Origin of the sequence: Pseudomonas sp. HPB0071 (assembly GCF_000478505.2) — a bacterium.
In the GTDB taxonomy this organism is placed as follows: domain Bacteria; phylum Pseudomonadota; class Gammaproteobacteria; order Pseudomonadales; family Pseudomonadaceae; genus Chryseomonas; species Chryseomonas luteola.
Window position 1 is genome coordinate 3352838 of the sequence record NZ_KI517367.1, and the last position, 113635, is coordinate 3466472.

At 53.3% G+C, this 113635-nt stretch carries 107 protein-coding genes (1 of these 107 only partly in view); 70 read left to right on the forward strand and 37 right to left on the reverse strand.

The window, feature by feature from the left end; genetic code table 11:
* Positions 1–199: 199 nt before the first annotated feature.
* The 4 genes from cmoB to lon all read right to left on the reverse strand — a co-directional run bounded on the left by cmoB (position 200) and on the right by lon (position 4839).
* A complete protein-coding gene (gene cmoB, locus HMPREF1487_RS15625) occupies positions 200–1168 on the reverse strand; it encodes a tRNA 5-methoxyuridine(34)/uridine 5-oxyacetic acid(34) synthase CmoB (RefSeq protein WP_010797644.1) in 969 nt (322 codons plus the stop codon).
* Entirely contained in the window at positions 1165–1905 is a 741-nt protein-coding gene (gene cmoA / locus HMPREF1487_RS15630; protein ID WP_010797645.1) for a carboxy-S-adenosyl-L-methionine synthase CmoA, read from the reverse strand. Before cmoA ends, cmoB begins: the two co-directional genes overlap by 4 nt.
* Positions 1906–1954: 49 nt before the next feature.
* Complete coding sequence (locus tag HMPREF1487_RS26820; protein ID WP_010797646.1) at positions 1955–2356, reverse strand: protease inhibitor I42 family protein; 402 nt, start codon at positions 2354–2356, stop codon at positions 1955–1957.
* Positions 2357–2451: 95 nt separating this feature from the next.
* A complete protein-coding gene (lon, locus tag HMPREF1487_RS15635; RefSeq protein ID WP_010797647.1) occupies positions 2452–4839 on the reverse strand; it encodes an endopeptidase La in 2388 nt (795 codons plus the stop codon).
* A 197-nt stretch (positions 4840–5036) separates the two neighbouring features.
* On the opposite strand from lon, the gene HMPREF1487_RS15640 reads away from it, so the two are divergent.
* The 5 genes from HMPREF1487_RS15640 to HMPREF1487_RS27330 all read left to right on the forward strand — a co-directional run bounded on the left by HMPREF1487_RS15640 (position 5037) and on the right by HMPREF1487_RS27330 (position 11143).
* Positions 5037–5318, forward strand: a complete 282-nt coding sequence (locus HMPREF1487_RS15640; protein WP_010797648.1) for a hypothetical protein — start codon at positions 5037–5039, stop codon at positions 5316–5318.
* Positions 5319–5715: 397 nt separating this feature from the next.
* On the forward strand, positions 5716–6393 hold the full coding sequence (locus HMPREF1487_RS15645) for a methylamine utilization protein (protein WP_010797649.1): 678 nt from the start codon (positions 5716–5718) through the stop codon (positions 6391–6393).
* Positions 6377–8731 carry a putative bifunctional diguanylate cyclase/phosphodiesterase gene (locus HMPREF1487_RS15650; RefSeq protein ID WP_010797650.1) on the forward strand — a complete coding sequence of 785 codons (2355 nt, stop codon included), beginning with the start codon at positions 6377–6379 and terminating at the stop codon, positions 8729–8731. Before HMPREF1487_RS15645 ends, HMPREF1487_RS15650 begins: the two co-directional genes overlap by 17 nt.
* 534 nt (positions 8732–9265) lie before the next feature.
* Positions 9266–10750, forward strand: coding sequence for a sodium/proline symporter PutP (putP, locus tag HMPREF1487_RS15655; RefSeq protein ID WP_010797651.1), 1485 nt, complete (start codon positions 9266–9268; stop codon positions 10748–10750).
* A gap of 231 nt (positions 10751–10981) precedes the next feature.
* On the forward strand, positions 10982–11143 hold the full coding sequence (locus tag HMPREF1487_RS27330) for a hypothetical protein (protein WP_156913092.1): 162 nt from the start codon (positions 10982–10984) through the stop codon (positions 11141–11143).
* Between the two features lie 287 nt (positions 11144–11430).
* Here the strand turns inward: HMPREF1487_RS27330 and HMPREF1487_RS15660 are convergent, their stop codons facing one another.
* Positions 11431–12426 carry a DctP family TRAP transporter solute-binding subunit gene (locus HMPREF1487_RS15660; protein ID WP_010797653.1) on the reverse strand — a complete coding sequence of 332 codons (996 nt, stop codon included), beginning with the start codon at positions 12424–12426 and terminating at the stop codon, positions 11431–11433.
* A 183-nt stretch (positions 12427–12609) separates the two neighbouring features.
* Between HMPREF1487_RS15660 and HMPREF1487_RS15665 the strand changes: the two genes are divergently transcribed.
* Both HMPREF1487_RS15665 and HMPREF1487_RS15670 read left to right on the forward strand, forming a co-directional pair.
* Entirely contained in the window at positions 12610–13086 is a 477-nt protein-coding gene (locus HMPREF1487_RS15665; protein WP_010797654.1) for a VOC family protein, read from the forward strand.
* Complete coding sequence (locus HMPREF1487_RS15670) at positions 13083–13907, forward strand: aldo/keto reductase (protein WP_010797655.1); 825 nt, start codon at positions 13083–13085, stop codon at positions 13905–13907. The genes HMPREF1487_RS15665 and HMPREF1487_RS15670 overlap by 4 nt, the downstream gene beginning before the upstream one ends.
* Before the next feature lie 8 nt (positions 13908–13915).
* On the opposite strand, the gene mnmC is transcribed toward HMPREF1487_RS15670, so the two are convergent.
* Entirely contained in the window at positions 13916–15880 is a 1965-nt protein-coding gene (gene mnmC, locus HMPREF1487_RS15675) for a bifunctional tRNA (5-methylaminomethyl-2-thiouridine)(34)-methyltransferase MnmC2/FAD-dependent 5-carboxymethylaminomethyl-2-thiouridine(34) oxidoreductase MnmC1 (protein ID WP_010797656.1), read from the reverse strand.
* A 70-nt stretch (positions 15881–15950) separates the two neighbouring features.
* A complete protein-coding gene (locus tag HMPREF1487_RS15680) occupies positions 15951–16157 on the reverse strand; it encodes a DUF6316 family protein (RefSeq protein ID WP_010797657.1) in 207 nt (68 codons plus the stop codon).
* 363 nt (positions 16158–16520) lie between these two features.
* Between HMPREF1487_RS15680 and HMPREF1487_RS15685 the strand changes: the two genes are divergently transcribed.
* Positions 16521–18194, forward strand: a complete 1674-nt coding sequence (locus tag HMPREF1487_RS15685; protein ID WP_010797658.1) for a VRR-NUC domain-containing protein — start codon at positions 16521–16523, stop codon at positions 18192–18194.
* Positions 18155–20470, forward strand: a complete 2316-nt coding sequence (locus tag HMPREF1487_RS15690) for an ATP-dependent DNA helicase (RefSeq protein WP_051370190.1) — start codon at positions 18155–18157, stop codon at positions 20468–20470. The genes HMPREF1487_RS15685 and HMPREF1487_RS15690 overlap by 40 nt, the downstream gene beginning before the upstream one ends.
* Before the next feature lie 92 nt (positions 20471–20562).
* Here HMPREF1487_RS15690 and cyoE read toward each other — a convergent pair whose 3' ends face one another.
* The 7 genes from cyoE to HMPREF1487_RS15725 form a co-directional block, all read right to left on the reverse strand.
* Positions 20563–21450 (reverse strand): heme o synthase, encoded by an 888-nt coding sequence (gene cyoE / locus HMPREF1487_RS15695; protein WP_010797660.1) that lies wholly within the window; start codon positions 21448–21450, stop codon positions 20563–20565.
* An 11-nt stretch (positions 21451–21461) separates the two neighbouring features.
* The gene (cyoD, locus tag HMPREF1487_RS15700) at positions 21462–21800 is read right to left on the reverse strand and encodes a cytochrome o ubiquinol oxidase subunit IV (RefSeq protein WP_010797661.1); all 339 of its coding nucleotides are present in this window, start codon (positions 21798–21800) and stop codon (positions 21462–21464) included.
* Positions 21800–22414: a cytochrome o ubiquinol oxidase subunit III gene (locus HMPREF1487_RS15705; protein WP_010797662.1), complete on the reverse strand. Its 615-nt coding sequence runs from the start codon at positions 22412–22414 to the stop codon at positions 21800–21802. The genes cyoD and HMPREF1487_RS15705 overlap by 1 nt, the downstream gene beginning before the upstream one ends.
* Before the next feature lie 4 nt (positions 22415–22418).
* Complete coding sequence (gene cyoB, locus HMPREF1487_RS15710; RefSeq protein WP_010797663.1) at positions 22419–24398, reverse strand: cytochrome o ubiquinol oxidase subunit I; 1980 nt, start codon at positions 24396–24398, stop codon at positions 22419–22421.
* 3 nt (positions 24399–24401) lie between these two features.
* Positions 24402–25319: a ubiquinol oxidase subunit II gene (gene cyoA / locus HMPREF1487_RS15715; RefSeq protein WP_010797664.1), complete on the reverse strand. Its 918-nt coding sequence runs from the start codon at positions 25317–25319 to the stop codon at positions 24402–24404.
* Between the two features lie 1071 nt (positions 25320–26390).
* The gene (locus HMPREF1487_RS15720) at positions 26391–27011 is read right to left on the reverse strand and encodes an NAD(P)H-dependent oxidoreductase (RefSeq protein WP_010797665.1); all 621 of its coding nucleotides are present in this window, start codon (positions 27009–27011) and stop codon (positions 26391–26393) included.
* Positions 27004–28398, reverse strand: coding sequence for a class II fumarate hydratase (locus HMPREF1487_RS15725; protein ID WP_010797666.1), 1395 nt, complete (start codon positions 28396–28398; stop codon positions 27004–27006). Before HMPREF1487_RS15725 ends, HMPREF1487_RS15720 begins: the two co-directional genes overlap by 8 nt.
* A 288-nt stretch (positions 28399–28686) precedes the next feature.
* Here HMPREF1487_RS15725 and HMPREF1487_RS15730 point away from each other — a divergent pair, with 288 nt between their 5' ends.
* The 11 genes from HMPREF1487_RS15730 (at position 28687) to HMPREF1487_RS15780 (ending at position 38424) form a co-directional block, all read left to right on the forward strand.
* A complete protein-coding gene (locus tag HMPREF1487_RS15730) occupies positions 28687–29214 on the forward strand; it encodes a DUF2059 domain-containing protein (RefSeq protein WP_010797667.1) in 528 nt (175 codons plus the stop codon).
* A gap of 13 nt (positions 29215–29227) precedes the next feature.
* Positions 29228–29542 carry a BolA family protein gene (locus HMPREF1487_RS15735; RefSeq protein ID WP_010797668.1) on the forward strand — a complete coding sequence of 105 codons (315 nt, stop codon included), beginning with the start codon at positions 29228–29230 and terminating at the stop codon, positions 29540–29542.
* Positions 29543–29679: 137 nt separating this feature from the next.
* Positions 29680–30630 (forward strand): oxygen-dependent tRNA uridine(34) hydroxylase TrhO, encoded by a 951-nt coding sequence (locus HMPREF1487_RS15740; RefSeq protein WP_010797669.1) that lies wholly within the window; start codon positions 29680–29682, stop codon positions 30628–30630.
* Between the two features lie 3 nt (positions 30631–30633).
* Positions 30634–31266 carry a DsbA family protein gene (locus tag HMPREF1487_RS15745; RefSeq protein WP_010797670.1) on the forward strand — a complete coding sequence of 211 codons (633 nt, stop codon included), beginning with the start codon at positions 30634–30636 and terminating at the stop codon, positions 31264–31266.
* Positions 31267–31341: 75 nt separating this feature from the next.
* A complete protein-coding gene (gene arfB / locus HMPREF1487_RS15750) occupies positions 31342–31758 on the forward strand; it encodes an alternative ribosome rescue aminoacyl-tRNA hydrolase ArfB (protein WP_010797671.1) in 417 nt (138 codons plus the stop codon).
* A gap of 269 nt (positions 31759–32027) precedes the next feature.
* A complete protein-coding gene (gene acs / locus HMPREF1487_RS15755) occupies positions 32028–33989 on the forward strand; it encodes an acetate--CoA ligase (RefSeq protein ID WP_010797672.1) in 1962 nt (653 codons plus the stop codon).
* A 395-nt stretch (positions 33990–34384) separates the two neighbouring features.
* The gene (locus HMPREF1487_RS15760; protein WP_010797673.1) at positions 34385–35164 is read left to right on the forward strand and encodes an ABC transporter substrate-binding protein; all 780 of its coding nucleotides are present in this window, start codon (positions 34385–34387) and stop codon (positions 35162–35164) included.
* A 90-nt stretch (positions 35165–35254) separates the two neighbouring features.
* The gene (locus tag HMPREF1487_RS15765) at positions 35255–35944 is read left to right on the forward strand and encodes an ABC transporter permease (protein ID WP_010797674.1); all 690 of its coding nucleotides are present in this window, start codon (positions 35255–35257) and stop codon (positions 35942–35944) included.
* A complete protein-coding gene (locus HMPREF1487_RS15770; RefSeq protein ID WP_010797675.1) occupies positions 35941–36639 on the forward strand; it encodes an ABC transporter permease in 699 nt (232 codons plus the stop codon). The genes HMPREF1487_RS15765 and HMPREF1487_RS15770 overlap by 4 nt, the downstream gene beginning before the upstream one ends.
* A gap of 57 nt (positions 36640–36696) precedes the next feature.
* The gene (locus HMPREF1487_RS15775) at positions 36697–37461 is read left to right on the forward strand and encodes an ABC transporter ATP-binding protein (protein WP_010797676.1); all 765 of its coding nucleotides are present in this window, start codon (positions 36697–36699) and stop codon (positions 37459–37461) included.
* Between the two features lie 3 nt (positions 37462–37464).
* A complete protein-coding gene (locus HMPREF1487_RS15780) occupies positions 37465–38424 on the forward strand; it encodes a GlxA family transcriptional regulator (RefSeq protein WP_010797677.1) in 960 nt (319 codons plus the stop codon).
* A gap of 18 nt (positions 38425–38442) precedes the next feature.
* Here HMPREF1487_RS15780 and HMPREF1487_RS15785 read toward each other — a convergent pair whose 3' ends face one another.
* The 7 genes from HMPREF1487_RS15785 to HMPREF1487_RS15815 all read right to left on the reverse strand — a co-directional run bounded on the left by HMPREF1487_RS15785 (position 38443) and on the right by HMPREF1487_RS15815 (position 46958).
* Positions 38443–40956 carry a bifunctional diguanylate cyclase/phosphodiesterase gene (locus HMPREF1487_RS15785; protein ID WP_010797678.1) on the reverse strand — a complete coding sequence of 838 codons (2514 nt, stop codon included), beginning with the start codon at positions 40954–40956 and terminating at the stop codon, positions 38443–38445.
* Positions 40957–41238: 282 nt separating this feature from the next.
* Positions 41239–41928, reverse strand: a complete 690-nt coding sequence (locus HMPREF1487_RS15790; protein ID WP_010797680.1) for a hypothetical protein — start codon at positions 41926–41928, stop codon at positions 41239–41241.
* A gap of 110 nt (positions 41929–42038) precedes the next feature.
* Entirely contained in the window at positions 42039–42740 is a 702-nt protein-coding gene (locus tag HMPREF1487_RS15795; RefSeq protein ID WP_010797681.1) for an ABC transporter ATP-binding protein, read from the reverse strand.
* Positions 42740–43507 carry a high-affinity branched-chain amino acid ABC transporter ATP-binding protein LivG gene (livG, locus tag HMPREF1487_RS15800; protein WP_010797682.1) on the reverse strand — a complete coding sequence of 256 codons (768 nt, stop codon included), beginning with the start codon at positions 43505–43507 and terminating at the stop codon, positions 42740–42742. Before livG ends, HMPREF1487_RS15795 begins: the two co-directional genes overlap by 1 nt.
* Positions 43504–44775 carry a high-affinity branched-chain amino acid ABC transporter permease LivM gene (locus tag HMPREF1487_RS15805; RefSeq protein WP_010797683.1) on the reverse strand — a complete coding sequence of 424 codons (1272 nt, stop codon included), beginning with the start codon at positions 44773–44775 and terminating at the stop codon, positions 43504–43506. Before HMPREF1487_RS15805 ends, livG begins: the two co-directional genes overlap by 4 nt.
* The gene (livH, locus tag HMPREF1487_RS15810) at positions 44772–45695 is read right to left on the reverse strand and encodes a high-affinity branched-chain amino acid ABC transporter permease LivH (RefSeq protein ID WP_010797684.1); all 924 of its coding nucleotides are present in this window, start codon (positions 45693–45695) and stop codon (positions 44772–44774) included. The genes HMPREF1487_RS15805 and livH overlap by 4 nt, the downstream gene beginning before the upstream one ends.
* Positions 45696–45836: 141 nt before the next feature.
* On the reverse strand, positions 45837–46958 hold the full coding sequence (locus HMPREF1487_RS15815) for a branched-chain amino acid ABC transporter substrate-binding protein (protein WP_010797685.1): 1122 nt from the start codon (positions 46956–46958) through the stop codon (positions 45837–45839).
* A 281-nt stretch (positions 46959–47239) separates the two neighbouring features.
* Here HMPREF1487_RS15815 and HMPREF1487_RS15820 point away from each other — a divergent pair, with 281 nt between their 5' ends.
* Complete coding sequence (locus tag HMPREF1487_RS15820) at positions 47240–47554, forward strand: DUF2288 domain-containing protein (protein ID WP_010797686.1); 315 nt, start codon at positions 47240–47242, stop codon at positions 47552–47554.
* A 15-nt stretch (positions 47555–47569) separates the two neighbouring features.
* Here HMPREF1487_RS15820 and phnE read toward each other — a convergent pair whose 3' ends face one another.
* From phnE to HMPREF1487_RS15845, 5 genes are all read right to left on the reverse strand, one after another.
* A complete protein-coding gene (gene phnE / locus HMPREF1487_RS15825) occupies positions 47570–48334 on the reverse strand; it encodes a phosphonate ABC transporter, permease protein PhnE (RefSeq protein ID WP_010797687.1) in 765 nt (254 codons plus the stop codon).
* Between the two features lie 2 nt (positions 48335–48336).
* Positions 48337–49158, reverse strand: coding sequence for a PhnE/PtxC family ABC transporter permease (locus HMPREF1487_RS15830; protein WP_010797688.1), 822 nt, complete (start codon positions 49156–49158; stop codon positions 48337–48339).
* On the reverse strand, positions 49152–49952 hold the full coding sequence (locus HMPREF1487_RS15835; protein WP_010797689.1) for a phosphonate ABC transporter ATP-binding protein: 801 nt from the start codon (positions 49950–49952) through the stop codon (positions 49152–49154). The genes HMPREF1487_RS15830 and HMPREF1487_RS15835 overlap by 7 nt, the downstream gene beginning before the upstream one ends.
* Entirely contained in the window at positions 49949–50797 is an 849-nt protein-coding gene (locus tag HMPREF1487_RS15840) for a putative selenate ABC transporter substrate-binding protein (protein WP_010797690.1), read from the reverse strand. The genes HMPREF1487_RS15835 and HMPREF1487_RS15840 overlap by 4 nt, the downstream gene beginning before the upstream one ends.
* A gap of 146 nt (positions 50798–50943) precedes the next feature.
* Positions 50944–52872, reverse strand: a complete 1929-nt coding sequence (locus tag HMPREF1487_RS15845; protein ID WP_010797691.1) for a transglycosylase SLT domain-containing protein — start codon at positions 52870–52872, stop codon at positions 50944–50946.
* A gap of 217 nt (positions 52873–53089) precedes the next feature.
* Between HMPREF1487_RS15845 and HMPREF1487_RS15850 the strand changes: the two genes are divergently transcribed.
* Positions 53090–55009: an ATP-binding cassette domain-containing protein gene (locus HMPREF1487_RS15850; RefSeq protein ID WP_010797692.1), complete on the forward strand. Its 1920-nt coding sequence runs from the start codon at positions 53090–53092 to the stop codon at positions 55007–55009.
* 32 nt (positions 55010–55041) lie between these two features.
* Here HMPREF1487_RS15850 and HMPREF1487_RS15855 read toward each other — a convergent pair whose 3' ends face one another.
* Complete coding sequence (locus HMPREF1487_RS15855; protein ID WP_010797693.1) at positions 55042–55476, reverse strand: universal stress protein; 435 nt, start codon at positions 55474–55476, stop codon at positions 55042–55044.
* 491 nt (positions 55477–55967) lie between these two features.
* On the opposite strand from HMPREF1487_RS15855, the gene fadB reads away from it, so the two are divergent.
* From fadB to HMPREF1487_RS15885, 6 genes are all read left to right on the forward strand, one after another.
* The gene (gene fadB / locus HMPREF1487_RS15860; RefSeq protein ID WP_010797694.1) at positions 55968–58115 is read left to right on the forward strand and encodes a fatty acid oxidation complex subunit alpha FadB; all 2148 of its coding nucleotides are present in this window, start codon (positions 55968–55970) and stop codon (positions 58113–58115) included.
* Between the two features lie 27 nt (positions 58116–58142).
* Positions 58143–59318 carry an acetyl-CoA C-acyltransferase FadA gene (fadA, locus tag HMPREF1487_RS15865; RefSeq protein ID WP_010797695.1) on the forward strand — a complete coding sequence of 392 codons (1176 nt, stop codon included), beginning with the start codon at positions 58143–58145 and terminating at the stop codon, positions 59316–59318.
* Positions 59319–59378: 60 nt separating this feature from the next.
* Positions 59379–59630, forward strand: a complete 252-nt coding sequence (locus tag HMPREF1487_RS15870) for a DUF1653 domain-containing protein (protein ID WP_010797696.1) — start codon at positions 59379–59381, stop codon at positions 59628–59630.
* Between the two features lie 144 nt (positions 59631–59774).
* The gene (topA, locus tag HMPREF1487_RS15875; protein WP_010797697.1) at positions 59775–62387 is read left to right on the forward strand and encodes a type I DNA topoisomerase; all 2613 of its coding nucleotides are present in this window, start codon (positions 59775–59777) and stop codon (positions 62385–62387) included.
* 93 nt (positions 62388–62480) lie between these two features.
* On the forward strand, positions 62481–62999 hold the full coding sequence (locus HMPREF1487_RS15880; protein ID WP_010797698.1) for a DUF6586 family protein: 519 nt from the start codon (positions 62481–62483) through the stop codon (positions 62997–62999).
* A gap of 146 nt (positions 63000–63145) precedes the next feature.
* On the forward strand, positions 63146–63382 hold the full coding sequence (locus HMPREF1487_RS15885; protein ID WP_010797699.1) for a hypothetical protein: 237 nt from the start codon (positions 63146–63148) through the stop codon (positions 63380–63382).
* Here the strand turns inward: HMPREF1487_RS15885 and sulA are convergent, their stop codons facing one another.
* Positions 63383–63853, reverse strand: coding sequence for an SOS-induced cell division inhibitor SulA (gene sulA, locus HMPREF1487_RS15890; protein WP_010797700.1), 471 nt, complete (start codon positions 63851–63853; stop codon positions 63383–63385).
* Positions 63854–63883: 30 nt separating this feature from the next.
* Positions 63884–64495, reverse strand: coding sequence for a transcriptional repressor LexA (lexA, locus tag HMPREF1487_RS15895; protein ID WP_010797701.1), 612 nt, complete (start codon positions 64493–64495; stop codon positions 63884–63886).
* Between the two features lie 170 nt (positions 64496–64665).
* On the opposite strand from lexA, the gene HMPREF1487_RS15900 reads away from it, so the two are divergent.
* From HMPREF1487_RS15900 to HMPREF1487_RS15910, 3 genes are all read left to right on the forward strand, one after another.
* Positions 64666–65373, forward strand: a complete 708-nt coding sequence (locus tag HMPREF1487_RS15900) for a TetR/AcrR family transcriptional regulator (RefSeq protein WP_010797702.1) — start codon at positions 64666–64668, stop codon at positions 65371–65373.
* Between the two features lie 105 nt (positions 65374–65478).
* Positions 65479–66477 (forward strand): beta-N-acetylhexosaminidase, encoded by a 999-nt coding sequence (gene nagZ, locus HMPREF1487_RS15905; RefSeq protein WP_010797703.1) that lies wholly within the window; start codon positions 65479–65481, stop codon positions 66475–66477.
* 9 nt (positions 66478–66486) lie between these two features.
* A complete protein-coding gene (locus tag HMPREF1487_RS15910) occupies positions 66487–67224 on the forward strand; it encodes an S-methyl-5'-thioinosine phosphorylase (protein ID WP_010797704.1) in 738 nt (245 codons plus the stop codon).
* Between the two features lie 46 nt (positions 67225–67270).
* Here HMPREF1487_RS15910 and mfd read toward each other — a convergent pair whose 3' ends face one another.
* Positions 67271–70720, reverse strand: a complete 3450-nt coding sequence (gene mfd, locus HMPREF1487_RS15915; protein ID WP_010797705.1) for a transcription-repair coupling factor — start codon at positions 70718–70720, stop codon at positions 67271–67273.
* A gap of 138 nt (positions 70721–70858) precedes the next feature.
* Between mfd and HMPREF1487_RS15920 the strand changes: the two genes are divergently transcribed.
* Both HMPREF1487_RS15920 and sthA read left to right on the forward strand, forming a co-directional pair.
* On the forward strand, positions 70859–72319 hold the full coding sequence (locus tag HMPREF1487_RS15920) for a glyceraldehyde-3-phosphate dehydrogenase (RefSeq protein ID WP_010797706.1): 1461 nt from the start codon (positions 70859–70861) through the stop codon (positions 72317–72319).
* Positions 72320–72525: 206 nt separating this feature from the next.
* Complete coding sequence (sthA, locus tag HMPREF1487_RS15925) at positions 72526–73920, forward strand: Si-specific NAD(P)(+) transhydrogenase (protein WP_010797707.1); 1395 nt, start codon at positions 72526–72528, stop codon at positions 73918–73920.
* Here sthA and HMPREF1487_RS15930 read toward each other — a convergent pair.
* From HMPREF1487_RS15930 to HMPREF1487_RS15940, 3 genes are read right to left on the reverse strand one after another with little or no spacing between them, the layout of a single operon-like run.
* Positions 73917–74660 carry a glycerophosphodiester phosphodiesterase gene (locus tag HMPREF1487_RS15930; RefSeq protein WP_010797708.1) on the reverse strand — a complete coding sequence of 248 codons (744 nt, stop codon included), beginning with the start codon at positions 74658–74660 and terminating at the stop codon, positions 73917–73919. The genes sthA and HMPREF1487_RS15930 overlap by 4 nt on opposite strands.
* Entirely contained in the window at positions 74657–74950 is a 294-nt protein-coding gene (locus tag HMPREF1487_RS15935; protein WP_010797709.1) for a hypothetical protein, read from the reverse strand. The genes HMPREF1487_RS15930 and HMPREF1487_RS15935 overlap by 4 nt, the downstream gene beginning before the upstream one ends.
* Positions 74950–75525 carry a PilZ domain-containing protein gene (locus HMPREF1487_RS15940; protein ID WP_010797710.1) on the reverse strand — a complete coding sequence of 192 codons (576 nt, stop codon included), beginning with the start codon at positions 75523–75525 and terminating at the stop codon, positions 74950–74952. The genes HMPREF1487_RS15935 and HMPREF1487_RS15940 overlap by 1 nt, the downstream gene beginning before the upstream one ends.
* 241 nt (positions 75526–75766) lie before the next feature.
* Between HMPREF1487_RS15940 and HMPREF1487_RS15945 the strand changes: the two genes are divergently transcribed.
* Genes HMPREF1487_RS15945 through murB form a run of 12 tightly spaced genes read left to right on the forward strand, consistent with a single transcriptional unit; the run spans position 75767 to position 86522 of the window.
* On the forward strand, positions 75767–77023 hold the full coding sequence (locus HMPREF1487_RS15945) for a lipoprotein-releasing ABC transporter permease subunit (RefSeq protein ID WP_037030120.1): 1257 nt from the start codon (positions 75767–75769) through the stop codon (positions 77021–77023).
* A complete protein-coding gene (gene lolD / locus HMPREF1487_RS15950) occupies positions 77016–77699 on the forward strand; it encodes a lipoprotein-releasing ABC transporter ATP-binding protein LolD (protein ID WP_010797712.1) in 684 nt (227 codons plus the stop codon). The genes HMPREF1487_RS15945 and lolD (HMPREF1487_RS15950) overlap by 8 nt, the downstream gene beginning before the upstream one ends.
* A 34-nt stretch (positions 77700–77733) precedes the next feature.
* Complete coding sequence (locus HMPREF1487_RS15955; RefSeq protein WP_037030123.1) at positions 77734–78978, forward strand: lipoprotein-releasing ABC transporter permease subunit; 1245 nt, start codon at positions 77734–77736, stop codon at positions 78976–78978.
* The gene (gene lolD, locus HMPREF1487_RS15960) at positions 78971–79654 is read left to right on the forward strand and encodes a lipoprotein-releasing ABC transporter ATP-binding protein LolD (protein ID WP_010797714.1); all 684 of its coding nucleotides are present in this window, start codon (positions 78971–78973) and stop codon (positions 79652–79654) included. The genes HMPREF1487_RS15955 and lolD (HMPREF1487_RS15960) overlap by 8 nt, the downstream gene beginning before the upstream one ends.
* A gap of 56 nt (positions 79655–79710) precedes the next feature.
* Complete coding sequence (locus HMPREF1487_RS15965; protein ID WP_010797715.1) at positions 79711–81942, forward strand: DNA internalization-related competence protein ComEC/Rec2; 2232 nt, start codon at positions 79711–79713, stop codon at positions 81940–81942.
* A gap of 49 nt (positions 81943–81991) precedes the next feature.
* Positions 81992–82630, forward strand: a complete 639-nt coding sequence (locus tag HMPREF1487_RS15970; protein WP_019365918.1) for a MotA/TolQ/ExbB proton channel family protein — start codon at positions 81992–81994, stop codon at positions 82628–82630.
* Positions 82627–83067: an ExbD/TolR family protein gene (locus tag HMPREF1487_RS15975; RefSeq protein WP_010797717.1), complete on the forward strand. Its 441-nt coding sequence runs from the start codon at positions 82627–82629 to the stop codon at positions 83065–83067. The genes HMPREF1487_RS15970 and HMPREF1487_RS15975 overlap by 4 nt, the downstream gene beginning before the upstream one ends.
* Positions 83064–84062 (forward strand): tetraacyldisaccharide 4'-kinase, encoded by a 999-nt coding sequence (gene lpxK / locus HMPREF1487_RS15980; RefSeq protein WP_010797718.1) that lies wholly within the window; start codon positions 83064–83066, stop codon positions 84060–84062. The genes HMPREF1487_RS15975 and lpxK overlap by 4 nt, the downstream gene beginning before the upstream one ends.
* Before the next feature lie 25 nt (positions 84063–84087).
* Positions 84088–84273: a Trm112 family protein gene (locus HMPREF1487_RS15985; protein WP_010797719.1), complete on the forward strand. Its 186-nt coding sequence runs from the start codon at positions 84088–84090 to the stop codon at positions 84271–84273.
* Entirely contained in the window at positions 84270–85037 is a 768-nt protein-coding gene (gene kdsB / locus HMPREF1487_RS15990) for a 3-deoxy-manno-octulosonate cytidylyltransferase (RefSeq protein ID WP_010797720.1), read from the forward strand. The genes HMPREF1487_RS15985 and kdsB overlap by 4 nt, the downstream gene beginning before the upstream one ends.
* Complete coding sequence (locus HMPREF1487_RS15995; RefSeq protein ID WP_010797721.1) at positions 85037–85516, forward strand: low molecular weight protein-tyrosine-phosphatase; 480 nt, start codon at positions 85037–85039, stop codon at positions 85514–85516. Before kdsB ends, HMPREF1487_RS15995 begins: the two co-directional genes overlap by 1 nt.
* A complete protein-coding gene (gene murB, locus HMPREF1487_RS16000; RefSeq protein ID WP_010797722.1) occupies positions 85497–86522 on the forward strand; it encodes a UDP-N-acetylmuramate dehydrogenase in 1026 nt (341 codons plus the stop codon). The genes HMPREF1487_RS15995 and murB overlap by 20 nt, the downstream gene beginning before the upstream one ends.
* A gap of 56 nt (positions 86523–86578) precedes the next feature.
* Here the strand turns inward: murB and rne are convergent, their stop codons facing one another.
* The gene (gene rne, locus HMPREF1487_RS16005; RefSeq protein WP_010797723.1) at positions 86579–89902 is read right to left on the reverse strand and encodes a ribonuclease E; all 3324 of its coding nucleotides are present in this window, start codon (positions 89900–89902) and stop codon (positions 86579–86581) included.
* Positions 89903–90468: 566 nt separating this feature from the next.
* On the opposite strand from rne, the gene rluC reads away from it, so the two are divergent.
* From rluC to HMPREF1487_RS16020, 3 genes are read left to right on the forward strand one after another with little or no spacing between them, the layout of a single operon-like run.
* The gene (rluC, locus tag HMPREF1487_RS16010; RefSeq protein WP_010797724.1) at positions 90469–91422 is read left to right on the forward strand and encodes a 23S rRNA pseudouridine(955/2504/2580) synthase RluC; all 954 of its coding nucleotides are present in this window, start codon (positions 90469–90471) and stop codon (positions 91420–91422) included.
* On the forward strand, positions 91415–92065 hold the full coding sequence (locus tag HMPREF1487_RS16015; RefSeq protein WP_010797725.1) for an HAD-IA family hydrolase: 651 nt from the start codon (positions 91415–91417) through the stop codon (positions 92063–92065). The genes rluC and HMPREF1487_RS16015 overlap by 8 nt, the downstream gene beginning before the upstream one ends.
* Before the next feature lie 28 nt (positions 92066–92093).
* Positions 92094–93071: a S49 family peptidase gene (locus HMPREF1487_RS16020; RefSeq protein ID WP_010797726.1), complete on the forward strand. Its 978-nt coding sequence runs from the start codon at positions 92094–92096 to the stop codon at positions 93069–93071.
* 15 nt (positions 93072–93086) lie between these two features.
* On the opposite strand, the gene HMPREF1487_RS16025 is transcribed toward HMPREF1487_RS16020, so the two are convergent.
* On the reverse strand, positions 93087–93665 hold the full coding sequence (locus tag HMPREF1487_RS16025; protein ID WP_010797727.1) for a Maf family protein: 579 nt from the start codon (positions 93663–93665) through the stop codon (positions 93087–93089).
* A gap of 120 nt (positions 93666–93785) precedes the next feature.
* Between HMPREF1487_RS16025 and HMPREF1487_RS16030 the strand changes: the two genes are divergently transcribed.
* The 13 genes from HMPREF1487_RS16030 (at position 93786) to HMPREF1487_RS16090 (ending at position 103787) form a co-directional block, all read left to right on the forward strand.
* Positions 93786–94322, forward strand: a complete 537-nt coding sequence (locus HMPREF1487_RS16030; protein WP_010797728.1) for a YceD family protein — start codon at positions 93786–93788, stop codon at positions 94320–94322.
* A 13-nt stretch (positions 94323–94335) separates the two neighbouring features.
* Entirely contained in the window at positions 94336–94518 is a 183-nt protein-coding gene (rpmF, locus tag HMPREF1487_RS16035; RefSeq protein WP_010797729.1) for a 50S ribosomal protein L32, read from the forward strand.
* Positions 94519–94521: 3 nt separating this feature from the next.
* Positions 94522–95532, forward strand: a complete 1011-nt coding sequence (gene plsX / locus HMPREF1487_RS16040) for a phosphate acyltransferase PlsX (protein ID WP_010797730.1) — start codon at positions 94522–94524, stop codon at positions 95530–95532.
* Positions 95533–95617: 85 nt separating this feature from the next.
* A complete protein-coding gene (gene fabD, locus HMPREF1487_RS16045; protein ID WP_010797731.1) occupies positions 95618–96556 on the forward strand; it encodes an ACP S-malonyltransferase in 939 nt (312 codons plus the stop codon).
* A gap of 14 nt (positions 96557–96570) precedes the next feature.
* Positions 96571–97314 (forward strand): 3-oxoacyl-ACP reductase FabG, encoded by a 744-nt coding sequence (fabG, locus tag HMPREF1487_RS16050; protein ID WP_010797732.1) that lies wholly within the window; start codon positions 96571–96573, stop codon positions 97312–97314.
* 163 nt (positions 97315–97477) lie between these two features.
* Complete coding sequence (gene acpP / locus HMPREF1487_RS16055) at positions 97478–97714, forward strand: acyl carrier protein (protein WP_007160597.1); 237 nt, start codon at positions 97478–97480, stop codon at positions 97712–97714.
* Between the two features lie 120 nt (positions 97715–97834).
* Complete coding sequence (gene fabF / locus HMPREF1487_RS16060) at positions 97835–99079, forward strand: beta-ketoacyl-ACP synthase II (RefSeq protein ID WP_037030850.1); 1245 nt, start codon at positions 97835–97837, stop codon at positions 99077–99079.
* Entirely contained in the window at positions 99079–99897 is an 819-nt protein-coding gene (gene pabC, locus HMPREF1487_RS16065) for an aminodeoxychorismate lyase (RefSeq protein ID WP_010797734.1), read from the forward strand. The genes fabF and pabC overlap by 1 nt, the downstream gene beginning before the upstream one ends.
* A complete protein-coding gene (gene mltG, locus HMPREF1487_RS16070; RefSeq protein ID WP_010797735.1) occupies positions 99897–100946 on the forward strand; it encodes an endolytic transglycosylase MltG in 1050 nt (349 codons plus the stop codon). Before pabC ends, mltG begins: the two co-directional genes overlap by 1 nt.
* Entirely contained in the window at positions 100943–101575 is a 633-nt protein-coding gene (gene tmk / locus HMPREF1487_RS16075; protein WP_010797736.1) for a dTMP kinase, read from the forward strand. Before mltG ends, tmk begins: the two co-directional genes overlap by 4 nt.
* Complete coding sequence (locus HMPREF1487_RS16080) at positions 101568–102554, forward strand: DNA polymerase III subunit delta' (RefSeq protein ID WP_010797737.1); 987 nt, start codon at positions 101568–101570, stop codon at positions 102552–102554. Before tmk ends, HMPREF1487_RS16080 begins: the two co-directional genes overlap by 8 nt.
* A gap of 31 nt (positions 102555–102585) precedes the next feature.
* On the forward strand, positions 102586–102942 hold the full coding sequence (locus HMPREF1487_RS16085) for a PilZ domain-containing protein (RefSeq protein WP_010797738.1): 357 nt from the start codon (positions 102586–102588) through the stop codon (positions 102940–102942).
* A 59-nt stretch (positions 102943–103001) separates the two neighbouring features.
* Entirely contained in the window at positions 103002–103787 is a 786-nt protein-coding gene (locus HMPREF1487_RS16090) for a TatD family hydrolase (RefSeq protein WP_010797739.1), read from the forward strand.
* Positions 103788–103999: 212 nt separating this feature from the next.
* Here the strand turns inward: HMPREF1487_RS16090 and HMPREF1487_RS16095 are convergent, their stop codons facing one another.
* Positions 104000–105130, reverse strand: a complete 1131-nt coding sequence (locus HMPREF1487_RS16095; protein WP_010797740.1) for an aminotransferase class V-fold PLP-dependent enzyme — start codon at positions 105128–105130, stop codon at positions 104000–104002.
* 166 nt (positions 105131–105296) lie between these two features.
* On the opposite strand from HMPREF1487_RS16095, the gene HMPREF1487_RS16100 reads away from it, so the two are divergent.
* The 4 genes from HMPREF1487_RS16100 (at position 105297) to HMPREF1487_RS16115 (ending at position 108236) form a co-directional block, all read left to right on the forward strand.
* Positions 105297–105938 carry a TetR/AcrR family transcriptional regulator gene (locus HMPREF1487_RS16100; protein ID WP_010797741.1) on the forward strand — a complete coding sequence of 214 codons (642 nt, stop codon included), beginning with the start codon at positions 105297–105299 and terminating at the stop codon, positions 105936–105938.
* 78 nt (positions 105939–106016) lie between these two features.
* Positions 106017–106985, forward strand: coding sequence for a GTP 3',8-cyclase MoaA (locus tag HMPREF1487_RS16105; RefSeq protein ID WP_010797742.1), 969 nt, complete (start codon positions 106017–106019; stop codon positions 106983–106985).
* A 72-nt stretch (positions 106986–107057) separates the two neighbouring features.
* On the forward strand, positions 107058–107660 hold the full coding sequence (locus HMPREF1487_RS16110) for a DUF4823 domain-containing protein (RefSeq protein WP_010797743.1): 603 nt from the start codon (positions 107058–107060) through the stop codon (positions 107658–107660).
* A 9-nt stretch (positions 107661–107669) separates the two neighbouring features.
* Positions 107670–108236 carry a DUF1285 domain-containing protein gene (locus tag HMPREF1487_RS16115; protein ID WP_010797744.1) on the forward strand — a complete coding sequence of 189 codons (567 nt, stop codon included), beginning with the start codon at positions 107670–107672 and terminating at the stop codon, positions 108234–108236.
* Positions 108237–108269: 33 nt separating this feature from the next.
* Here the strand turns inward: HMPREF1487_RS16115 and HMPREF1487_RS16120 are convergent, their stop codons facing one another.
* Positions 108270–109922 (reverse strand): electron transfer flavoprotein-ubiquinone oxidoreductase, encoded by a 1653-nt coding sequence (locus HMPREF1487_RS16120; protein ID WP_010797745.1) that lies wholly within the window; start codon positions 109920–109922, stop codon positions 108270–108272.
* A gap of 440 nt (positions 109923–110362) precedes the next feature.
* Between HMPREF1487_RS16120 and HMPREF1487_RS16125 the strand changes: the two genes are divergently transcribed.
* The 5 genes from HMPREF1487_RS16125 to HMPREF1487_RS16145 all read left to right on the forward strand — a co-directional run.
* Positions 110363–111112, forward strand: coding sequence for an electron transfer flavoprotein subunit beta/FixA family protein (locus HMPREF1487_RS16125; protein WP_010797746.1), 750 nt, complete (start codon positions 110363–110365; stop codon positions 111110–111112).
* Positions 111112–112047 (forward strand): electron transfer flavoprotein subunit alpha/FixB family protein, encoded by a 936-nt coding sequence (locus HMPREF1487_RS16130; RefSeq protein WP_010797747.1) that lies wholly within the window; start codon positions 111112–111114, stop codon positions 112045–112047. The genes HMPREF1487_RS16125 and HMPREF1487_RS16130 overlap by 1 nt, the downstream gene beginning before the upstream one ends.
* A 146-nt stretch (positions 112048–112193) precedes the next feature.
* Entirely contained in the window at positions 112194–112550 is a 357-nt protein-coding gene (locus tag HMPREF1487_RS16135; RefSeq protein ID WP_010797748.1) for a DUF4398 domain-containing protein, read from the forward strand.
* Positions 112547–113362 (forward strand): OmpA family protein, encoded by an 816-nt coding sequence (locus tag HMPREF1487_RS16140; RefSeq protein WP_010797749.1) that lies wholly within the window; start codon positions 112547–112549, stop codon positions 113360–113362. Before HMPREF1487_RS16135 ends, HMPREF1487_RS16140 begins: the two co-directional genes overlap by 4 nt.
* Before the next feature lie 185 nt (positions 113363–113547).
* Positions 113548–113635 carry the 5' portion of an aminotransferase-like domain-containing protein gene (locus HMPREF1487_RS16145; protein WP_010797750.1) on the forward strand. It continues 1352 nt past the right edge of the window, so the window shows 88 of its 1440 coding nt (coding positions 1–88); its start codon is at positions 113548–113550; its stop codon lies off the right edge, out of view.

Consider the following 113635-nt stretch of genomic DNA (forward strand, 5'->3'; position numbering starts at 1 on the left):
CGATGGTAGTGTGGGGTTTCCCCATGTGAGAGTAGGTCATCGTCAAGCACCTATACCCAAAACCCCCAGGCCTAACCGCCCGGGGGTTTTGCTTTTGCAGCAGAAATAAAAGAGATAGGCTGCTTTTCCTGCGTGGCCTACTGGCTAATTTGGTAAAGCGATATAGCAGCCGTATAGACAGCTGCTATACAAAAGCTTTCTATGGCTTTTCGGCTATGAATGTGGCACGCAGTGGGGCCGGAAGACCTTCTATAGTGCGGCTCATATCAGTAGTGTCAAGAAAGTCGGGCAAAGATTGAAATTTCATCCATTCAGTAGAGCGCTGCTCCTGAATAGAGGTTCTGCTAATATCCGCCAGTCTTATATTTTTGAATCCCGCCCGACGCAGCCATAGTTCTAATGCTGCAGGCGAGGGCAGGAACCAGACATTTCTCATTTGAGCATAACGATCTTCTGGTACCAGTACAGTCTGCTCGTTTCCTTCCACAACTAATGTCTCGAGTACTAATTCACCTGATGAGCGCAGACATTCTTTAAGTGCTAGAAGATGATCAATAGGTGAGCGTCTATGGTAAAGCACGCCCATCGAGAAGACGGTATCGAACCCGTTGAGAGAAGAGGGAAGCTCTTCCAGCGTTAGTGGAAGACTCCAAACTGGCAGGTCGGGTAAATATTTTTTCATGGCTACAAACTGACATAGAAAGAGCCAGTTAGGATCAATCCCGATTACTGTATGAGCGCCGGCACCTACCATGCGCCATGCGTAATAGCCGTTCCCGCAACCTACATCCAAGACAACCTTATTGTTCAGATCCAAGTGTTTGGACACGCGCTCCCACTTCCAGTCGGAACGCCATTCTGTGTCGATGTGAATACCGAAGACATCGAAAGGGCCTTTGCGCCATGGTGATAATTGAAGTAGCGCGTTTTTTAAGGTTTGTTGAGTCTCAACGTCTAAAGGCTTTTCTAGACAAAACCTATCCTTTAAAACAATCGAATCGGGCTTTAAGTCAGGCAGGGTCTTGAGAGCTGTTTGCCATCTCGCAAGGTCGCCATGACCTTTTTCAAGCTTTGCTGCAATCGCAGGTGGCAGACTGGCTAACCACTTTTCTAAGGGGCCTTCACCCAAGCGATTAGCAAGGCCTTCAATATTTAGTGTGTTGATCATGGAAGAGCTACAAACGAAGCGAAGTTGAAGCATTGAAACCAAGGTATAACTGAGCTAAAGCCAGCCTCTTTCAAGCGCGCACGATGTACTTCAATGGAGTCAATCATCATGACATTCTCCAAAGCGCTACGCTTTTGAGCGATTTCCATTTCGCTGTAGCCGTTAGCTCGCTTAAATGCGATGTGAAGGTCGTTAAGCAGTACTTGCTCTTCCTGAAATTCAAATCTGATCTTTTCCGATAGAAGCAAAGCGCCCTTTGGGTGAAGGGTGCTGTGAATTTTACGCAACAGGCCTAGGCGTTTTTCAGGGGCGATAAACTGCAAAGTGAAATTCAAAGCCACCACTGATGCGGGCTGAAAATCCAGCGAAAGGATATCCGTTTCAACAATATCAATAGGTAGCAGTTGCTCATACATTGAGCTTTGCGCAGACATGTATTCACGGCAACGCTCAATCATGGCCGCTGAATTATCAACCGCAACAACCTTTGTCGATTCACTTTGAACGTGCCGTCTCAACGATTGGGACACCGCACCTAAAGAGCAGCCTAGATCATAGAGAATCGTATTAGGCTGGGTGAACTGTGCAGCAATGACGCCTATATTTTCGACGATAGTAGGATAGCCTGGTACTGAACGCTTGATCATGTCGGGGAAGACCCGAACGACATCTTCGTTAAACGCGAAGTCGGCAACAGTAGCCTGTGGCTTGGCAAATAAACGGTCCTGCTCACTCATTAAGAGGTACCACGAGAGAATGTAAATGGTGTAGCCGAGCGGTAAGTGGTTATTTTACTTCGATACGACAAATGAAGGCCTTTTCGGGAATACTATTTGCGTCCCATGGCTGCTGATATTGCAGCTTAAGCTCAGTCGCTCCTGATTGAATTGCTTGGAAGCGCCAGGAAGATACTCCTGCCGAGCCTATTCCATCTTCGCTTTCGTCAGAGGATGAAAATACCTCAGGCCCTAAGCCTTTCAACACGGAAGGAACCGTGTTTTCGAGCTTCCATCTATAGCCTGTTGTAGGGTCGCTGGGAAGTGAGAGGTGTAGCTCTTGACCTTGTGTTAGTAAAAGAGGTTTACAGCGCGTGCGCTCGTTGATTGCGACGGTATGCTCGGGGCTGCTTGCACAGCCGGTCATTAGCAGCGTTGTCAATAAAGCGCAAAGCGTAGCTGATTTTAACATTCGTATCTCCAACCAAACTCTTCAACCGGCTGCAAGGATAACGAAGTTAAGGTAGGCAAGGGCAAGCTTGTACACAAACTGCCCTTGCTAATGGATTAAAAAAGGATTTTGGCTACATCTGCAAAACGCTTTGCAAAGTGGACAGTCAGCCCCTCCTTCAAGTACTCAGGAAGCTCTTCGAAGTCTCCTTTGTTGGCGTCTGGCAAAATAAGCTCAAATATTTTCTGCCGACGTGCTGCGATAACTTTTTCCCTGACGCCACCGATGGGCAAAACCTGGCCAGTTAAAGTCAGCTCGCCTGTCATGGCTACGTTTTTCTTGGGTGCCTGATTTCGTGCCAGAGATAACAAGGCGCTGGCCATGGTAATACCGGCACTTGGTCCGTCTTTAGGAGTAGCACCCTCTGGAACATGCAGGTGTACAAAGGCTTGGTCGAAGAACGTAGGATCTCCCTTGAATTCCTTCAGGTGGGAGGTAACGTAGCTGTATGCAATTTCAGCAGACTCTTTCATGACCTCGCCCAATTGACCGGTCAGTTTGAATCCACGGTTTAAGGTATGAATGCGCGTAGCTTCTACAGGTAAGGTAGCGCCTCCCATGCTGGTCCAAGCCAGGCCGGTGATAATGCCTACGCCGTTTAGAACCTGTTCCTTACGGAAAACAGGCTTCCCTAGATAACTTTCGATGTCACTCGCCCCAACCTTTATTCGGAGCTCAGGTTCCTCAATGAGCTGTAGAACAGCCTTACGCACCAACTTACCCAACTGTTTTTCAAGTTGGCGTACGCCAGCCTCTCGAGCATAGCCTTCAACGATACTTTTCAACGCACTGTCGCTGATGATCAGGCGCTCTTTAGGCACACCGGCTTTTTCCAATTGCTTGGGCCACAAGTGGCGTTTGGCAATCGCTTGCTTTTCTTCCGAGATATAACCTGAGAGGCGAATGACTTCCATGCGGTCCAGAAGAGGCCCAGGAATGGAGTCCATGGTGTTTGCGGTGCATACGAACAATACATTAGATAGGTCTAGCCGCAGATCCAGATAGTGATCCAGGAAATCTACATTCTGTTCAGGGTCCAGCGTTTCCAGCAAGGCAGATGCAGGGTCACCTTGATAGCTGGCTCCCATCTTGTCTATTTCATCCAGCATAATGACTGGATTCATTACTTTCACATCACGTAAAGCTTGAACAAGCTTGCCCGGCATGGCTCCGATATAAGTGCGACGATGCCCCTTAATTTCTGCTTCGTCTCGCATACCGCCTACGCTGAAGCGATAGAAGGGGCGGCCCAGTGATTCAGCAATTGACTTGCCGATACTGGTTTTACCTACGCCGGGGGGGCCTACCAGTAGCACGATTGAGCCAGATACTTCTCCTTTGAAAGCGCCAACAGCCAGAAACTCAAGAATGCGACTTTTGATGTCATCAAGACCGGCATGGTGACGGTCCAATACCTTGCGCGCACGTTTTAGATCAAGGTTGTCCTTGCCCTGTATACCCCAGGGTAAATCGGTAGCCCAATCCAGATAATTGCGCGTGACACCATATTCAGGCGAACCGGTTTCAAGAATGGATAACTTATTGAGCTCGTCGTCGATGCGTTTACGTACCGGTTCCGGTAGGACTTTGCCCTCCAGGCGCTGCCTGAAGCTTTCGAGATCGCTGCTGCGGTCATCTTTCGTTATACCCAGCTCCTGCTGGATCAGTTTGAGCTGCTCTCGAAGGAAGAACTCTCGTTGCCGCTCATTGATTTTTCGGTTGACCTCAGCAGACAGTTCTTTCTGCAGGCGTCCGACCTCGACTTCTTTACGCAGCAATGGCAAAACCTTTTCCATGCGCTTAAGGATCGGGACGGTATCCAAAACCTGCTGCAATTCCTGGCCAGGTGCGGTTGTCAGGGCAGCAGCGAAATCTGTTAAAGGCGAAGGGTCGTTGGGGCTGAAGCGGTTGAGATAGTTCTTTAGCTCTTCACTGTAGAGTGGATTGAGCGGAAGCAGCTCCTTGATGGCATTGATCAGCGCCATGCCATATGCCTTGACCTCATCGCTTGGGTCAGTCGGAGTCTTGGCATGCTCAACTTCAACAAGGTAAGGGTGCTTACGTCTCAGCCAACCGCTGATCCTGACGCGTGAAAGCCCCTGCGCTACGAATTGCAGCTTGCCGTTTTCCCGACTGGCATGATGGATACGAACCAGTGTGCCGTGCTCTGGCAGGTTATCAGGGTCGAAGCTGTTTCCATCCTCGGGAGGATTGTCCATATAGAACAATGCCAGACAGTGATGATCGGTTTTGGCCACCAGCTCCAACGTTTCGGCCCAAGGCTCTTCATTCACAATAACAGGCAATACCTGCGCTGGGAAAAAAGGCCGGTTATGGATGGGAATGATGTAAAGCTTGTCGGGAAGATTTTGTCCAGGCAGTGCAAGGCCGGTCTTTGAACCGTCGCCACTGATGATTTCGGGAGTATGTTCCTGATCGCTCATTGACTTACCTTAGAATGACTATTTGCGACCAACATGGGGAGGGCTTTGAAGCTTTTCAATGTGGTCGATGGCTACTCTAGACTTGACCGCAGATAAATAGGCAAGTGCGCTTCATTTGAGTAAGTGCACATAAACAAACTGGCTCCGTCCTATGTTGTTTGCTTGGCTATTATCTTTGTAAGGGCGAGGTAGAGAGCGTGCCGCCTGCAAGCCTGCACTGCTCTTGGGAACGTGTTTATGCTTTTGCAAGGTTAGGCGATAACCAGACGTTGATTGTCTATCTTGATGAAGATGACATGACGGAAAACGTTTCTGATGTCATGGAAAGGTTGCGTGTTTTAGCGCGTTATCCTGCGCCGGACCCAGTTTTCAACACATGTTGTATTACGCCTGTGAAGAACTGTTCTCGTTACGGCAATGACCAGCCTCTTTCCAAAGCTCTGTTGACGGGCCTGCTTCAGGCGCTTTATGCCCTTTAGATCGATAAGTGATCATTTCCATTGCCGGGGCGTTGGATTTTGAGGCGATTGAGTACTATTTAAGTGTTCACCTTGATCGCCGAATCACGATGGCGAATTAACCTGTCAAGTCTCGCTGAGCCTAGTCATTTCCATATCCAGTTTAGGACGTTACAGGTATGACGCCGTATTGATAGCTGTTGAAGGCTCGCCTGGGTTAGACGCTCCATCTTCTGAGCGAGACGGAGATACCCTTCAGGCGAGTAGCGGCCAGATGCGGCGTTTCCTGCCTATTGGGCTTCGCCTTGGCTAGAGAGCGCTAGATTCCGTTACAAACATCATAGCGCCTCAACTATCCCGACACTGTGCCGATAAGGACGAGTAGGTAATTGCCAAGCCGTGTTCGAAGGATAACCTCATGTCTTCATCTATGATGCGTATAGCGCGGTGGCTAACCGGTGGGCTTATGGCGCTCTCTGTTCCGGTATGGGCCACTCAAGTGCATATCGCAGTTATCGAGGGACAGGATAATCCGTTAGCGGATGCGGTTGTTACGTTAAGCGGAGGCACTAATCCTGCTGTGCTCCAGCCTGCGGTCATGGGTCAACGGGAACGTCGTTATGTGCCGCATGTACTGGCGGCTCATACCGGAACGCAGGTCAGTTTCCCTAATAGTGATAATGTTCGTCATCAGGTGTATTCCTTTTCACCTGCCAAGCGATTCGACTTGCCTCTTTATCACGGCATTCCAGCTGATCCAGTAACTTTCGACAGACCAGGCGTTATTGTGTTGGGTTGCAATATTTATGATTGGATGGTGGGTTATATCGTTATTACCGATGACCCATGGTTTGCTGTCAGTAACGAAAAAGGTGAAATAACGTTCGATTTGCCACCCGGCAAGTACCATGTCTCTTTATGGCACCCCTTTGCAAAGGCCAGACAGCTGCCTCATGGAGGGGATCTGATTGTATCGGCCACTGCGGGCACAGCTCGATACGCTATTGAGATAACGCCTGATAATGAACCCTCAGAGCCGGCGCCGAATGCGTTGGAGCAAGCCTTTCGGAGCGCTGCCGATGACGCTGCGAAATAGCTTTCAGGCGCGCATCGCTAGCGCCATGTTCATCCTGGCGTTGCTAACCATCGGAACGGTTTATTTTGCCGTAAAGGCTGCTACCCAATCATCTGTACGGGCTGAGTCGCTTTCACAGCTCAATACCGGCGCTCGGGTATTCGAGCGTCTTGTGGAGATGCGCGGACGGCAACTGCATGACACGGTACAGGTTCTGACATCCGATTTTGCTTTCAAAGGAGCTGTCGCTTCTGGAGATGGGTTAACGATAACTTCAGCGCTAGCTAATTATGGCGCTCGGATCAAGGCGGATGAGGTGTTGCTGCTTGACCTGACGGGAAGGGTAATCAGTAGTACCGTTTCGCTCTATACAGTTGGGTCGATATTTCACGAGGGTAACAAGGTCCAGGTAGACGGTGCGACTGATCAAACGATGCGTATCGTTTCTCTGCAACGTGTTCCGCATCTGATGGTAGAGGCTCCTGTACTTGCTCCTCTACCAGTTGCGCGCGTGGTAATGGGCTTTGCCATGGATCAGAGCCTGGCGGGCGAATTGCGCTCGCTAAGCGGCCTGGATGTGTCTTTTATTGCGCAAGAGGGGGGCGTTCCAAGTGAGCCGATCAGTACCCTTTCGGATCAAGCCGCTGACGAACTGCTAAGCCATCCGGCCAATGAACTCAGGCTAGACAAACCGTTGCCGCTCAGATTGGATGGTCGTAACTATCTGACGGAGCGGCTGACGTTAACTGATGCCGATACCTTCAAGGTATCCGCTTTTCTGCATCGCCCGCTCGACGAAGCTATGAAAGCGTTTTCTCCTCTGATGCATCAGTTGTTCTGGATAGCCGTACTGACGCTTGTCCTGGCGCTGGGTCTGGCTTTACTTATTGCAAGAGGGGTTGCCGAACCTGTTCGACGATTGGCAGCTGCTACCCAGCGGATCGGTAACGGCGATTACACCACGCCAATTGCCCTGGCGCGAAGTGATGAGTTTGGCCGGTTAGCCAGCACACTTGACACCATGCGGATCGGAATCGCCGAACGAGAACGGCAATTGAGTCATAACGCACTCCATGATGCGCTTACAGGGCTTCCCAATCGGGCGTTGGCCATGGAGCGACTGTCTCACGCCATTGCGGGAGAACAGTCTGTTGCGGTCATGTATCTGGGGCTTGAGCGTTTTCGGGAGGTCAATCAGAGCAGTGGTACTGCAGGTGGAGATGTGGTTCTGCAAACCATTGCAGATCGACTTAAACGTCTTGTAGGAAATGGAGATTGTGTTTCTCGTCTGGTTGGCGATGAGTTCCTGCTCCTGCTCAATCCAGGTACTCCTGATACTGCTCTGGCAGCCGCTGAAGAAATTCAGCAGGCAATTGCTTTGCCTATTGCTGTAGGGCTGAACGAATTCAAGATGAGCTGCCGCGTAGGGGTGGCTTGCTACCCTCAGGATGGTCATGAGGCCCATGAGTTGCTCCTGCGGGCCAGTATTGCAATGCGGGACGCAGGCAGCCAGGCCGGGCGTCTGCAGCTTTACGAGAATGGTCGGGATGATGCTTATTATCGTCAGATCAGTCTTATCAGGGATCTTCAGCATGCAGGCTCAAGGGGTGAGCTGCTCTTGCATTATCAGCCCAAGCTGAGTCTGGATGGACGGGGGCCTTTCATGGCTGAGGCGCTTCTACGTTGGCAGCATACTCAGTTCGGTATGGTATCGCCTGGGGAATTTATCCCGTTGGCTGAGCGTACCGGCAGCATCACCCTATTGACGATTTGGGTAGTCGAGGAGGTGTTTCGGCAGTTGGAAGAGTGGAGCGAGCAAGGCCTTACTGCACGAGTGTCTCTCAATATATCCGCTGCCGACTTGGTTGATGGCGATCTCCCCAATCGTTTGGAGCGACTACTTAAAGGTTCGACTGTACGAGCAGACCAGCTTGTTCTGGAGGTAACGGAAAGTGCCATCATGCAGGATCCTGAGCGAGCAGTAAGCATTCTGCAACGTCTCCGGGATCAGGGTATCAGTCTGTCCGTAGATGACTATGGCACCGGCTATGCCTCGTTGGCTCACTTGAAACGTCTGCCGGTAAGCGAGTTAAAGATCGATCAGTCGTTTATTCGCGACCTGAGTGATAACAGCGAGGACGCTGTGATTGTTCGCTCCACTATCGATATGGGACATAACCTTGATATGAAGGTTGTTGCCGAAGGTGTGGAATATGCTCAGGCGCTGGAGTTGTTGACGCTATGGGGCTGCGACATGGTGCAGGGCTACCTGATCAGTCGTCCGCTGCCGGCGCAGGCGTTTGAACATTGGATGAATGACCGCCGTGTTCAGACCCCTGTTGAGGCGCTAGCACTGTGACGCGCTCATAGATCGCCGTGGTCGCGATACTGCTTGTCATGAGCTTCCGACCCGCTTGGACGAATGATGGGTGTCTGCTGGCTACCCTGTTCCGACGTAAAACAGATTACTTGCGCGTCTTTCGCCTATGCGCAAAGACATTATTCATCAATGATAAGCGTGTGAGGCGCAACCAATCGGTTGCACCTGTCTCTTTCGTCGCTCAATCAATCCTGCTGACATAGAAGGTTAAGACCTTGTTTCAGGAAGCGTTTTTGATTGTCAGTGGCTATCCCAACTTGTTTGCCAATTCCGTAGAATGTTCATCCGGCTACGGTTGCACTTCGTCTGATGACGCTTTTGTCGTCTGGTAGCCCAAGGTAATACCTAGTTTGATCCAAACACGCCAGGAAACTGGTAGTTCCAGAAGACAGAATGGAACTCTGTCTGGTGCATACCTGATGGGTTGCCCAACGGTGACGGCATGTGCGTCGCCCTCTGCCAACGTGGGAGCGATGAGTAATTGATCCCACAACAACAAATAATGAGGGAATAATGAGCGTCAATACTCCAACGTTGATCACTTTCCTGATCTATATCGCTGCCATGGTCCTGATCGGCTTTCTGGCATGGCGATCTACAAAAAACTTCGACGATTACATCTTGGGGGGAAGAAGCCTCGGTAGTGTAGTGACAGCGTTGTCCGCCGGTGCTTCGGACATGAGCGGCTGGCTGTTGATGGGCCTGCCAGGCGCTATTTTTCTCGCCGGTATTTCTGAAAGCTGGATTGCCATTGGCCTGATAGCAGGTGCCTGGCTGAATTGGCTTCTGGTTGCAGGTCGGCTACGTGTCCATACCGAGCACAACAATAATGCTCTGACACTGCCAGACTATTTTACGCATCGCTTTGAGGATCACAGTCGTGTCCTGCGTATTTTCTCGGCAATCATCATCCTGGTTTTTTTCACCATCTACTGTGCTTCCGGTATTGTGGCTGGGGCTCGTCTGTTTGAAAGCACCTTTGGCCTCTCGTATGGGACAGCCTTGTGGGCGGGTGCACTGGCGACCATTCTCTATACCTTTGTAGGTGGCTTTCTGGCAGTAAGCTGGACGGATACTGTGCAGGCTACGCTCATGATCTTCGCCTTGATTCTGGCGCCAGTCATGATACTCAATGCCACAGGTGGTCTTGAGCCAGCATTTGCTGCCATCGAAAGCGTAAACCCCGCCCATTTCGACCTTTTCAAAGGGGCTACCTTCGTTGGCGTTATTTCATTACTGGCCTGGGGACTGGGTTATTTTGGCCAGCCTCATATCCTGGCACGCTTCATGGCTGCAGATTCGGTCAAGTCAATGCGCTCAGCACGTCGAATCGGTATGACCTGGATGATTCTGTGTCTGGCGGGTGCGGTGGGTGTAGGCTTCTTTGGAATTGCTTATTTTGCCGCGCATCCTGAGCAGGCTGGCGCAGTGACAGAAAACCCTGAGCGGGTTTTCATCGAACTGGCGAAGCTGCTGTTCAACCCATGGGTGGCCGGTGTTCTGCTGTCAGCCATTCTGGCAGCTGTCATGAGTACCCTAAGCTGCCAGCTGTTGGTCTGCTCAAGTGCGCTGACTGAAGACTTCTATAAGGCTTTCCTTCGCAAGCACGCATCCCAGAAAGAGTTGGTGTGGGTGGGACGTCTCATGGTTCTTCTGATTGCAGTCATTGCGATCGCAATCGCTTCCAATCCTGAAAACCGCGTATTGGGACTGGTCTCCTACGCCTGGGCAGGTTTTGGTGCAGCCTTTGGTCCGGTTGTCCTCTTCTCGCTCCTATGGAAGGGGATGACACGTAACGGTGCATTGGCCGGCATGATCGTTGGTGCTGTGACTGTGGTGGTCTGGAAGCAGCTAGGATGGCTTGGCCTGTATGAAATTGTGCCTGGCTTTATTCTTGCGAGCCTAGCTATTGTTGTATTCAGCCGACTGGGTAGCGCTCCGAGCGCGTCAATGAAGCAGCGCTTCGAGGTCGCGGAGCAGGAATACCGCAATAGCTGAGAGAAATGTCAGCTAAGCGTAAAGAATGGTGAGCAGGGGGTAAAGTCGTTCGAGAAAGAACGATGTGCCGGGTAGTGTTAGCTTTAAAGGCTCCTTTGAGGAGGAGCCTTTAAATAAGCTGATCGACCACGAGGTAAACCATGCGTCATCGTGTTTTGCTAGCGACTACTTTAGCGGTCAGTTTGCTACTGAGCGGCTGCTGTGGATGGTGGGGGCCTCATGGAGGTCACCATGGAGGTCCCGGTGGGCCAGGGCCAGGATTTGAACAAGGGCATGGCCGCCCCTAAAAAAGCCGGAGCAATTGCTCCGGCTTTTTTATCGCTGCTTTGTAGCGTCAAACCTGGTACGTCATTTGCTCAACCGATGGTTATCGGTCAAGTATTTATCCAATAGTGTTCGGAGAATAATCATGCCATGGCTTTTTCGACATAGCCGCTGGACAACAGGCTTGTTGCTGATTGTGAGCCTAAGCGTAGCCGCAGCGCCTGCACCTTTCTTCAAATGGCGTAGCAAGTTCAACGGGCAGGTGGTATGTCAGAGGACATCGCCCGGCGATGGATGGGAACGACTGGCAGGGCCGTTTCGAGATATCGGCTGTCAGCAGTCTGGAGAGAAGCCGTTACAGCGATGGGACAGGGTAACTGCTTCCCCACGGTCCTGAGGAAGCAGTATTTATCAGGTCAAGGCGTCTCGTTGGTGTACAGGGCGGCCTTGATCAAGTCCTGCCCGATCTGTTTCTCGAAGTGCTGCCATACAGGTTGCATGGCTGCTCTCCAGCGCTGACGCTGATCATTGGTTAACGTGATGACTTCATTGTTACCAGCACTCACGATCTTGGCCTTGTCTTTCTGATTGAGTGCGTCTGCCTGTCGATTCACCTCATAGGTCACTTCGCCAAGAATAGTTTCCAGCTTGATGCGAACGTTAAAAGGAATCTGGCGCCAGAAGCTGGCGTTGGTAATGAGCATGTAATCCAGAGAGCCATGGTTGCTCTCAGTGATATAGCGCTGCTGCTCGTAAAGATGCTTGCTATAAAGGTTGGTCCAAGGGTTTTCTGCCGCGTTGATGGTCCCGTCAGCAAGTGCCTGGTTTACCTTGCTGAACGACAGCTTGACGGGCGTAGCACCCAACGACTGGAATTGAGACTCAAGGACGTCCGAATCCTGAATGCGAACCTTTAGGCCTCGCATATCTTCCGGCTCACGCAGCGGCTTCTGAGCGGAAAGCTGCTTCATTCCGTTATGCCAGTAAGCCAGCCCTGCGATGTTCTGCTTTTCCATGGACAGGAGCAGCTGTTGTCCGGTTGGCTTGCTTTGGAACCGATCCAGTGCGGCCTGGCTGTCAAACAGGAAGGGTAGGTCAAACAGCTTCAGTTTAGGTGAATAAGTACCCAGTTTGGCCAATGCCACTGCCAGCATTTCTACCTTGCCATCTTGAAGCGCCTGAATTTCTTCCTTATCGCCATACAAGGATGAGTTGGGGTATACCTCTACCTTGACGGTCCCTCCCAGCTGTTCCTCTACCTTCTTCTGAAACAGTAGCGCACCCTGGCCTTTAGGCGTATCTGGCGCGGCAACATGCGAGAAACGGATAACGATAGGGTCGGCTGCCATGCTTATTACAGGAGAAAGCATGGTGAGCGTGCATACCAGGAGTTTGGAAAGAGAGCGGTACATGTAGAAGTCCTTGAGGCGCATCAAGTAATTGCCAGTTCCAGGTTTGGCGGGGGCGCCACTTTATCAGTGAGATCCGTCTCAATCGAGTGCCGACAGGCAGGCGACGTATGGTCATTCCGACCTTTTGACAGAACGCAAGACAAACACGGCGTCTAAGTTCAATAGACTTCAGGAGGATCGTTCATGACTTCTACCCCTTCGGCGGCACATGGCTTTGCCATTCCCTACCTTCGCTACCACGACGCTCCCGCTGCCATTGACTGGTTGCGCCTGACGTTTGGGTTCGAGGTAAAAAGCCTGATCTCGAATGAAGACGGCAGTATCGAATATGCACAGCTTGTTTATGGACAGGGAATGCTCATCGTAACGTCCGTGCTGCATAACGATGTGGATGCTTATATGGTCCAGCCGGAGCAGGCCAGAGGCGTGACTCAAGGAGTGTATCTGGTAACCGATGAACCTGATGTCTTATGCGAGCGTGCCAAGGCATCGGGTGCCGATGTGATCATTGATATCCGTGAGGCGCCTTATGGAGGCTGTTCCTTTACTTGCCGGGACCGTGAAGGGCATCTCTGGAGCTTTGGCAGTTTTAATCCGTGGAGGGATAAGCCTGCCAAAACATCGGGTAACGGGTATGCCACCGAAGGGTACACGTCATGAAAACGGTTCGTTTACCTGACGGCACAACTGTCCCTGCGCTTGGCCAGGGTACTTGGCATATGGGTGAACAGGCATCAGCGCGCGAAAGAGAGATACGCGCTCTACGCCGTGGGATCGAGCTGGGTATGACCTTGATCGACACGGCTGAAATGTATGCCGAAGGAGGTGCTGAACATGTCGTTGGCGAAGCCATTCAAGGTCAGCGTGACAGTATTTTCCTAGTCAGCAAAGTCTATCCCCACAATGCGAATCGCGAGGGTGTTTTGCAGGCATGCGATCGCAGCCTCAGTCGTCTGCGTACAGATCGTATCGACTTGTATCTTTTGCATTGGCGGGGAAGAACACCGCTGAGCGAAACGGTAGAAGCATTCGAGACGCTGCGAGAACAAGGCAAGATTCTGCATTGGGGCGTGTCGAATTTTGACGTGGACGATATGCTTGACCTCGCGGACGATCGCTGTGCCGCGAATCAGGTCCTGTATAACCTGGAGGAGCGAGGCATTGAATTTGACCTCCTGCCTTGGTGCCAACGGCAGCAAATGCCTCTTATGGCTTATTGTCCGGTAGGGCAGGGTGGCGGCATGCTCCAGCATCCAGCTCTTCTGGCCGTCGCGGAGCGACTTGAGGTTACACCGGCTCAGGTAGCGTTGGCTTGGGTGCTTCGACAGCCTGGGGTGATTGCCATACCCAAGGCCGTCGGGCTTGATCATATCGAGCAAAATGCCAAATCTGCGACGCTTCAACTATCGGAGCACGATCTGGCATTACTTGACGCGGCGTTTCCTCCGCCCCAGCGAAAGCAGCGGTTAGCGATGGTATGAGTATGTCATCAAGCTTGGCCCCTGATAACGGCTCTCAGAGGAAACCGGTTAGGGTGACAGGCCTCTGCTACGGCACGAGGTAATGGCAGTGGCTCATTGTTCAACCAAGCCGCCAACAGCTCGCCGGAAAGTGGCGCGGTGATCAGGCCGCGAGAACCGTGGCCTGCGTTGACAAACAGATTATTCAGCCAAGGTACCGGACTTTCCGGTACTTGCCGAGCATCTTTGCCGAGAATGGAATAAGTATGCGCAAAGGCGGCAGCATCAGCTATCGGGCCCACGACTGGAAGATAGTCAGGGGTCGTACAGCGAAACGCAGCCCGTCCTTCCAGTGTTGCTGGATCCAGTTGTTCGGCGCCAAGTGCCTTGGCCAGCACGGGTGAGAGGGCATTAAGTAATGCAAGATTACCTTTATGTTCTTCAGTGCACAGCTCAAGATCGTCACGCTTGAAGTCGAAGCTGGCTCCCAATGTATGGAGATGATTCCGTGAAGGAGCAATGTACCCTTCACCGCAAACTACGCATTGCAGCGCCTGGCTTGCGCGTGTCGCTGGCAAATGAGTTATCTGTCCACGAATACGTTTGAGTGGTAGTTGGGCGTTTTCTATCAGTGTTGCCGTCTCGGTCGCGCTGGCCACCACAACAACAGACGCTTGAGCTAAAAGTGCTTCGTTGCCGTACACCTTCCATTGGGCGTGGTGACGCTCGAGCCGAATAGCCTCCTGATGGGTCATCAGCGTGATATTGGGATGCTGCAGTAAAAATCGACAGAGCGCAGGTGGATGAACCCAGCCCGACTCCGGAAAGTGAACTCCCCCTTGGGAAAGCTCAACCCCAGAAAGCTTTGAGGCTTCATCAGCACTGACTCGGCGCAGTAAAGCTGATGGCAACCGTTCTGCCAGTTGCTGCTGACGTTTGTCCTCGGCAGGGTCAGTAGCCAGTTGTATCGTACCGCACCCATCCCAGTTCAATGTTTTGTCCAGACCCTCCAGCAGACGACGGGTATAGCCAAAACCGCTTAAGGCTAAGCGGGTAAGGGGTGTGAAGTGAGGGGAGAGTTTAAGGTATAGAACGCCTTGCAGATTGCCAGACGCCTCTGCTGCAGAAGTTGCATGGCGCTCCAGAACCGTTACCTGCCAACCGCGCGTTGCGAGACTGGCCGCTGTCGAAGCGCCTGCCAGCCCTGCACCTATTACTATGGCTGTTCTAGGGCCAATATGGAGCGGCGGCCGCTCAAACCATGGTTTGACAGAGCCAGGTACCGGCGCCACAAGACTGCCTTTGAGCATTTCCCGCTTATGTCCAAAGCCTTGTACTTTCTTCATTGCAAAGCCCGCCTCTAGCAGACCGCGGCGAACAAATCCGGCACATGTAAAGGTAGCGAGTGTTGCATCATCAGCCGACAGCCGGGCTAGTTGCCCAAATAGAGCGCTTGTCCACATATCCGGGTTCTTGGCTGGAGCAAATCCGTCAAGAAACCAGGCATTGCACCGAGCATCCAGCTCCGGCAGACAATTGAGTGCATCACCTACCAAAAGCGTTAGCGTAACTCGGCCATCATCTAGGGAGAAACGCTGAAAGCCAGCATGTACGGCAATGTATTGAGCCAACAGAGCGTCGGCGTAATCCACTAATTCAGGCCAAAGGGCCAGCGCTTTTTTCAGGTCTGAAGCACTCAGCGGGAATTTTTCAACGCTAACGAAGTGCAGCCGTGCCTTAGCGGGTGCTGTCTGTGTAAAGAGCTGCCAGGCACAAAGAAAATTGAGTCCCGTTCCAAACCCTGTCTCACCAATCGTAAAGACCTCACCTGCATGAAGCGCGGCGAAACGACGTGGGAGCTCATTTTGAGCCAGAAAAACGTAACGGGTTTCTTCAAGGCCACTCGCCTTGGAAAAATAGACATCGCCAAAGGAGCGGGAGATCGGTTGACCCTGATCGTCCCAGTCCAACTCAGCGTGAAAGGTATCTGACATCGACTGCACTGCTTATTTGGGCCAAGCAAAGCGCAAGTCTAGCCGATCCGAACGCGAGATTTTAGAGGAATTAGCCAGCTCGCTTTTGAATTTCAGCGGCCTGGGTCATTCTGGAGATATACCGTCCGATCTGGTGCTCGGCCTCTTCACGGGTAAAAAAAGGTCCTTCGAGTGTACCTTCTCGCGTTGTGAAGAAATAATTGCCATTAACCCAGCTAATGCGCTCGCTGCGAAAATGAGTGGCTGAAGTACTATCTTCAGTGCGCTTACCAAACATGACTGATCTCCGAACCGATTTACTTTCTGACCGCGCAAAACAGCGTTGGTTTGCTTTACCGTCAACTATTTTGGCTATGGATATATTGCCAAGCGTTTCCAGAATGGCAGGGTTACAGCGCGAGTCGTATCACTAAAGGTGTAGGTGATAATTCGCTACCTGAAAAGCTTGAGGTATAACCGCTGAACATTAGAGTTCAGTTTTTAGGTATCTGTTGCATCCATTCATCCAGACACGGTTGATTGGTAGTCGCCTCGCTGTTATCTGTATATACATCCACCCTGTGCTCGAAAGACCTCCTTCATTCAACTACGCAAAAGCGGGTTTCTTTTGTTAAGGCCCGTAGCGGTACTGTGACCCTCCATGCACGCTACTCGAATTCTGGAAGATCCGTTTTATTACCTGAATAATTTCCACACGGTACTGGCCTGGACCAGTGAGCGTTACAGTGATCTTCTGAATGAGACGGAGAGGGTGTTTCTCCAGGTTTTTCCTTCGCTTCCTAAAGCCTCGCAGGCCCTGTTGGTTAGAATGGTCATGCGCAAAGGGGCGCTGTTCCGAGGCAGCAAGCTGTGCTACCAGGAGATTGGCTGCCCCCATCAAGCAGTGTTGCCACTGGTTGAGCTGGGCTGGGTATCGGATAGGCCGGTACTTTCTCTAGAGCAACTGTTCGGTTTGCTGAAAAAGGCAGAATTGGCTCAGGTCTTTCCTGAGCAGTTATCTCGCTCATCTTTAAAGAAGTCAGAGCAGCTTGAAGTGCTCAAGGCTGACTTTAATGATCCGAGGCTGCTGACGGAATGGTGCAGCTCGCTGGATGACCGCGTCTATGAAATTACCGTCACAAACATATGTGACCGATTAAGGCTTATGTTTTTCGGTAATTTACATCAGGACTGGAGCGAGTTCGTCTTATCGGATCTCGGAATTTTCCGTTATGAAAAGGTGGAATTTTCTGATTCATCACGAGGCTTCCGTATCCGCAAAGACATCGATGATTACGTAGCACTGTATGACTGTCGTGAGCGCTTTCGTGACGGAACTGCATTGGACGACATTCTAGATGTGCTCCCCAGATTACCGTTAGATAATGATTGGCTGGAGGCACGCAGAGGTAAACTGACTTATGAGGTTGCCTACTGCTGTGAACAGCAGGGTAACTTTACTGCCGCCCTGGATCTCTATCAGAGTTGCCGGCATCCTGGCGCAAGAATTCGCGCTATCCGTGTACTCGAAAAAACCGAGCAGTATAAAGCCGCTTTCGAACTGGCCTGCCAGGCAGAGCGAGCTCCAGAAAGTGATAGTGAAGCCCAGCTATTGGCCCGTATGTTACCCCGGCTGCGGCGTAAGCTGAGTATGCCCAAGTTGCCCAAGCGCATCGAACGCTGCGTTGAGCGTATCGACCTGACGTTACATCGTCTGGATGCTTGTCGTCCCGTTGAGTTATGTGTTCAAGAGCATCTGTCGGAACCTGATGCGCCGGTCTTTTATGTTGAAAATATCCTGATCAATGCGCTACTTGGTCTTTTATGCTGGGACGCAATTTTTGTTCCTTTGCCTGGAGCCTTCTTTCATCCTTTTCATCGCGCTCCTGCCGACATTCATATGCCGCAATTCGCAACCAGGCGTGCACAGCAATTTGAAGCATGCCTGTCTCAGCTCGAAAGTGGCTGTTATAAGGAAACCATCAAACGCAACTTCCTGGAAAAGCAGGGTATCCAGGCCCCTTTTATTGCATGGGGAGCCGTAACGGCAGAAGTGTTGGAGCTAGCATTGCAGTGCTTGCCTCCCCAGCATTTACGCGTGTGGTTCGAGCGAATACTTCAAGATGTAAAGGTCAACCGGACAGGATTTCCAGACTTGATCCAGTTCTGGCCCCACGAGCGACGGTACCGCATGATCGAAGTGAAGGGGCCGGGCGATCGTCTCCAAGATAATCAGGTTCGCTGGTTGGATTACTCTATGGCTCATGAAATGCCGGTATGTGTGTGTTATGTGCAATGGGAGGAGTCTGTTGCGTGCAGTACAGCGTTGCTGTAAGGGCTCTGTGTGAGTTTGTTGCTAAGCAGGGAGACCTTGATCTGCGTTTCACGCCATCACCGACAGCCCTTGAGGGCATTCAAGGACATGGCATCGTTACCGCGCGTCGAAAGCAGTCTTACCAGCGGGAGGTAACGCTGGAGGGGGAGTACAGGCATCTTCGTATCAAAGGGCGGGCCGATGGATACGACCCGGAGCTGAACCGGCTCGAGGAAATTAAAACTTACCGGGGCGACCTGACTCACATGCCGCCCAATCATCGTCACCTGCATTGGGCGCAAGCGAAGATATATGGATGGCTGTTATGCCAAAAATTGTCGCTTCATGAGCTCGAGCTGGCGTTGGTGTATTTTGATGTAGGCAGTCAGAAGGAAACTACTCTGCTTGAGCGGTTTACATCTGGAGTGCTTAAAGAGTACTTCGAACGGCAGTGCAGCCTGTTTCTGGACTGGGCTGAGCAGGAACTGACTCATCGCGAGCATCGCCAGCGTTGCCTGGAGGCGTTACCCTTTCCACATGCCTCCTTTCGTACGGGGCAGCGTGATCTTGCCGAGGCTGTCTATAAAGCGGCCCATGTAGGCTGTAGCCTCATGATCCAGGCGCCCACGGGGATAGGCAAAACCATTGGCACCTTGTTTCCATTGCTCAAGGCTATGCCACGGCAAAATCTGGACAAGGTCTTTTTTCTTACCGCAAAGAATTCTGGTCGGCAGTTGGCTTTCAATGCGATGGGCGCTATCACCCAGGCCGCACCAGAGCTTTCGCTGCGTATTCTGGAGCTGAGGGCACGCGACAAGGCATGTGAACACACGGATAAAGCATGCCATGGTGAATCCTGTCCTCTGGCCAAGGGGTTCTATGACCGTTTGCCCCAAGCCCGGCAAGCCGCCTTGAAGGAAAAGGTACTGGATCATGACTCGCTACGCACCATAGCGCTTGGGTGGCAGGTATGTCCTTATTACCTGAGTCAGGAGATGGCGCGCTGGTGCGATGTCATTGTAGGGGATTACAACTACTACTTTGACAGCAGCGCTATGCTTTTTGCCTTAAAGGAGCAGAGTCAATGGCGGATCGGAATCCTCGTTGATGAAGCGCATAATCTATTGGAGCGTGCGCGGGGGATGTATACCGCCTCTCTGGATCATGCTGTAGTAGCGTCACTTCGCAAAGAAAGACCTCCAGGGCTGAAGCAGCCACTGGATCGGATCAATCGTTGCTGGAATGCCTTAATCAAGGAACAACCTTCAACCTATCAGGCATACGACGAAATTCCCGCGAAATTGTTATCCGCGCTGCAAAAAGCGATTTCAGCTATAAACGACCTGCTTAACGAGACGCTGGCTCCACTGGATGCTACGCTTCAGCTTTTCTATTTTGATGCAATTCAATTCGTTCGGATGGCTGAAAGTTTTGGTGAGCACTCACTGTTCGAATTACTGAAAAAAAATGAGCTGTCACGTAAACCAGCCGTGCAACAGTCCGTTGTAACCATACGGAATGTAGTCCCGGCACCTTTTATCGGCCCGCGATTCAACGCAACCCATGCCGCTATTCTTTTTTCCGCGACCTTAAGTCCGCCTCACTTCTTGCGGGATACGCTTGGGCTTGCAGCGGGTACACCTTGGGTTAACGTAAAGTCCCCGTTTGCGGCTGAACAGTTATCGGTTCGCCTCGTAGACAACATTTCGACGCGTTATCAACACCGAGAGCAATCCCTGCGGCCCATTGCAGAGTTAATGGCTTGGCAGTACAGACAGGAGCCAGGAAATTATCTGGCTTTCTTTAGTAGCTTCGACTATCTCGAAAAGACTGCATCGTTATTTTCCAATCTTTTCCCGGATATTCCGCTTTGGCTCCAGGCACGGCAGATGAATGAGGCAGACAAGGCCCAGTTTCTGCAACGGTTTACAAACACCAGCAGCGGTGTTGGTTTCGTAGTGCTAGGGGGGAGTTTTGGCGAGGGTGTCGACCTGCCAGGGCAGCGGCTGATAGGAGCTTTTATCGCAACACTTGGCCTTCCTCAGATCAATCCTGCCAATGAACAGATCAGGACGAAGCTCGACCGACAATTTGGTACTGGTTATGACTATGCCTACTTTTATCCAGGTATGCATAAGGTCATTCAGGCAGCAGGTCGGGTCATAAGGACAACCTCTGATCGTGGTGTGCTGTACCTGATTGATGACCGTTTTGCTCAGTCCAAGGTCAGACGGCTATTGCCTGAGTGGTGGAAGGCGCAGACCTTTCGATGGCCTCACAGCGTTAACCGAAAATAAGTCTGAAGGAAAAAGCGTCGGCTGGAGAGGCGGTAGTAGGGGAGGGGACTCAGGACCTGAACGAGTTGTCCAGGCCCTGAGGTGAGGCACTGTTAGCGAGCCATCGCTACCAGTACTTCAGAGGCAGGAACATTGAAGTCTACTGACATCATTACACTCAGCGCAGTGATCGTAACGATGGAGAAGACGAACAATTTTCTTGCCCAGGCATTGTCATCGTTGGTCTTGTAGCCCATTAGAGCCATGCGCAACCAATAAACGCCCATGGCTGCTGCAACCACCAAGTACTTATAACCGGCGTAGCCCCCAATCGTGAGCGCTAGCGTAGCGGCCAGAAAGGCCAGGATATAGACCGTAATATGGCGCTTGGTTACAGGGATACCCTTCATGACTGGCAGTACCGGAATTGAAGCTGCCCGATAGTCGTTCAGTCTGAAGATTGCAATAGCGTAGGAGTGCGGCATTTGCCAGAGGCAGAAAATCAGCAGAAGGATAGCGGCACCCATATCGAACTCATTGCTAACTGCGCAATAGCCGATTACAGGAGGAGCCGCACCCGACAGGCTACCCACTAGGGTGCCATACACAGATTTACGCTTCAGGCACAGGCTGTATAGACCCACATACACAACGAATCCCATGAGCCCAAAGGCTGCGGATAGCGCATTTACTTTGAAGTAAAGAAGCGCGATACCTGCAATGCCCAAGAGCGTGGCGTAGGACAATGTGACACTTGGAGAAATAAGTCCTTGGACGAGGACACGATTTTTCGTCCGTTCCATGACCTTATCAATGTCACGGTCAATATAGTTATTGAAGACGCAGCCGGAAGCGATGACCAGAGACACCCCTACTGCGGTAGCTAAGAAAAGTGCTAAGTCGATGCTTCCTTTCGAAGCAAGGAAGAAACCTCCGGCAACCGAGATCAGGTTGCCGAAGATAATGCCTGGCTTCGTTATAAGTAGGTATTTCTTGATCATCGAAGCGACTCTTAGTGGGCCAGCATGTTGCTATGCATGCCGTGAATGATCCACAGCGAGCCCGCGACCACGATAACAGTAATCAGAATAGTGAAAGCAAAAGCGATCACATTCCAGCGCTGCTCGGACGACGTGTTCATGTGCAGGAAGAACACCAAGTGTACAAAGATCTGCACAAGTGCCATCACCCAGATCACGATCAGAGTAGCCGACTGTGACAACACCGGGTTCATGACAATGCCGAATGGGATCACGGTCAGGATAACGGACAGAACGAAGCCAATGATGTACGACTTCACAGTGCCGTGGCTGGAGCCCGCGTGGACAATATGTCCGTGTTCGTGAGCCATTACATAACCCCCATCAGATATACAACGGTAAACACGCAGATCCAGACGATGTCCAAGAAGTGCCAGAAGAGGCTCAGGCACATCAGGCGGGTCTGGTTGGTCGCAGTCAGACCTTTCTGGCTAACCTGAATCATCAGGATTGCCATCCAGATCAGACCGGATGTGACGTGCAGGCCGTGAGTACCGACCAAGGTAAAGAACGCAGATAGAAACGCGCTACGCTGAGGGCCAAAGCCTTCAGCAATCAGGTGATGGAATTCGTTGATTTCCATCACGATGAAGCCAAGGCCGAGCAGGAAGGTAACAGCCAGCCAGCCCAGCGCCTTGCTCTTTTGCTCCTTGTGTGCAGCGATCATGGCAAAGCCATACGTGATACTACTGAACAGCAGCAGGAAGGTTTCTACCAGAACATAAGGCAGTTCAAAAATTTCTTTACCGGTAGGACCGCCGGCAAAGCTACCGCTCAGGACAGCGTAGGATGCGAAGATAGTCGCAAACAGAATGCAGTCCGTCATCAGGTACAGCCAGAAACCGAATACAGTCATGGATCCGGCATCGTGGTGCCCATGCTCCTCAGCATGGGCAACTTGGTTGTGAAGAACTTGACTAGACATAAGTTTAAGCCTGACTCGCTGCTAGTTTCTGGAGATGTTCATTCTCGATACGTGCCACTTCAGCGGCAGGTACGTAGTAGTCGATGTCATCGTCGAAGCTGCGAACGATAAAGGTAGCGATCATGCCGACGAATCCAACAGCAGCTAGCCACCAGATGTGCCAGATAAGAGCAAAGCCGAGGGCTAGACTGAACATACCCATGATGAATCCAACGCCTGTGTTGCGCGGCATGTGAATGTCTTTGTAGTCAGCAGCTTTACGCTCAGCCAGACCTTTTTCCTTAGCTCCCCAGTACGCGTCGATATCATCAACAACCGGCTGCTCTGCGAAGTTATAGAAAGGTGGCGGAGAAGAAGTAGACCATTCCAGTGTACGGCCACCCCATGGGTCACCGGTTACATCCTGGTTCAGTTTACGGTCACGGATGCTGACATAGTACTGAAGCAACTGGCATAGGACGCCACACAGGATGATAGCTGTACCAATAGCCGCCACGATCAGCCAAGGATGCCAGTCCGGGTTGTCATAGTGGTTCAGACGACGAGTCATACCCATGAAGCCCAGTACATACAGCGGCATGAAGGCTACATAGAAGCCAACCAACCAGCACCAGAAGGCGTATTTACCCAGTCTTTCATTAAGTGTGAAGCCGAAGGCTTTCGGGAACCAGTAGGCAACACCTGCAAAGTAACCGAATACAGCGCCACCAATGATCACGTTATGGAAGTGAGCGATCAGGAACAGGCTGTTGTGCAGAACGAAGTCGGCACCTGGAACAGCCAGTAGAACGCCGGTCATACCACCGATACTGAAGGTGACAATAAAGCCAATCGTCCACAACATGGGAGTAGTGAAGCGGATACGGCCTTTATACATGGTGAAGAGCCAGGTAAAGATCTTCACACCAGTTGGGATGGCAATAATAGTCGTAGCGATACCGAAGAACGCATTGACGTTAGCGCCGGAGCCCATGGTAAAGAAGTGGTGCAGCCATACGATAAAGGACAGCACGGTAATAGCCAGCGTAGCCCATACCATGGATACGTAGCCGAACATGCGCTTGCCGCTGAATGTAGACGCTACCTCAGAGAACACGCCAAAGGCGGGCAGAATGAGGATATATACTTCCGGGTGACCCCACGCCCAAATCAAGTTGACGTACATCATGGGGTTGCCACCAAGCTCGTTGGTGAAGAAGTGCATGCCCAGATAACGGTCAAGCGAGAGCATAGCCAATGTGGCGGTCAGAATCGGGAAAGCTGCAACGATCAGAATACTGGTGCACAGGGCGTTCCAGGTGAAGATCGGCATTCTCATTAGAGTCATGCCAGTGGTACGCATTTTTAAAATGGTTACCACAAAGTTCACACCTGTTAACAACGTACCCAGGCCCGAAAGCTGCAATGCCCAGATGTAGTAATCTACCCCTACGCCCGGGCTATATTGAATACCCGATAGTGGTGGATAGGCTACCCAGCCGGTTGCTGCGAATTCACCTATGGCTAGAGACAGGTTGATGAGGATCGCACCTACCGCGAACACCCAGAAGCTGAAAGAGTTCAGGAAGGGGAAGGCAACGTCCCGCGCGCCAATTTGCAGCGGCACGACAAGGTTCATCAGGCCAGTCACCATCGGCATGGCCACGAAGAAGATCATGATCGTGCCGTGTGCGGTGAAAATCTGGTCATAGTGATGCGGAGGCAGATAGCCTTCTGCACCGCCGGCTGCGATAGCCTGCTGTGCACGCATCATAATGGCGTCGGAGAAGCCGCGGAGCAGCATGATGAGCGCCACCAGGATGTACATCACCCCGATTTTCTTGTGGTCAACTGTCGTGATCCATTCGGACCACAGGTAACCCCATTTCTTGAAATAGGTGAGGCCGATAAATACGGCTATCACACCCAGAATCATGGCACCGACCGCACCTACGATGATCGGTTCATGATAAGGAATGTCTGCGAGACTTAATTTTCCGAACATGATTTACTCCGCCGCACCTTCGTGCGCACTCTTATTCATTGCCTGATCCATTACCTGATCTACACGCTTGCTGTAATCGCCTTTCAAGTATTTATCGATGATGTCCTGGAAAAGGTGAGGAGCCACGGATGAGTAATACTCGATCGGGTGCTTCTCGCTGGGCATGGCCAGGTCTGCATAGACCTCAGAGCTCAGTGTCTTAGGAGAAGCCTTGACCTTGTCGACCCATGCGTTGAACTCTTCAGGTGTCGTAGCGTGTGCGATGAACTTCATATCCGAGAAGCCAGCGCCGCTGTAGTTGGCCGAGCCACCGCCATACTGGCCAGTTTCATGAGCCATCAAATGCAGTTGGGTCTGCATGCCACCCATGGCGTAGACCATGCTGCCCAAGGCCGGAATAAACAGAGTGTTCATGACGGTATCGGAGGTGATGCGAAAGTTAACCGGCGTGTTGGCCGGGAATGCAATCTCGTTGACCGTAGCGATACCCTGTTCCGGATAAACGAAAACCCACTTCCAATCGGTAGCAATAGCTTCGATGGTAATCGGCTTGACGTCAGAGTCGAGTGGCCTGAAAGGGTCAAGAGAGTGGCTGGTCTTCCAGATGAGCACGGCCAGAATAGCCACGATCACCAGCGGAACACCCCATACAACCACTTCGACCTTGGTCGAGTGCGCCCAGTTGGGTGCGTAATCGGCATCCTTATTGGAGGCGCGATATTTGATTGAGAAAAGGATCGCCATGACGATGACTGGGATAACGACAATCAACATCAGGCCAGTGGCAGTCAATATAAGGTGTTTTGATTCTAAACCTACTGGGCCTTTAGGGTCTAAAAGCGTCATGTTACAACCACTGAGTAAACCAGTGGCACCTAAAGCCAATAGGCTAGAAAAAATACTATGTTTCTTTTTTCTCATCTCACGACCTCGGTTGAGGGGCACTCTTCGTTTCAGGGGGATAGCCAGTAATCGGTACCATCACTTATTTAAGTGCGGCGCAGAAATAGGTCAGGCTGATGAAGCTTTGGGTGTCGCGGTCATTACAAACGTGTCGATGACGTCGTGCGTCATTGAGTCACATGTAAGGATATGTTACGACCGAAATCCATTTGAGCCAAGCTGAGCCAGTCTTGGGCCTACGTCTGGATTGCACGTTTCACCAGTCCTCCTTACCTAGCCTGCGTAGAGTGCGGGCTTGTTCGGGCCTTAATGTTGAAATCGATCGCAACTGGAAAACAGGACTCTCCCAGACAGGCTACGCGCTCGTGGTATTACCAAGCATAGCAGGGGATACATTTAAGGCTTGGCCGTGCCATGAATCTTATTCACGTCAGTGCCGTGTACCAAAAATAACGCTGCAACTTGGGTAGCGTAAGCTGTACCAATAAGCACGAGGCCTATGCGGACGCGCTAATGGGCAGCATCCGGACCAATCTCGCTTGCTTACCAACCCGGTGGACTTGAAGCCATCTGCTTGCGAGCGAGCATATTGTTGCAAGTTGAAAATTCACCCTGCCTTATGTAGGCATATTGCTATCAATCAGGTGTTTTTTCTCTCTCTCAAGAGCGCTTCAAGGCACGCCTTATTGGGCCGTGCGCAGTTTAAGTTCATCTAGGGTTCACGTCTATCATTGAGTCGCTTTTAGGCGATACAAGGAGCTAGCTAAGTCCTTGATTTTTCAATGCCTGCTTCAATATGTCGCACCTTGGTTGAGAGATTGTTGATTGTAGGGAATTGACAGCAGGCAAGTACTACAAAAAGAAGCGGAAAAGGAGTCGAAGCGAGAGTGCTAAAAATAAAGATTGTTACATATTATGAAATTATGTTTTGTCATGAAAGTGCGCTGACAAGCATACGCCAGCGCAACTCAAATAAGGTTTGGTTTCTACGAAGTCAGCTCTGTTATGCATATTGGGGCTTTCTTATTTAAAAGACTATTTATTAAGTTCAGGTAATTAATTTAGCAGCATACCTTTTAATAAAGGTTTTTAGTTCAAGTGCGACCCCATTCTTTGCACATCTTGAAGCCATCTCAATCGTTGTTCCTCGCTACTTGCTCTTATTGGTGCGAATTCCAGATGTTCACGAATCTGTATGCCACACACATCCAAGGCCTCTCGCATCATGAGGCGATGCGGAGAAAGTCCTCTCAGGCGCTTCCAGGGAGTAGGCAGGCTGTCAGCAGTGACGATAAGGTCAGCGCTTCGGCCTGATAGAAGTTGTTCACCTCCCCAGATCTGATCGCGATAAGCGAATGCAAAGCCTGGCAAGAAAACACGCTCGATAAAGCCGCTTAAAAGGGCAGGTAGACCACCCCACCAGATGGGGTAAACAAATAGAAGATGTTCTGCCCAATGAATCAGTCGTTGAGCTTCCAGCAAATCTTCTTCAAGAATCTGGCTCTTATCGTAGCCTTCTCGAAGTACCGGGTCGAAACTAAGCTCTCCCAGTCGTAGTTCACGTACCACATGATTATGTTGGCGAGCCCCTTGTATATAGGCTGCGCTCAGCGCATGACAGAAGCTTTCGCTCTTGGGCGAGCCCTGGATAACCAGGACTCGTTTGCCATCGCCCTCTAGAGGTGTTGCGCCCGTTCTTGGCTCAGCCATGGCTGCCTGCTTCCAGCATGGTTTCAGGCCTTACCCACTCATCGAACTGCGCCTCGCTCAGATGACCAAGCTCAAGGGCTGCTGTTCTGAGGGTCTTATTTTCGGCATAAGCCTTCTTCGCAATTTCAGCGGCCTTGTCATAACCAATGTGGGGGTTCAAGGCTGTTACAAGCATCAGACCTTGCTCAAGGTGAGCTGCCATTTTCTCGGCGTCAGGCTCCATGCCGGCTACGCAGTGTTTGTTGAAATTGCGGCAGCCGTCGGCCAGTAAGCGAATGGATTCAAGAATGTTATAAGCAATGACAGGCTTGAAGACGTTCAGCTGCAGATGCCCCTGGCTGGCAGCGAAAGTGATGGTGGTATCGTTTCCCATTACCTGGCAGGCCAGCATGGTTAAGGCTTCCGCCTGGGTTGGATTGACCTTGCCGGGCATAATGGAGCTGCCAGGTTCATTGGCTGGTAGTTTGACCTCGGCAAAGCCTGCCCTGGGGCCAGAGCCTAGCAAGCGCAGGTCGTTACCAATCTTCATGAGGGCTACCGCCAGAGTTTTCAGTGCGCCTGACAGTGCGGTAAGTGGTTCGTGACCTGCCAGGGCAGCAAACTTGTTGGGTGCAGTGACAAAGGGTAGGCCGGTAAGTGATGCAATTTCTTTTGCAATCGCCTCGTCGAAGCCTTTGGGAGAGTTGAGGCCAGTTCCTACTGCCGTTCCGCCCTGAGCAAGTTCATAAATGGCTGGAAGGGCTGCACGAATGGCGCTCTGAGCGATGTCGAGCTGAGCGACGTAGGCCGACACTTCCTGACCGAAAGTAATAGGTGTTGCGTCCATCATATGGGTACGGCCAGTTTTGACCAGACTCATATGGCGTGCGGCCTGCTGGGCCAGACCTCCGGAAAGCTCATCGATAGCAGGCAGCAGATCTCCCAGTACGGCTTGTGCAGTTGCGATGTGCATGGCAGTCGGGAAGCAGTCGTTGGAGCTTTGGCCGCGGTTGACATGGTCGTTAGGGTGCACAGGCTTCTTGCCGCCCTTGCCCTGGCCTGCAAGTTCATTGGCGCGCCCCGCAATCACTTCATTGACGTTCATATTGCTTTGGGTGCCGCTGCCGGTTTGCCAGACAACCAAGGGAAACTGATCATCATGACGCCCTTCAAGCACCTCATTGCTTGATTGCTCGATAAGGTCCGCTATCTCTTGCGGCAATTCGCCTAGCCCTGCATTCACCCGAGCCGCTGCTTTCTTGATCAGCGTAAGTGCATGCACGATCGCCAGCGGCATTTTCTGGCCACCAATGGCGAAGTTTTCCATAGAGCGCTGTGTCTGAGCTCCCCAATAGGCATTTTCGTCGACTTCTACGGGACCTAGGCTGTCGGTTTCGGTACGGCTCATGATGCTCTCCTGCATGCAGATTTGGGTGGTCGGCGCGCTGGCCAATGAAAGGCTTTCAAGTAGTGATGGGAAACCAATAGAGCCAAGGCTAGCGCTTATCGGTGATTAGTCTATTCAGATGTGGGGTGGGTTCCGAAAACATCAGGCGGGTCAGATTTCAGCTGGATTTACCATTGAAGATGCTGAAGCTTGCCTGAACGGAGCCGGAATACGACTTGAGTCATCGGGAAACACGTGGGCAGAATACGGATCTTTTAGCTATCGCTATTCATGTTTAAAGGATGTCCGATGAAGACTTTTCGTGCTGTCTGCACCGCTGTGATGCTCTCTGGTGTCAGTGGCCTGGCCCTGGCTGATGCGGCTAGCCATGCTGCCCAAGCCGAGCGGTTTCTAAAGCTGGCCAACGCCGACAAGCTCACTACACCGGTTTATGCCCAAGTGCATGAATTGTTTGATCAGCATTTCGCCCAAGCCAAGGCTCCGAGCAAGAAGGCTGTTCTTGAAAGCTACGTTGCGCGTGCTAATGCGACACTGGACAAGTCGATTGGTTGGGACAAGGTTAAGCCTGATCTGGTCAAGCTCTATACTCAGAACTTCAGTGAAGCCGAGCTGAAAGACTTGATCGACTTCTACCAGTCTCCACTGGGTAAGAAAATGATGAACACGCTACCGCAGATCTCCATGCAGTCTGCCCAGCTGACCCAGGGCAAGCTCGAGCAGGCCGTTCCCCAGGTCAACAAGCTGCTGAGTGATATGGATAAGGAGCTGGGTGTTAAGCCACAGGCTGCTCCTGAAGGTAGCGGTTCTAAGAAATAAGCGAGACCTATCCATGAGTATGCGCGACCGTATTCTTTCAACGTTAAGCATGCTGCAGCCGCAGCATCTTGATGTTGTTGACGAAAGCCACATGCACAGCCGTGGTCAGGAAACCCATTACAAGGCTGTAGTGGTCAGTGAACAATTTGAAGGGTTGAATGCCGTTAAGCGGCATCAGAAGGTCTACGGGGCGCTGGGTGGGCTGATGGGTGAGTTTCATGCCCTGGCGCTTCATACCTACACACCCGAAGAGTGGGCCAGACAAGGAATGGCACCTGAGTCGCCGACATGTCGCGGTGGCAGCAAGCATGACGGACTGCACGACTAGAAATGGCTGTGATCCGCTTGAGGGCTCTGTTCAAGCCCGTCGCGCTTCCTTAGACTTGTCGCTCCAGCGCCGGCCTTTGCCGGCGTTGTGCATTAACCGGTCCGTCCCTTACGAGGACGACCACTGGAGAAGTCGACATGTCTGGTTCTATTGTTGTAGCTGCACTGTATAAATTTGTCACCCTTGAAGATTACGTCGACCGCCGTGAGCCCTTGCTTACTGTCATGTTGGACAATGAGGTAAGGGGTACCCTGCTACTGGCGCAAGAGGGCATCAATGGCACCATTGCTGGCTCTCGGGCCGGAATTGATGCGGTTCTGGCTTTTTTGAAGGCAGACTCGCGTCTGGTTGATCTTGAGCACAAGGAATCCTATTGCGATGAACAGCCGTTCTATCGGACCAAGGTCAAGCTCAAGAAGGAAATTGTCACCTTGGGCGTGCCGGGCGTCGATCCCAACAAGAAGGTTGGAACCTACGTAGATCCGAAAGACTGGAATGCGCTTATTTCAGACCCTGATGTTGTATTGATTGATACGCGCAATGATTACGAGGTCGGTATCGGGACCTTTACCAATGCGGTGGATCCCAAGACCAAATCCTTCCGCGAGTTTCCTCAGTATGTCAGGCAGAATTTTGATCCTTCCCGTCATAAAAAAGTGGCCATGTTCTGCACTGGTGGTATCCGCTGCGAGAAAGCGTCGAGCTTCATGCTCAATGAGGGCTTCGAAGAGGTCTATCATCTTAAGGGTGGTATTCTGAAATATCTGGAAGAGGTGCCGCAGGAAGATAGTCTTTGGCAGGGCGACTGTTTTGTGTTCGATAACCGTGTAACGGTCAGGCACGATCTGAGTGAAGGGGAGTATGATCAGTGTCATGCTTGCCGGACGCCCATATCAGCTGCAGATCGGGAATCTGAGCACTACGTGCCTGGCATTAGCTGCCCTCATTGCTGGGACTCATTGCCAGAAAAAACACGTATCAGCGCACGTGAGCGTCAGAAGCAGATTGAACTGGCCAGGCAGCGGAATCAGCCGCATCCCATTGGCCGGGATCCCCGACAGGTTTCCAAGCTATCGCAGGAGGCTTGACCTATGAAGGCGCGATTGCTCTATGTGATGGATCCTATGTGTTCCTGGTGCTGGGGGTTCGCGCCTGTCATGGAAGCACTGGCTGAGCAGGCACGTCTCTATGGCGTGCCTATGCATCTTGTCGTAGGTGGGCTGCGTAGAGAGCGAGTCGCCATGGATGCCGCCGCTCGTGTACGTACCCTGTCCTATTGGCAGGCAGTCGAAGAGACTACAGGTCAACCCTTCACAATTGACAATGCACTGCCTGAAGGCTTTGTCTACGATACAGAGCCGGCCTGTCGAGCACTGGTTGCAGCAAGAGGACTGGATGAGCAGGCGGTATGGCCGCTGGCAAAGCTTATCCAGCGTGCTTTTTATGTGGAAAACAGCGATGTTACCCAGCCGGCTGTTCTTGTTGAGCTGGCGGAGAAGGTAGGGCTGCCTCGCATTGAGTTTGCTCCGGCTTTCGATGCCCCAGAAACAAGAGCCGCAACCCAGGCGGATTTTGACTGGGCTCTCAATTTAGGCATTGCAGGCTTCCCAACCTTGCTGGCGGAGCGTGAGGGTCAACTAGCACTTGTCACCAATGGTTATCAGCCTCTCGATAACCTCTCCGAGCTTTTGGGCATGTGGTTGGTGCGCGGTACTGAGTTCTAGTCCGCCTATTGTCTTTAAACCCTCATGATCCCTTGAGGTCTATCAAGGTACGTCCTTGCTTATGGCTGCATATCAATGATTAGTATATCCAATACTGTTTCCCTGCCAGATACTGAAGTGGAATTGACGGCGGTGCGTGCTCAGGGGGCGGGCGGCCAAAATGTAAACAAGGTATCCAGCGCCATTCATTTGCGTTTCGATATTCGGGCTTCGTCGCTCCCGGATTTTTATAAAGAAAGGCTGCTGGCTCTGCAGGACACGCGTATTACGCGTGAAGGTGTTGTGGTACTCAAGGCGCAGCAATACAGAACGCAGGAGCAGAACCGTGAAGATGCATTAACGCGTCTTGCTGAGCTTATTCAGAGTGTTACCCGCGTTCAAAAAACACGTCGTCCAACCAAGCCAACGCTGGCGTCCCAAAAGAGACGACTCGAAGGAAAGACCAAGCGCAGTGCAGTCAAGGCAGGGCGTGGCCGGGTTGATTTTTCATAGAGGAGTTTGTACGGACATTTGATTTGTCTGCAGTGTTTCCTGAGCATGACTCCCTTCTTTTGATGTAAGCCTGCCTTTTTGATGGTAATCAGATTATCTGGCGCCTCGGCTGTCTTTCACCGGGACATCAGCGATTTGCGTTCCTGTCCATGATCAAGCGGCATCAGTACTGAGATAGCCGTTAAGACCTTTGTCGAATAGTTACCAAGGCGCTCAGCCAGTAAAACGGAACTACAAAAACAACAAACTTCTCCGTTGAGGTAACCGCCATGAGTGCCGCATCCCTCTATCCCGTACGTCCTGAAGTAGCCGCCCTGACGCTGACTGATGACGCTAGCTATAAGGCTCTATATCAGAAGTCCGTGATTAATCCAGACGGATTCTGGCGGGAGCAGGCCCAGCGGATCAGCTGGACAAAGCCATTTACTCGCGTCAAACAAACTTCATTTGACGATCACCATGTCGATATCAAGTGGTTTGCCGATGGAACGTTGAACGCGTCTTACAATTGCCTTGATCGCCATCTCGAAACGCGGGGTGATCAGGTGGCTATTATCTGGGAGGGCGATGATCCTTCTGAGCATCGTCACATTACCTATCGTGAATTGCACGAAGAGGTCTGCAAGTTTGCTAACGCACTGCGTGGCCAGGATGTACACCGTGGCGACGTAGTCACCATCTATATGCCGATGATTCCAGAAGCAGTGGTGGCCATGTTGGCGTGCGCTCGCATCGGTGCGGTGCACTCTGTCGTCTTTGGCGGCTTTTCTCCCGAGTCATTAGCGGGTCGTATCAGTGACTGTCGCTCTAAAGTCATCATCACTGCGGACGAGGGTGTCCGAGGCGGCAAGAAAACACCTCTGAAAGCCAACGTTGACGAGGCCTTGACCAATCCGGATACATGCTGTGTTCGTAAGGTCATTGTATGCAAGCGTACGGGTGCCCCCATTGCCTGGCATGCGCACCGCGACGTCTGGTATCACGACGTAACTCAGGTTGCCTCCGCGCACTGCGAGCCCAAGGAGATGAATGCCGAGGCGCCACTGTTCATCCTGTATACCTCAGGCTCTACCGGTAAACCCAAGGGCGTCATGCATACTACTGGCGGCTATATGGTTTATGCGTCACTCACGCATGAGCGGGTGTTCGACTATAAGCCAGGCGAGGTTTATTGGTGTACGGCTGATGTAGGCTGGATTACCGGTCATAGCTACATTGTCTACGGGCCTTTAGCCAATGGGGCTACCACATTATTGTTCGAAGGGGTCCCTAACTATCCGGACGTAACCCGTGTCGCCCAGATTATCGACAAGCACCAAGTAAATATTCTGTATACCGCTCCGACGGCTATCCGAGCGATGATGGCCCAGGGGGATGCGGCTGTTCGAGGGGCCGATGGTAAAAGTCTGCGCCTGCTGGGGTCAGTAGGTGAGCCGATCAACCCTGAGGCGTGGCACTGGTACTACAAAACCGTAGGACAAGAGCGCTGCCCGGTTGTTGATACCTGGTGGCAGACCGAGACAGGCGGTATTCTTATCAGTCCGTTGCCTGGCGCTACGGCCTTGAAGCCTGGCTCCGCCACTCGTCCTTTCTTTGGTGTCCAGCCGGCACTGGTCGACAATGAAGGCAATATCATCGAAGGTGCCGCGGAGGGCAATCTGGTTATTCTGGATTCCTGGCCGGGACAGGCACGCACGATTTACGGCGACCATGATCGTTTTGTGGATACCTATTTCAAAACCTTCAAAGGTATGTATTTTACCGGAGATGGTGCGCGTCGCGATGAGGATGGTTACTTCTGGATTACTGGTCGCGTTGATGATGTCCTTAACGTTTCGGGGCACCGCATGGGTACTGCGGAGATCGAAAGCTCAATGGTTGCGCATTCCAAGGTGGCCGAGGCGGCTGTCGTAGGGATGCCTCACGATCTCAAGGGGCAAGGGATCTATGTCTACGTTACCCTCAATTCAGGTGAAGAGCCTTCTGAAGCGCTACGCCAAGAACTCAAGCAGTGGGTGCGTAAGGATATAGGGCCTATTGCAACGCCTGATATCATCCAGTGGGCGCCGGGACTGCCCAAAACACGCTCTGGAAAAATCATGCGTCGGATCCTGCGCAAGATTGCTGTGGGTGAATATGACTCGTTAGGCGATATTTCAACGTTAGCCGATCCGGGTGTTGTTCAGCAGCTTGTTGATACCCATCGTGGCATGACTCAGGCTGTAGCATGAGTACGTAACAATGGATGCGCCGAAATGAGGCCATGAGTAACATCTAGGCTTCATTTCGGCGCATTCTCTCTTCCCTGGCTCTACACGAATTGAGCTAAGCAGCGGTTTCATAAGGAAATATTGTCCTTGGGCGCGCTTATTGCTTCGTATATCTATTTTTAATTTTTTTCAAGCATGCTATCGTATAGCCTGTCAAGACTGTTTAGGTCTGTCTAAAACCCTTCTGTAATTACTTGTCGCATAGACGAAATAACCCTTACTAGGCTGCCGCTAGAATGCCGCTACCCACGCTGCTGCATTGCTGGTGCCATGCATGTGCATAGAGTATTGCCATGCGTATTGGTAGCCTGGGCTATTAACTAACGTCCGCAGCCCATTCCTTCGTAGGAGCTTGCATGAAAAAGCTGGCATTGCTTGGCGCTCTCGCGCTGTCTGTCCTCACCAACGTATCCGTAGCGGCCGATGGCAAGCCGGTTCGCATCGGAATTGAAGCAGCGTATCCGCCCTTTGCCTCGAAAGCAGCCGACGGTAGCATCGTGGGTTTTGACTATGACATCGGTAACGCGCTGTGTGCTGAAATGAAGGTCAAGTGCCAGTGGGTTGAGCAGGAATTTGATGGTCTTATCCCTGCACTCAAGGTACGCAAGATCGACATGATCCTGTCATCGATGTCCATCACCGATGAACGTAAGCGTTCCGTTGACTTCACTAATAAGTACTACAATTCGCCAGCCAAGCTGGTGATGAAGGAAGGTGCTCAGGTCAACGATATCAAGACTGACCTGAAGGGTAAGAAGCTGGGTGTACAGCGTGGCAGTATTCATGACCGCTTTGCTACTGAGGTACTGGAGCCTGCCGGCGTTAGCATCACCCGCTATAGCTCTCAGAATGAAATCTATCTTGATCTGACTGCGGGCCGTCTCGACGGCACATTGGCCGATGCTACCTTGCTGGACGACGGCTTCCTGAAAACTGATGCAGGCAAAGGGTTTGCCTTTACCGGGCCTGACTTCAATGATCCCAAGTATTTTGGCGAAGGTATCGGTATCGCTGTACGCAAGAACGACGGTGAGCTGAAAGAAAAGCTGAACACTGCAATCAGCACCATTCGCGAGAACGGTACGTATAAGAAAATTCAGGACAAATACTTTAATTTCAATATTTACGGAAATTAACGAATCCTGATGAGGCGTGGTGGCTTCACTGCCATCGCGCCTGTTTTGTATCTGGGCGCTTGATTTTGTTGCGCTGAGGAGTTGTCCACTATGCTCAACGGCTACGGGGCGAATATTGTCGATGGTGCCTGGCTTACCATACAGCTGGCCCTGATATCCATGGTGTTGGCCTGCGGCCTGGGTCTGGCTGGCGCTGCCTTTCGCCTTTCACCGGTACGCTGGCTGGCTTGGCTGGGCGATCTGTATTCGACAGTCATTCGGGGAATTCCCGACCTGGTATTGATTCTGCTGATCTTCTACGGTGGTCAGGATTTGATCAATCGTCTGGCTCCTATGGTGGGGTATGACGATTACATAGATATCAATCCGTTTGCAGCAGGTGTTTTTACCCTGGGTTTCATCTTCGGCGCATATTTGTCCGAAACCTTTCGAGGCGCTTTTTTGGGTATTCCAAAAGGGCAGGCTGAAGCGGGTGTTGCCTATGGCATGAGCGGCATCCAGGTATTTTTCCGAATTCTTGTCCCGCAAATGATTCGACTGGCCATCCCTGGATTTACCAATAATTGGTTGGTACTGACCAAGGCAACCGCGCTGATCTCTCTGGTGGGACTGCAGGACATGATGTTCAAGGCCAAGCAGGCGGCCGATGCTACCCGCGAGCCCTTCACGTTTTACGTGGCTGTTGCGGCGCTTTATCTGATTATCACCAGCGTGTCGCTTCTGTTGTTGAGGCTGGTTGAAAGACGTTATTCCGCGGGCGTTAAGGTGGCTGACCTATGATCTTTGACTACAACGTCATCTGGGAAAATTTGCCGCTTTATTTTAACGGGCTTCTGGTTACCTTGAAGTTGCTGGCTGTTTCTCTGGTCATTGGACTGGCCGCTGCCATCCCGCTGGCGTTTATGCGGGTATCCAAACGTATTCTGATCAATTTTCCTGCCTGGCTTTACACGTATGTAATTCGAGGAACACCAGGCTTGGTGCAGCTTTTCCTGATCTATTACGGCTTGGCTCAATTCGAGGTGATAAGGGAAAGCTGGCTCTGGCCTTGGCTCTCGAACGCCACGTTTTGTGCATGCCTGGCCTTTGCCATCAACACGAGCGCTTATACCGCGGAGATCATTGCGGGTAGCTTGAAGGCAACGCCGCACGGTGAGATCGAGGCGGCTCAGGCGATGGGAATGTCCCGTTCGCTCATGTATCGGCGGATCGTATTACCTTCTGCATTGCGTCGCGCACTGCCTCAGTACAGCAATGAGGTCATCATGATGCTGCAGACGACTAGTCTGGCCTCGATCGTAACCCTGGTCGACATTACCGGCGCAGCCCGTACAGTCAATTCCCAGTTTTATCTGCCTTTCGAGGCCTATGTCACCGCCGGCGTGTTCTACCTTGCGCTGACGTTTATTCTGGTCCGGCTATTCAAACTGGCCGAGCGGCACTGGCTCGCCTATCTGGCGCCTCGTAAACATTAAATATCGAGTACGAGCCGGGGCCTGTGCACTGGCTAGACTAATCAAGGCTTTGAAACCATGTTCAAACTTGAAATACAGGATCTACACAAGCGTTACGGTGATCATGAGGTGATCAAGGGGGTTTCGCTTGCGGCCAAGGCCGGCGATGTCATCAGTATCATCGGCTCCAGCGGCTCGGGTAAATCGACGTTGCTGCGTTGCATCAATATGCTGGAACAGCCCCACGCGGGCAAAATCCTGCTTAATGGTGAAGAGCTCAAGTTGCAGTCTACCAAGCAGGGTGCGCTCAAGGCGGCAGACCCCAAGCAGCTGCAGAAGATGCGCTCGCGCTTGGCGATGGTGTTTCAGCATTTCAATCTATGGTCACATATGACGGTAATGCAGAACGTGATCGAGGCGCCAATTCATGTATTGGGTGTTCCCAAGGCTAAAGCCATCGAGCGAGCTGAGCGTTATCTGGCCAAGGTCGGGGTATCTCATCGTAAGGATGCATACCCTGCCCATATGTCGGGAGGCGAGCAGCAACGCGTAGCAATAGCTCGCGCGCTGGCCATGGAGCCTGAAGTCATGCTGTTTGATGAACCTACCTCTGCGCTGGATCCTGAGCTGGTAGGAGAGGTGCTCAAGGTGATGCGTGATCTGGCGCTTGAAGGGCGTACCATGGTGGTGGTTACCCATGAGATGGGCTTTGCCAGAGAGGTCTCCAATCAGGTTATCTTTCTGCATCAAGGGCGCGTCGAGGAGTCTGGCAATCCTCGTGAAGTCCTGGCTAATCCGAGCAGTGTGCGACTACAACAATTCCTGTCTGGCAGCTTGAAATAACATATGGCCATTCGTATAGGCTTTTTGATTTGGCCCGAAACCCGCCCTTTGACGGTAGCCCTGGCCGAAGAAGCCTTTCGAGTGGCTAGACGGCAGCAGGCCAGCGCTGAGTACGTGCTTGAGTTGATACGCATCGATCAGGCCGAACAGCGCTTGACGCATATCTCCTGGCCCGCTCAACTGGAGCACTTCCAAAGAGTGTTTTTGTTGGCGGATGAGGTTCCGCAATCACTCTCGGTCCCGCTGAGTACGGCGCTAAAGCAGTGCGCTCGATCCGGAGTGCAGGTAGGAGCCATTTCAGCAGGCGTATTTCCACTAGCGCAGTCAGGTCTGCTTGACGGGTACCGCGCTGCGGTGCACTGGCGCTGGCTGGATGATTTCGCAGAGCAGTATCCCAAGGTTATCGCAACCAATCATCTGTTTGAGTGGGACCGTGACCGGCTCTCTGCCTGTGGCGGTCTGGCTATCCTGGACATGGTCTTGGCCATGCTGAACCATGACCATGGGGCGGACCTGGCTGGTGTTGTTTCGGAAGAGCTGGTTGTCGAGCGAATCCGCGAGGGCAATGAACGCCAGCGAATCCCGCTGAAAAACCGGCTGGGCTCCAGTCATCCAAAGCTGACCCAGGCAGTCATGCTCATGGAGGCCAATATTGAAGAGCCGCTTACCACTGATGAAATCGCACAGCATGTCTGCGTGTCACGTCGTCAGCTCGAGCGCATTTTCAAGCAGTACCTGTCACGTGTGCCAAGCCAATACTATCTGGAGCTTCGGCTGAATCGGGCACGCAAGATGCTGATGCAGACCAGCAAATCCATTATTCAGATTGGGCTGTCGTGCGGCTTTTCGTCGGGGCCTCATTTCTCCAGCGCCTACCGAAATTTCTTTGGTGTAACGCCGCGTGATGATCGTAATCAGCGGCGTGGTGCAGGACCGGATGTCGCGGTTGTTACCGAACGTTGAACCGGGGCTTGGGCTTGCTCAGCCAAACAGTAAAGACAATTCATGCGCAGGTAATGCTTTGCTGAAATGAAAGCCCTGTACCTCGTCGCAGGCATCGCCACGTAGGTGCTCAAGTTGCTCTGCTGTTTCTACGCCTTCAGCCGTAACCGTCATGCCAAGGGATTGGCCCAACGTAATGATGGCCTGGACGATAGCGCGATCGTCTGGGTTTGTACCGATACCAGCGACAAAGCTGCGGTCTATCTTGATGCCATCAAAGGGGTAGCTGCGTAGGTATCCCAGAGAAGAAAAGCCTGTACCAAAATCGTCCATGTGGAGACGTATCCCGAGCGCCTTCAGGCTGTTGAGTGTCTCCAGCGCTCCGTCAGCATCGTCCAGCATGACGCGCTCGGTAATTTCCAGTTCAAGTCTGGAAGGATCCAGCCTACTCTCGGTCAGCGCATTTTGTACCTGATTGATCAGGTCGTGACGACCAAACTGTCGGGGCGAGAGATTCACAGAAATACCCACCGGTTGTGGCCATTTGACGGCTACGTGGCAGGCGCGTTTCAGTACCCAGTTTCCGATGGGAACGATAAGGCCGGTGTCTTCTGCCAGTGCAATGAAACTATCGGGTAGCAGCATGCCATGTTCAGGATGCTGCCAGCGTAATAGCGCTTCGAACCCGGTCAGCCGATTTCCCGTAAGCGAATAACGTGGCTGAAAATGGAGGCTCAATTCTTCTCTTTCCAGCGCCTGACGGAGATCGTTCTCCAAGCGTCGACGGCTGGTAATCAGCTCGTTCATTTCGTGGGAGTAGAAACGCCATGTATTACGGCCCGCAGCCTTGGACTGATAAAGCGCAATATCGGCGAGCCGCAGAAGCTCCTCTGCGTTATTTGTATCAGAGGGCGCTAGTGCAACGCCTATGCTTCCTCCAATAAACACGGTCTGGTCATCCACTTTGATAGGCTGATGGAGCTGATCAATGATTCGTGAGCTCAGTGCAGAAATTTCTTCATGGTTCTGAAGGCGGGTCATCACGACAATAAACTCATCACCACCGACCCGCGCGACTAGATCGGCTTCTCGAATGCAATTACGCAGGCGCTTGGCTACTTCCCTGAGCACTCTGTCGCCCGCTGCATGACCCAGCGCATCGTTGACCGGTTTGAAGCGATCCAGATCCACACTTAACAAGGCCACAGGGGCAACGCGTGTTGATGGGCCTACATGCTTTTTTAGAAACTCGTTCAAACGGTTGCGATTGGGCAGATCGGTTAAGGGATCATGCAGAGATAGGTGCCTTACCTGAGCTAGCGCCTTGACCTCGTCGGTAATATCGCTGGCCGTGCCGCGAAACCCTTGCGTGCCGTCTTTTATCGGTCGCGCCGAGACGCGGCAGGTCCGCTGCTTACCTTGTCGGTCATGATAATGACAGACGAGTGGAGTAGATGTAGAGGCGTTCCTTCGATGGTTCAGCCATGTTGTTAATGACTCATGGTCTGCTGTCAGCAGTTCATCAAGGTTTTTACCAAGCCACTGCTCAGGTGTAGTGCCTGTAACTTCCTCGAAGCGCCCTGAAAGATAGGTCAGGCAGTACTGAGCATCGATTTCCCACAGCCAGTCCGACGCGGCTTCTGCTACGTCTCTAAAGCGCTCCTCGCTAACCGCTAAAGCTTCCTTGCTCTGAGTCAATTCAACGTAATGAGCCTCCATGAGTCGTGCGGTAGAAAGTGCATTACGCAGGACTAGCCAGGTTGACGCGATCAGCATGAGACCCGCGATACCGAAGTAGGGAAGAATCGAGTCAAGCAGCGCCTGGCCATGACGGGGCGGGTCCCAGGCCAAGTAGCTATCAGCACCAGGTGCTAGACGAAGCGTGGACGAGCCTTCAATCTGAGGCGTCTGTGTAGTCCGCAGATTGATTAATCCATATTGCGTACCCAGCGCCTTGAGCTTGTCTGGTGTAAGGATATCGACGAAGAGAAGTACTGAGCGGGTACCGGGCCGTTCCTTAACGGTTGGGTCTTTTCCTGGCGTGATGGATCCAGCCGCAACGATGGCAGGTACTGAGTCGACTTTCAGGAGCGCACTGACTACCTCTTCCTTATTTTCAGGCGCGCGTGCCTTCTTCAGCAGAGCGTCAAAATCGCCTTGTAGCCATTGCCGGGCATCAAGAGGGGTTTGCTCACCTTCAAACAGTGAATAGACGGTTTTGTCCTGCGCATCTAAAACAAGTAATCCCTGAAAGCCATAGAGCTCATAAATCGACTCGCCCAGGTTTTCTCCGTCATACGCCCAGCTGATGTTGAGCTTAAGGTGCATGTTCTTGTAAAGCTCACCCCATTTGGAATAGTCAGATATGTCCTTTTTTATGCTTGTATTCAGGTCTTCAAGGGCTTTTTGAGCAGCGTATAAAGTGTCTGCCTGAGCCTGTTGATCCTGGCTACGAGCGTTGTAGATCAACAGCCCACATGCGAGCGAAAACATCAGGAACAGCACTACTGTAACCAGAGGGAATACGCGGCGGGTAAAAGTAGTACTGAGCATAGTAGGCAAAGGCGGCGCAGAGTGGTCTTAAAATATAGGCATTGATGGCAGATGGCCACTCTTGGGGAGGGGAGGCATCCTATAAGATGTCGACTGATGTGTGAAATAATTCAGCTAAAACAGATATTAAACTAGCAGGCCTAGTGAGCTTGGCGAAATAGATATTCGTCTGATGTAAGGCGGGCGCCCATGAGGCAGTAAACGAAGAACCTTGGATAAGAGACTTTCATTGCCAATGCGTGCTGTTTGAGGCTTAGTAACAGCACGCAGGACTGGATTTCTTTAATGGGTGTCAGTAGCACCGCCATAGTGCGCGCAGCCTGACATGCTCTTGCCATTGACACGCAGCTCCGCCTGAAGGGATTGAACCGTACCAGTGCTTTCATCAACACAGCGCTGCGGACTGACCCATAGCTCGACACGCTCGCCGTTGGCTTCGGTAGACAGGCTACGACTACCGTCGGGTAGTTGCTCCTGCAAATATGGAAGAGCCTGCTGGCTGCGATCGGTCGAGGCTATAACCATGCCTTGGCCACTTACTACCACATTCCATTCTGGAGTATGACCGGCTGCGCGAAGCGTCAGGCGCTTGAAATTAGGGTCTGAACAGCCGGGCCCGGTGTACTGCATGCGATACACTTCGGAAACGGCAAATACGCCATCGCTTCCAGCCGGCCCTCCAGATTTCATCTTTCCGCGTAAATCTGCGAATAGGCTGCTGGCACCGCTATCGGCCGTCAACTCATGAGCATCGTTGATAATAGACGTGTTGGCCGCATCGTCTATTTGAAAGTAGCGATGCTCCTGACAGGGGCGAAAGAGTAACTGGTCATTCGCTAACCGCAAATCACCTTGCAGGCGTACGCCTTGAGACGCCTTGGACGAAGCGATGCTATCGCTCGGGGTGCTATGGCAGCCTGCCAGCAACGTGGCCAGCAAGGTCAGGGGCAGCAGCAAGCGTGGCGCTAACATCTAGAGCTCTCCATTGAAACAAGGGTGGCAACGTTACTGAGCTATATCCGTTAGGACAAGGCTGAAATGAACTTGTGCGCTCTTTTTGAACGGAGCGCACAAGCGATCCTTTAGCCTCCCAGGTAGGCCTTGCGTACGTCAGGGTTGGCCAATAGGGCTTCGCCGGTATCCTGCATGACGATATGACCATTTTCTAGAACGTAGCCACGGTCTGCCAGTCTGAGCGCCTGGTTGGCGTTCTGCTCGACCAGAAATACCGTTACGCCATCCTCGCGCAGTTGTTCGATGATATCGAAAATCTGCTGAATGATGATGGGGGCTAAACCCAGTGAGGGCTCGTCAAGCAGCAGGAGACGCGGATGACTCATCATCGCACGACCGATGGCCAGCATCTGTTGCTCCCCGCCGGACATCGTGCCTCCGCGCTGGTGATAGCGCTCCTTCAAGCGAGGAAACAGGCCAAGAACCTTTTCAAGCTGACGATCATAGTCATGCTTGTCGGTAAAAAAACCGCCCATGGCGAGGTTTTCCTCGACAGTCAGGCGAGCAAAGACGCGGCGACCCTCAGGAACCACGGCGATACCTTTGCGCATGATTTCGGAGGAGTCTTTTCCGACCAGCTCTTCACCTTCGTAACGAATACTACCGCCAGCTGCCTTAGGAGAGCCGCATAGCGTCATCAGGAGGGTAGACTTGCCAGCGCCATTGGCGCCGATGAGTGTCACGATCTCCCCTTTGTTGACGGACAGGCTGACCCCATGCAGCGCCTGGATCTTGCCATAGAAAGTCGAAACGTTTTCGAACTGCAGCATCACGCTTCTCCCAAATAGGCTTTGATCACGTCAGGGTTATTACGGATTTGCTCCGGCTTACCATCGGCCAGGGGGGTGCCCTGATTGATAACGACAATATGATCCGAGATGCTCATGACTAGGTGCATGTCGTGCTCAATGAGCAGAACAGTTACGCCGTGCTCGTCTCGCAGCAGGGAAATCAGCGCTTTCAGGTCTTCCGTCTCGCGAGGATTAAGGCCGGCGGCAGGTTCATCAAGCATGAGGAGTTGGGGGCGTGTCATCATGCAGCGAGCAATCTCAAGACGGCGCTGTTGGCCATAGGCCAGATTGCCGGCAGGTCGGTTGGCGACCTCGGTGAGGTTGACCTGCTCAAGCCAGTGGCGGGCAAAGTCCATGGCTTCAGATTCTGCGCGGCGAAAGTCGGGAGTTTTGAAAAGGCCAGCTAGAAAATTCGTATTCAGATGGCGGTGTTGAGCAACCAGCAGGTTTTCAACCGCCGTCATTTCCTTGAACAACCGAACATTCTGGAAGGTGCGTACGATGCCGCGTCGAGCGATCTGGTGACCCGGCAAGCCATGAATGGGCGTACCTCTAAGTAGAATTTCACCTCCTGTTGGTTGATAGAAACCGGTCAGGCAGTTGAACACGGTTGTCTTGCCAGCGCCGTTCGGTCCTATCAGGGAAACGACCTGCTTTTCCTCGACGCTGATATTGACGCCATTGACCGCCAAGAGGCCGCCAAAACGCATGGTCAGGTCTTTAGCTTGAAGAATAAGTTGGCTCATTTACGCAGCTCCAAATGGGGGCGCTGCATCGGGAGCAGGCCTTGCGGCCGCCAGATCATCATCAGGACCATCATGGCGCCAAACATCAACATGCGATATTCACTGAACTCACGCATCAGCTCTGGAAGCAGAATCATGACAATGGCTGCCAGAATGACGCCCAATTGTGAGCCCATTCCACCCAGAACAACGATCGCCAAGATGATGGCTGACTCAATGAAGGTGAACGATTCCGGCGACACCAGCCCTTGGCGAGCCGCAAAGAAGCTGCCCGCGAAACCTGCAAAGCAGGCACCCAGCGTAAAAGCGGAGAGTTTGATAAGGGTCGGATTCAAGCCTAATGCACGGCAGGCGATCTCATCTTCACGTAAGGCTTCCCAAGCGCGACCGATGGGCATGCGCAGTAACCGATTGATCACGAAAAGCGTAAGCAGGACGAGCAGTAACGCAACCAGGTAAAGAAAGATCACCTTGTAGTTCGAGTTGTAGGCGATGCCAAAAAACTCATGGAATGTCTGCATGCCTTCAGGGGCACGCCGCTCAAACGTCAGGTTGAATAGCGTAGGCTTGTCGATTCCGCTAATGCCGTTGGGGCCGCCGGTGATGCTGGTAAGGTTGCGTAGCAGAATACGGATGATCTCGCCGAAGCCGAGCGTTACGATGGCGAGATAGTCACCTCGCAGGCGCAGCACGGGAAAGCCCAGCAAAAAGCCGAATAGCGCAGCCATCAAACCGGCAATGGGCAGGCAGATCCAGAATCCAAGGCCGTAATAGTGGGAGAGCAGGGCGTAACTATATGCCCCTACGGCGTAAAAGCCGACGTAGCCCAGATCAAGAAGACCCGCCAGGCCGACCACAATATTCAGACCAAGCCCCAGCATCACATAGATGAGAATCAGCGTAGCGATATCCACGGCCCCCCGTGAGCCGAAGAATGGCCAGACTAGCGCGACAAGAACCAGCCCGAGGATGACCCAGCGTTGAACAGATGGCTCGGTGAGCTGGGCGCCTAGTTTGGTCAGTGGTGAGGTGTGGGTGCCCCTGGTTCGGCGCGGCATGGGAATGCGATCACGTACCAACTGCCATACGAACATAAGGGCGGCCGCCCCAAAAATGATCGTCAGGGTGGTTGGGCTGGCGCCATGGACTTCGAGCCCGATACCCACTGTGGTCAGTTTTAGCCCCAAAACAGGGTAGGCCACTGCGAGTACGAGAAGCGCACTGAAAAAAGCCGTTTTAAGCTGTTTGTTGAAAGGGGTACTGCTCATACTTTTTCTACCTCCGGACGGCCCAGAATGCCGGTCGGCCGGAACAACAAAACGAGGACAAGAAGTGTGAATGCCACGACATCCTTGTACTGATCACCAAAAATATCGGCCCCGAACGCTTCGGCTACCCCTAGCACCAGTCCGCCCAGCATGGCGCCTGGAATACTGCCGATCCCGCCCAGTACTGCGGCAGTAAACGCCTTGATACCTGCCAGAAAGCCCAGACTCGGATTAATGACGCCGTATTGCATTCCGAGCAAAACAGCCGCGATGGCTGCCAGGGATGCGCCGATAACAAAGGTCAGGGCGATAATGTTGTTGGTGTTGATGCCAAGCAGGTTGGCCATCTTGATGTCTTCGGCGCAGGCGCGGCAGGCGCGGCCGAGACGCGAACGTGAGATGAACAGCGTCAATCCGAGCATGGCCAGAAACGTGACCACGAAGATCAGAATCTGCATGTACGAAATGACGACTCCACTCATGGCATCATTGCCAAATATGATGTTGCCAGGTAGCAGGCTGGGAATGGCCTTGTCCTTGGAGTCCTGTGCCAATAGCACTTCGTTTTGCAGAAAGATGGACATGCCGATAGCTGAGATCAACGGAATCAGGCGATTACTGCCACGCAGCGGACGGTAGGCAATACGCTCAATACTGTAGCCATAGGCACTGGCAACAATAATGCTGGCAGCAAAGGCCGCAATCATGATGATCGGCAGACTATGAATGCCCATGAGTGCCAATCCGGCGATGACAATGAAGGCTACATAGGAGCCAATCATGTATACCTCGCCATGGGCGAAGTTGATCATGCCAATAATGCCGTAGACCATGGTGTAACCAATGGCTATCAAGGCGTAGGTGCTGCCAACGGTCAAACCGTTTACCAGCTGTTGAAGATAGTGGTAGAGCTCAGGCATTACTTTCTCCTGAATAGCGGCCACAGTGCTTTTGGCGTCTTGGCACGCCTACTCATTTGGAATGAACAAAGCCCACGGAGGATACCGTGGGCTTTTGAGGACGTTTGCCAGACAACGTGCTGGCAAGTTCCTGCTTAACGGTTACTTGGCTTCGGTCTTGGTGCCGTCGGCGTGCCACTCATAGACGACAAATTCGAAGTTCTTCAGGTCGCCTTTTTCGTCAAACGCCAGGTCGCCTGTAGGTGTGCTGAACGTACTGCTGCGCAGGGCCTCTGCTACAGCATCGGTTTCAGTGTTGCCTGCCTTCTTGATGCCATCAGCAATAACTTGCACGGCTGCGTAGGAGGGGAAGACGAACGGGCCGCTCGGATCCTGCTTCTTGGCTTTGAATGCTTCAACCAGGGCTTTGTTTTTCGGATCCTGATCGAAAGAGCGGGGAAGGGTTACAAGCATGCCCTCTGAGGATTTGCCTGCAATGGCGGAAATTTCAGAGTTACCCACACCTTCCGGCCCCATGAAGCGAACTTTCAAGCCTTTTTCCTGTGACTGGCGCATCAGAAGGCCGAGCTCCGGGTGATAGCCGCCGTAATAGACGAAATCCACACCCGCCTGCTTCAGCTTGGAGATCAGAGAAGAAAAGTCCTTGTCGCCGGCATTGATACCTTCGAATACGGCAACTTTGACATTGGCGCCTTCAAGTGTCTGCTTGACGGCCGTGGCAATGCCTTCACCGTACTGCTGCTTGTCGTGGATGATGGCGACTGTCTTGGGCTTGATATGCTCGGCTATATATTTGCCGGCAGTAGGGCCTTGCATGTTGTCAAGACCAATGGTGCGGAAGATCAGTTTATGTCCGCGTGCCGTGAGATCAGGGCTGGTTGATGCTGGGGTGATCATCAGGATGCCTTCGTCCTCGTAGATATCGGACGCCGGCTGAGTGGAGCTGGAGCACAGGTGGCCAACCACGAATTTCACTTCGTCATTGACGATCTTGTTGGCAACGGCAACCGCTTGCTTGGGGTCACACGCATCGTCGTAGACTACGCCTTCGAGCTGCTGGCCATTGACGCCGCCAGCCTTATTGATTTGCTCGATAGCCATTTTGGCGCCGACAAATTCCATTTCCCCATATTGCGCTACAGGACCGGTAACCGGGCCGGCCAAGGCGATTTTTATTGTATCGGCAGCGACGCTGTAGCTGGTGAGTCCAGCCAGGGCCATGGCGGCGAATAGTCGGGAAAGACGCTGAGTTGCCTTATTCATAGTGCTCCACTCGAAATGCTTATTGGTTTTGGCAGATCACAAACGTTTATTGCAGTATTTATTCTTATTGCTGGCTTTCTTGTTATGACGATAAATCGGCATCGCAACGTGCGGAGTGTAGAGTGCCGATCACGGAATTGAAAAGTGGCACATCGACTGTATCGATACACTTTGTCGCATCATGTATCGGATACGAGCCGAAACCGGGCTGAAGACATGTCAATCCTGTCGACAATAAGCGACAGCCGCTATCATGTCGCTTTATTTTTAGGGGTGACGTGATGTCCGAAACCAGCACTCTGTACGCTACGCTGTTGGGCCAGACCGCTGAAATCACATGGCAAGAGTTACAGCCGCACTTTGCCAAGGGTTCGTTGCTTCGGGTGGATGCCGAGATAGACTTGATAGAGGCGGCAGAAGCCATTGTTCAGGACAATACAGGCAAGGTTTCTGCCTGGCTGACGTCCGGGCAAATGGCCAAGGTGACCGAGGATGAGGCACGGGGGTTTTTGGTAAGCGATCCAGTCTTTTGGGCAGTGGTCGTTGCGCCCTGGGTGCTTATACAGGCTAGAAACGGTAACAGCGGCGAGGCATGAGACCGCCAGGGTGGATCAATGATTGATCCACCGCTGACGGATCCAGGCACTAAAAGCGTCCACCAGCAGTACCAGGGTCAGCATGGCCAGGATAATGGTTGCAGCCTGAGCGAGTTGAAACAGGCTGAGGCTGATTTGAAGCATTTGTCCTAGGCCGCCAGCGCCCACGAATCCCAATATCGTCGCCATGCGGATATTGTTTTCCCAGCGATAGAGAATATAGGCAAGCAGCTGAGGCCAGACGCTTGGCAGAATGCCATAGGCGAAGGCGGCAAGGCGTCCGCCCCCAGCCAGTCTGATCGCATCGCTGGGGGCGGACGGAGTGTTTTCCAGCGTCTCGGCAAACAGGCGACCCAGTACACCCGCCGTATGCAGTGCCAATGCAAGCGTGCCGGCGTTGGGCCCTAGCCCTGCAGCCAGTACCATCAGTGCCGCCCACACCAGTTCCGGGACGGCGCGGAGGGCATTGAGCAAGAACCGCGCAACTGCTTTGAATAAAGTGCCGAGTCGGCCTGCCGCAGGCAGGGCCAGTATTATGCCAAGCAGGGCTGCCAATAAGGTACCCATGGCTGACATGGCCAGTGTTTCAAGGCAGGCCCAGGCAATGGCGTACAGGTGACTGCGGGAGAAATCGGGAGTAAGAAATCCGTTGGCAAATTTTGCCATTTGCGCAAGAGAGGTCCGCGAAAACAGCTCGATAAAATTCGTCTCAAGGTAAGCAAAGGACGAGGCAATGGCGGCTAGTACTACGATAACGGCGGCAAGACCCTTGATTTTCATCGTTACGGCTCTCGCAGCAAGCGGCTGATCAGGTCGGCCAGCATGACCAGTATCAGAAAGGTCAGCATCAGGCTGGCAACTTCTCCGCCAGCAAACATTCGCAGAGACAGATCGACCTGTTGTCCCAGCCCGCCAGCGCCAACAAATCCCATGACGACCGATGCACGGATAGCACACTCCCAGCGGTAGATCGTATAGGAGATCATTTCGCCGCTGGCGGCCGGTAGAAGTCCATATGCGAATGCCTGAAGTCGCGAGCTGCCACCCAAGAGCAATGCTCGCGTCGCGTCAGCAGGTACGGATTCGAAAATCTCGGCGTACACCTTACCCAGCATGCCACCATACGTGATGGCAATGGCCAGGACGCCCGCGGTTGGACCTAGGCCTACCGCTCGTACAAATAATAAGGCCCAGACAATTTCGGGAATGCTGCGCAGAATTACAAGAACGATACGTACCGTATTGCGAATCGTCTGACCCAGCCACGAAGGACGTCCTTGCCGATGAAGCGCGGAGATGGAAAGCGAGCGGGTTGCCAGCAAGGCTGCTGGAAAGGCGATCACCCAGGCGAGCGTCATACCGGCCGTGGCAATGGCTAGGGTTTCCAGCGTGGCTTTGCCAACTATCGAGAGAAACTCCGAATCGTAGGCTAGCGGCCAGAATCCTGCCAAAAAGCTACCCATGATTCTGGCGTTCTCGCCGGTGAGCAAACCAGGAATATCCAACTCGGACAGGTGAAGCCCAGGCCAGAGCAGTAAGAGTGCCAGTAGGCTGATGCCTAGACGAGGCAGGGCGGCAGGATCACGCGAGGGGGCAATCAGCATCGCGGTGGTGTGGCAGGCATGAAATAAACACTGGATGAGTTCTCTGGTGCTAATTGCTCATTGGCATAGAGCTGCTCCAGATCATCGGAGGTAACGGCTTGCGTTGCTTTGTCGAATACAATAACGCCTTGGCGTAGCCCAATGATTCGCGGAAAGTGTTTGATCGCCAGCTCTACGCTGTGCAGGCTGGCGATCAGCGTTGCGCTTCGTGTTTCGGCCTCACGAGCGAGAATGGTTAGTGTATGGCTGGCAAGTACAGGATCCATGGCGGAAACAGGCTCATCCGCCAGTATCAGCTCAGGCGCCTGGTATAGCACGCGGGCAATGCCGACGCGCTGGAGCTGGCCCCCCGAGAGCTGATCGCAACGCTGATACAGCTTTTCTGACAGGTCCAGCTTTGCCAGAGCCTGTTGGGCGCCCGGACGATCCAGTGGATAGACAAGGCTGACCAGGCTCTTCCATAAAGGCCATTGGCCCAGGCGCCCAGCCAGTACCGCCGTTACGACGCGTTGCCGCGCCGGGAGGGGAGGTGCCTGGTGAATCAGACCGATATGTGCACGAAGCGACTTCAATCGGGACACGCTCAATGACCACGGATCGGTCTGCAATACGGTGAGTTGTCCTGCCGTTGGCTTATGGCTTGTCGCCATCAGGCGGAGCAAGCTGGTCTTGCCTGCTCCAGAAGGGCCAATCAGTGCTACGCGTTCACCTTTGGTGATCTTCAGGTCAAGCTTTGAAAGCGCGCGATGCCCATTGGCGTGAAGAAGCTCCACGCCAGCTAACTGGACGCTCACTTCAACAGACCGGCCGCACGTGCAGAGCCTTCGATGCCCTTATAGTTTTCAGGAGAAGTTTCTACAAAACGACTGGCTGCCTGTAGATCCAGAATGGCTTTGTCTTCAGGCTTCGAAGGATCCAATGCAAGAAAGGCCGCCTTGATTTTGGCCGCCAGTTGCGGATCCAGATTGCCTCTGACGGTCCAGTTGTAATCGTAATAGGGCGGAGTGGTCGCGAAGACCTTGACCTTGCTTGTGTCTACTTTCTTGGCATCAACCAGCTTCTGCCAGACCGAAGCGTTCAAAACGCCTCCATCCACTTTTCCAGCCTGTACCCAGGCGGCAGTTGCATCATGGGCTCCAGAATAGGCTACACGTGAGAAAAACTGCTCCGGTATTACCCCTTCCTGCTGCATGAAGTAACGGGGCATCAGGCTGCCGGAGGTCGAAGAGATCGAGCCAAAGGCGAACGTTTTGCCTTTTAGGTCTTGAACCGATTTGACGTTTGGATCAGCTGTAATGAATTTGCTGGTGAATTTCTGATCTTCTTCCCGTTGTACCAGCGGATTCATGGGCGCTTTGAGTTGGGCCTGGACAAAGGTAAAGCCACCCAACCATGCCATGTCCAGTCTGTCAGAGGCCAGCGCTTCGACCACGCCTGCATAATCGGAGACCGGCACGAAGGTAACAGGCATGCCAATCTGCTTTTCCAGGTACTCTCCCAGCGGTTTGAACTTGCGAAGCAATTCGGTAGGTGCTTCATCCGGGATAGCCGAGACGCGTAGTGCATCTGCTGCCTGGGTAAGAAGGGAAGTGGCGCACAGGGTAAGACCGGCCACGAGGGCCAGGGAACGCTTCAACATGAGTTTCTCCGGTTCAATAGCGGAAAAAATAGAGCCGCGAAGTATACGGAGATTGACGAAATTTCACAGCCGCTTAATGGCACCCTGGTGTGGCGACGTGTAACGAGGCAGGAGCTGCAAAGCTATTGCAGCTCCTGCTTAAGTCATCAAGTTTCGTCAAAGAAGCGTTCGTGCCACTCTACCAGTGGCTGAGGCGTATTGAGTTTTTGGCCGTAGATGACCGCATACGCTAGCACGTTTTGGACATATTGACGGGTTTCGTCAAACGGAATGGTTTCTACCCAGACATCGAACGCCAAGTGCCGGGCGTCCTTCAGCCATCTTTTTACACGTCCGGGACCGGCGTTATAAGCCGCTGAGGCTAGAACACGGTTACCGTTGAATTGTGCATGAACCATGCTCAGGTAAGCGGTGCCCAGCTGGATGTTTGTGTCCGGTTGCAGGGCTGATTGAGGGCTGGCCAATGGAATAGAAAACTTGCTGGCAGTATGTTTTGCCGTCGCAGGCATCAACTGCATCAAGCCCATGGCTCCCACGCCTGAACGGGCATCGGCCATGAAGCCGCTCTCTTGCCGGGTAATAGCGAAGACCCAGCTGCTATGCAAGCCTCGCTGGCGCGCTTCACGAACGAAACTGTCGCGGTAGGCGATAGGGAAGCGGATGTCCAGATCGTCCCAGTACTTGGCTTGGCTAATTGAGCGAATAGCCGGGAAATACCATTGCATGTCGTAGGCCATGCGGGCCTGGGCAACCAATTCGTCCCGGTTGAAGCTGCGGCTGACATGAAACCACTCGCGCCGCGCATTTACAAATTCACCACGTGCATAGAACTCGAGCGCGCGCTGAATACCAGGCGTGGTGCGTACGCGGTTGCGAAGGCTATTGCTCAGTACGAGCGGACGATTGTTCAGCTGATAAGGCGCCTTGATGCGGTCGGCTGCTAGAAAGCCGTAGAAATCGCGCTCACGCGAGACTGGCTGGTAATCAGCCAGTACGCTTGAGCTTTGCGGCTGAGACAGCTCCAGGGTACGGGCGCGCCAGTATTGCCAGCGGTTGGTTTCCAGAAGCGATGGGGGAAACCGCTGGATTAACTGGTAAGTCTCTTTCCAGCGGGCCAGACGCAGTAGAAGGCGCGCACGCCATTCGCTGACCGTGTCATCACGGAGTTCCGGATCGTAACGCTCCATGAGCGGAAGGGCTCGTGGGTCAAAGTTCTTGGCCAGGGTCAGCCCGATCTCACGCGCAATGGATACTTTTTCGTCGCGCGAAAAGGGCAGGCGCTGACTATAGGTATCGAGTAGGCCCAATGCTTTCTCGGGATCCTGTTTGGCAAGGCGTCGCAAACCCAGACCAACCACATCGGCCATGGGCTCGCTGGCAGGTGTGAAGCGCTGCACATCGGCTAGCTGTTGGGGTTTCTGAGCGATATCGCTCATCAGGTTGGCAAGTGAGCCCAGGGTGGGCATCTGCTGTCCCAAATGGGTGACTAGCCCGTAATTACGCGCTTCGGCCGCCAGCTTGGCACGTTTCCAAACCATGCTTTCAGGCATCTGGCCGCGAGCAGCCCAGGCACTGAAAAGGCCATCACAGGCGGCTGGTTGTGACTTGCCTACCAGCCAGAGCTTTTCCGCTGTCTTGAAGGGTTGTGTTGTCTGGCCTTCCTGAATCTGGTGCTGGGCATTCAGGCAATCCAGTTCGGTAAAGTTGAGCTTGGAGTCATAGTAGCGGTCAAAGGTACTCCAATCGCCGCGCTCGGAGAGCCAGCGCAGCCAGCGCAGCTTCATCCAGTTTGCCTGCGGGAGATCGCCATGCTCGGCAAGAAAGGCTTCTATTTCTGTATTGCTGGCGTTCTTGAGGCGTGCGGTCAGCTCGTCATATTGCAGGTAGGGCTCCAGGGGATACCCTTGCAACGCATTGCGTGACTGCAAATAGAGACTGGCATCTCCCTTGGCCAGCGCTGCCTTGGCTTGGTCGTATAGGAGACGTTGTTGCTCAATGGGGGCCGCGTGAGCGGTTTCCAATCCAATGAGAGAAGCAAAGACACAGGTCAACAGCTTGAACAGACGGCCGCGCATGAGATTCCCGGAGAAGACTGCTGGTACATGCGGCTCGGCCGCACAAAGGCGATTACTTTAGCTTGTCGGCCATTACGACGAAAGCGTATGAGCTACCAACGGTCAGGCTAATAATCTTGTCGTCATATGTACGAAAACATTGAGTGCCGTCGGTAGGAAAACATGCAGTTCGTGCGGATGGGCACTAGAATGCACGTCCTTTTTCTTGGAGATGCCTATGACCTTGCTCAAATTCACCGGCGTATCCCTGGCTTTCGGTGCCATGCCATTGCTGGACGGAGTGTCCTGGCAGATTGCTCGGGGTGAGAGAGTCTGCGTGATCGGGCGCAACGGTACTGGCAAGTCCAGCATGCTGCGCCTGGTCAAGGGCGAGCAGATGCCAGACGATGGCGAGATCTGGCGTGCTCCGGCGCTGAAGATCGGAGAGTTGCCTCAGGAGCTGCCTCGGGCAGATGATCGTACCGTATTCGATGTTGTGGCCGAGGGATTGACTGGCGTAGGGGAGTTGCTGGCGGAGTATCATCGACTGTCCCAGAACATTCACACTGACGAAGACCTGACGCGTCTGATGCGCGTTCAGCAGGATTTGGAAGCCAAGGATGGCTGGCGACTGCAGCAGCTGGTCGAGAGCACGCTGAGCCGCCTTCAGTTGCCTGCAGAAAAGACCCTTGCAGAGCTTTCCGGAGGCTGGCGTCGGCGTGTGCTATTGGCGCAGGCCCTGGTGGCCGAACCTGACTTGCTGTTGCTCGATGAGCCAACCAACCATCTGGATATCGGGGCTATTGCCTGGTTGGAAGAGGCCTTGAGTCAATATCCGGGTGCGATTCTGTTCATCACCCACGACCGAGCCTTCTTGCAAGCCCTGGCGACACGCATTCTTGAGTTGGATCGAGGCCATCTGATCGATTGGCAGGGCGATTACGCCAGTTTTCTGGTGCATAAAGAGCAGCAGCTTGCAGCGGAAGAGACCGCCAACGCACTGTTCGACAAGCGTCTGGCTCAGGAAGAGGTCTGGATTCGTCAAGGCATCAAGGCTCGACGTACCCGCAACGAAGGGCGAGTGCGTGCATTGAAGGCCATGCGCTTTGAACGCAGCGAACGACGCGAACGCCAGGGTAAGGCAAACCTGCAGCTGGAAACCGCCGACAAGTCTGGAAAACAGGTCATTGTTGTCGAGCACGTGGATTATGCCCATCCAGGCAGCGAACCCATTATCCGTGATTTTTCCTTGGTGGTGCAGCGAGGCGACCGGATGGGCTTGTTAGGCCCCAACGGCTCTGGAAAGACAACCCTGCTTAAACTGCTGCTGGGTGACCTTGAGCCGACGGCAGGAAAAATCGTGCATGGCACCAAGCTCGAAGTGGCCTATTTCGATCAGCTGCGACATGCGCTTGAGCCTGAAAAAACCGTCATCGACAACATGGCTGAAGGGCGTGAAATTATCACAATCAACGGTCAGGATCGTCATGTCCTCAGTTATCTGGGGGACTTCCTGTTTAGCCCACAGCGTGCCCGTACGCCAGTGAAAGCGCTGTCAGGGGGCGAGCGTGCTCGGTTGTTGCTGGCGAAGCTGTTCAGCAAGCCGGCCAATCTGTTGGTACTCGACGAGCCTACCAACGATCTGGATGTGGAAACGCTCGAACTACTGGAAGAAGTGCTTCTGAGCTTTGAGGGCACCGTGCTGATGGTCAGTCACGACCGGGCGTTTCTTGATAACGTCGTAACCAGCACCCTGGTGTTTGAAGGCTCGGGCCTTGTACGTGAGTATGTCGGGGGCTATCAGGATTGGCTACGTCAAGGTGGATCGCCTCGCTTGTTAGGTGCGACAGGGTCGAAAATGGAGGCCAAGTCGGATGCGGCGGCCACTCAAGCGACACCCGTAGAAGCATCCAAGGCAGCAGCGCAGCAGGCGCCGGCCCGTAAAAAGCTCAGTTATAAGGATCAACGCGAGCTGGATGCCTTGCCGGCACAAATCGAGGCGACGGAAAACGAGCTGGCGAGACTGCAAAGCCAGATTTCCGATCCGGCGTTCTACCAGCAGCCGCTTGAAACGACGCGTGTCGTTGTTGAGCGCTTCGAGGCTTTACAGCTTGAGCTCGATCAGCTGCTGGAGCGATGGGCTGAACTGGAAGAATGAAAAAAGGGCTCCTGAGGGAGCCCTTTTTAGTATTACTTCCGGGTCAGGGAGACCGCTAAGGTGTCACACGGGGCACCATGTAACAGGTCATTGGCGGTCGAGCCCAGAAGAAGGGCAAGGCCATGGCGGCCGTGGCTGCCTACAACGATCAGATCACAGGCATTTTCGCGAGCAAAGCGGTGGATTTCCTGGCGAGGCTGCCCATAGGCCAACTGGCACTGGCCTTCCAGAAGGCTGTATTGCGCAACAAAGCTGTCCAGGCGTTCACGGGACTGTTCGATCTGCTGTTGTTGAAGGGAGGAAAGGTCCATGGGCACGTCACCGCCGAACGCCATAGCCATTGGTTCGACCACATGGACCAGGGAAACCTTGCTTTGGAGGCCGGTAGCCAGATCGACAGCACGACGGATTACGGCATGGCATTCATCAGTCAGGTCGATGGCTACCAGAATGTGTTTATAAGACATTTTATTTCTCCTCCTTAAGGATGGCGAACATTTCAAGTATGGCCTGTCTGGTGCGGCTCGCACCTGCTATCCAGATACCGTTTGGACCGCATTTCGCGGTACTTGCTCCTTGCTGCGGGTGTTGCGCCTCGCTGTTGTTAACAGATCGCTGCGCCAATTGCACCTATCCTTTGTAGAGATTGACGATTTTTCAGTCTCATGCCCTCTGGGCTCAATGGGTTGTTATGCCACGTTAACGCATGGGTCGAATTGACATAACGCAGGTTTTGAATGATCGTGTAGGGGCTGTCAAACACTTGTATGAATCAGATGTTTGTCTTGCGGGCCCTGTAGTGCTCGGGCAGAGAAGAGAAGGTTGCCGCAAGGTATAGCTTTCGCGTTTCGCCCGGGCTTAACGAATCCTAGTATCACGCCATGCAGTTGGCTGCCTGCCTGAATGGGCAACAAGGCTTGGATGTGAGTGTTCCGCTTCCACGTATGGAGATCAGTTGATGATTTACGAAGGTAAAGCCATCACGGTTAAGGCTCTAGAAAACGGTATCGCCGAGTTAAAGCTTGATCTTACTGGCGAGTCGGTCAATAAATTTAATCGCCTGACCTTGAACGAGCTGCGCCAGGCTGTCGATGCCCTCAAGGCCGACGCTTCGGTCAAGGCCGTCATTCTCAGTAGCGGAAAGGATGTTTTCCTCGTAGGGGCAGACATCACCGAGTTTGTCGAAAGTTTCCGTATGCCAGACGAGGATCTGCTGGCAGGAAACCTCGAGATCAATCAGATCTTCAATGACTTTGAAGACCTCAACGTCCCTACCGTAGCGGCAATTAACGGCATCGCGCTTGGCGGTGGCCTTGAAATCGCCATGGCTGCCGACTTCCGGGTCATGAGCGAGACCGCAAAGGTTGGTCTGCCAGAAGTAAAACTGGGCATTTATCCCGGTTTTGGCGGGACTGTTCGGTTGCCTCGCCTGATCGGTAGCGACAATGCCATCGAGTGGATTGCTTCGGGCAAGGAGAACTCTGCTGCCGAGGCGCTCAAGGTCGGTGTCGTGGATGCAGTTGTTGCACCCGACAAGTTGCAGGCCGCGGCGTTGGATCTGGCACGTCGAGCCATTTCTGGCGAGCTTGACCACAAGGCCCGTCGTCAGCCCAAGCTTGAAAAGCTCAAGCTAAACCCCATTGAAGCCATGATGGCATTCGAGTCGGCCAAAGGCTACGTTGCAGGTCAGGCGGGTCCGAATTATCCCGCGCCAGTAGAAGCGATCAAGACCATCCAGAAGGCCGCTAATTTCGGACGAGAGAAGGCGCTTGAGGTCGAAGCCAAAGGCTTCGTGAAGCTCGCCAAGACAACTGTTTCGCAAAGCCTGATCGGTCTGTTCCTGAATGATCAGCTGCTCAAGAAAAAGGCTAAGGTTTACGATCAGCAGGCGGGTGAGATCAAACAGGCCAGCGTCTTGGGGGCAGGTATCATGGGCGGTGGTATCGCCTATCAGTCTGCGCTCAAAGGCACGCCGATTCTCATGAAGGATATCCGTGAGGAAGCCATTCAGCTCGGTCTTGATGAAGCGAGCAAGCTTCTCAACAAGCGCGTCGAGAAGGGCCGTCTCGAGCCGGTGAAAATGGCTGAAGCGCTCAATCGTATTCGCCCCACTTTGTCCTATGGCGACTTCAAGTCGGTGGATATCGTGGTTGAGGCTGTTGTTGAGAATCCCAAGATCAAGCAGGCTGTGCTGGCAGAGGTCGAAGATCAGGTTGGTGAAGAAGCCATTCTGGCGTCCAATACCTCAACCATTTCGATCAGCTTGCTTGCACAAGCTCTGAAGCGTCCTGAAAATTTCTGCGGTATGCACTTCTTTAATCCGGTGCACATGATGCCTCTGGTTGAAGTAATCCGCGGCGAAAAGACCAGCGAAAAAACGATTGCGACCACTGTGGCCTATGCCAAGAAAATGGGTAAGAACCCTATCGTGGTCAATGATTGTCCGGGCTTTCTGGTCAATCGGGTGCTGTTCCCTTATTTCGGTGGTTTTGCCGGCCTGATCGGGCAGGGCGCTGATTTCCAGCGTATCGACAAGCTCATGGAAAAGTTTGGCTGGCCTATGGGGCCGGCTTACTTGATGGATGTTGTGGGGATGGATACGGCGCATCACGCCCGTGATGTGATGGCGGAAGGCTTCCCTGACCGGATGAAAGAGTCCCGCAAGACCGCTGTTGATACGCTGTACGAGGCTAAACGTCTTGGACAGAAGAACGGCAAAGGGTTCTATGTGTACGAGACCGATAAAAAGGGCAAGCCAAAGAAAGTCGCTGATGCAGAAACCTATGCCTTGCTCAAGCCTGTCGTGTATGAGCAGCGCGATTTCACGGATGATGAAATCGTTCAGCGCATGATGATTCCGCTGTGCCTGGAAACGGTTCGTTGCTTGGAAGATGGCATTGTCGAGTCGGCTGCCGAGGCGGACATGGGATTGATCTATGGCATTGGCTTCCCTCCCTTCCGAGGCGGTGCGCTGCGTTATATCGATTCCCTGGGCGTTGCCGAGTTCGTGGCACTGGCCGACCAGTATGCTGATCTGGGGCCGCTGTATCACCCGACTGAAAAGCTGCGCGAAATGGCCCGTAACGGCCAGTCCTTCTTTGGTTAACGCAGACAGTACAGAGCGAGAATTCTTATGAGCCTGAATCCAAGAGACGTTGTTATCGTCGACTTTGGCCGCACACCGATGGGTCGCTCCAAGGGTGGCATGCATCGTAATACCCGGGCAGAAAACATGTCTGCCCATTTGATTACCCAGCTTCTGGCACGCAATCCGCAAATCAATCCGGCAGAAGTGGAAGATGTGATCTGGGGGTGCGTAAACCAGACGCTCGAGCAAGGCTGGAACATTGCGCGAATGGCGTCCTTGATGACGCCCATCCCTCATACTAGCGCAGGGCAGACCGTAAGCCGGCTCTGCGGGTCTTCGATGAGCGCACTGCATACAGCTGCGCAGGCCATCATGACCGGTAATGGGGATGTGTTCGTGGTAGGTGGCGTCGAGCATATGGGACACGTCAGCATGATGCATGGCGTTGACCCTAACCCGCATCTGTCGCTTTATGCTGCAAAGGCCTCTGGCATGATGGGGCTCACAGCAGAGCTGCTGGGCAAGATGCACGGCATTACCCGGGAAGCACAGGATAAATTTGGCTACCGTTCGCACCAGTTGGCTTGGAAGGCCACTCAGGAGGGTGCGTTCAAGGACGAAATCATCCCCATGGAAGGACATGATGAAAATGGCTTCCTGAAGATGTTTGACTATGACGAGACCATCCGTCCTGATACAACGGTGGAAGGCCTGGCCGAACTCAGACCTGCGTTTAATCCAAAGGATGGTACAGTAACTGCAGGTACGTCATCCCAGATCACCGACGGCGCCTCCTGTATGATTGTGATGTCCGGTCAGCGGGCAATGGACCTTGGCCTGCAGCCACTGGCACGTATTCGGGCCATGGCGGTTGCTGGCGTAGACCCTGCGATCATGGGCTATGGTCCTGTTCCGGCTACCCAGAAGGCCCTCAAGCGTGCAGGGCTGTCGATGGGCGACATTGACTATGTCGAACTCAATGAGGCTTTCGCAGCCCAAGCATTACCGGTGCTGAAAGACCTCAAGCTCCTCGACAAGATGGACGAAAAGGTCAATCTTCATGGTGGGGCCATCGCGTTAGGTCATCCCTTTGGTTGCTCTGGAGCCCGTATTTCCGGCACGCTATTAAATGTCATGAAACAAAAGGGTGGTGCACTGGGCGTAGCAACCATGTGTATCGGCCTGGGTCAAGGCATTACGACGGTGTTCGAACGCGTCTGAGAATGGCGTTTATGCTACCGAAACCGGGGCCTGGCCCCGGTTTTTCTTTCTGGAGGGAACATGTCCTTACAACCTGGGCTCTATCGGCATTACAAGGGGCAGGAGTACCGTGTCCTGGGCGTAGCCAAACATTCTGAAACGGAAGAGGAGCTTGTTTTTTACCAGGCGTTGTATGGTGAATACGGCCTTTGGGCGCGTCCGCTCAGCATGTTTCTGGAAAGCGTCGAGGTGGACAGCGAGCGTGTTCCCCGCTTTGCTTTAGTAAAGGTTGAGGAGAATCCGTTAGGGCTTGCCGATAACGCGCAGCCTTGACCTTGCTCCAACAGCCACTATATATAGCGGGGCCTTACAGCCACGCTGTCATGGTTCGTCAGTCACTGCCTCACTGCCAAATGTCTGTCAGACTGTCTCGCCTTTCTCTTTACATCTTTTAATAACGCAGGAATCAACCGATACATGGGCAAATCGCTGGTCATCGTGGAATCCCCGGCCAAGGCCAAGACCATCAACAAGTATTTGGGCAACCAGTACGTGGTGAAGTCGAGTATCGGCCATATCCGTGACCTGCCTACCAGTGGGTCGGCAGGCGCGTCAAAAGAGCCCGCCACGAAAGGACGCAAGTCTGCTGCCGAAGCTCCAGCCCTTTCTCCAAAGGAAAAGGCCAAGCGCCAGCTTATCGCTCGCATGGGGGTCGACCCTGAGCATGGCTGGAAGGCGCACTACGAGATCCTGCCTGGAAAGGAAAAGGTGATCGAAGAGCTCAAGCGTCTGGCTAAGGAAGCTGACACTGTTTATCTCGCAACCGACTTGGACCGCGAAGGGGAAGCCATTGCCTGGCATCTTCGTGAGGCCATCGGAGGAGACGAAAGCCGATTCAAGCGGGTCGTCTTCAACGAAATCACTAAAAAAGCGATTCAGGATGCGTTCTCCAAGCCGGGCGAGCTGGATATCAATCGAGTCAATGCTCAGCAGGCCAGGCGCTTTCTGGACCGTGTAGTAGGCTACATGGTCTCGCCTCTGCTATGGCAGAAGATCGCCCGAGGGCTTTCGGCTGGACGTGTTCAGTCCGTTGCGGTCAAGCTGCTTGTGGAGCGTGAGCGGGAAATTCGTGCCTTCGTCCCTGAAGAGTACTGGGAAGTTCACGCCGATTTGGCGAACCCCAAGAATGCCAAGGCGCGTTTTGAGGTCGTCCGGCAAAACGGCGAAGCATTCAAGCCGTTGAACGAGGCGCAGGCAAGTGCTGCCGTCGAGAAGTTAAAGGCTTCCAGCTACAGCATTAGCAAGCGTGAAGACAAGCCTACCAGCAGCCGACCTTCCGCTCCGTTCATTACATCGACTTTACAGCAGGCTGCCAGCAATCGGCTGGGCTTTGGTGTAAAGAAAACCATGATGATGGCCCAGCGTCTTTACGAGGCGGGTTATATCACTTACATGCGTACCGATTCGACGAACCTGTCCAGCGATGCCATTACCATGGCTCGGGCGTTTATCGAAAATGAATTTGGCGACAAATACTTGCCGGCCAAGCCTAATTTCTACAGCAGCAAGGAAGGTGCGCAGGAGGCTCACGAAGCAATTCGTCCGTCTGACGTAAACACGCGTCCTGACCAGCTGTCTGGCATGGAGCGAGACGCCGAACGCTTGTACGATTTGATCTGGCGTCAGTTCATTGCCTGTCAGATGCCTCCTGCGGAATATCTTTCTACGACCGTTACGGCAAAGGCCGGTGAGTTTGAGTTGCGCGCCAAAGGGCGAATCCTTAAGTTCGATGGCTTTACCCGAGTTCTGTCGCAACAGAGCAAGCCTGGCGAAGACGACGTACTGCCCGAAATGAACCAGGGCGATGCCATGAAGCTGCTGAAGCTGGATCCCACTCAGCATTTTACCAAGCCGCCGGCACGTTTCTCCGAGGCCAGTTTGGTCAAGGAGCTGGAAAAGCGCGGTATTGGTCGTCCGTCAACCTATGCAGCCATCATTTCCACGATTCAGGATCGCGGCTATGCCACCGTGCATAATCGCCGTTTCTATGCGGAAAAAATGGGTGACATTGTTACTGATCGGCTGGGTGAGAGCTTCTCTGACCTCATGGATTATGGTTTTACCGCCAACATGGAAGGTGATCTCGATACCGTAGCGCAGGGCGAGCTCGACTGGAAAAACCTGCTGGATGAGTTCTATAGCGACTTCAAGAAAAAGCTGGAAGCCGCTGAGAGCGCTGAAGGGGGGATGCGTGCAAATGTGCCGACTCTCACGGATATCCCCTGTCCGACATGTAGCCGGCCGATGATGATCCGTACCGCTTCAACGGGTGTGTTCCTTGGATGCTCGGGTTATAGCCTGCCGCCCAAAGAGCGTTGCAAAGGAACGATCAACCTTGTTCCGGGTGATGAAATTGCTGAGGACGACGAAGGTGAGTCGGAATCGCGTGTGCTGCGCGGCAAGCACCGCTGCGATATTTGCGGAACCGCGATGGATGCTTACCTGATTGACGAGCATCGCAAGCTCCACATCTGTGGCAATAACCCCGATTGCTCGGGTTATGAAGTTGAAACCGGTAACTATCGCATCAAAGGCTATGAAGGGCCTTCGTTGGAGTGTGACAAGTGCGGCAGTGAAATGCAGCTCAAGACGGGTCGCTTCGGCAAATTCTTTGGATGTACCAATCCTGAGTGCAAGAATACGCGCAAGCTGCTGAAGAACGGCGAGCCGGCTCCGCCCAAGATGGATGCCATTGCAATGCCTGAACTCAAGTGCGAGAAAGTCAACGATACGTATGTATTGCGAGATGGAGCTTCAGGTTTATTCCTGGCGGCCAGCCAGTTTCCAAAGAATCGCGAAACTCGCGCACCGTTGGTCAGCGAGCTGTTGCCGCACAAGGATGAAATCGATCCGAAATACCATTATCTATTAAGTGCTCCGGCCAAAGACCCAGACGGCCGTTCTGCTGTTATTCGCTTCAGTCGCAAGACGAAGGAGCAATATGTACAGACAGAAGAGAATGGTAAGCCGACCGGTTGGAAAGCCTATTTCGATAATGGGAAGTGGAAGGTAGAAGACAAGCGTAGTTGATGCGCTGTATCTGGTTGCCAGGTCTGCAAGCCTGGCAATCGGTGTCTGTGTAGCGGGGCAGCTGGCACCGCTTTGCCTTGGGAGGATTCAGGCATGTCTCATGAGATCTATACTCGTACCAACCAGAAGTTGTACTTCGCCGGTTTAAGCCTTGAATCGTGGCGCAGAGCGGAGCACGAGCAGAGCATGAATGCCCAAGGGCAGATTCAGGCCGAGCGAGAGGCAACGTTGTTTCATTTGTATGGTGCTGTTTTGGGGTTGTGTCATGAAGTGGCAGGTTATTACCGCCTGCCTAACGCCCAGGCTGCCTCAATCGAGCAGTTTTTAAACCCACAAGCTTTGAAAGATTCGCCAACTCCTGAGTTGGCTGAATTGTTTGAATTGGCAAGTCATCAGCAAACATGGCTGGCTCAGTTGCTGGATGGGTTCTCTGCATTGCAAAAACCACCGCAGCCTATCAAGCAGGCTAAGGTTGACCCTGGTCTGCCGCTGATTGAGTCGGTTACGCTTGATGAAGAGAAGAGGCTGCTGAGCCATACTGAACTCGAAGCCTGGAGAAAAAACATCAAGGAGTTGGCGCTGCGCTTTCGTGGTTTATTGACCGAATGGTGAGGCACAGACGCCAAAAATGTGTAGATCTTCTTGATTGAAGAGCTGTCTTGCAACATTTTAGTCTTTATTGCATTACGTTAATCGATAGAGCCTAGGGAAGGGCAGGTGCGACTGCTACAATGCCAGCGCCTGCTGGAGATGCACATATGTCTACGTCTTATCTTGAAATTGTCGAACTGGCTGATGGCCGTATCGTTCTGCGCCGTGCCGATGGTGAAGAGGCACTGGTGACATTGGAATTTTCTTCCGATGCGAAGGACTTTCTGCATGGCCAGCAAGTTGAAGTGGCTAAAGCCATGTTCAATTTGGGTGTGCAGATGGCGGGGCGTCTAGCCGAAGGAGATATGATAGAACGCGAAGATACTCCCCGCGTTCTTCATTGATCAGCCCAAGCGAATGTTAAGGCTTTGGGCGTTGCCTGTCTGAGCGGCCAAAGCCAGCTTTTTCTTCTCGGAAGTCTTCATGCCGTGGAGCCAGCTCACCACGGTATGGCTTCTTCCTGAGCGTAAGGCTTCACAAGCAAGCTCTAGTGTCTGCATGCTCTGACGCGGTTGCAGCAGCAGGATTCTATTCAGATTCAAATCCCTTGAGCGCAGCCACTTTGTCGTTAGCAGCGTCGGAGGTGCTATCAGTGTCAGCCACCGGGGATCCTGTTCGTCACTCAACTCCCGCAGCATGGGTGCTAGCAAATGCAGGCAATGGTCTTGAGCGCCGTTTAGAGTCACTTCACTAAAGCAATCAGGCAGAGTCGCCGCCTGAATAGGTCCAGCCAAAAAAGGATTGAGCGACGGTTGAACCAGTGCGTCGTGAAACAACGGCAACTGTCCATGATCCGGCGGCAATAAAGATTGCACTGAACACCTCCTTATAGATACGTTGACTCGTTAACGCCTGATGACACCTACGCTCAGGCCTTCGATTACTAGATCCTGCTTATTGAGGTCCACCTCAATAGGCTGGAAATCAGGGTTTTCAGCAATCAGCCAAACCTTGTTGCCCTCACGTTTGAACCGCTTGACCGTAACTTCTTCTCCGACACGAGCAACCACGACTTGCCCGTTGCGCGCCTCACGAGTGACGTGAACCGCCAGAAGGTCACCATCAAGAATACCAATGTTCTTCATGCTCATGCCTTCTACCTTGAGAAGGTAATCCGCACGTGGTTGGAAGAAGTCAGGGTTAATATTGCAATTTTCTTCCACGTGCTGCTGGGCCAGGATTGGCGCGCCTGCAGCGACACGACCGATGACAGGGAGCTCACTGTCAGAAGGTTTCTGTGTTTCCAGCCCAGGAATGCGGATTCCGCGAGAGGCACCAGGCGTCATTTCAATAGCGCCTTTACGTGCAAGCGCCTTGAGGTGCTCCTCTGCCGCATTCGGGGATTTGAAGCCAAGCTCCTGAGCGATTTCCGCACGGGTGGGCGGGAATCCGTTTTCTTCAAGGCAGCGCTTGATGAAGCTCAGGATTTCAGACTGTCTCGGAGTTAGTTTTAGCATGATAGGTGTCTGGCTTTATATACAGTTCCTGGGATTATATACAGTATTGGTTTGAGGGCAACCGACTTTTTATCAGCCAAATGCCATTACGGCACTTAGCTATCCCAGGCATTGACTCAGGAATGTTTTAAACATATGTTTAAAACATTTTATGATCAGGTAGTTAAGCGATGGCTCAATCTGAAACGGTCGAGCGGATATTGGATGCCGCTGAACAACTTTTTGCTGAGCGTGGCTTTGCTGAAACATCGCTCCGCCTGATAACCAGCAAGGCGAATGTAAACCTTGCAGCAGTGAATTATCACTTCGGCTCGAAGAAATCCCTTATCCAGGCGGTATTCTCTCGTTTTCTGGACCCTTATTGCGCGTGTTTGGAAAATGAGTTGGACCGACGGTACGGCAAGTCCGGGACCAAGGCAGACCTTAAGGAGCTTCTTTATCTGCTGGTAGATCAGGCGTTAGCCATCAAACCGCGTCACGGTAATGATCTTTCCATTTTCATGCGGCTTTTAGGGCTGGCATTCAGTGAGAGCCAGGGGCATCTGAAGAAATACCTCGAAGAGGCATACGGACGCGTTTTTCGTCGCTACATGGAGCTGGTTGCCATGGCTGCGCCTGCCATTCCTCCGCTGGAGCTGTTCTGGCGCGCTCACTTCATGATAGGGGTGGCTGCATTCAGCATGTCAGGTATCAAGGCTTTGAAGGCCATGGCTGATAATGATTTTGGTGTACATACGTCAACGGAGCAGGTATTGCGTTTGATGGTGCCTTTCATGGCCAGTGGCATGCTGGCGGAGAGTGCAATGACGGATCAGGCTCTGGCATCTGCGCAATTCAAGCCCCGCAAGCCTGTCAGTCAGGATGCTCAGCGCTTCTGAGTGAGGATATGCCAGCGCTTTCAGCAAAGGCATTACTGACACATTGATTGAAACGAGTTGAAAGGGCACCATGCCTCACTTGTTTTCTGTGCCTCAGGAATGCCTATGCAAGGCTCATTAATGGTGGACATTGGCGGCACATGGCTGACCGCTGAAGACCGACATTTCCTGCGCCAGCCCGAAGTGGGTGGGCTCATTCTTTTTGCTCGCAATATCGAGCATCCTCGCCAGGTGCGTGAGCTATGTGAAGCCATACGCGCCGAGCGGCCGGAGTTGCTATTGGCTGTCGACCAAGAGGGCGGCCGCGTCCAGCGACTTCGACAGGGCTTTGTACGTCTGCCTGCCATGCGGCGATTTGCCAATCATCCAGAGGCCGACCGCCTTGCCGAGGCATGCGGGTGGATAATGGCAACCGAAGTGCTGGCCGTCGGGCTCGACTTCAGCTTTGCTCCGGTTCTGGATCTTGATCATGGCCGTAGCGCAGTAATCGGTCAGCGAGCCTTTGAAGGAGCGCCGGGCAGGGCAACCGATCTGGCGGGTGCTTTCATTCGCGGCATGCATGCTGCCGGCATGGCTGCAACTGGCAAGCATTTCCCGGGACATGGGTGGGCAGAAGCCGACTCGCATGTGGCCATTCCCCGTGATGAGCGCAGCCTGGAAGACATCAAGGCCGTCGACCTTGTACCTTTCAAGCGCTTGAGTGGGCAGTTGGAGGCGATCATGCCTGCTCATGTGATCTATCCCTGCGTAGATGAGCAGCCAGCCGGGTTTTCGCGGCGGTGGCTGCAGGACGTGCTTCGCGGCGAGTTGGGTTTCAAGGGTGTTATTTTTAGCGACGATCTATCCATGGCCGGTGCGCATGTTGCCGGTGACGCGGCAGGACGCATAGAGGCTGCCTTGAGTGCTGGCTGTGACATGGGGCTCGTTTGTAATGACCGTGCCGCGGCTGAGCTGGCGCTAACCGCGCTGCAGCGCTTGAAAGCCAAGCCTTCGCAGCGGTTGAAACGCATGAGTGCAAAAGCATTTCCGCCCATTGAATACCGTCAGCATCCTCGCTGGCTTGCGGCTTTATCTACTCTGCGCCAAGCAGGTTTGATTGATTAAGGAGTTTATATGACCGTTTACGCCATTATTGGCGGGACTGGCCTGACGCAGCTGGAAGGTCTGACGCTGGATGAGTCCCTCAGAATAAACACGCCCTATGGCGCGCCTTCGGCGGACATTCTCAAGGGCCATTATGCAGGGCGCGAAGTATTGTTCCTGGCACGCCATGGTCATCCACATCGCATCCCGCCTCATCAGGTTAATTATCGAGCCAATATATGGGCGCTCAAGCATGCCGGTGCAGAAGCAATCCTGGCCGTTAATGCGGTAGGCGGTATCCATTCAGCAATGGGTAGCGGGCATCTATGTGTGCCTCACCAGATCGTCGACTATACATGGGGTCGTGAACACACCTTTTTTGAAGGGTCTCTGGAAGCAGTAACCCATATCGATTTCAGCTACCCCTATGATGAGGCGCTTCGCCAGCAATTGATCAGTGCGCTGCGTCAACACGGCTATGCCCACAGTGATCAGGGCGTCTATGCCTGTACACAAGGGCCGCGCCTGGAAACGGCAGGAGAGATCGTTCGCCTGGAGCGTGATGGATGTGACATCGTGGGGATGACAGCCATGCCAGAAGCCGCACTGGCTCGGGAGCAGGATTTGGCTTATGCCTGTCTGGCGTTGGTTGTTAATCCAGCTGCAGGTAAGGTAACTGGCGTTATCACCATGGCTGAAATAGAGCAGGCGCTGCATGAGGGTATAGGCAGGGTTAAAGCTGTACTGGCAACAGTACTGGCAGGTTAAGCCCGACTGGCCGGGCACCTCCTGAGTGCCCGGCCGGTTACCTGGACTAGACGTTTTCCGGGGTCAAGCGCTCGAAAAGTGCCTCAATGATATTGAAACGCTCTTCAGGACGCTCCATCGGTACCTGGAATTTAAAGATGGTTGCACCCTCAAGGCGATACTTGTTGGGCTGGCTTTGTATCATTTTGACCAGTACCAACGGATCAACCTTCGTATCATGAGTGAACTCGATGCGACCGCCTTGCGGGCCGGCATCAACCTTCACAACACCTAGGGCTTCTGCCTTGATCTTCATAAGTGTCAGGCGGACCAGGTTTTTGACGGCATTGGGCAAAAGGCCAAAGCGGTCAATCATCTCGACCTGTAGCTCCTTGAGTGCATCTTCATCGGCTGCAGAAGCAATACGCTTGTACAGAATCAGGCGAGTATGGACGTCTGGTAGATAGTCCTCTGGAATGAGCGCAGGTACCCGCAGATTGATGTCCGGACCACCCCCAAGGGGCTGTTCCAGGTTCGGTTGTTCACCTTTGCGAATAGCCTTGACCGCCCGTTCCAGCATTTCCATGTACAGCGTAAAGCCTACAGCCTGGATCTGGCCGCTTTGACCTTCGCCCAGGAGTTCGCCGGCGCCCCGTATTTCAAGGTCATGGGTGGCCAGAATGAAGCCTGCGCCCAGGTCCTGCGCACCAGCAATCGCCTCAAGACGTTTTTCAGCATCAGGCGTCATGCTTTTTCGTGGCGGTGTTAGCAGGTAGGCATACGCCTGGTGGTGACTTCGTCCCACGCGTCCACGCAACTGATGCAGTTGCGCCAGGCCAAACTTGTCTGCACGCTCGATAATGATGGTATTGGCGCTGGGCACGTCGATACCGGTCTCGATAATAGTTGACGCTACCAGCACGTTGAAGCGCTTGTGGTAGAAGTCGCTCATGACTTGTTCCAGTTCCCGTTCGCGCATCTGCCCATGACCAATGCCAATACGGGCCTCCGGCACCAGCTCCGCAAGGTCCCGGGCGCACTTTTCAATGGTCTTTACTTCGTTGTGAAGGTAGTAGACCTGTCCGCCGCGTAGCAGCTCGCGAAGAAGGGCTTCCTTGATAACCGCGTTCTGCTGCTCCATGACGAACGTCCGGACCGACAAGCGTCGAGCCGGCGGAGTGGCGATGATGGACAGATCGCGCATACCTGCAACAGCCATATTGAGCGTGCGCGGAATCGGTGTGGCCGTAAGGGTCAGAATATCGACTTCGCTGCGTAGCGCTTTGAATTGCTCCTTCTGACGCACGCCGAATCGGTGCTCCTCATCAATGATGACGAGTCCCAGATTCTTGAGCTTCACGTCGTCCTGCAACAGTTTGTGTGTGCCGATAATAATGTCGATATTACCGTCAGCCAGTTCCTGTACGGCCTTTTCAACATCCTTGGCAGACTTGAAGCGAGACATCACCTCGACGCGCACAGGCCAGTCGGCAAAGCGGTCGCGAAAGCTGTTGTAATGCTGCTGCGCCAACAGTGTTGTAGGAACCAGGACGGCCACCTGCTTGCCGCTGTGTACCGCTACAAACGCCGCCCGCATGGCGACTTCGGTCTTGCCAAAGCCTACATCGCCGCAGACCAGACGATCCATGGGCTTGCCTGACAGCATATCCTTGAGTACAGCATCGATAGTAACTTGCTGGTCAGGTGTTTCTTCAAACGGAAAGCCTGCTGCGAAGGTTTCGTAATCCGCTTTGGGATCAGTAAACGCAAATCCTTCCCGAGCGGCTCGACGGGCATATACATCCAGCAGCTCGGCGGCAACATCGCGTACCTGCTCAGCTGCCTTGCGTTTGGCTTTCTGCCAGGTTTCAGAACCTAGTTTGTGCAGTGGAGCAAGCGCGTCGTCAGCGCCTGAATAACGGGCAATCAGGTGCAGGTTGGCAACCGGAACATAGAGCTTTGCTTCGTCTGCGTATTCTAGCAGTAGAAACTCTTGCGCCTGGCCCTCCAGTTCAAGCGTTACCAGACCCATATAACGCCCAACGCCGTGATCGATATGCACGACCGGTGCGCCCTCGCGTAGCTCGGTCAGGTTCTTGACGACGTTGTCACCATGCTCGTTGCGCTTTTCCCGGCGACGACGCTGCATGATACGCTGACCAAACAACGGACTTTCGGCAATGAGGGCTACATCGGGTTTTTCGAGTAGCAAACCTTCGTCGAGCGGCGCGACTGTAATCGACAGGCGCTCGTCAGTTTCCTGAAAATCTTCCCATCCCTCGACCGATGTAGGACGCAGGTTGATACGTGCCAGCAACTCAAGCAGCACCTCCCGACGGCCGGCGGATTCTGCTGTAAACAGGATGCGTCCATCAAACTCAGCCAGGAAATTTTGCAAGGCCGCCAATGGCTGGTTAGCCTTGGCCTCAATGGCAAGGTTGGGCAGAGGCCGCGCTGAAAAACGCTCACGACCCACACCCGGCTCGATATCATCGCTACTGATAACAATGCGTGGCCATTGCTTGAGACGAGCGAAGCACTCTTCTACCGGGAGGAAAACTTCAGCCGGTGGTAATAGAGGACGCTCCGGGTCAACGCGACGGTCTTCGTAACGGGTCCGTACGTCCGTCCAGAACTGTTCAGATGCCTGCTCGATGCCTGGTAACGAAAAAACCTGTGCGCTCTGGGGCAGGTAATCAAACAGCGTCGACGTCTCATCAAAGAACAACGGCAGGTAGTACTCAATGCCCGCGGGCGTCAAGCCACTCGCCAGATCCTGGTAAAGAGGGCTGCGACGATAATCCACATCAAAACGCTCTCGAAAGCGTGCCCTGAACCCTGTGACGGCTTCTTTATGCAGCGGAAATTCTCGAGCAGGAAGCAGTCGGATCGAATCCACCTTGTCGATTGATCGCTGCGTCTCTGGATCGAATGTGCGTAACGTCTCAATTTCGTCATCGAATAAGTCGATTCGGTACGGGAGGCTACTGCCCATCGGGAATAGATCAATCAATGCTCCGCGAACCGTGAACTCGCCATGCTCGTAGACGGTATCGACATAGCGGTATCCGGCTGCCTCCAGGCGAGCCCGCGTAGCCTCTACATCCAGACGTTGCCCCACATCCAGCACAAGACTGCTGCCTAGCAGGAAGCGTGTAGGTGCCATGCGATGTAGGGCTGTTGAGATAGGCACTACCAAAATGCCGTGATCAAGCTCTGGTAGACGATAGAGCGCCGCTACACGTTGGGAAATAATGTCTTGATGCGGCGAGAAAATATCGTAAGGCAACGTTTCCCAATCAGGGAAATGCAGTACGGGAAGCCTCGGGGCAAAGAAGCGCAGTTCTTGCTCCAGGCGTTCGGCGCTCTGGCTGTCCGGCGTTAAAAGTAGGGTGAAGCGTTGGCTGGCAGCGCTTGCAGCCTCGGCAATAGCCAGACTTAGCGCGGCTCCGGGGAGATTTCCCCAATGCTGTCGTCCGGCGGTATCAGGAATTGATGGAATGCGCAAAACGGGCACGCTGGTTAGGCTCCGTTGAAAAAATCTGAGTTGGGATTGTAACGACGGTCTCGTCTCGCTGTCAGTGCATCGACGCGCGAAGATTGCCGGTTCAGGCAGGTGCGGTCATAATGTAGTTCCTTTTGTTAGCCCCTACATATGGAAGGTATCACCGTGAGTCAGAACTCCGACCAGTGTCTTGGTGAATGGATCGATCGTGAGGCGATTGCGGAGGCAATGATTCCGCTGATCGGTCAGCTCTACCGTAATAATAATGTTGTGACCTCTATATATGGGCGTGGTTTGGTTAATCGTTCAGTGATCGCCATTCTCAAGGCGCATCGCTTTGCACGTCAGGTCGATGATGTCGCATTGTCTGTACACGATACCTATCCGCTGCTTAAGGCTATTAGTGAACTTGAGCTAGGTGCCGCTTCCATTGATTTGGCGCGTCTGAGCTTGAAATTCAAGCAGGCGGGGGCAGGGCGTGATCTAAAAGAGTTCCTACGCGAAGAACTGGCTGCCGTTGTAGGTAAGCAGGGCACCGAAAAGCGCCAGGGAACCGATGTGGTTCTGTATGGCTTTGGCCGTATCGGACGTTTGCTTGCACGTATCCTTATCGAGCACTCTGGAAGCGGCGATGGCCTGCGTCTACGTGCCATTGTGGTGCGTAAAGGCGCTGAAAACGATCTGGTCAAGCGCGCCAGCCTGTTGCGTCGCGACTCGGTACATGGCTCCTTTGAAGGCACCATCACCGTTGACGAGACCAACAACACAATTTGTGCAAATGGCACCTTGATTCAGGTGATTTATTCCAACGATCCGACCACAGTCGACTACACCCAGTACGGTATCAATAATGCGATCATTGTTGATAACACCGGTAAATGGCGTGATGCAGAAGGCCTGTCGCAACATCTGAAGTGCCCGGGCGCTGCACGTGTCGTGCTGACTGCGCCTGGCAAGGGTTCGCTCAAGAACATCGTTCACGGTATCAACCACAACACTATCAGCCCGGAAGACAGCATTGTTACGGCGGCTTCCTGCACCACCAATGCTATCGTGCCCGTGCTGAAGGCCATCAATGACAAGTACGGCATCATCAGCGGTCATGTAGAAACGGTTCACTCCTTCACCAATGATCAAAACCTGATCGACAACTTCCACAAAGGTGATCGTCGCGGTCGTAGTGCACCGTTGAACATGGTGATTACCGAGACGGGCGCCGCCAAAGCGGTCGCCAAGGCGCTGCCAGAATTGGCTGGCAAGCTGACAGGTAATGCCATTCGCGTTCCAACGCCCAACGTGTCGATGGCTATCCTGAACCTGAACCTTGAAACAGGCACCAATAAGGAAGAGATCAACGATTATCTGCGTTATATGGCGCTGCACTCTGATCTTCACAAGCAGATCGATTTCGTCAACTCGCCTGAAGTGGTATCCAGCGACTTCGTTGGCTCTCGTCATGCTGGCATAGTAGACGCAGGTGCTACCATTTGCAGCGATAACCGTGTCGTTCTCTATGTGTGGTACGACAACGAGTTCGGCTATAGCTGCCAGGTTGTTCGTGTGCTTGAGGAAATGGCTGGTGTAAACCCACCGGCTTATCCAGCGGTTTAAGCATTGTTCATATGAAGACGGGAGCTTAGGCTCCCGTTTTTATTTATCGCTTTAAATTGAAAAGATTTTCTAGTGTGACGAAAGGTCGCAACGAGAGGATAGGTGTAACCTATATAGAGATCATCGCTTAAATCGGGTTGCCGTAGAGCCGGTGATGATGTGCTCGACGCTCATGAGCGATCGGTTCGTTTTTTCGAGGAGTAATCATGGCTGTCTATAACTATGACGTAGTGGTGCTGGGATCGGGCCCGGCAGGCGAGGGGGCTGCAATCAATGCAGCCAAGCACGGACGCAAGGTGGCGGTCGTGGACAGTCGCCAGGTCATCGGTGGAAATTGCATTCACCTTGGCACCATTCCGTCAAAGGCTCTGCGTAACTCAGTCAAGCAGATCATTCATTTCAACAATAATCCGATGTTCCGCACGATTGGCGAGCCTCGCTGGTTTTCCTTTCCTGACGTGCTCAAGAGTGCTGAGCGCGTCATTGGAAAGCAGGTTAATTCACACACATCCTATTTTGCTCGTAACCGGGTCGATGTGTACTTCGGAACCGCAAGCTTTATCGACGAGCACACGATCAACGTCATAAATCCCAATGGCGGTACCGAACAACTGGTTGGCAAGCAGGTGGTTATTGCAACGGGCTCGCGTCCTTACCGCCCAGCTGATGTTGATTTCTCCCACCCGCGTGTCTATGACAGCGATACCATCCTGACCTTGAGCCATACACCACGGCGCCTGATCATTTATGGAGCAGGTGTCATTGGGTGTGAATACGCCTCCATCTTCAGTGGCCTGGGTGTGCTCGTCGATCTGATCGATACGCGCGATCAGCTGCTGAGCTTCCTGGATGATGAAATCTCCGATGCGCTTAGCTACCACTTGCGCACCAATAATGTGCTCATTCGTCACAATGAAGAGTATGAGCGTATTGAAGGCCTGGAGCATGGGGTCGTTCTTCACCTTAAGTCAGGCAAGAAGCTGCGAGCTGACGCGCTTCTGTGGTGTAACGGGCGCACCGGCAATACCGACCAGCTGGCGTTGGAGAATGTTGGTATCGAGGTGAACAGCCGCGGCCAAATTAACGTGGATGAGAATTACCGCACCAGTTGCCCCAATATCCTGGCGGCTGGAGATGTCATTGGTTGGCCTAGCCTCGCCAGTGCAGCGTTTGACCAAGGTCGTTCAGCTGCCGGTAATATTCTGGATGATGATTCAGCGCGCTATGTCGATGATATTCCTACTGGAATTTATACCATTCCCGAAATCAGTTCTTTGGGTAAAAACGAGCGCGATTTGACGCAGGCTAGAGTACCCTACGAAGTTGGCAAAGCGTTCTTCAAAAGCATGGCGCGAGCGCAGATTTCAGGCGAGCCGGTAGGCATGCTCAAAATCCTGTTCCATCGCGAGACTCTGGAAGTCCTTGGTGTTCACTGCTTTGGCGATCAGGCGTCCGAGATTCTTCACATCGGACAAGCCATCATGAACCAGAAAGGTCCTGGCAATAACATCAAGTACTTCATCAATACGACGTTTAATTATCCCACCATGGCTGAGGCGTACCGCGTAGCTGCCTTTGATGGGTTGAACCGGCTTTTCTAAGCCGGCTTAGCCTGTGGTTTGTGATCATCCAGCACGGTTCTGGCCAGTGCTGGATAATCCGTAATTAAACTGTCTGCACCGAAGTCGATTAGGCGTCGCATCAAGGAGGGCTCATTTACCGTCCATACCGATACATGCAGGCCCTGGCGCTGGGCCTTCAAGAGTCGCTCAGGGGTGCACAGCGTCCAATTGAGCGCAAGTAAATGGCAGCCGTAGTTAGCAGCCACTTTCAGCGGATCCAGCCAGGCGTATTCTGCCACCAGCCCACGTTGAAGCCAGGGAGTGTCACGGTTAAGCGCCCTTAATACTTCCCGTGAGCTGGACGTTATCGTAATACGGTCGCTGAGATTGAAACGTTTCGCCAGCTCATCGATGGCTTTGATGGTGCGTGCAGCCCGGACGCGTGAAGCGCTTTTGACTTCAAGCTGCCAATGCTCGAAATCCACTTGCTTGAAAAGATCCTCAAGGCGTGGAATAGGGCAGGGTCGAGGCCATGAGGGACCTGCCAAACGTGCGTCGTAGGTAACCAGCGTATCGGCAGGCAACTCGGCAACCTTACCTCGACGTCCCGTAGTACGCTTGAGGGTAGGGTCGTGAATGACCATCAATTCTCCATCACTGGACAGGTGGAGGTCCAGCTCGCAGCGGGTTACGCCCACCTGCAGGCACTGCTCAAAGCTGGCTAGCGTGTTTTCCGGGGCCTCGCCTTTGGCTCCTCGATGGCCGTAGATGACTGTCATGGCGTTTCCCTGCGATTAAGTGGCTGATGGTCACGAACCGCATCAATGACACGGTTATTCTCAAAATAGACGCTGAAGTCGCGATAGTCCCAGCGAGTAATGGGCGGCTTACCTACGGCTGGATGTTCTTCGTCCGGCAAACCAAATCGATTCAGCACCTCGGTGCGAAGTTGCCCAGGTTGGGGCAGGGCCGTGTGGGTGTCACCTTGACGACTAATAGGGATCGAGAGCGTATCGGCGAAAACAGCTGTTGGGCCGAGCAACAGTAAAAAACTCAGCCAGTAGTTCACTATTGCTCACCCTTGGGCTGTGCTCTGAGCGTACGGCGCTCATGGGCCTGCTTCTTGAAGATATGCCGAGCAAGCAGCTGACGTTGTGCATCGCTGATGTCTACGAAGCTGGTGCCTATCTCATAACTGTCTGGCGTAGCCGGCTGGCAGTGAATCACTTCAGCTTTCAATTCAAGGCCCAGTGCCTGAGGCATCAGTATCATGCGCAGGCTTAGCTGGCTACCCAGTGAAAACGCCTCTGAATGTTGAAAGCTGATGCCACCCTCGGACAGCACGACAGGTCTGGGTTCTCCGACTTCATGAATCAAATTCCAGGTCAGTGCCTGACCCAGTAAATCGATTCGCTTGTTGAGCAGCTTTATACAGGCGGCAATTGGGCGGTCGCGCTCATTGACGCTACGCAAAAGGTGCTGTGATTCGAACTCCAGAAGATGCATTTCACTTAGCAGATCGAACAAAGGTGACACATTAGGCGTGGCGGATTGTTCTGTCCCGGCAAGTGGGGTGATTTCCAGTGCGATCGAGTCTGTGATGCGATAGTATTCGCGGCGTTCATCCGCGTCTGGTGCGGTCATGGTAAACCCACGGCGATGATCGAAGCGTTGAGTGTAATGCCTGCTGATGGGGGCTTGCCAGTCTGTAAGCTGGCGCTTCGTCAGGGCTGTGAAGCAACAGGGATTCGCTCCGCCTGAAGTGGCGAACGCTACATATATGAGTGTAGTCGAGCTTGGGACTATAACGGCCAGTTCTGTATTGTTTGCCGTTTCCCTTGTCCATAAGGACTCGCTTGCGTCCCATTCCTGCTTAAGCCCGGATATGTTTAGACCACTACCTATCTACATCGGCATGCGTTATGTGCGTGCCAAGCGAAGAAATCACTTCGTTTCATTTATTTCCCTGACCTCCATGGTTGGGCTGGCGCTGGGTGTGCTGGTCATGATCGTAGTGCTTTCGGTCATGAATGGATTCGACCGTGAAATGCGCGACCGCGTCCTGGGGATGATTCCCCATGCCACTGTAGAGTCCTACCAGCCGATTAATGATTGGCGGACTATTGCCGATCAAGCCAGAAAAAATCCTCAAGTGGCCGCGGTTGCGCCGTTTACCCAGCTGCAAGGCATGCTGACCCAGGACAAGGCCGTTCAGACCGTACTTCTCAACGCCATTGATCCGGATGAGGAGCCGAAGGTTTCGATCATCAGTGACTTCATGCGTGAAGGTAAGCTGACGGATCTCAAACCGGGCGGTTTCGGCGTTATTATCGGAACGCTGGCTGCGCAGAAACTGGGCGTTAAAGTGGGTGATAAGGTTACTTATATCGCCCCGGAAGTAGCCGTGACGCCTGCCGGTATGTTTCCCCGGATGAAGCGGCTTACCGTCGTAGGTATTTTTAGCGTCGGGGCCGGAGAGCTGGATGGTTCGGTGGGTCTGATCCATGTTGAGGATGCGGCGCGCCTGCAGCGGTGGCAGCCCAGTCAGGTCCAGGGCATCCGCCTGAAACTGCACGATCTGTTCAAGGCACCCCAAGTCTCATGGGATATTGTCCGGTCGCTGGCAAGTGACAACGAAGACTTCTATGCACGTGATTGGACTCGCACCCATGGCAACCTGTATCAAGCCATCGGTATGGAGAAGACCATGATTGGCCTTCTCCTTCTTCTGATCGTGGCGGTAGCTGCCTTCAATATCATCTCGACATTGGTCATGGTGGTAACTGACAAGACGTCCGACATTGCCATTTTACGGACGTTGGGTGCCACGCCTCGCCAGATCATGTTTGTTTTCATGGTTCAGGGTACTTTCATCGGCGTAATCGGAACCCTGCTTGGCTGCGCCTTGGGAGTTGTCGCTGCGCTTAATGTCAGCGGCTTCATTGCTTGGCTGGAACGTACGACAGGACATCAGTTCCTGAACGCTCAGGTGTATTTCATCAATTATTTGCCGTCCCAGTTGCAGCTCAATGATGTCTTGTGGGTGTGTGGTGCCTCGCTGCTGCTGAGTTTCCTTGCCACCCTGTACCCTTCCTGGAGTGCTGCTCGCACCCAGCCTGCCGAGGCGTTGCGTTATGAGTGATAAAGCCGTACTGCGTTGCCAGAACCTGGGCAAGCGCTACGAAGAGGGACCGCAAACGGTCGACGTCCTGACCGGCGTAGAGTTGGAGCTGCTTCCAGGAGAGCGTGTTTCGATCGTAGGCAGTTCCGGTTCAGGAAAAACTACGTTGCTGAACCTGTTGGGCGGACTGGACACCCCAAGTCAGGGCAGTGTATGGCTGGATGGGGAGGAGCTTTCGGCGCTCAATGAGAAGGCACGCGGCCTGTTGCGTAACCGTGCCATGGGCTTCGTTTATCAGTTTCATCACTTGCTCCCTGAGTTCAGCGCACTGGAAAACGTCTGCATGCCATTGCTTATCGGTCGAATGTCGATAGCTGAAGCCCGCAGGAAAGCTTCTGCATTGCTGGAGCGGGTGGGGCTGGGACATCGACTAAGCCATAAGCCGGCTGAGTTATCCGGAGGCGAGCGCCAGCGGGTAGCCATCGCACGTGCATTGGTCAATGAACCCAAGCTGGTTTTACTGGACGAGCCTACAGGCAATCTGGATCAGCATACGGCCCATGGAATTCAGCAAATGATGCTTGAGCTTTCAACGTCCTTGCGGACGTCCTTTCTTGTAGTAACCCACGACCAGTCGCTGGCCGCTCAGATGGATCGTACGCTGCGCCTGGAAGATGGCCGCCTGGTTCCGGCCTGACGGCCATTCTTCTCCTGAAACAGTGTAAGGCGAAATGTTCAGACCTTTATCTCTTTTTATTGGATTGCGATATACACGGGCAAAGCGCCGTAAATCGTTTATCTCATTTTTCTCGCTGGTCTCCATGATCGGGCTGACGCTGGGCGTATTGGCCATGATTCTGGTGCTATCAGTCATGAACGGCTTTCAGCGGGAGATGCGTACCCGAATCCTGGGAATGGTGCCTCACGCAACCATTAATGCAGAGCAGCCATTCTCGGACTGGAAAAGCGTAGCGGACAAGGCGGTGCAGCAGCCTCATGTATTGGCTGCGGTTCCTTATACCCAGCTGCAGGGCATGCTATCCCAGCGCGGACGCATGCAGCCGCTGTTGGTGGATGGTATTGATCCTGAGCTGGAGCCCAAGGTCTCGATCATCGGTGATCGCATGGTTCAAGGGCAGCTGGATAACCTGAGGGCGGGTGAGTTTGGCATCGTTATTGGCGAGATCACAGCTCATCGCTTCCAGCTGGGTATGGGTGACAAGGTCACCGTTATCGTCCCTGAGGTAACCTCTGCGGCAGGCAACATCACGCCACGGATGCGTCGCTTTACTGTGGTAGGTATCTTCAAGGTCGGTGCAGAGCTTGATGGTTCCCTAGGGCTTATCAATGTAGCGGACGCCGCTCCATTGAAAGGATGGGAGCCAGGGCTCGTTCAGAGCGTTCGTCTGGCATTCGATGATCTGTTCAAGGCGCCACAGTATTCCCGTCAAGTAGCTAATGCCATGGGGCCGGGTTATCAGGCGCAGGACTGGACCAGTACTCAGGGAAGTCTGTTCCAGGCAATGAACATGGAAAAGACCATGATTGGTCTGCTGCTTCTACTGATCGTAGCGGTAGCGGCCTTTAACATCATCGCCACGCTGATCATGGTTGTTGCCGACAAGAAGGCAGATATTGCGATCTTGCGTACATTGGGTGCTACGCCTCGCCAGATCATGTTTGTTTTCATGGTGCAAGGGACCATAATTGGAGTTATCGGCACGCTTGTTGGCGGTGTCCTGGGTGTTATTGCTGCGCTTAATGTAAGCCAGTGGATTTCAGCCCTTGAACGTATTGTCGGGCATAAGATATTTGGCTCTGACATGTACTTCATCAGCAACCTCCCGTCTGAGCTCCAGCTAGAAGATGTAGCGCTAATCTGTTGCGCCGCGTTGTGCATGAGTTTTTTGGCTACGCTTTACCCTGCCTGGCGTGCATCGCGCACAGAGCCTGCCGAGGCATTGCGATATGATTAACGAGGCCGTGCTGCGTTGCGTTGATCTGGGCAAACGCTATGTCGAAGGTCCTGAGACCGTCGAGGTTCTTTCAGGGGTCAATCTGGACCTTCAGCCAGGTGAGCGCATTTCCATTGTAGGCAGCTCTGGTTCAGGCAAAACCACATTACTGAACCTATTAGGTGGCCTGGATACACCGTCTCAGGGCGGTGTTTGGTTGGCAGGCGAAGAGCTTTCCCGACTGGGTGAGAAAGCGCGCGGTCTATTGCGCAATCGTGCCATGGGCTTCGTCTATCAGTTTCATCACTTGCTCCCGGAATTCAGTGCATTGGAAAACGTCTGCATGCCGCTGCTTATTGGCGCTACGCCGATCTCGGAGGCGCGGGAGCGTGCCGCTCAACTGCTTAAGCGGGTGGGGCTGGGGCATCGGTTGAGTCACAAGCCTGCTGAATTATCGGGTGGTGAAAGGCAGCGGGTCGCGATAGCCAGGGCCCTTATCAATCAGCCCAAGGTTGTTTTGCTGGACGAGCCTACAGGCAATCTGGATCAGCATACTGCACACAGTATCCAAGAGTTGATGCTTGAGTTGAGTGACTCGCTGAGCACAGCCTTCCTCATAGTGACGCATGATTTGGCGCTCGCAGCGCAGATGGATCGGTGTTTGAAATTAGCTGACGGACAATTGGCTGACGTATAAGGTTGAACCCGGCAGGATGCCGGGTTGTTGTTCTTGGGCTTCGATGGAGCGGAGTCATGCGCACAGGGATCGTTGCGTTCATTGCAGGCCTATTGGTGCTGCGCTTTCTACCCGAATTGCCTGATCGAGAGGTTCTTGTTGCCTGCTTGATAGTGGCATTCGGTCTGATGTTCCTGCCCCGTGTCTACGTGGCAGGTGCCTTCTTGATAGGCTTTGGCTGGGCCTGCCTGTCGGCTCATTGGGCGCTGGATGAGCGACTGGATGATGGTCTGGATGGACGAATAGTCTGGCTTGAGGGAACAGTTGTAGGGCTTCCTGAGTTGCGCGAAGGTTCGACGCGTTTTCTTTTGGAAAATGCGCAGAGCCGTCGAGGGGCTTTACCAAGCCGTATCCGAGTCTCCTGGTCAAATGCGCCAGCCGTACGATCAGGTGAGCAATGGCGTCTCGCTGTAGAGTTGCAAAAGCCGGGCGGGCTCCACAATCTCCGGGGAATGGATGGCGAAGCCTGGATGCTGGCTCATCGAATCGGTGCAAGCGGTGTCGTTAAGGCAGGGCAACGACTTTCCCGTCAGGCCACCTTGGATGCCTGGCGAGACGCATTAAGGCAGCGGTTATTGCATCTTGACGCCTTTCAGCGAAACGGTGGACTGGCTGCATTGGTTCTGGGCGACGGCTCAGGCGTTTCGACTCAGGATTGGCAGCTTTTACAGGCCACAGGCACCACGCATCTGATGGTTATTTCCGGTCAGCACATTACGCTGCTTTCGGGATTTGTATTTGCGCTGATCGCCGGATTGGCGCGTCTGGGCTACTGGCCTGTCCGGATACCGTGGTTTCCTGTTGCTTGCCTGTCTGCGCTTGTATCGGCGGTAGGATACGGATTTCTGGCAGGCTTTGACGTTCCTGTAAGACGAGCCTGCGTCATGATCGCGCTGATTACACTATGGCGATTACGGTTTCGTCACCTGGGGGCATGGATACCGGTAGGTATTGCCTTGGCGGCTGTGCTGGTGGCTGAGCCGCTGGCAAGCCTTACGGCAGGCTTTTGGTTGTCTTTTATCGCTGTAGGTCTCTTGATATGGATCTTTGGCGGCCGTTTGGGTCAATGGAATCCTTGGCGCAGTTGGGGGCGGGCCCAATGGATGATGGCAGTCGGGCTAGCGCCGGTTTTACTGGCTCTGGATCTGCCTGTCAGTCTGTCGGGGCCGATCGCTAACCTTGTTGCCGTGCCTTGGGTAGACTTTTTAGTGGTGCCAGCCGCCTTGCTGGGTACCGTGTTTCTTCTGATCCTTCCTCCCCTAGGCGAGTTGCTACTGTGGTGTTCAGGCGCGACCCTTGATGGTTTATTCGCATTTCTCGGGTACGTGTCGGCACTGGTTCCTGCGTGGCAGGGAGCATGGATGCCTGCGTGGGCTGTCGCTTTAGGCATGCTGGGTGTGTTGCTATGGCTGGCTCCCGATGGGGTGCCGGTCAGGCCTTTGGCAGTATTTCTGCTGATTCCGTTGTTCTGGCCGCCAGTGACCCGACCAGCGTCAGGACTGGCAAAGGTAACCGTGCTCGACGTCGGACAGGGGTTGTCTGTATTCATACAGACCAAAGGCCACGCCATGCTATACGACGCCGGGCCGCTTAGCGGAAGCTATGATGCTGGCGAAAGGGTGGTAGTCCCCAACCTGAAAGCTACAGGCGTCAGTCATCTAGACATGATGTTGGTCAGTCATGGGGACGCAGATCATGCAGGAGGCGCCGCTGCTGTTTTCAGTGCCTTGAAGGTGGACAAGGTGGTGAGCGGGGAAGTGAAGCGGCTTCCTCCTGGCTTGCATCCGACACCCTGCGAAGATAATCAGCGCTGGGTGTGGGAGGGAGTCTTATTTACTGTCTGGCAGCCTAGCCCCTTGATGAAGGGAAACGCTGCATCGTGCGTGCTGATGGTAGAAGCAGCAGGCGAGCGCCTTTTGCTAACCGGTGATATAGACGAAAAGGCCGAGCGTCGCCTCGTTGAATCTGGGCGGGATATACGGGCTCAATGGTTATTGGCACCTCATCATGGCAGTCGAACGGCTTCGAGCGAGCGTTTTGTCAGTCTGGTAAAACCTGAATATGCCTTGATCTCGAGGGGAATTCACAACAACTTTGGCCATCCACATGCACAAGTGATCAGTCGTTATGAACGTCATGGCGTCCGGATTTACGATACAGCCTTGAACGGTGCAATATCATTTACCCTCGGTAAGCATGATTTGCCGCAAGGCGCTCGTCAGAAGCGTTATTTCTGGCAAGAAAAATAATTGGCGCTTCATGATAGAGTTGCGCACTTTTAAGGAAAGGGTTCAGGGCGTGTTCGAACTGGTCAAAGCAGGCGGCTGGATGATGCTGCCAATTATTCTGAGTTCTATTGTAGGCATGGCTATCGTAGCCGAGCGGTTATGGACACTGCGCCGTGCACGTGTCGTTCCGCCGCAACTGTTGGCTCAGGTATGGAAGTGGCTGCAAGATAATTCGCTCACAAGCGAGAAGCTTAAGGAGTTGCGCGCCAATTCGCCTTTGGGTGAGGTAATGGCTGCAGGGCTTGCCAATTCCCGTCATGGCCGTGAAGTCATGAAAGAGGCCATTGAAGAGGCTGGTAGCCGCATCGTGCATGATCTGGAGCGCTATCTGAATACCCTGGGTACGATTGCTGCCATGGCACCCTTGATGGGACTGCTAGGCACGGTGTTTGGCATGATCGAGATCTTCAGCTCTTTCATGGAAAGCGGTCTGGCCAACGCTCCGGTTCTGGCTGGCGGTATTTCCAAGGCCTTGCTGACCACGGCGGCTGGTCTGATCGTGGCTATTCCTGCCGTATTCTTCCATCGCTTCCTGCTGCGTCGTGTCGATGAACTGATTGTCTCTATGGAACAAGAGTCCATCAAGCTGGTTGAAGTCGTTCAGGGTGATCGTGAAGTAGACTTCGTCACGGAAGGTACCAAAGCGTGAAGTTTCGGCGTAGATCAGGCGGGGCAGCTAGAGACGAGGCCTACGTCAACCTGACATCACTGATCGATGTTGTATTCGTGTTGTTGCTGTTCTTTGTCGTAACCACCACTTTCAACAAGCCGAGCCAGTTGAAACTGGAGCTGCCTGAGGCGCAAAGTGCAGAACCTGCCGAAGCAGCTGCCAAGGACTTGGAAATCAGCATTTCAGCAGACGGCGTCTTTTCTCTGAACGATCAAACGTTGGCTAAAGGTGATCTGACTTCGCTCATGACTGCATTGCAGCGTGAGTCGGGTGGGGATAACAGCGTGCCACTGATCATCTCTGCTGATGGCCGCACGCCTCACCAATCAGTGGTGACGGCAATGGATGCCGCTGGAAAGCTGGGCTTTTCACGAATCCGCATCACAACGGTTGAGGCTCAGGCAGACAAACAGTGAGTATTTCCTCACGGCTTCTCAGGGCTTGGTATCGTGGTCATCCGGCCCTGAATGTACTGAAACCCTTGGAGGCCCTGTATTGTCACGTTGCTCGACGAAAGCGTAGGCGCTTTCTGGAGAGCGACAAGGGTGTTTTCGTTTCACCTGTTCCTGTGCTGGTCGTGGGAAACCTCACAATAGGTGGAACGGGCAAAACTCCGATGATCCTTTGGCTCATCGAGCACTGCCGCGGTCGTGGATTGCGAGTCGGTGTGGTGAGCCGGGGCTATGGTGCAAAACCTCCACATTTTCCCTGGCGGGTAATGCCGGAGCAGCTGCCTGCGGTAACGGGTGATGAGCCTTTGCTTATTGTTCAACGGACCCGGGTTCCGCTTGTCATCGCTCCGAATCGTCCTGCTGCGGTTCAGGAGTTGCTGCGAACCGAGTCGCTGGATCTCATCCTCAGTGATGACGGTCTACAACACTATGCGCTTGCACGTGACCTTGAGCTTGTCATGGTTGACGCGGCAAGGGGCTTTGGCAACAAGCGCTGTCTTCCGGCAGGGCCACTTAGAGAGCCTATTGAGCGACTGCTAAGCGTTGACGCCATTCTTTATAATGGTGGCACCAGCGATACGGAAGATGGCTACTCGGTTCAATTGAAACCAACGGCCTTGATCAATCTAGTATCAGGTGAGCGCCGGCCTCTCAATTATTTTTCTCCTGGCCAGGAGGTTCACGCACTGGCTGGGATTGGTAATCCTGATCGCTTCTTCAAGACGCTCGAAGCATTGCAGTGGCGACCCATTGCCCACCCATTCGCCGACCATGCAGTTTATACCTCTGAGCGACTACGCTTTCAGCCGGCTTTACCATTGATAATGACTGAGAAAGATGCCGTCAAATGCAGAGCCTTTGCCGCTCCTGATTGGTGGTATCTTGCGGTTGATGCTCAGCCTTCAGCAGCTTTTGTTTCGTGGCTGGACAGACGACTAGACCTGTTACAGGCTCAATAACTTATTTACCCAACAAGGATTCCTTATGGATCTCAAGCTTCTCGACATCCTGGCTTGTCCTATTACCAAAAGTCCGCTCAAGCTAAGCGAAGACAAGACCGAGTTGATTAGCAAGGCCGCAGGGCTTGCGTATCCTATCCGGGATGGCATCCCGGTCATGCTGGAAAGCGAAGCCCGTGTCCTCAGCGTTGATGAGCGTCTGGATAAATGACTGTCTCCTATACCGTAGTCATTCCTGCGCGTTTTGCTTCGAGCCGTTTGCCCGGCAAGCCGTTGCAGGATATTGCAGGCAAGCCCATGATTCAGCATGTATGGGAACAGGCGAGTAAGAGCGCAGCCGGTCAGGTGGTTGTGGCTACAGATCATTCCGACATCATGGCAGCCTGCGAGCGTTTCGGTGCACATGCGCTGCTGACGCGTACTGATCACGCTTCAGGTACGGACAGGCTGGCAGAGGTAGCCGAACTTATTGGCCTCCCGGACGATGCCATTATCGTGAATGTTCAGGGGGATGAGCCGCTTGTTCCGCCTGCCATTATCGATCAGGTTGCTCAGAATCTTGCCGCTCATTCCGAGGCGGGCATAGCCACCTTGGCTGAGCCCATTCATGATATCGCCGCGTTATTCAACCCGAATGTTGTTAAGGTTGTCAGCGACAAGAATGGTCTGGCCTTGTCATTTAGTCGAGCGCCTATGCCTTGGGCGCGTGATGCGTTTGTCACAAGCCGCGATATCTTGCCCTCAAGCGTGCCGTACCGACGTCATATCGGTATCTATGCCTATCGAGTAGCATTTCTGAAGGACTTTGTGCGCTGGGGTGCATGCTGGCTTGAAAATGCTGAAGCCTTGGAGCAGCTACGTGCACTTTGGCATGGCGTGCGTATCCATGTAGCAGATGCCATTGAGTCACCAGAGGCCGGAGTAGATACAGCTGAAGATCTGGAGCGGGTTCGCCGAGTCTTGGGAGGCGAATAATGCGTGTTCTGTTTGTCTGCATGGGCAACATTTGCCGCTCCCCTACGGCCGAGGCCATCTTTCGCGACAAGCTTGTCAAGGCTGGCCTATTTGACCGTATTGTTGTCGACTCGGCGGGAACAGGCGACTGGCATGTCGGTAAAGCCCCCGATCCTCGCTCGATCCAGGAAGGTGCTAAGCGAGGATATGATCTTTCAGGTCTGCGGGCTCGACAGATTACGGCTGAAGATTTTCGCTCATTTGACCTTATCTTGGCGATGGACCATGAGAACATGGCCTTTTTGTCCAGGCTTCGTCCTTCCAACGCTTCAGCTGAAGTGGATCTTTTGCTTCGCCGTTATGGTCTTGAGCAGGATGAAGTGCCGGATCCCTATTTTGGCGGAGTTGCTGGCTTCAAGCATGTTATTGACTTGCTTGAAAAGGCATGTGAAGCGCTTGTGCATGAGGTAAGGGGGCCACTTGAGCCTTACTGTACGTGAGTGGGTTTGTCTTAAACCTTTTAATACATTTGGTTTCGATGTGCGGGCACGCTTCTATGCAGAGGCTTACACGGATAATGATGTTCGTGAGGCTATGGCGTTTGCCGACAAGCAGGATGTGCCGCTCTATATCTTGGGCGGAGGCAGCAATCTGGTGCTTACGGAAGATGTTCAGGCTCTGGTGCTGCACATGCGTAGTCAGGGGATCCGACTTCTTGAGGAGGGCTCCTCAGGCCGTGTGATCGTTGAGGCTGAGGCAGGCGAGTCATGGCATGGGCTAGTCGAGACTTCATTGAGTATGGGGCTGAGCGGGCTGGAGAACCTGAGTCTCATACCGGGTACTGTGGGCGCCTCTCCCATGCAGAATATCGGTGCCTATGGTGTTGAGCTAAAGGATGTGTTTCATGGCTTAACGGCATTGGATCGCAAAACTGGCCAGACTTGCGAGTTTACCCTTGAAGAGTGCTGTTTTGGGTATCGAGAAAGCCGATTCAAGCAGGAGCCTGGCCGTTGGGTCATATTGCGGGTTCGTTTCAATCTAAATCGACACGGTACTTTGCGTCTGGATTACGGTCCTGTTCGCCAGCGCTTGGTGGAACAGGGCGTTGATGAACCGTCTCCCCAGGCAGTAAGCAAGGCCATTATTAGTATTCGACGGGAAAAACTGCCTGACCCTGCCATGTTGGGCAATGCGGGCAGTTTCTTCAAAAATCCTGTGGTTTCAAATCAATTGGCTACAAGACTTAAGGAGCGCTATAGCGATCTGGTCGTTTACCCTGTCACGGATGACCAGGTAAAGCTTGCAGCGGGTTGGTTAATTGATAAGGCTGGCTGGAAGGGCTTTCGGGAAGGGGACGCAGGCGTTCATGCGCAGCAGGCGCTTGTACTGGTTAATTACGGTGCAGCGTCGGGTAAGGATATTCTTGATCTTGCTCAGCAAATTCGCACTGATATCGAGAGTCGGTTTTCTGTCCTGTTGGAGATGGAGCCCGGAGCGCTGAATTAGCGGTAACGGCATAATAAAAAGGGATGCATATGCATCCCTTTTTATTTGTTGAGGTATCAGGGCTGCGGTTTAGGCGCCTGCTTTTCCTCTTCGCTTTCAGATGGCTTTTGCTCTTCCACAGCATCCTGCTGAGGTTGTTGCTGCTCTACTGCTGGCTTTGGCAGGGCAAGCTCTGCAGGAATTTCGGCAGACTCAACCCTTTGAGCTGGCAGTTGATTCAAGCTTTCCGTGCTTGGCATAACAATCTCGGCCGTCATGGCAGGCTGGCTTTCTTTCGAGGGCTCATCCAATGGTTTTTCCACATGTACATTCTCCAGGCGTTCTTGTGCCTGAGTAATGCCAGAGGGGGGGGCGACTTCAACAACAGGTTCTGAATCGGCCGCCAGGACTGGGGAAGCATGCTCTTCGATCGCTGGGATTTCAGCAGGCGAGGAGGTAGCCGGAGCCGTCGGGCTGACAGATGTTGCAGCCTGTGCCACAGCAGCTTCCTCCTGTTCACGCGCCAAGCGCTCGGCCTCACGCTGATGGCGACGACGCTCACGGGGATCGTTAGGCGCACGTCCAACGGCCGGTGGGGTTAACTTAGGCTGTGCTCCAATGTCAGGCGTGTCTTCGCTTGCCTGAACGAGGGGCTGAGCCTCGGAAGAGACCTCCACGGGGGATGCGGCTTTCTCTTTCTGCACAGGCGCCGTTTCATTGACTGCCTGGGTAGGCTCCTCGGCTTGAGGAGCTTCAACCTCTACTACCGCTACCGTCTGATGAGTTTTCAAAGTAGTCTCGTGCGAGACTACTTCAACGACAGGCTGCTCTTCAGTGTGGTTAGGTGCAGAAACATCCTGGGCGACGACTGCTTCTGCTTCCGCCTGGGTCTGATTTTCCTGTTTGGGCTCGTTTCTTTCCGTTACGGTTGTGGCTTCAGCTGCTTGGGCATTGACCACTTCGGCAACCACAGCGGCGTTGGCAAGAGATTCAGTGTTGGATTCTCCCGTCAAGGCAACAGATTCGTTGTCGTTTGACTCGCCATGAGTGTCACGCTGACGTTCACGGCGATTGCTGCGACGACGCTGGCCGCGGGAGCGACGGCGTGGACGCTCATCGCTGTCTTGATCGTCATTCTGATCGTTCAGCTCTTCGTCGTTCAGTTGCTCGGCGTCAACTGTTGCATCCTGACGTGTTTCGGCCTCTTCTCTGGTCTGACGGCGTTCGGCGCGGGAAGGACGTTCGCTGCGGCTGGGTTGTTCCTCGCGGGCAGGGCGCTCGTCCTTGTTTGCACGCTCTTCACGGGCAGGACGCTCTTCGCGTGGTTGGCGTTCCTCACGGGCGGGACGCTCTTCGCGTGGCTGACGTTCCTCGCGGGCAGGGCGTTCTTCACGGCTCTGACGCTCTGCTCGTGGCTGACGCTCTTCACGTGGTTGGCGCTCTTCACGGGTCGGACGTTCTTCTCGAGCGGCCTGGCGCTCTTCGCGTGGAGGGCGCTCGGTACGCGGTTGGCGCTCTTCACGGGTCGGACGCTCTTCGCGATTGTCACGGGCCTGCGACTGACGTTCTTCGCGAGGCTTGCGTTCTTCATCGCGACGGTTGTCACGGCGACGATTCTGCTGACGACCATTGCGGCGCTCATCAGTACGACGTGCTTCGCCATTGGGCTGGGCAGTTTCGGCTACAGCGGCAGGTTCTTCCGTCTTGCCAGCAAACAGACTGACCAGGGAGCGCACTAAGCCCTTAAAGAGGCTTGGCTCCGGCTGATGAGCAGGTTTGCTGGGTGCTTCGACCTGAGGTGCCGGAGTGCGCTCGGGTGCGACCTTGACTGCAGCTTCTTGGCGAACAAGGGTTCGTGTAGCGCTTGCGGGCTGGATCTCTTCGGCCTCGCTGTGAGTCATTTCATAGCTGGACTGGCCGTTCAGAAGATCCGGGTTGTCATCACGCAGGCGTATCACTTCGAAATGCGGGGTTTCGATGTGATCATCCGGTAGGATGATGATGCGAACCCGTGTGCGTAGTTCAATTTTGGTGATGCTGTTGCGCTTTTCATTCAATAGGAACGAGGCGACCTGTAAGGGTACGCGTGCTCGAACCTCTGCTGTCCGATCCTTGAGTGCTTCTTCTTCGATCAGGCGCAGGATGGCAAGCGACAAGGATTCGACGTCTCGGATAATGCCCTGACCGTTACAACGTGGGCAGACGATGCCGCTCGTCTCGCGTAAAGAGGGGCGCAGCCGCTGGCGAGACATTTCCAGAAGGCCAAATCGAGAAATGCGACCGATCTGTACTCGAGCACGATCAGCCTCAAGCGCCTCCCGCATGCGATCTTCAACGGCGCGCTGATTTTTCACCGGTGTCATGTCGATGAAATCAATAACGATCAAGCCGCCGATATCCCGTAAACGCAACTGGCGAGCGATTTCCTCGGCCGCTTCTAGGTTCGTTTGCAGGGCTGTCTCTTCAATATCGCCACCTTTGGTAGCGCGTGCAGAGTTGATATCGATCGAAACAAGCGCTTCAGTAGGGTCGATAACAATCGAGCCGCCAGAGGGCAGCTTTACTTCACGTTGAAAGGCAGTTTCGATCTGACTTTCGATCTGGAATCGATTGAACAGCGGTACGCTGTCCTGATAGAGCTTGATCTTGCTCTGGTACTGAGGCATGACCTGACGAATGAAGCTTAGTGCTTCTTCCTGAGCCTCTACGCTATCAATAAGCACTTCGCCGATATCCTGGCGAAGATAATCACGAATGGCTCGAATGATGACGTTGCTTTCCTGATAGATCAGGAAAGGCGCACTACGCTCGACAGAGGCTTCCTTGATAGCGGACCAGAGCTGCAGTAGGTAGTCCAGATCCCACTGCAGCTCTTCGGTGCTGCGGCCAAGGCCCGCTGTGCGGACAATCAGTCCCATGTCGGCTGGGGCATCCAGTCCATTCAGGGCTTCGCGCAGCTCGTTGCGCTCTTCACCCTCGATGCGGCGGGAAATGCCACCTGCACGTGGGTTGTTTGGCATCAGAACCAGATAGCGACCAGCCAGGCTGATAAAGGTAGTTAACGCAGCGCCCTTGTTGCCACGCTCTTCCTTTTCAACCTGAACAATGACTTCCTGCCCTTCGGACAGAACTTCCCTGATGTTGATGCGACCTTCTGGCGCTTTCTTGAAGTATTCGCGAGAGATTTCTTTGAGAGGGAGAAAGCCGTGACGCTCTGAACCGAAGTCGACAAATGCGGCCTCGAGGCTGGGCTCGATACGAGTGATGCGGCCTTTATAGATATTGGCCTTTTTCTGTTCACGAGCCCCTGACTCGATATCCAGATCAAATAGTTTTTGGCCATCTACTAACGCAACACGTAGCTCTTCAGGCTGCGTGGCATTGATGAGCATTCTTTTCATGTAATACCGTCGGTTTCCGGGCTACCGGAAACGGCGTGCGGCACACACGACTCGCCGAGGGTCGGTGCTTGGGGTCGTATCAAAGGCGGAGCCATCCGCCTTCGTGTCCAGCAGTACTCGGTTGTATGCCGAGCCGCGACTACGTCTCCTGCTTGCTGTCGTAACAGCAGCAACGTCAAACAGTCAGGAGGAGGAATAAGCTGTCAAAAGCGGACGAATAAGCGTCTAAGCCAGGCATTACCGGCTACACAGTTCAACAGCGGTACATCTCCACCCTTCACGTATCCTTCAGGAATCCTGGTGCCGCTCGCAGAATCCGGAGCGGTTGTTTTTTGTACTCACCTTCAACAGTGGGCACGGTGTTTTTATAAGGCTTTTGTTTTAAGTGGCACGTGTACTGCTTATAGCCATACGAACCACTCGAAGGACGGCCTGACGTCCACTGAACATGTTTATGACAGGGAGCTTATTTACAAGCGCTGTGTCATGCCAGGGTTATTGGCTTCCGGGACTATAACAGCAACCATTAAGTGCTTCAATTAAGTGGAAATTGCTATTATGTAGCAATGACTAATCCTACTTCTTCCAACAATGGCGTACAGCTCTTCGAAGTTTCTTCAGAGCTGGCTGGCCAGCGTATCGATAACTATCTGCGTACTTTGCTCAAAGGTGCGCCGAAAACCTTCATTTATAGAATACTTCGCAAGGGTGAAGTGCGTGTTAATAAGGGGCGTATAAAGCCGGATTATCGGCTGCAAGCCGGCGATATCATTCGTGTCCCTCCTATGCGGTTGCCTGAAAAAGATGAACCTGCACCTGTCTCCCAGGCGCTTGCCGAGTTGATGGAGGCTGCGATTGTCTATGAAGACAAGACACTGATCGTTATCAATAAGCCTGCAGGTATTGCCGTTCACGGAGGGAGTGGTGTCAGCCTAGGCGTTATAGAGGTCTTTCGTCAGATTCGTCCAGATGCCAAAGACCTTGAGCTGGTTCATCGCCTGGATCGGGATACCTCGGGTCTGCTCATGATTGCCAAGAGGCGCAGCATGCTGCGTCATTTGCATGAGGCCTTGCGTGGAGATGGAGTCGACAAACGCTACCATGCGCTGGTTCGTGGTCACTGGCCTGCAGCAAAAAAACAGATTCGAGCGCCTTTGATGAAAAACAACTTGCGTTCCGGTGAGCGGATGGTTGAAGTCAATGTAGAGGGTAAGGACGCTCTCACGGAATTTCGAGTGCTCAGACGCTACGGTGATTTCGCTACTCTAGTAGAGGCAAAGCCGGTCACAGGACGTACTCACCAGATTCGTGTTCATGCCAAGCACGCAGGTCATTCCATTGCAGGGGATCCTAAGTACGGTGATGAGGCGTTTTCCAGGGAGATTCGGGATTTGGGCGGTAAACGGCTGTTTCTTCATGCTGCCAGTCTTAATGTACCGCTCCCCGATGGGGAAACATTGCAACTGACTGCTCCTGTTGATGAGACCTGGGCGGCTACATTGAGTCGACTGGATGCCTAATTACGACTTGCTGGTATTTGACTGGGACGGGACGCTCTCTGACTCGGTTGGTCGCATCGTGGACGTTATGCAGGCAGCTGCCGCCGACCTTCGGCTCCCCGTTCGAAGCGATCGATCGATTAAGTCCATTATCGGGCTGGGCTTGCCAGAGGCCATCCAGACGCTTTACCCGGAGATGACGCCAGGAGCTGTGGAGCGTTTTCGTCAGTGTTATAGCGATCATTTCGTTATGCGTGAGCAAGAGCCTTCTCCGTTTTTCGAGGGTGTGGCTGAAGGCTTGGCAGCGTTTCGGCGCAAAGGCTATCGTTTGGCTGTTGCTACCGGTAAAAGCCGAAGAGGGCTGGATAGGGTGCTTGCAGCCAAGGGGCTGGCTGACTTCTTTGACGTAACGCGTTGCGCTGATGAAACGGCCAGCAAGCCGGATCCGTTAATGCTTAACGAGATCTTGGCGCATTGTCAGGTGCATCCGTCAAAGGCGCTGATGATCGGGGATGCACCATTCGACCTTGAAATGGCTCGCAGAGCGCAAATGGCCTCGGTTGCAGTCAGTTACGGTGCTCAGCCAGTTGAGGTGCTGCGTAATTACGAGCCAACGCTTGTGGTTGATCGTTTTGAGGAGTTGCGTGTCTGGTTGGATGCGTAACGATTAATTGAACCAAGCAGGACTACCAATGGCAGATGATTGGAAAGCGTCGGATCGCCCGGCGGATGAAAAAAGCTGGAAGCTCATCGAAAAGGCGATGCTGGCCAGCGTGCATGAGCAAAGAAGGGCACGTCGTTGGGGAATCTTTTTTAAATTCCTAACGTTTACTTATCTTTTTATCATGCTGGCGCTCTTTGTTCCTTTTTCCGGGCTCAAGGGAGAAGCCTCGCGTGAGGGTTCCCATACGGCGCTTATTGAGGTGAAGGGAACCATTGCGGCTGATGAGAAGGCGAGTGCCGACAATATTGTTGGAGCACTGCGCGATGCCTTTAAAGACGAAGGTACCAAAGCCGTTATCCTTCGTATCAATAGCCCAGGAGGCAGTCCTGTGCAGTCAGGTTATGTCTATGACGAGATCAAGCGTCTGCGTGGATTGCATCCTGACATCAAGCTTTATGCCGTGATTTCTGATCTGGGAGCTTCGGGCGCCTATTACATCGCCAGTGCTGCCGATGCCATCTATGCTGACAAGGCCAGTCTTGTGGGCTCAATCGGCGTAACGGCAGCATCCTTTGGCTTTGTCGGAACCATGGATAAGCTAGGCGTTGAGCGTCGCGTTTACACATCCGGTGAGCACAAGGCCTTTTTGGACCCCTTCCAGCCTGCTAAAGAAGAGGAGACCCGCTTCTGGCAACAGGTGCTCGATACTACACATCAGCAGTTTATCGATAGCGTGAAAAAGGGGCGTGGTGATCGCTTGAAGGTCGAGGGTCATCCTGAGTTGTTTTCCGGGCTCGTATGGTCTGGAGAGCAAGCGCTTGGGCTGGGGCTAATCGATGGCCTGGGCAGTGCTAGCTTTGTGGCTCGGGAGGTGGTTGGTGAAGAAAAGATTGTGGATTACACCGTTCAGGAGAGCCCATTCGACCGCTTTGCCAAGCGCCTGGGGACCAGTGTGGCGGAGCGCCTGGCATTGCTGGTGGGGTGGCAGGGACCTGTGTTGCGATAAGTTGAGAGGCTGATGCTAGGGTACTACCACGCCCTCATTGAGTAGGAGATCGGTCAGCCGAATAAGCGGCAGGCCGATCAAGCTGGTCACGTCCTCTCCTTCGGTAGAGCGAAAAAGGGTAATTCCCAGCCCCTCGACTTTAAAGCTTCCAGCGCAGTCATAGGGTTGTTCAATATTGAGGTAACGCTCGATTTGATCGCTTTCCAGCGTACGGAAATGAACGGTAAACGGTACGCAATCCAGCTGGCAGGTTCCGGTTTGAGTATTGAGCAGCGCGAGCCCGGTCATGAACGTCACGCTTTTTCCGCTGGCATTCGACAGTTGCTTATGGGCGCGCTCGTATGTCAGAGACTTGCCAAGTATCTGGCCGTCAAGCGAGGCGGTTTGATCGGAGCCAATAATAAGATGGTTGGGGTAATTAGGCGCCAGCGCGCGGGCCTTGGCTTCAGCCAGTCGCATAGCCAAATGACGAGCGCTTTCGCCTGGATGAGAGCTTTCGTCTATATTAGGTGAAGCGTATGTAAAGTTTAGTTTCAGGCGAGCCAGCAGTTCGCGTCGATAGGGTGAGCTTGAAGCGAGCAGTAACGGAAGCATTATAATGAGTCTCTGTGAACGCAGAATCGTCGGTCTAACCGACCAAAAGTCAGCAAAGGATACTATCCTTTGCCTAATTTCCTTTGACAGGCCTGAGGTCGTCTCTATAATGGCGCGCTTATGTTGAATGGGCCACTTCCACCTCACGTAGATCCACGCAAACTGGCTGATCGCGGTGTCACGCTTCGGGGTGAACTGCCGGTATCTAGTTTGCCACGTCTTTGCGAGCAGCTGTCGAGCACTGAGGGAACGGTGAAGGCCGTCCTCGAGTTCTTCCGTGATGAGCAAAGGCTTGTCGTCATTCATGGCGCACTGGATACTGAAGTGCAAATGGTATGTCAGCGATGCCTGGAGCCGGGCGCGTTTCCTGTACACGGCGAGTACGATTACGCAGTGCTATGGGAAGGGCAGTCGGCGGATGCGTTGCCAAAAGGTTATGACGCACTGGAAGTCGGTGAAGAGCCTTTGGATCTGATTGGTTTGATTGAGGATGAGCTTTTGCTTGCCTTGCCAATCATTCCAACTCATGAGCCCGGCATCTGCCATCATCCAGCAGGATTCGAAGCGCCTGAAGCGCCCGAAGAAAGCGCGGACGAGGAAAAGCGAGCCAACCCGTTCAGCGTACTGGCGCAGTTGAAGCGTGACCCAAACGTTTAGGAGTTAATGAGTTATGGCTGTTCAGCAGAACAAAAAATCCCGTTCCGCCCGTGATATGCGTCGCTCCCACGATGCGCTCGAGCCGAATGCATTGTCTGTAGAAAAGAGCACTGGTGAAGTTCACCTGCGTCACCATGTGTCTCCGGACGGTTTTTACCGTGGTCGTAAAGTGATCGACAAGGGTTCCGACGAGTAATCCTTGTCGTCACCTGTCATCGCTATCGATGCAATGGGCGGGGACTTCGGTCCCCGCTGCATTGTGCCTGCCTGTATTTCCTTCCTCGCTAGTCATCCTGCCGTTACGTTGATCCTTGTTGGTGATCCTGATGTCATCCAAGGCCATGTCGATCAGTTCTCATTTGATGATTCTCGTCTGCGTATCCATGTAGCCACTCAGGCCGTTGATATGGCGGAAAAGCCTTCTTATGCCCTTCGTAACAAGCCTGACTCTTCCATGAAGGTTGCGCTGGGGCTGGTTGCTAGTGGCGAGGCTGACGCATGCGTTAGTGCAGGTAATACTGGCGCCCTGATGGCCTTTGCTCGACAGACGCTGGATACGCTTCCTTGGATAGAGAGGCCGGCCATCTATACCCATCTGCCTGTGATGGGTCGTCAATGTGTATTGGTGGATCTTGGCGCTAATCTCGACTGTTCCGCTCTCAATCTTTACCAGTTTGCATGCCTGGGGGCCGCTGCTGCTAAAGCAACAGGGATACATGAACCTCGAGTCGCTCTTTTGAATGTAGGTGTTGAGCCGACCAAAGGTAATAGTGTCGTCCAGCAAGCATCAATCCTGCTGGAGAAGTGCAGGCGCCTTAACTATGTCGGCTTCATCGAGGCGAACGCAGTGTTCCGGTCTGAAGCGGATGTGGTGGTGTGTGACGGATTTGTTGGCAATGTCCTGCTTAAAGGAAGCGAGGGGCTTATTTCCATGCTTTTCAAGCAGTTGGAAGGGGCGCCTGTTTTTCTAAGGCTCCTGGCTGCTCCCCTGTTATATCGTCTGCGAAAAGAGATGATGCCTGCCCGCTATAACGGTGCCGGTTTTCTCGGGTTGCGTGGACTGGTTATTAAAAGTCATGGCAGTGCTGATGAGTTCGGCTTTCAGCGTGCGATAGAGCAAGCGGTGCAGGCAGTAGAGCTTCGCCTGGATACCTTGATAAAGGCGAATTTTCTGGACCTTTATGAGGATTCAGTGCCTAAGTGTGACTGACCTCGGTTGCCTGACATCAAACCAAGAACCTGCTGCGGCATGCTGTTAGGCTGTGGCTTTTGATGAGACTAAAAAGAGATCGACTATGTCTGCTTCTTTCGCTTTCGTATTTCCAGGCCAAGGCTCACAGTCCTTGGGTATGCTGGCCGATATTGGAGCTCAACATTCGCAGATACGCGATACGTTTGCTGAGGCTTCTGATGCGCTTGGCTACGATATCTGGTCACTGGTTCAGCAAGGTCCGGAAGAGCAGTTGAATCAAACGGACAAGACTCAGCCCGCCATTCTGACGGCGTCCATTGCCTTGTGGCGACTGTGGGAGGCAAGGGGAGGCGTACGTCCTTCTTATGTGGCAGGTCATAGTCTTGGCGAATATTCCGCTCTGGTTGCTGCAAGTGCTCTGGCCTTTACTGACGCTGTAAGGCTCGTTGAGCGCCGTGGACAGCTGATGCAGGAGGCTGTGCCAGCGGGCGAGGGCGCAATGGCCGCTATCCTGGGGCTAGAAGATGCAGATATCGTTAACGCCTGTGCTGAAGCGGCCCAGGGTGATGTTGTGAGCGCAGTGAATTATAATGCGCCTGGGCAGGTGGTCATTGCAGGTAACGCAGCTGCAGTGATGCGAGCTGTCGAGCTATGCAAGGCGCGTGGCGCAAAACGTGCGGTTCCGCTTCCGGTAAGTGTGCCCTCCCATTGTGAGTTGATGCGTCCGGCAGCGGAGCGCTTTGCCGAGGCTGTTAACGCGATCCAATGGCAGCAGCCCTCCATTCCGGTCGTTCAGAATGTAAACGCCGGAGTCAGTGCAGATCTTACAGCGCTGAAGCAGAACCTGCTGGCGCAATTGTACAGTCCGGTGCGCTGGGTTGAGTCCGTTCAACTGCTTGCGGACAAAGGGGTTATTCAACTGGTAGAGTGCGGGCCCGGAAAAGTCCTGGCAGGTTTGAACAAGCGGTGTGTCAAAGGTATAGAGACCTATAGTCTTGACGCGCCTGATGCTTTTGTTGCTACCCAAGCAGCATTGGCTTGATTTAAGGAGAAAACATGAGCCTCCAAGGTAAAGTCGCATTGGTAACCGGTGCAACACGTGGCATCGGACAGGCCATTGCTCTTGAGCTCGGACGCCTCGGGGCTACCGTGATCGGTACGGCTACCAGCGAAAGCGGTGCCTTCCGTATCAGCGAAAGCCTGAAGGCCAATAGTATAGAGGGCACCGGACTGGTGCTGAACGTTGCAGACAACGCTTCGGTGACGGCGGCGTTGGAACAGATTCAGCAGCAATATGGTGCGCCTGCTATTCTGGTCAATAATGCTGGCATCACGCGAGATAATCTGATGCTGCGCATGAAAGACGACGAGTGGTTCGATGTAATCGATACCAACCTGAACAGCCTGTTCCGTTTGTCGAAAGCCGTATTGCGTGGGATGACCAAAGCTCGTTGGGGGCGCATCATCAGCATAGGCTCTGTTGTCGGGGCTATGGGTAATGTTGGCCAGGCCAATTATGCTGCCGCCAAGGCCGGTCTTGAGGGGTTTACTCGGGCGTTGGCTCGTGAAGTAGGTTCCAGAGCGATCACGGTAAATGCCGTGGCTCCAGGGTTTATTGATACTGATATGACGCGTGAGCTGCCAGACGCTCAGCGTGAAGCGCTTCTGACTCAAATTCCACTGGGTCGATTAGGGCAAGCTGAAGAAATTGCAAAAGTTGTCGCCTTTTTAGCAACGGACAGTGCTGCGTACGTTACAGGTGCTACTGTTCCAGTTAACGGCGGAATGTATATGAGTTAAGCGATTTTTGACGGGTTGAACGACTTTTTGTGAATTTTCAAGACTAGCAAAAAGTCAGTTCAGAGGTCAGGATGTCGCGTCAGCTTGAAATATTGAAAACCCTTTCTATACACTTACGCGCAGTCCGGCTGCACGGATTATTCCATAGGAGTGAAAACACGGTATGAGCACCATCGAAGAACGCGTTAAGAAGATCGTCGCTGAACAACTCGGCGTGAAAGAAGAGGAAGTAACCAACAGCGCTTCCTTCGTCGAGGATCTGGGCGCCGACTCCCTTGACACCGTTGAGCTGGTGATGGCTCTGGAAGAGGAATTCGAAACTGAAATCCCGGACGAACAAGCCGAAAAGATCACCACTGTTCAGGAAGCTATCGACTACATCGTTGCTCACCAGCAATAAGTCGGTTCTTCTGTAGAACACGAAAGCCGCACGCCTGTCCAGGCGTGCGGCTTTTCTATATAACGGTCATCAATGTAATAACTTTAGATGATCGAACAAACGAGCTATGAGGAAATCGTTGTGTCACGTAGACGCGTCGTGATCACGGGCATGGGCATGGTATCGCCGCTGGGCGGGGACGTGCAAAGCAGCTGGGAAGGCATTCTTGCTGGTCGCAGCGGTATTGCCCCGATTGAACACATGGACGTTTCTGCCTTTGCTACCCGCTTTGGGGGATCAGTCAAAGGATTCAACGTAGAAGATTATCTCTCTGCGAAAGAAGCTCGGAAACTCGACCTCTTTATTCAATATGGCCTGGCGGCTAGCTTCCAGGCTATGCGTGATTCTAGACTTGAAGTGACAGATGCCAATCGGGATCGAATTGGTGTCGCCATGGGGTCTGGTATTGGTGGTCTCTCCAATATCGAGAACAACTGCAAGGCCTTGTTTGATCAAGGTCCCCGCCGTATTTCGCCATTTTTTGTCCCTGGCTCGATCATTAACATGGTCTCCGGCTTCCTTTCCATCCACTTGGGATTGAAGGGGCCTAATTATGCAATCGCTACAGCATGTACAACCTCCACGCATTGTGTAGGTATGGCTGCACGTAACATTGCCTATGGTGATGCTGATGTCATGGTGGCTGGCGGTGCCGAAATGGCTACCTGCGGGCTAGGGTTGGGTGGTTTTGGTGCTGCACGGGCACTTTCTACCCGAAATGAAGAGCCTACTAAGGCCAGCAAACCTTGGGATCGTCAGCGAGACGGCTTTGTGCTGTCTGATGGCGCGGGTGCATTGATTCTGGAAGAGCTAGAGCATGCTCAAGCGCGTGGCGCCCATATTTATGCTGAGCTTATTGGGTTTGGCATGAGCGCTGATGCGTTTCATATGACGGCCCCCCCTGAAGATGGCGCTGGCGCAGCACAGTGCATGAGCAATGCACTGAAAGATGCGCGAATCGATCCATCCCAGGTCGATTACATCAATGCGCACGGTACGTCCACGCCTGCTGGTGATATGGCAGAGGCTTCTGCGGTCAAGCGGATCTTTGGTGAGCATGCCTACAAATTGTCGGTGAGCTCTACCAAGTCAATGACTGGGCATCTGTTAGGGGCTGCCGGGGCTGTTGAAGCCATTTTCAGCATCCTGGCCATTCGTGACCAACTGGCGCCACCTACCATCAACCTGGATGATCCGGATGATGGCTGTGATCTGGACTTTGTGCCGCATAAGCCAAAGGCAATGCCTATCGAGATCAGCCTGTCCAACTCCTTCGGCTTCGGTGGTACTAATGGTAGTTTGATCTTCCGTCGCTTTTCTGAGTGATGAAAGACTGGGTTAATGGTCAGCCGGATGAGGCTGGCCTTTCCTTCCGGGATCGTGGTTTGGCATATGGCCATGGGCTTTTCGAAACGATAGGCGTCCATAACGGCCAACCACGATTCCTTGATGATCACCTGATGCGGCTGCTTGAGGGATGTCGTCGTCTGGCAATTCCCTTGGAGCTTGATGCAGTCAGGCTTGAAATTCTTGAGTATGCTGCGTTGCTACGCAACGGTGTAGCCAAGCTGATCATTACGGCCGGCCTCGGTGAACGGGGTTATGCGGCTCCGTCGAATCCACTTCCGCAACGTCTTCTGCTGGCCTCTCCTGTGCCTCGCTATCCATCTGAGAATGCTGAGCAGGGGATCCGCCTGTTTCCCTGCCAGACACGTCTGGCTTGCCAACCGCTATTGGCTGGACTCAAGCACCTGAACCGTCTTGAGCAGGTATTGGCGCGGGGAGAGTGGCAGGGAGCAAACTATGCTGAAGGCCTCATGTGTGATGCATTTGGGCATGTTGTAGAAGGCGTTTTCAGTAACCTTTTTATCGTGTCCAGGAACACATTGATAACGCCTGCGCTTGATAGCTGTGGTGTCGCTGGCGTGATGCGCTCCTATCTTCTTCGCTGCGCGGATGGGCTTGGCGTCATGACCGAAATCAGGCCGGTGACGTTGAGTGAGTTCATGGCCGCTGATGAGGTATTTATGTGCAACAGTCAATATGGTGTTTGGCCAGTATGTACGTATGCTGAGCATGAATGGCCAATAGGCCCGTTGACACGTCAACTTCAACAGATTGCCTCGAAGGCTCTGGATTCGTAATGCGAAAATTATTGGTTCTGCTCGAGGGCGGCTTGCTTTTGATAGGGCTGGCGCTAGCCGGAATGGGCTGGTTGCAACACAAGGCACTCGAGCAGCCTGTGGCGGTTGGCCAGGAACAGCTTGTCGAAATACCCAAGGGCGCTACGCCGGGCGGTATGCTCCGGCATCTTGAGGAGGAGAAGTTACTGAGCGGTTCCTTCTGGTTGCGTTTGTATTGGCGTTTCAATCTTTCCGGACAGGCTCTGCACAGCGGTGAGTACCGAGTAACGCCAGGGATGAGTGTTCGTGAATTACTTGCCCTCTGGCAAAAAGGCGAGGTGGTCCAATACAACGTTACGCTCGTTGAAGGCTGGAACTTCCATCAGGTTCGGGATGCCTTGGCTCGTCAGGAAAAGCTGGAGCAAACATTGGCTGGACTGAGTGACGAAGACGCCATGGTACGTTTAGGCAAGCCTGGTATGCATCCCGAGGGACGTTTCTTTCCCGACACCTATCGTTATGTAAAAGGAATGCGCGACGTCGAAATTCTGAAGCAGGCCAGTCAACGTTTGGAGCAGGTTCTTGCCGAGGAGTGGGAAGCGCGCGCCCCGGATGTGCCCTATCAGGAGCCGTATCAGGCTCTGATCATGGCCTCTTTAGTGGAGAAGGAAACCGGGGTTCCGCAAGAGCGACCTCAGATAGCAGGCGTTTTTGTACGCCGGCTGGCATTGAACATGCTCCTGCAGACAGATCCTACGGTTATCTACGGGCTGGGTGACAACTACAAGGGCAAGTTGACCCGAGAATATCTCCGCCAACCTACGCCTTATAATACCTACGTGAACCCTGGTTTACCTCCTACGCCTATCTCCATGGTAGGGCGGGAAGCGATTCATGCTGCGCTGCATCCTGAGCCAGGTAAAAGTCTTTACTTCGTAGCGCGCGGAGACGGAACGCATGTGTTCTCCGATGATATCGATGCCCATAACCGCGCTGTTCGTGAGTATCAACTTAAACGCCGAGCCGATTACCGTTCGAGTCCGGCACCTATTACCAAGGAGTCTGAGTGAGCGGGTTGTTTATTACGCTGGAGGGGCCGGAAGGGGCAGGTAAAAGCACTAACCGTGATTATCTGGCAAGGCAATTACAATCGCATGGCCTTGAAGTGGTGTTGACACGTGAGCCTGGTGGAACTCCATTGGCCGAGCGCATCCGCGGACTTTTGCTCGACCCCTGCGATGAGGGCATGCATGCGGATACTGAGCTGCTGCTTGTGTTTGCTGCACGTGCACAGCATTTAAACACTGTAATTAAGCCTGCCCTTGATCGTGGTGCGGTTGTCCTGTGTGATCGATTCACTGATGCGACCTACGCGTATCAGGGCGGGGGGCGTGGGCTTTCGGAAGCACGCATTGCCACCTTGGAGCACTTTGTTCAGTCAGGCCTGCAGCCTGATCTTACCTTGGTGTTCGATTTACCTATCGAAATAGGACTTGAAAGAGCAGCCAAACGAGGTCGCCTCGACCGGTTTGAGCGGGAACAACACAGCTTTTTCGAGGCCGTAAGGCAGACTTATCTCTCCCGTGCCGCGGCTAGTACCGACCGCTATCGGGTGATTGACGCAGCCCAGTCGCTTGCCGATGTACAACAACAACTTGATCAGCTTGTGCCTGAGTTGTTGGAGCGCGCCCGTGGTTGAGCGGTACCCGTGGCAATCGGAACTATGGGAGCGGCTGACTCATCGTGAGCGGCATGCCCATGCTTATCTATTTCATGGGCCAGCGGGTATTGGCAAGCGGGCGCTGGCCGAGCGGCTTGTAGGGCGTTTGCTTTGCCAGAACGTAGCAGCAGGGGAGGCATGCGGCCAGTGTAAGGCTTGTCTTTTGTTAAGGGCTGGAACGCATCCTGACTATTTTCTTGTAGAGCCGGAAGAGGTGGAAAAGCCTATCCGCGTTGATCAAATCAGGAGCCTGGTTGACTTCGTTGCCCAAACCGCACAGTTGGGCGGCCGCAAGGTCATTCTGCTGGAACCAGCTGAGGCGATGAACCTCAATGCCTCAAATGCTTTACTGAAAAGCCTGGAAGAACCTTCCGGTGACACGGTCCTGGTGTTGATCAGCCATCAGCCGAGTCGACTATTGCCTACCATCAAAAGTCGTTGTGTGCAGCAGGCCTGCCCCGTACCTCGTCCAGAAGAAAGCCTGGCTTGGCTAGCGCAGGCCTTGCCCGATCTCTCCTCGGAAGATCTCAATGATGTGCTGACGCTGGCTGGTGGTTCGCCTTTAACGGCTGCTCGTTTGCATGCGATGGGCGTTCAGGCTTACCGGTCACATGTTGTAGACGGCTTGAAAAAGCTCTTGAAGCGGCAGATCGCGCCAAGTCCATTAGCCGAAAGCTGGAACAGCATTCCGTTACTGCTGTTGATGGATTGGTTCTGTGAGTGGGCATTGTTGATCCTGCGCTATCAAATGACTCGGGATCAAGAAGCGACCGGCTTGGCCGATATGAGCAAGGTAATCCAGTATCTGGGTGACAAGGCCGATTCTACTCAGGTCATAAATCTGCAGAACTGGCTGCTCGAGCAACGGCAGAAAGTAATGGGTAAGGCTAATCTGAATCGCGTGCTGCTACTTGAAGCGCTGTTGATACGGTGGGCAAGCCTACCGCAGCAGGGCTAGAATTCACTTAATAATGGTTGAGTGCTGTCGTATGAGTTTGCCTCCGAATCTGGGTCCTCGAAACGGAATTCTATCCCTTACGATCAAGGACAAATCAGTACTGTATGCCGCCTATATGCCTTTCATCCGTAATGGTGGCCTGTTTATTCCAACAAACAAGTCATACAAGCTAGGGGATGAAGTATTCATGCTGCTCAACCTGATGGATGAGCCTGAAAAAATCCCTGTTGCCGGAAAGGTCGTCTGGATAACGCCCCGGGGCGCACAGGGAAATCGTGCTGCTGGGGTTGGCGTTCAATTCAATGACGGCGATAACACGGCTCGAAACAAGATCGAGACCTATTTGGCGGGTACGCTCAAGTCGGACCGCCCTACGCATACCATGTAATTCTTTCTTTCGTGCAAGCATGGCCTTGCTGAAAGCGCACGTTTTTACCAGGAAAACCCATGAAACTGATCGACTCCCATTGTCATCTAGATCGCCTTGATCTAACGGCTCATAATGGATCGCTGGACGCGGCGCTTGAGGCGGCAAGGGAGAGAGGCGTAGGGCACTTTCTATGCATTGGTGTAAGCGCCGAAAATGCTGCCGATGTGAAGACTGTTGCCGAGCGTTACCCGGACGTGCATTGCTCTGTTGGAATTCATCCATTGGATGTTTCTGCTGAAAAGGAGCCTGCGCTGGAGTGGCTGTTGCGCGAGCTGGATCATCCTCGTGTGGTCGCCATCGGAGAAACCGGGCTGGACTATCATTACGAGCCTGAAAGCGCTGAGCTGCAGAAGCAGTCCTTTCGGTTGCATCTTGAGGCGGGGCGGATTACCGGTAAACCTGTTATTGTGCATACCCGTGAAGCCAGAGCTGACACGTTGGCCTTGCTCAGAGAGGCTGATCTGACTGCGGCAGGAGTATTGCACTGTTTTACCGAGGACTGGGAAATGGCCAAGGCTGCCCTGGACCTGGGTTTTTATATCTCTCTTTCAGGAATCGTGACGTTCCGAAATGCCGAGGCATTGCGTGAAGTGGCTCGTCAGGTGCCAGCCGATCGGCTTCTTGTGGAAACCGATTCGCCTTATCTGGCGCCTATTCCTTATCGTGGCAAACCGAACCTCCCTCAATATGTGCGTGAAGTGGCTGAGTTTTTAGCTTCGGTTCGTGGTGTCGAGCTGGAAGCACTGGCCGAGCAAACTACAGAAAATTTCTACCGGCTCTTTCCTCTGGCAAAAGCTGTATAAAACCAATAGTCAAAAAAAACCCGGTTTTTGCTAACCGGGCCAAGACCATTAGGAGTTTAACGGGATGCACCAATAGCGATGTATCCCACCGATAACGCCTCGGGGGAGTGGCGCTGCCGGTAAGTAGAAGTATTGATCAGCCATGGGGAACATCCAGTCGGGATTGATCATTTTTTAAACAGATTTGGAATAGGCAACCTTTCATTGAGCACTTATCGCGACAGCTTCCGGATGATATCCAGCGTCTCATCCAGTACCTGTTGCGGTGTGTAAAAGTGTGGCGAAAGGCGGATGCCTGCACCGCGTTGAGCGCAGATAATGTTCTCGCGCTTCAGGCCTTCAAAAAGAGTCGTATTGTCTTTGCCATCCAGCGTAAACGTTAGAATGCCAGCTCTGCGATTGGGATCTATCGCACTGTGGACATGAGCGCCGGGAAGTGCTTTCAGTCCTTCAATCAACATGTGCATTCTGGTATGTAATTCCTGCGCAACTTGCACCATGCCTACCTCATCGAGCAATGAGAGACTGGCCTTCAAGGCGACAGCGCCGAGCATGTTGGGGCTACCGCATTCGAAGCGGCGGGCGGTGCGTGCAGGTTTCCATTCTCGACTGTTATAATCACCAGCATTATCGAGCATATGCCAGCCATATTCATTTAGCGTCAGCTGCTCTCTAAGATCACTCCGACAATAAAAAACGCCAAGCCCCTCTGGGCCTAGCATCCATTTATGCCCGTCTGCCATGGCAAAGGCGCACTCGCAGGCTTGTACGTCCAGAGGAAGTGCGCCTAGCTGTTGAATTGCATCAACACACAACAGTACGCCTTTCTGGCGACAGCCCTGGCCTAATTTGACCAAGTCCAGGCGTAGGCCGCTTGCATATTGCACTGCGCTGATCGCCAGCAGGCGTGTCCGGGACGTACAGGCCTCTAGCAGCGCCTGTTCAGGATCTGTCCCAGCCAGATTGACCTCAATGACTTCGACTCCAAAGCGGGACAGTGCCTCCCAAACGATTCGGTTCGATGGGAATTCTTCATTGCTGATGACCACTTGATCGCCGGCCCGCCAGTCCAGACCAAGCGCAACAAATGACAGGGCCTCTGACGTATTCTTGACCAAGGCGATATCTGCCGTGCTGGGCGCGTTAAGCAGCTTCATCAGGTGTGTTCTCAGCTGCTGCTCAATCTCAAGCCAGGCGGGGTAATCCTTGGCTCCCTGGATAACGTTTTCCTGTGCAAACGCCGCTACGGCCTGCGATGCACGCGCTGGCCAAGGCGCTACTGCGGCATGGTTGAGGTAGCGCAGGGTTTCATGATGCGGAAACTCGTTCATCCAGGTGTTCATAAGAGGCTCATCCATACAAAAATATGTATTTTTAGGCATAATGCCGTAATCAATGTGACATCGCCTGTCAGATGCGTATCGTCCATCTCGCGTTGTGCCAGCCGATGGTAATAGCTTCCCCTACCGATACCTTCCGCATTCAGACTCTAAAAAGAAACTTATTTCTATGCAGAAAGAACCTCGAAAGGTCCGTGAATTTCGCCGCCGTGAGCAGGAGATTCTAGACACAGCCCTCAAGCTTTTCCTGGAAGAAGGGGAGGACAGTGTTACTGTAGAGATGATCGCTGACGCGGTCGGGATTGGAAAAGGAACGATTTATAAACATTTCCGATCCAAAGCCGAGATCTATCTTCGCCTGATGCTGGATTACGAGCGAGACCTGGCTTCGCTGTTTCACTCGGAAGACGTGGCACGTGATCGGGAAGCTCTGTCCCGGGACTACTTTGAGTTTCGTATGCGCGACCCTCAGCGCTACAGGCTTTTTGACCGGCTGGAAGAAAAGGTGGTCAAAGCTAATCAGGTTCCTGAGTTGGTCGAACAATTGCATAAGATCAGAGCGTCAAACTTCGATCGTTTGACTCAGCTGATCAAGGGACGAATCGCTGAAGGGAAGCTGGAAGATGTTCCTCCTTATTTTCACTATTGCGCTGCCTGGGCGCTGGTGCACGGGGCGGTAGCCTTGTACCACTCTCCCTTCTGGCGAGATGTCATTGAAGATCAGGACGGATTTTTTCAGTTTCTCATGGACATTGGCGTGCGTATGGGTAACCGCCGTAAGCGAGACACGGAAATACCGGCTTCCCGGTGAAGTCCGAAAGTCTGAGCTTGAATAAATCGTTCTCGACCCAGATATCTTTTTTCTCTGTTAAGCAGTTGGAGTTCAAGCATGATCGTTGACCGTCAGGGTCGAGCCTTTCGCAACCTACGGATCAGCTTAACCGCTGCATGCAATTATGCATGTACATATTGTGTTCCCAATGGGAAACGCCTCGTAGCGGCTCAAGATGAGTTATCGGCTGATGCCATGGCTCGTGGTGTTGAATACCTTATTGAGGCTGCAGGCATCGAGCGTCTGCGTATTACTGGTGGTGAGCCACTGGTCACTCCCAAGTTCGAGCCTTTCTTGCAGGCGGTTTCCGCCTTAAAGCTCAAAGACATTAGTCTTACCACTAACGGCCAGCTGCTGGCTAAAAAGCTGCCCATCATCATCGACAACGGGGTTCGCCGTCTGAACGTCTCTCTGGATACGCTCGATGCGGAAGCCTTCCCTGTACTCGCGCGGGGAGGCGACCTGAAGACGGTGCTTGCAGGTCTTGAAGAAGCCCGTCAGGCAGGACTTAAAATCAAGGTCAATATGGTCCCATTGCGTGGCCAGAATCTTGATCAGATATTGCCGCTGCTCGAATACTGTCTCGAGCGCGGCTTCGAGTTACGGTTTATCGAGCTGATGAGGATGGGGCATCTCGCGCGTGATCCCAACGGCTTCCAGCAGCAGTTCGTACGGTTGGCAGAGCTTTTAGAGATCATCGGTGCGGTCCATCCCTTTGTACAGGCTGATGCGCCTGTAGACGCCACTGCCTTGCGTTATCAGGTAGAGGGTGGGGGCTACTTCGGCGTTATTGCGAATGAAAGCGTACCTTTCTGCCGTAGCTGTTCGCGTCTACGCTTGTCTTCAACAGGTTGGCTGCATGGCTGCTTGTCATCCAGTAATCGCCACTTTGTTGGTGATTTGCTGGACAAGCCCCGTCATCTAGCGCTTCCGGCGCTACAGCGGTTGCTGGTCAAGGCCTTGGGCGATAAGCAGGACGTTGCGTTCTCTGGTGGTGTAACGGTGATGAAGATCATCGGGGGCTAGCGTATAGATTGGCCTGGAAACTGCTAGACGCGTGTCAGCGCCGGTTTTTCGTCGCCGGTTCAGGAGAAAGAGATGCGTCGTTTCCTCGCCATTTGTGCGATTGTATTGTTGTCCGGTTGTATGAATGTCAGTGATATGGCTGCTGGTACTACCTATCATCTAAGGGATGCTGGGTTTCTTGACTACAGCCATACACAGCGATTGAACAACTTCCGGTTGCAGCCGGACTCTTATATCTATATCGCACAAGGTGCGTTCGTGCCGCCAGGGCATCCATACGCCAGGCCCAATGTCGTAGCGGAACAGGCCTTCAATGGTTTCGTGGAATATTTTCCGCGGATACGGCGTGCCAAAGGGCCCGTTGGGTTGGATGAAGCCATACTCGAGGCACGTAACCTAGGGGCTCACTATCTGCTGTATACCCGCTTTGCAGCCGCTGATGATGCCATTGGCAACTGGCAGGAGTGGGAGGATCAGGAAGCGCTGGATCGAGTAGGTCGGGACCGCAGTGTGGTTCAGGTCATGCTGATCGAAACGGCAACTTATTATCTGGTCGATACGGCCCGTATTCGCAGCCGGGGCGGTTTCCTGACATTTTACAATGAGAAACCCGAAGACCTGCTAGCGCCTCCGCTTGCGGAGTATGCTCAGCATCTGTTGGGTTTGACGCGATAAGGAGTGCTCATGAGTGAGTCGCATAAGGTTGATGACCTGATCGCCCAGTTACCGAACGGGGAGGGTAAGGCATTGCCGCCGGTTCATTCATGGAATCCCCCCTTCTGCGGCGATATCGACATGCGTATCGCGCGCGATGGCACTTGGTTTTACCAAGGCTCTGCTATAAATCGACCTGCCATGGTCCGGCTGTTTTCAACCATCCTGCGTAAGGATGAGCAAGGCTATGTGTTAGTGACGCCTGTTGAAAAGGTAGGTATTCAGGTTGAGGATGCTCCCTTTGTGGCCATTGATTGTGATGTACAAGGTCAAAGGCAAAATCAGGTTTTGTGCTTTACAACCCAAGTAGGCGATACGGTGGAAGCCAATGCTGATCATCCCCTGCGCGTGGTCATTGATCCTAGTACGCAAGAGCCTTCGCCATACGTGCTTGTAAGGGATAGCCTCGAAGCCTTGATTCATCGCAATGTCTTCTATCGGCTCGTCGAATGTATGTCGCTGGAACATTATGAGGGGGTGATGTGGCAGGGCCTATGGAGTGGCGGGGCGTTTTTCCCGGTGGCTCGGCATGACTGAAATAAGAAAGGGCTCCCTGGGGAGCCCTTTTTGTTACATGTTAGGGTAGTTGGGGCCGCCAGTGCCTTCTGGCGGTACCCAGGTGATGTTTTGGGAAGGATCCTTGATATCACACGTCTTACAATGCACGCAGTTTTGGGCATTGATCTGGAAGCGTTTCTCGCCGTCTTCCTGCGTCACAACTTCGTATACACCAGCAGGGCAATAACGCTGCGCAGGCTCGTCGTAGAGCGGAAGGTTGCGGTCGATCGGAATGGACGGGTCCTTGAGCTTCAGGTGAACAGGTTGGTCCTCTTCATGGTTGGTATTGGAGAGAAACACCGAGGACAGTTTGTCGAAGCTGATTTTGCCATCAGGCTTGGGATAATCGATCCGTTTGGATTCAGACGCCTTTTTCAGGCAGGCATAATCAGGCGTTGTGTCATGCAGCGTAACGGGTAACTTGCCGCCAAACAGGTTCTGCTCGATAAAATTAAAGGCGTTGCCCTTTATTGCTCCATATTTGTGGATGGCAGCGCCGAAGTTGCGGCTCTTGTAGAGCTCCTCGTACACCCAACTGTTCTTAAACGTATCCAGATAACGGGTCAGCTCATCAGCTTCACGCCCGGCTACCAGGGCTTCGGCAATGGCTTCAGCGGCCAGCATACCGGTTTTCATCGCCGTGTGGCTGCCCTTGATCTTCGAGAAGTTGAGCGTACCGCCGTCACAACCGATCAATGCACCGCCTGGGAACGCCAGTTTGGGAAGTGAGTTCAGGCCGCCCTTAGTGATGGCGCGAGCGCCATAAGATACACGCTTGCCGCCCTCCAGATATTGCTTGATTACCGGGTGATGCTTGTAGCGCTGAAATTCATCAAAGGGCGAGAGGTAAGGGTTGCTGTAGGACAGATCCACGATCAGGCCCACTACGACCTGGTTGTTTTCCAGGTGATAGAGGAATGAGCCACCCGGGTTATCATCGTCTAGCGGCCAGCCTGCTGTATGCACAACAAGGCCCTGCTCATGCTTGGCAGGGTCGACATCCCAGATTTCCTTGATGCCTATCGCGTAGTGCTGCACATCGGCATGGGCGCCCAGGTTGAAACGCTGGCTCAATTGCTTGCCAATATGCCCACGACTACCTTCGGCGAATAGGGTGTATTTGGCACGTAGTTCCATGCCGGGCGTGTAGTAGCCTTCCTTGGGGTTTCCTTCGCGGTCTACGCCCAGGTCGCCGGTTACGATACCGCGCACAATGCCGTTCTCATCAATCAGGGCTTCCTGCGCAGCGAAGCCTGGATAGATTTCTACACCTAGTCCTTCAGCCTGCTGGGCTAGCCAGCGGCACAGATTCCCAAGGGAAATGATGTAATTGCCTTGGTTGTGCATGGTCTTGGGGACAAGAAAGTCAGGCAGCTTCCTGGCACGTTCGGGGTCCTTGAGCAGGTAGATATCGTCGCGCTTGACTGGCGTATTCAGCGGGGCACCCAGTTCCTTCCAGTTAGGGAACAGTTCATCGAGTGCGCGCGGCTCGAACACGGCGCCAGAGAGAATATGAGCACCGACCTCGGAGCCTTTCTCTACAACGCAGACGCTGATTTCCTGACCGGTCTCAGCCGCCTTTTGCTTCAATCGGCAGGCAGCGGAAAGGCCTGCCGGGCCGGCGCCGACAATAACAACGTCGAACTCCATAAATTCGCGTTCCACGGACAGTCTCCTCAAGGCATTGATGCTAGTTATATTTTGGCGGCTGTAATAAAGAAAAACATTATATAGGGGTCTTTCCAGAGGTCCAATACAAACGTTTGTTTGAATTTTCTCTCGGACTGGTACATTCTGCTTGTGCTGCCTCCAGAAGCGGCTAGGGTTATGTCGGGTAACTGCCTGTTTGCATTATGGCTTGGTTAAAAAAGCGTTCGGACGGCCTTTGCTAAAGGCAAGTACCCTTTAACTGTGATGCCTTTAGCCTATCGCATTTCCTTCTGGCAGCACGCCGACTTGCCTTGGAGCGTTGACCCTCTCGACTGATGCAGTCAACATACGGCGGTTAATGGTTATTTGTAAGCCGAGAGCCGTTATTTGGTCGATTCGATCGGCTAGGCCTGCCTGGCTACCCTATTTATTCACTACAGAATAATGAGGAACTCATGAAGGTTCTTGTAGCTGTAAAAAGAGTGGTGGACTACAACGTCAAGGTCCGCGTCAAACCCGATAACTCCGGTGTTGACCTGGCCAACGTCAAGATGTCCATGAACCCCTTCTGTGAGATCGCCGTTGAAGAAGCGGTGCGCCTGAAGGAAAAAGGTATCGCTACCGAAATCGTTGCCGTGTCTGTAGGCCCAACCGCTGCGCAGGAGCAACTGCGTACGGCGTTGGCTCTGGGAGCGGACCGTGCCGTTCTGGTCGAGACCAATGAAGAGTTGAGCTCGCTGGCGATTGCGAAGCTGCTCAAGGCGGTTGTCGACAAGGAACAACCCCAGCTGGTTATCATGGGCAAGCAGGCTATTGACAGTGATAACAACCAGACGGGTCAGATGCTGGGTGCACTGACCGGCTTTGCCCAAGGGACCTTCGCTTCCAAGGTCGAGCGTGATGGCGACGTATTGAACGTGACCCGCGAAATCGATGGAGGGCTGCAGACCGTTGCTCTGAACCTGCCTGCTATCGTGACCACTGACCTGCGCTTGAACGAGCCGCGTTATGCCTCGCTGCCAAACATCATGAAGGCCAAGAAAAAGCCACTGGATGTCTTAACGCCGGACGCTCTGGGTGTTAGCACGGCTTCGACTGTCAAGACGCTGAAGGTGGAAGCACCGGCTGGCCGTCAGGCAGGTATCAAGGTGAAGTCGGTTGCTGAACTGGTCGAAAAACTCAAGAACGAAGCGAAGGTGATCTGATGGCTATTCTGGTCATTGCCGAACACAGTAATGCTGCGCTCAATGGCGCAACGCTCAATACCGTGGCTGCAGCCAAAGCCATCGGTGGTGATATTCATGTTCTGATCGCCGGTCAGAGCTGCGGTGGTGCGGCTGAAGCTGCTGCCAAAGCCGAGGGCGTTTCCAAGGTGTTGGTTGCCGATAATGCTGCTTACGCCTACCAGTTGCCAGAAAACGTGGCGCCGTTGGTTGTTGAGCTGGTTAAAGGCAATGGGTACACCCACGTACTATCGCCAGCCGGTTCGAACGGCAAGAATTTCATGCCACGTATTGCTGCGCTACTAGACGTGGATCAGATTTCCGAGATCATTTCGGTAGAAAGTCCGGATACCTTCAAGCGGCCCATCTATGCCGGTAATGCGATTGCAACCGTGCAGTCATCCGCTCCGGTAAAAGTTATTACCGTGCGCGCTACTGGTTTTGATCCGGTTGCTGCCGAAGGTGGTTCTGCCGCTATCGAAGCGGTTTCTTCCGTACAGGATGCAGGTATTTCCCGCTTCGTGAACGAAGAATTGGCCACGACAGGTCGCCCGGACTTGGGCGCTGCGAAAGTGGTGGTATCGGGCGGTCGTGGTTTGCAGAACGGTGATAATTTCAAGATTCTGTACTCCCTGGCAGACAAGCTGGGTGCTGCCGTAGGCGCTTCTCGCGCAGCGGTGGACGCAGGCTTCGTACCCAATGACATGCAGGTTGGTCAAACAGGCAAGATCGTTGCGCCGCAGTTGTACATTGCGGTAGGCATCTCCGGTGCGATTCAGCACCTGGCTGGTATGAAAGACTCGAAAGTCATTGTGGCCATCAACAAGGATGAAGAGGCGCCAATCTTCCAGGTGGCTGATTATGGACTGGTAGGTGACCTGTTCGAGTTAATCCCTGAGCTTGAAAAGTCGATATAAGCAATAACCTCCTAAAAACCCGTTCGATCGAGCGGGTTTTTTATTGGGTAGATTTTTGTTGACGGACAAATGCCTTTCAACATGACAAAATTCTGGTTTTAGGCAGCGTCATAGAGCTGTCGCCTGACTCTGCAGGAAACCAGATAGTGAAAAAATCTTATTGTTGGGCAGCTTCTGTTTTGGCCCTGTTGCTTGCCGGGTGCGCCAACGATCCCGCACCATCCGAGCAAATGAAACTGACCACCCAGGCATTCGACCAAGCCCATGACATTGGGGCGGATGACTCCATTCCTGAATACAGCCTCGCCAACGACAAGCTTGAACGGGCCCGAAAAGCCATGCGGGTTGAAGATTACAAAAAAGCTCGTGTATTGGCGGAACAGGCTGAACTCGACGCTCGCCTGGCCGAGGCCAAGGTGCTCAATAACAAGAGCCAGACACATGTGGATGAACTCAACAAGCAGATCGCCCGATTACAAAAGCGTTTGGAGAGTACGCCATGATACGTTCGGTACTGTCGGTGGCTGGACTTGCGCTGGCGTTTTCAATGATCACAGGGTGTACGAGCAGCAGCACCATTACTCGGCAGGCGTTACAGGACGCCAAATCCAGGTATGCCACGGTCAAGACTGATTCCGACGTGCTGCGTAGCGCACCCAAGGATGTAAAAAGAGCCGAGGAAACCCTGGACAAGGCGGAGCAGCTGGCTGGCTATTGGGGAAGCAGCAAAGATGTACGCCACTTTGCCTACCTGAGCCAACGCTACAGCGATATCGCCCGAGAGCATGCAAGCCTTCGCTTGAGCCAGGACAAGGCGACCCAATTACAACTGCAGATCGAACGCCTGCAATTGCAGTTGCGGGAAAAAGAACTCCGTTCTGCACGAGAGCGTAACGTATGGCTTACCGATCAGCTGTTTAACCTGGGTACGACTCAGACAGAGCGCGGTCTCGTCATGACGCTGGGCGATGTGTTGTTTGCTCCGGGACGATCACAACTCAATCCAACGGCTAATGAAACGGTTCTCAAGCTTGCCCAGTTTCTTCAAATCAACCCCAAGCGGGAGATCCGAATCGAAGGCTACACGGATAACTCCGGTGATGAGGATCGCAATCTTTCCCTCTCCAAACAGCGTGCCCATGCCGTCGCCAGGGCCTTGAGTGCATTAGGTGTAGAGGCAGGCCGCCTTCAGGTCATTGGATATGGCGAGGATTATCCGGTGACATCCAACGGGACGGCCGAGGGCCGCGCCAAAAATCGCCGAGTCGAAGTGGTGTTTTCTGACGAAAACGGTAATTTCATACCGGCACGTTGAGCGTAAACGGCAGGTTTAAACGGCCCGCCTGTCGCGCTCATGCTTAAAAGCGGCATCCCTTGTTTCATTGCCGACTGATTATCCGTTAGCACTGGCTGTATTGTCCTAAATTTACCAAGCTGTACCGGTGCAATCTGGTAAGACGATGCTACTGTTTCGGTTCAGTGACCAAGGGAATGCGTGCCATGACGAATCTGTTGCTCTATCAACGTATCGCTCATCAGTTGGCTGAAGATATTCGCCGGGGTGTCTACCAACCGGGCGAGCGCGTTC

Excerpts from the sequence above, each read along its gene's own strand:
- HMPREF1487_RS15995 (WP_010797721.1), top strand. The coding sequence starts at position 85,037 with ATGCGTGTTCTGTTTGTCTGCATGGGCAACATTTGCCGCTCCCCTACG.
- HMPREF1487_RS15690 (WP_051370190.1), top strand. The coding sequence starts at position 18,155 with ATGGGAGGAGTCTGTTGCGTGCAGTACAGCGTTGCTGTAAGGGCTCTG.
- HMPREF1487_RS15720 (WP_010797665.1), bottom strand. The coding sequence starts at position 27,011 with ATGGCTGAGCCAAGAACGGGCGCAACACCTCTAGAGGGCGATGGCAAA.
- HMPREF1487_RS15730 (WP_010797667.1), top strand. The coding sequence starts at position 28,687 with ATGAAGACTTTTCGTGCTGTCTGCACCGCTGTGATGCTCTCTGGTGTC.
- HMPREF1487_RS15840 (WP_010797690.1), bottom strand. The coding sequence starts at position 50,797 with ATGTTGAAGCGTTCCCTGGCCCTCGTGGCCGGTCTTACCCTGTGCGCC.
- HMPREF1487_RS15785 (WP_010797678.1), bottom strand. The coding sequence starts at position 40,956 with ATGCTCAGTACTACTTTTACCCGCCGCGTATTCCCTCTGGTTACAGTA.
- HMPREF1487_RS15770 (WP_010797675.1), top strand. The coding sequence starts at position 35,941 with ATGATCTTTGACTACAACGTCATCTGGGAAAATTTGCCGCTTTATTTT.
- HMPREF1487_RS27330 (WP_156913092.1), top strand. The coding sequence starts at position 10,982 with ATGGAGGTCCCGGTGGGCCAGGGCCAGGATTTGAACAAGGGCATGGCC.
- mnmC (WP_010797656.1), bottom strand. The coding sequence starts at position 15,880 with ATGTCAGATACCTTTCACGCTGAGTTGGACTGGGACGATCAGGGTCAA.
- pabC (WP_010797734.1), top strand. The coding sequence starts at position 99,079 with ATGAAAGACTGGGTTAATGGTCAGCCGGATGAGGCTGGCCTTTCCTTC.
- HMPREF1487_RS16110 (WP_010797743.1), top strand. The coding sequence starts at position 107,058 with ATGCGTCGTTTCCTCGCCATTTGTGCGATTGTATTGTTGTCCGGTTGT.
- HMPREF1487_RS16090 (WP_010797739.1), top strand. The coding sequence starts at position 103,002 with ATGAAACTGATCGACTCCCATTGTCATCTAGATCGCCTTGATCTAACG.
- lon (WP_010797647.1), bottom strand. The coding sequence starts at position 4,839 with ATGAGCGATCAGGAACATACTCCCGAAATCATCAGTGGCGACGGTTCA.
- HMPREF1487_RS15670 (WP_010797655.1), top strand. The coding sequence starts at position 13,083 with ATGAAAACGGTTCGTTTACCTGACGGCACAACTGTCCCTGCGCTTGGC.
- HMPREF1487_RS15900 (WP_010797702.1), top strand. The coding sequence starts at position 64,666 with ATGGCTCAATCTGAAACGGTCGAGCGGATATTGGATGCCGCTGAACAA.
- HMPREF1487_RS15745 (WP_010797670.1), top strand. The coding sequence starts at position 30,634 with ATGAAGGCGCGATTGCTCTATGTGATGGATCCTATGTGTTCCTGGTGC.
- HMPREF1487_RS15780 (WP_010797677.1), top strand. The coding sequence starts at position 37,465 with ATGGCCATTCGTATAGGCTTTTTGATTTGGCCCGAAACCCGCCCTTTG.
- HMPREF1487_RS15885 (WP_010797699.1), top strand. The coding sequence starts at position 63,146 with ATGTCTACGTCTTATCTTGAAATTGTCGAACTGGCTGATGGCCGTATC.
- HMPREF1487_RS16085 (WP_010797738.1), top strand. The coding sequence starts at position 102,586 with ATGAGTTTGCCTCCGAATCTGGGTCCTCGAAACGGAATTCTATCCCTT.
- HMPREF1487_RS15985 (WP_010797719.1), top strand. The coding sequence starts at position 84,088 with ATGGATCTCAAGCTTCTCGACATCCTGGCTTGTCCTATTACCAAAAGT.
- HMPREF1487_RS16140 (WP_010797749.1), top strand. The coding sequence starts at position 112,547 with ATGATACGTTCGGTACTGTCGGTGGCTGGACTTGCGCTGGCGTTTTCA.
- HMPREF1487_RS15920 (WP_010797706.1), top strand. The coding sequence starts at position 70,859 with ATGGAAGGTATCACCGTGAGTCAGAACTCCGACCAGTGTCTTGGTGAA.
- HMPREF1487_RS15845 (WP_010797691.1), bottom strand. The coding sequence starts at position 52,872 with ATGCGCGGCCGTCTGTTCAAGCTGTTGACCTGTGTCTTTGCTTCTCTC.
- HMPREF1487_RS16020 (WP_010797726.1), top strand. The coding sequence starts at position 92,094 with ATGGCAGATGATTGGAAAGCGTCGGATCGCCCGGCGGATGAAAAAAGC.
- topA (WP_010797697.1), top strand. The coding sequence starts at position 59,775 with ATGGGCAAATCGCTGGTCATCGTGGAATCCCCGGCCAAGGCCAAGACC.
- lexA (WP_010797701.1), bottom strand. The coding sequence starts at position 64,495 with ATGCTAAAACTAACTCCGAGACAGTCTGAAATCCTGAGCTTCATCAAG.
- HMPREF1487_RS16115 (WP_010797744.1), top strand. The coding sequence starts at position 107,670 with ATGAGTGAGTCGCATAAGGTTGATGACCTGATCGCCCAGTTACCGAAC.
- cyoD (WP_010797661.1), bottom strand. The coding sequence starts at position 21,800 with ATGGCTCACGAACACGGACATATTGTCCACGCGGGCTCCAGCCACGGC.
- HMPREF1487_RS15765 (WP_010797674.1), top strand. The coding sequence starts at position 35,255 with ATGCTCAACGGCTACGGGGCGAATATTGTCGATGGTGCCTGGCTTACC.
- HMPREF1487_RS15665 (WP_010797654.1), top strand. The coding sequence starts at position 12,610 with ATGACTTCTACCCCTTCGGCGGCACATGGCTTTGCCATTCCCTACCTT.
- HMPREF1487_RS15790 (WP_010797680.1), bottom strand. The coding sequence starts at position 41,928 with ATGTTAGCGCCACGCTTGCTGCTGCCCCTGACCTTGCTGGCCACGTTG.
- fabG (WP_010797732.1), top strand. The coding sequence starts at position 96,571 with ATGAGCCTCCAAGGTAAAGTCGCATTGGTAACCGGTGCAACACGTGGC.
- HMPREF1487_RS16130 (WP_010797747.1), top strand. The coding sequence starts at position 111,112 with ATGGCTATTCTGGTCATTGCCGAACACAGTAATGCTGCGCTCAATGGC.
- kdsB (WP_010797720.1), top strand. The coding sequence starts at position 84,270 with ATGACTGTCTCCTATACCGTAGTCATTCCTGCGCGTTTTGCTTCGAGC.
- mltG (WP_010797735.1), top strand. The coding sequence starts at position 99,897 with ATGCGAAAATTATTGGTTCTGCTCGAGGGCGGCTTGCTTTTGATAGGG.
- arfB (WP_010797671.1), top strand. The coding sequence starts at position 31,342 with ATGATTAGTATATCCAATACTGTTTCCCTGCCAGATACTGAAGTGGAA.
- HMPREF1487_RS15805 (WP_010797683.1), bottom strand. The coding sequence starts at position 44,775 with ATGAGCAGTACCCCTTTCAACAAACAGCTTAAAACGGCTTTTTTCAGT.
- HMPREF1487_RS16095 (WP_010797740.1), bottom strand. The coding sequence starts at position 105,130 with ATGAACACCTGGATGAACGAGTTTCCGCATCATGAAACCCTGCGCTAC.
- lolD (WP_010797714.1), top strand. The coding sequence starts at position 78,971 with ATGATTAACGAGGCCGTGCTGCGTTGCGTTGATCTGGGCAAACGCTAT.
- HMPREF1487_RS15735 (WP_010797668.1), top strand. The coding sequence starts at position 29,228 with ATGAGTATGCGCGACCGTATTCTTTCAACGTTAAGCATGCTGCAGCCG.
- HMPREF1487_RS15740 (WP_010797669.1), top strand. The coding sequence starts at position 29,680 with ATGTCTGGTTCTATTGTTGTAGCTGCACTGTATAAATTTGTCACCCTT.
- HMPREF1487_RS15930 (WP_010797708.1), bottom strand. The coding sequence starts at position 74,660 with ATGACAGTCATCTACGGCCATCGAGGAGCCAAAGGCGAGGCCCCGGAA.
- HMPREF1487_RS16105 (WP_010797742.1), top strand. The coding sequence starts at position 106,017 with ATGATCGTTGACCGTCAGGGTCGAGCCTTTCGCAACCTACGGATCAGC.
- HMPREF1487_RS16125 (WP_010797746.1), top strand. The coding sequence starts at position 110,363 with ATGAAGGTTCTTGTAGCTGTAAAAAGAGTGGTGGACTACAACGTCAAG.
- nagZ (WP_010797703.1), top strand. The coding sequence starts at position 65,479 with ATGCAAGGCTCATTAATGGTGGACATTGGCGGCACATGGCTGACCGCT.
- putP (WP_010797651.1), top strand. The coding sequence starts at position 9,266 with ATGAGCGTCAATACTCCAACGTTGATCACTTTCCTGATCTATATCGCT.
- lolD (WP_010797712.1), top strand. The coding sequence starts at position 77,016 with ATGAGTGATAAAGCCGTACTGCGTTGCCAGAACCTGGGCAAGCGCTAC.
- HMPREF1487_RS16030 (WP_010797728.1), top strand. The coding sequence starts at position 93,786 with ATGTTGAATGGGCCACTTCCACCTCACGTAGATCCACGCAAACTGGCT.
- rne (WP_010797723.1), bottom strand. The coding sequence starts at position 89,902 with ATGAAAAGAATGCTCATCAATGCCACGCAGCCTGAAGAGCTACGTGTT.
- HMPREF1487_RS15965 (WP_010797715.1), top strand. The coding sequence starts at position 79,711 with ATGCGCACAGGGATCGTTGCGTTCATTGCAGGCCTATTGGTGCTGCGC.
- HMPREF1487_RS16025 (WP_010797727.1), bottom strand. The coding sequence starts at position 93,665 with ATGCTTCCGTTACTGCTCGCTTCAAGCTCACCCTATCGACGCGAACTG.
- livG (WP_010797682.1), bottom strand. The coding sequence starts at position 43,507 with ATGAGCCAACTTATTCTTCAAGCTAAAGACCTGACCATGCGTTTTGGC.
- HMPREF1487_RS15880 (WP_010797698.1), top strand. The coding sequence starts at position 62,481 with ATGTCTCATGAGATCTATACTCGTACCAACCAGAAGTTGTACTTCGCC.
- cyoB (WP_010797663.1), bottom strand. The coding sequence starts at position 24,398 with ATGTTCGGAAAATTAAGTCTCGCAGACATTCCTTATCATGAACCGATC.
- HMPREF1487_RS15660 (WP_010797653.1), bottom strand. The coding sequence starts at position 12,426 with ATGTACCGCTCTCTTTCCAAACTCCTGGTATGCACGCTCACCATGCTT.
- fadB (WP_010797694.1), top strand. The coding sequence starts at position 55,968 with ATGATTTACGAAGGTAAAGCCATCACGGTTAAGGCTCTAGAAAACGGT.
- sthA (WP_010797707.1), top strand. The coding sequence starts at position 72,526 with ATGGCTGTCTATAACTATGACGTAGTGGTGCTGGGATCGGGCCCGGCA.
- HMPREF1487_RS16100 (WP_010797741.1), top strand. The coding sequence starts at position 105,297 with ATGCAGAAAGAACCTCGAAAGGTCCGTGAATTTCGCCGCCGTGAGCAG.
- HMPREF1487_RS15870 (WP_010797696.1), top strand. The coding sequence starts at position 59,379 with ATGTCCTTACAACCTGGGCTCTATCGGCATTACAAGGGGCAGGAGTAC.
- HMPREF1487_RS15815 (WP_010797685.1), bottom strand. The coding sequence starts at position 46,958 with ATGAATAAGGCAACTCAGCGTCTTTCCCGACTATTCGCCGCCATGGCC.
- HMPREF1487_RS15940 (WP_010797710.1), bottom strand. The coding sequence starts at position 75,525 with ATGACCGCACCAGACGCGGATGAACGCCGCGAATACTATCGCATCACA.
- HMPREF1487_RS15645 (WP_010797649.1), top strand. The coding sequence starts at position 5,716 with ATGTCTTCATCTATGATGCGTATAGCGCGGTGGCTAACCGGTGGGCTT.
- acs (WP_010797672.1), top strand. The coding sequence starts at position 32,028 with ATGAGTGCCGCATCCCTCTATCCCGTACGTCCTGAAGTAGCCGCCCTG.
- cyoA (WP_010797664.1), bottom strand. The coding sequence starts at position 25,319 with ATGAGAAAAAAGAAACATAGTATTTTTTCTAGCCTATTGGCTTTAGGT.
- HMPREF1487_RS15795 (WP_010797681.1), bottom strand. The coding sequence starts at position 42,740 with ATGCTGCAGTTCGAAAACGTTTCGACTTTCTATGGCAAGATCCAGGCG.
- HMPREF1487_RS26820 (WP_010797646.1), bottom strand. The coding sequence starts at position 2,356 with ATGTTAAAATCAGCTACGCTTTGCGCTTTATTGACAACGCTGCTAATG.
- HMPREF1487_RS15680 (WP_010797657.1), bottom strand. The coding sequence starts at position 16,157 with ATGTTTGGTAAGCGCACTGAAGATAGTACTTCAGCCACTCATTTTCGC.
- HMPREF1487_RS15725 (WP_010797666.1), bottom strand. The coding sequence starts at position 28,398 with ATGAGCCGTACCGAAACCGACAGCCTAGGTCCCGTAGAAGTCGACGAA.
- HMPREF1487_RS15855 (WP_010797693.1), bottom strand. The coding sequence starts at position 55,476 with ATGTCTTATAAACACATTCTGGTAGCCATCGACCTGACTGATGAATGC.
- HMPREF1487_RS16015 (WP_010797725.1), top strand. The coding sequence starts at position 91,415 with ATGCCTAATTACGACTTGCTGGTATTTGACTGGGACGGGACGCTCTCT.
- rpmF (WP_010797729.1), top strand. The coding sequence starts at position 94,336 with ATGGCTGTTCAGCAGAACAAAAAATCCCGTTCCGCCCGTGATATGCGT.
- phnE (WP_010797687.1), bottom strand. The coding sequence starts at position 48,334 with ATGAAAATCAAGGGTCTTGCCGCCGTTATCGTAGTACTAGCCGCCATT.
- HMPREF1487_RS15830 (WP_010797688.1), bottom strand. The coding sequence starts at position 49,158 with ATGCTGATTGCCCCCTCGCGTGATCCTGCCGCCCTGCCTCGTCTAGGC.
- livH (WP_010797684.1), bottom strand. The coding sequence starts at position 45,695 with ATGCCTGAGCTCTACCACTATCTTCAACAGCTGGTAAACGGTTTGACC.
- acpP (WP_007160597.1), top strand. The coding sequence starts at position 97,478 with ATGAGCACCATCGAAGAACGCGTTAAGAAGATCGTCGCTGAACAACTC.
- HMPREF1487_RS15820 (WP_010797686.1), top strand. The coding sequence starts at position 47,240 with ATGTCCGAAACCAGCACTCTGTACGCTACGCTGTTGGGCCAGACCGCT.
- fadA (WP_010797695.1), top strand. The coding sequence starts at position 58,143 with ATGAGCCTGAATCCAAGAGACGTTGTTATCGTCGACTTTGGCCGCACA.
- HMPREF1487_RS15650 (WP_010797650.1), top strand. The coding sequence starts at position 6,377 with ATGACGCTGCGAAATAGCTTTCAGGCGCGCATCGCTAGCGCCATGTTC.
- HMPREF1487_RS15955 (WP_037030123.1), top strand. The coding sequence starts at position 77,734 with ATGTTCAGACCTTTATCTCTTTTTATTGGATTGCGATATACACGGGCA.
- cmoA (WP_010797645.1), bottom strand. The coding sequence starts at position 1,905 with ATGAGTGAGCAGGACCGTTTATTTGCCAAGCCACAGGCTACTGTTGCC.
- rluC (WP_010797724.1), top strand. The coding sequence starts at position 90,469 with ATGACTAATCCTACTTCTTCCAACAATGGCGTACAGCTCTTCGAAGTT.
- HMPREF1487_RS15760 (WP_010797673.1), top strand. The coding sequence starts at position 34,385 with ATGAAAAAGCTGGCATTGCTTGGCGCTCTCGCGCTGTCTGTCCTCACC.
- HMPREF1487_RS15945 (WP_037030120.1), top strand. The coding sequence starts at position 75,767 with ATGTTTAGACCACTACCTATCTACATCGGCATGCGTTATGTGCGTGCC.
- HMPREF1487_RS15775 (WP_010797676.1), top strand. The coding sequence starts at position 36,697 with ATGTTCAAACTTGAAATACAGGATCTACACAAGCGTTACGGTGATCAT.
- HMPREF1487_RS15685 (WP_010797658.1), top strand. The coding sequence starts at position 16,521 with ATGCACGCTACTCGAATTCTGGAAGATCCGTTTTATTACCTGAATAAT.
- HMPREF1487_RS15705 (WP_010797662.1), bottom strand. The coding sequence starts at position 22,414 with ATGTCTAGTCAAGTTCTTCACAACCAAGTTGCCCATGCTGAGGAGCAT.
- HMPREF1487_RS15850 (WP_010797692.1), top strand. The coding sequence starts at position 53,090 with ATGACCTTGCTCAAATTCACCGGCGTATCCCTGGCTTTCGGTGCCATG.
- cmoB (WP_010797644.1), bottom strand. The coding sequence starts at position 1,168 with ATGATCAACACACTAAATATTGAAGGCCTTGCTAATCGCTTGGGTGAA.
- HMPREF1487_RS15910 (WP_010797704.1), top strand. The coding sequence starts at position 66,487 with ATGACCGTTTACGCCATTATTGGCGGGACTGGCCTGACGCAGCTGGAA.
- cyoE (WP_010797660.1), bottom strand. The coding sequence starts at position 21,450 with ATGATCAAGAAATACCTACTTATAACGAAGCCAGGCATTATCTTCGGC.
- fabD (WP_010797731.1), top strand. The coding sequence starts at position 95,618 with ATGTCTGCTTCTTTCGCTTTCGTATTTCCAGGCCAAGGCTCACAGTCC.